At 69.5% G+C, this 113515-nt stretch carries 109 protein-coding genes and 1 pseudogene (2 of these 110 only partly in view); 52 read left to right on the top strand and 58 right to left on the bottom strand.

Annotation, left to right across the window (positions count from 1 at the left end):
- Positions 1-1171: the 5' portion of an arginine--tRNA ligase gene (gene argS / locus ABTX60_RS23790; RefSeq protein ID WP_352099013.1), read on the bottom strand. 587 nt of this gene lie to the left of the window's left edge; 1171 of the gene's 1758 nt are visible here — the first part of the coding sequence; its start codon is at positions 1169-1171; its stop codon lies off the left edge, out of view.
- 148 nt (positions 1172-1319) lie between these two features.
- Between argS and lysS the strand changes: the two genes are divergently transcribed.
- Positions 1320-3068 (top strand): lysine--tRNA ligase, encoded by a 1749-nt coding sequence (gene lysS, locus ABTX60_RS23785; protein WP_352099012.1) that lies wholly within the window; start codon positions 1320-1322, stop codon positions 3066-3068.
- A 69-nt stretch (positions 3069-3137) separates the two neighbouring features.
- Here the strand turns inward: lysS and ABTX60_RS23780 are convergent, their stop codons facing one another.
- The 3 genes from ABTX60_RS23780 to ABTX60_RS23770 form a co-directional block, all read right to left on the bottom strand.
- Positions 3138-4460, bottom strand: coding sequence for a DUF2637 domain-containing protein (locus ABTX60_RS23780; protein ID WP_352099011.1), 1323 nt, complete (start codon positions 4458-4460; stop codon positions 3138-3140).
- A gap of 88 nt (positions 4461-4548) precedes the next feature.
- Complete coding sequence (locus ABTX60_RS23775; RefSeq protein WP_352099010.1) at positions 4549-5457, bottom strand: DUF3558 family protein; 909 nt, start codon at positions 5455-5457, stop codon at positions 4549-4551.
- Between the two features lie 119 nt (positions 5458-5576).
- Positions 5577-6395: a DUF3558 domain-containing protein gene (locus tag ABTX60_RS23770; protein WP_352099009.1), complete on the bottom strand. Its 819-nt coding sequence runs from the start codon at positions 6393-6395 to the stop codon at positions 5577-5579.
- Between the two features lie 171 nt (positions 6396-6566).
- Between ABTX60_RS23770 and ABTX60_RS23765 the strand changes: the two genes are divergently transcribed.
- Positions 6567-7760 carry an RtcB family protein gene (locus tag ABTX60_RS23765; protein ID WP_352099008.1) on the top strand — a complete coding sequence of 398 codons (1194 nt, stop codon included), beginning with the start codon at positions 6567-6569 and terminating at the stop codon, positions 7758-7760.
- 10 nt (positions 7761-7770) lie between these two features.
- On the opposite strand, the gene ABTX60_RS23760 is transcribed toward ABTX60_RS23765, so the two are convergent.
- Positions 7771-8547 carry an SDR family NAD(P)-dependent oxidoreductase gene (locus ABTX60_RS23760; RefSeq protein ID WP_352099007.1) on the bottom strand — a complete coding sequence of 259 codons (777 nt, stop codon included), beginning with the start codon at positions 8545-8547 and terminating at the stop codon, positions 7771-7773.
- 121 nt (positions 8548-8668) lie between these two features.
- Here ABTX60_RS23760 and ABTX60_RS23755 point away from each other — a divergent pair, with 121 nt between their 5' ends.
- Positions 8669-9106 carry an ester cyclase gene (locus tag ABTX60_RS23755; protein WP_352099006.1) on the top strand — a complete coding sequence of 146 codons (438 nt, stop codon included), beginning with the start codon at positions 8669-8671 and terminating at the stop codon, positions 9104-9106.
- An 18-nt stretch (positions 9107-9124) separates the two neighbouring features.
- Here the strand turns inward: ABTX60_RS23755 and ABTX60_RS23750 are convergent, their stop codons facing one another.
- Positions 9125-9460: a YnfA family protein gene (locus ABTX60_RS23750; protein ID WP_352099005.1), complete on the bottom strand. Its 336-nt coding sequence runs from the start codon at positions 9458-9460 to the stop codon at positions 9125-9127.
- Between the two features lie 47 nt (positions 9461-9507).
- Positions 9508-9915, bottom strand: a complete 408-nt coding sequence (locus tag ABTX60_RS23745) for a winged helix-turn-helix transcriptional regulator (RefSeq protein WP_352099004.1) — start codon at positions 9913-9915, stop codon at positions 9508-9510.
- 121 nt (positions 9916-10036) lie between these two features.
- On the opposite strand from ABTX60_RS23745, the gene ABTX60_RS23740 reads away from it, so the two are divergent.
- From ABTX60_RS23740 to ABTX60_RS23725, 4 genes are all read left to right on the top strand, one after another.
- Positions 10037-10927 carry an NADP-dependent oxidoreductase gene (locus ABTX60_RS23740; protein ID WP_352099003.1) on the top strand — a complete coding sequence of 297 codons (891 nt, stop codon included), beginning with the start codon at positions 10037-10039 and terminating at the stop codon, positions 10925-10927.
- 597 nt (positions 10928-11524) lie between these two features.
- Complete coding sequence (locus ABTX60_RS23735; RefSeq protein WP_352099002.1) at positions 11525-12601, top strand: LLM class flavin-dependent oxidoreductase; 1077 nt, start codon at positions 11525-11527, stop codon at positions 12599-12601.
- 117 nt (positions 12602-12718) lie between these two features.
- Positions 12719-13438, top strand: a complete 720-nt coding sequence (locus tag ABTX60_RS23730; protein WP_352099001.1) for a response regulator transcription factor — start codon at positions 12719-12721, stop codon at positions 13436-13438.
- Positions 13439-14857 carry a sensor histidine kinase gene (locus tag ABTX60_RS23725; protein WP_352099000.1) on the top strand — a complete coding sequence of 473 codons (1419 nt, stop codon included), beginning with the start codon at positions 13439-13441 and terminating at the stop codon, positions 14855-14857.
- Positions 14858-15038: 181 nt separating this feature from the next.
- Here ABTX60_RS23725 and ABTX60_RS23720 read toward each other — a convergent pair whose 3' ends face one another.
- From ABTX60_RS23720 to ABTX60_RS23710, 3 genes are all read right to left on the bottom strand, one after another.
- Positions 15039-15839 carry a GNAT family N-acetyltransferase gene (locus ABTX60_RS23720; RefSeq protein ID WP_352098999.1) on the bottom strand — a complete coding sequence of 267 codons (801 nt, stop codon included), beginning with the start codon at positions 15837-15839 and terminating at the stop codon, positions 15039-15041.
- A gap of 468 nt (positions 15840-16307) precedes the next feature.
- On the bottom strand, positions 16308-17366 hold the full coding sequence (locus ABTX60_RS23715; RefSeq protein WP_352098998.1) for a PucR family transcriptional regulator: 1059 nt from the start codon (positions 17364-17366) through the stop codon (positions 16308-16310).
- 355 nt (positions 17367-17721) lie between these two features.
- On the bottom strand, positions 17722-18111 hold the full coding sequence (locus ABTX60_RS23710; protein WP_352098997.1) for a VOC family protein: 390 nt from the start codon (positions 18109-18111) through the stop codon (positions 17722-17724).
- Between the two features lie 127 nt (positions 18112-18238).
- On the opposite strand from ABTX60_RS23710, the gene ABTX60_RS23705 reads away from it, so the two are divergent.
- Entirely contained in the window at positions 18239-18916 is a 678-nt protein-coding gene (locus tag ABTX60_RS23705; protein WP_352098996.1) for a TetR/AcrR family transcriptional regulator, read from the top strand.
- Between the two features lie 91 nt (positions 18917-19007).
- On the opposite strand, the gene ABTX60_RS23700 is transcribed toward ABTX60_RS23705, so the two are convergent.
- On the bottom strand, positions 19008-19445 hold the full coding sequence (locus ABTX60_RS23700; protein WP_003974483.1) for a hypothetical protein: 438 nt from the start codon (positions 19443-19445) through the stop codon (positions 19008-19010).
- A complete protein-coding gene (locus ABTX60_RS23695; protein WP_352098995.1) occupies positions 19436-19750 on the bottom strand; it encodes a hypothetical protein in 315 nt (104 codons plus the stop codon). The genes ABTX60_RS23700 and ABTX60_RS23695 overlap by 10 nt, the downstream gene beginning before the upstream one ends.
- Positions 19751-19978: 228 nt before the next feature.
- Between ABTX60_RS23695 and hemL the strand changes: the two genes are divergently transcribed.
- Both hemL and ABTX60_RS23685 read left to right on the top strand, forming a co-directional pair.
- Positions 19979-21295, top strand: coding sequence for a glutamate-1-semialdehyde 2,1-aminomutase (hemL, locus tag ABTX60_RS23690; protein ID WP_352098994.1), 1317 nt, complete (start codon positions 19979-19981; stop codon positions 21293-21295).
- Entirely contained in the window at positions 21292-21990 is a 699-nt protein-coding gene (locus tag ABTX60_RS23685) for a histidine phosphatase family protein (protein ID WP_352098993.1), read from the top strand. Before hemL ends, ABTX60_RS23685 begins: the two co-directional genes overlap by 4 nt.
- 137 nt (positions 21991-22127) lie before the next feature.
- On the opposite strand, the gene ABTX60_RS23680 is transcribed toward ABTX60_RS23685, so the two are convergent.
- The 11 genes from ABTX60_RS23680 to ABTX60_RS23630 form a co-directional block, all read right to left on the bottom strand.
- On the bottom strand, positions 22128-22751 hold the full coding sequence (locus ABTX60_RS23680) for a LysE family translocator (RefSeq protein WP_352098992.1): 624 nt from the start codon (positions 22749-22751) through the stop codon (positions 22128-22130).
- A 243-nt stretch (positions 22752-22994) separates the two neighbouring features.
- Positions 22995-24200 (bottom strand): cytochrome P450, encoded by a 1206-nt coding sequence (locus tag ABTX60_RS23675; protein ID WP_352098991.1) that lies wholly within the window; start codon positions 24198-24200, stop codon positions 22995-22997.
- A gap of 34 nt (positions 24201-24234) precedes the next feature.
- A complete protein-coding gene (ectA, locus tag ABTX60_RS23670; RefSeq protein ID WP_352098990.1) occupies positions 24235-24774 on the bottom strand; it encodes a diaminobutyrate acetyltransferase in 540 nt (179 codons plus the stop codon).
- 85 nt (positions 24775-24859) lie between these two features.
- Positions 24860-26122: a diaminobutyrate--2-oxoglutarate transaminase gene (gene ectB, locus ABTX60_RS23665; protein WP_352098989.1), complete on the bottom strand. Its 1263-nt coding sequence runs from the start codon at positions 26120-26122 to the stop codon at positions 24860-24862.
- Positions 26119-26382 (bottom strand): acyl carrier protein, encoded by a 264-nt coding sequence (locus ABTX60_RS23660; RefSeq protein ID WP_352098988.1) that lies wholly within the window; start codon positions 26380-26382, stop codon positions 26119-26121. The genes ectB and ABTX60_RS23660 overlap by 4 nt, the downstream gene beginning before the upstream one ends.
- A gap of 52 nt (positions 26383-26434) precedes the next feature.
- Positions 26435-27979, bottom strand: coding sequence for a class I adenylate-forming enzyme family protein (locus tag ABTX60_RS23655; RefSeq protein ID WP_352098987.1), 1545 nt, complete (start codon positions 27977-27979; stop codon positions 26435-26437).
- Entirely contained in the window at positions 27979-28908 is a 930-nt protein-coding gene (locus ABTX60_RS23650) for a holo-ACP synthase (RefSeq protein ID WP_352098986.1), read from the bottom strand. Before ABTX60_RS23650 ends, ABTX60_RS23655 begins: the two co-directional genes overlap by 1 nt.
- Positions 28905-30191 (bottom strand): type III PLP-dependent enzyme domain-containing protein, encoded by a 1287-nt coding sequence (locus ABTX60_RS23645; RefSeq protein ID WP_352098985.1) that lies wholly within the window; start codon positions 30189-30191, stop codon positions 28905-28907. Before ABTX60_RS23645 ends, ABTX60_RS23650 begins: the two co-directional genes overlap by 4 nt.
- A gap of 522 nt (positions 30192-30713) precedes the next feature.
- On the bottom strand, positions 30714-31001 hold the full coding sequence (locus tag ABTX60_RS23640; protein WP_352098984.1) for a hypothetical protein: 288 nt from the start codon (positions 30999-31001) through the stop codon (positions 30714-30716).
- Positions 31002-31065: 64 nt separating this feature from the next.
- Positions 31066-32043 (bottom strand): LuxR C-terminal-related transcriptional regulator, encoded by a 978-nt coding sequence (locus tag ABTX60_RS23635; protein WP_352098983.1) that lies wholly within the window; start codon positions 32041-32043, stop codon positions 31066-31068.
- Positions 32044-32140: 97 nt separating this feature from the next.
- Positions 32141-32716, bottom strand: a complete 576-nt coding sequence (locus ABTX60_RS23630) for a CGNR zinc finger domain-containing protein (RefSeq protein ID WP_352098982.1) — start codon at positions 32714-32716, stop codon at positions 32141-32143.
- A gap of 311 nt (positions 32717-33027) precedes the next feature.
- Here ABTX60_RS23630 and ABTX60_RS23625 point away from each other — a divergent pair, with 311 nt between their 5' ends.
- The 7 genes from ABTX60_RS23625 to ccsB all read left to right on the top strand — a co-directional run bounded on the left by ABTX60_RS23625 (position 33028) and on the right by ccsB (position 40462).
- The gene (locus ABTX60_RS23625) at positions 33028-33216 is read left to right on the top strand and encodes a ferredoxin (protein ID WP_352098981.1); all 189 of its coding nucleotides are present in this window, start codon (positions 33028-33030) and stop codon (positions 33214-33216) included.
- Complete coding sequence (locus ABTX60_RS23620; protein WP_352098980.1) at positions 33183-34448, top strand: NAD(P)/FAD-dependent oxidoreductase; 1266 nt, start codon at positions 33183-33185, stop codon at positions 34446-34448. The genes ABTX60_RS23625 and ABTX60_RS23620 overlap by 34 nt, the downstream gene beginning before the upstream one ends.
- Positions 34449-34837: 389 nt before the next feature.
- Positions 34838-36133 carry a polysaccharide deacetylase family protein gene (locus ABTX60_RS23615; protein ID WP_352098979.1) on the top strand — a complete coding sequence of 432 codons (1296 nt, stop codon included), beginning with the start codon at positions 34838-34840 and terminating at the stop codon, positions 36131-36133.
- A 66-nt stretch (positions 36134-36199) separates the two neighbouring features.
- The gene (locus ABTX60_RS23610; protein WP_352098978.1) at positions 36200-36847 is read left to right on the top strand and encodes a TlpA family protein disulfide reductase; all 648 of its coding nucleotides are present in this window, start codon (positions 36200-36202) and stop codon (positions 36845-36847) included.
- A gap of 13 nt (positions 36848-36860) precedes the next feature.
- Entirely contained in the window at positions 36861-37634 is a 774-nt protein-coding gene (locus ABTX60_RS23605) for a cytochrome c biogenesis CcdA family protein (RefSeq protein ID WP_352098977.1), read from the top strand.
- A 3-nt stretch (positions 37635-37637) separates the two neighbouring features.
- Entirely contained in the window at positions 37638-39383 is a 1746-nt protein-coding gene (resB, locus tag ABTX60_RS23600; RefSeq protein ID WP_352098976.1) for a cytochrome c biogenesis protein ResB, read from the top strand.
- Positions 39380-40462: a c-type cytochrome biogenesis protein CcsB gene (gene ccsB / locus ABTX60_RS23595; RefSeq protein WP_352098975.1), complete on the top strand. Its 1083-nt coding sequence runs from the start codon at positions 39380-39382 to the stop codon at positions 40460-40462. Before resB ends, ccsB begins: the two co-directional genes overlap by 4 nt.
- A 16-nt stretch (positions 40463-40478) precedes the next feature.
- On the opposite strand, the gene ABTX60_RS23590 is transcribed toward ccsB, so the two are convergent.
- The 4 genes from ABTX60_RS23590 to ABTX60_RS23575 all read right to left on the bottom strand — a co-directional run bounded on the left by ABTX60_RS23590 (position 40479) and on the right by ABTX60_RS23575 (position 44597).
- Entirely contained in the window at positions 40479-41891 is a 1413-nt protein-coding gene (locus tag ABTX60_RS23590; protein ID WP_352098974.1) for a condensation domain-containing protein, read from the bottom strand.
- Positions 41892-42026: 135 nt separating this feature from the next.
- Positions 42027-42479, bottom strand: coding sequence for a nucleoside deaminase (locus ABTX60_RS23585; protein ID WP_352099040.1), 453 nt, complete (start codon positions 42477-42479; stop codon positions 42027-42029).
- A 16-nt stretch (positions 42480-42495) separates the two neighbouring features.
- A complete protein-coding gene (locus tag ABTX60_RS23580; protein ID WP_352098973.1) occupies positions 42496-43248 on the bottom strand; it encodes a MerR family transcriptional regulator in 753 nt (250 codons plus the stop codon).
- A gap of 743 nt (positions 43249-43991) precedes the next feature.
- Positions 43992-44597: a DUF7848 domain-containing protein gene (locus ABTX60_RS23575; protein WP_352098972.1), complete on the bottom strand. Its 606-nt coding sequence runs from the start codon at positions 44595-44597 to the stop codon at positions 43992-43994.
- Positions 44598-44701: 104 nt separating this feature from the next.
- On the opposite strand from ABTX60_RS23575, the gene ABTX60_RS23570 reads away from it, so the two are divergent.
- Together ABTX60_RS23570 and ABTX60_RS23565 are read left to right on the top strand one after the other, a co-directional pair.
- Entirely contained in the window at positions 44702-45649 is a 948-nt protein-coding gene (locus ABTX60_RS23570) for a helix-turn-helix domain-containing protein (protein ID WP_352098971.1), read from the top strand.
- Positions 45597-45710, top strand: coding sequence for a DUF397 domain-containing protein (locus ABTX60_RS23565; protein ID WP_352099039.1), 114 nt, complete (start codon positions 45597-45599; stop codon positions 45708-45710). The genes ABTX60_RS23570 and ABTX60_RS23565 overlap by 53 nt, the downstream gene beginning before the upstream one ends.
- Position 45711: 1 nt before the next feature.
- On the opposite strand, the gene ABTX60_RS23560 is transcribed toward ABTX60_RS23565, so the two are convergent.
- The 3 genes from ABTX60_RS23560 to ABTX60_RS23550 all read right to left on the bottom strand — a co-directional run bounded on the left by ABTX60_RS23560 (position 45712) and on the right by ABTX60_RS23550 (position 47020).
- Positions 45712-46056 (bottom strand): hypothetical protein, encoded by a 345-nt coding sequence (locus ABTX60_RS23560; RefSeq protein ID WP_351645659.1) that lies wholly within the window; start codon positions 46054-46056, stop codon positions 45712-45714.
- The gene (locus tag ABTX60_RS23555) at positions 46053-46658 is read right to left on the bottom strand and encodes a DUF6232 family protein (protein WP_352098970.1); all 606 of its coding nucleotides are present in this window, start codon (positions 46656-46658) and stop codon (positions 46053-46055) included. The genes ABTX60_RS23560 and ABTX60_RS23555 overlap by 4 nt, the downstream gene beginning before the upstream one ends.
- A gap of 68 nt (positions 46659-46726) precedes the next feature.
- Positions 46727-47020: a PLD nuclease N-terminal domain-containing protein gene (locus ABTX60_RS23550; protein WP_352098969.1), complete on the bottom strand. Its 294-nt coding sequence runs from the start codon at positions 47018-47020 to the stop codon at positions 46727-46729.
- 66 nt (positions 47021-47086) lie between these two features.
- Here ABTX60_RS23550 and ABTX60_RS23545 point away from each other — a divergent pair, with 66 nt between their 5' ends.
- Entirely contained in the window at positions 47087-48538 is a 1452-nt protein-coding gene (locus ABTX60_RS23545) for a menaquinone biosynthesis decarboxylase (protein ID WP_352098968.1), read from the top strand.
- Complete coding sequence (gene mqnP / locus ABTX60_RS23540; RefSeq protein ID WP_352098967.1) at positions 48535-49437, top strand: menaquinone biosynthesis prenyltransferase MqnP; 903 nt, start codon at positions 48535-48537, stop codon at positions 49435-49437. The genes ABTX60_RS23545 and mqnP overlap by 4 nt, the downstream gene beginning before the upstream one ends.
- Here mqnP and ABTX60_RS23535 read toward each other — a convergent pair.
- Positions 49427-50032, bottom strand: a complete 606-nt coding sequence (locus tag ABTX60_RS23535; RefSeq protein WP_352098966.1) for a rhomboid family intramembrane serine protease — start codon at positions 50030-50032, stop codon at positions 49427-49429. The two genes, mqnP and ABTX60_RS23535, sit on opposite strands and share 11 nt — an antisense overlap.
- A 115-nt stretch (positions 50033-50147) precedes the next feature.
- On the opposite strand from ABTX60_RS23535, the gene ABTX60_RS23530 reads away from it, so the two are divergent.
- From ABTX60_RS23530 to ABTX60_RS23490, 9 genes and pseudogenes are all read left to right on the top strand, one after another.
- Positions 50148-50810, top strand: coding sequence for a UbiX family flavin prenyltransferase (locus ABTX60_RS23530; RefSeq protein WP_352099038.1), 663 nt, complete (start codon positions 50148-50150; stop codon positions 50808-50810).
- 56 nt (positions 50811-50866) lie between these two features.
- Complete coding sequence (locus ABTX60_RS23525) at positions 50867-51322, top strand: Lrp/AsnC family transcriptional regulator (RefSeq protein ID WP_053669556.1); 456 nt, start codon at positions 50867-50869, stop codon at positions 51320-51322.
- Positions 51323-51367: 45 nt separating this feature from the next.
- On the top strand, positions 51368-52531 hold the full coding sequence (mqnE, locus tag ABTX60_RS23520) for an aminofutalosine synthase MqnE (protein WP_352098965.1): 1164 nt from the start codon (positions 51368-51370) through the stop codon (positions 52529-52531).
- Between the two features lie 69 nt (positions 52532-52600).
- The gene (locus ABTX60_RS23515; RefSeq protein WP_352098964.1) at positions 52601-53251 is read left to right on the top strand and encodes a UdgX family uracil-DNA binding protein; all 651 of its coding nucleotides are present in this window, start codon (positions 52601-52603) and stop codon (positions 53249-53251) included.
- Positions 53252-53267: 16 nt separating this feature from the next.
- On the top strand, positions 53268-53792 hold the full coding sequence (locus tag ABTX60_RS23510; RefSeq protein WP_352098963.1) for a GNAT family N-acetyltransferase: 525 nt from the start codon (positions 53268-53270) through the stop codon (positions 53790-53792).
- Between the two features lie 101 nt (positions 53793-53893).
- Entirely contained in the window at positions 53894-54193 is a 300-nt protein-coding gene (locus tag ABTX60_RS23505; protein ID WP_352098962.1) for a DUF4229 domain-containing protein, read from the top strand.
- Between the two features lie 182 nt (positions 54194-54375).
- Positions 54376-54435: pseudogene (locus tag ABTX60_RS43245) on the top strand (putative leader peptide); the annotation flags it as partial.
- Positions 54436-54504: 69 nt separating this feature from the next.
- Positions 54505-55815, top strand: coding sequence for a dicarboxylate/amino acid:cation symporter (locus ABTX60_RS23495; protein WP_352098961.1), 1311 nt, complete (start codon positions 54505-54507; stop codon positions 55813-55815).
- Positions 55816-55912: 97 nt separating this feature from the next.
- A complete protein-coding gene (locus tag ABTX60_RS23490; RefSeq protein ID WP_352098960.1) occupies positions 55913-56578 on the top strand; it encodes a TetR/AcrR family transcriptional regulator in 666 nt (221 codons plus the stop codon).
- Here ABTX60_RS23490 and ABTX60_RS23485 read toward each other — a convergent pair.
- Together ABTX60_RS23485 and ABTX60_RS23480 are read right to left on the bottom strand one after the other, a co-directional pair.
- The gene (locus ABTX60_RS23485) at positions 56566-57417 is read right to left on the bottom strand and encodes a MaoC/PaaZ C-terminal domain-containing protein (protein ID WP_352098959.1); all 852 of its coding nucleotides are present in this window, start codon (positions 57415-57417) and stop codon (positions 56566-56568) included. The genes ABTX60_RS23490 and ABTX60_RS23485 overlap by 13 nt on opposite strands.
- Positions 57417-58721 carry a 3-oxoacyl-ACP reductase gene (locus ABTX60_RS23480; RefSeq protein WP_352098958.1) on the bottom strand — a complete coding sequence of 435 codons (1305 nt, stop codon included), beginning with the start codon at positions 58719-58721 and terminating at the stop codon, positions 57417-57419. The genes ABTX60_RS23485 and ABTX60_RS23480 overlap by 1 nt, the downstream gene beginning before the upstream one ends.
- Positions 58722-58899: 178 nt before the next feature.
- Between ABTX60_RS23480 and ABTX60_RS23475 the strand changes: the two genes are divergently transcribed.
- From ABTX60_RS23475 to kstD, 4 genes are all read left to right on the top strand, one after another.
- Positions 58900-60189, top strand: a complete 1290-nt coding sequence (locus ABTX60_RS23475; RefSeq protein ID WP_352098957.1) for an acetyl-CoA C-acetyltransferase — start codon at positions 58900-58902, stop codon at positions 60187-60189.
- A 241-nt stretch (positions 60190-60430) separates the two neighbouring features.
- Positions 60431-62350 (top strand): AMP-dependent synthetase/ligase, encoded by a 1920-nt coding sequence (locus ABTX60_RS23470; protein ID WP_352098956.1) that lies wholly within the window; start codon positions 60431-60433, stop codon positions 62348-62350.
- A gap of 107 nt (positions 62351-62457) precedes the next feature.
- A complete protein-coding gene (locus ABTX60_RS23465; protein WP_352098955.1) occupies positions 62458-63579 on the top strand; it encodes a sugar ABC transporter substrate-binding protein in 1122 nt (373 codons plus the stop codon).
- A 130-nt stretch (positions 63580-63709) separates the two neighbouring features.
- Positions 63710-65482: a 3-oxosteroid 1-dehydrogenase gene (gene kstD / locus ABTX60_RS23460; protein WP_352098954.1), complete on the top strand. Its 1773-nt coding sequence runs from the start codon at positions 63710-63712 to the stop codon at positions 65480-65482.
- A 144-nt stretch (positions 65483-65626) separates the two neighbouring features.
- Here kstD and ABTX60_RS23455 read toward each other — a convergent pair whose 3' ends face one another.
- On the bottom strand, positions 65627-66271 hold the full coding sequence (locus ABTX60_RS23455; RefSeq protein ID WP_352098953.1) for a class I SAM-dependent methyltransferase: 645 nt from the start codon (positions 66269-66271) through the stop codon (positions 65627-65629).
- 137 nt (positions 66272-66408) lie between these two features.
- The gene (locus ABTX60_RS23450; RefSeq protein WP_003992177.1) at positions 66409-66612 is read right to left on the bottom strand and encodes a cold-shock protein; all 204 of its coding nucleotides are present in this window, start codon (positions 66610-66612) and stop codon (positions 66409-66411) included.
- Positions 66613-66933: 321 nt separating this feature from the next.
- On the opposite strand from ABTX60_RS23450, the gene ABTX60_RS23445 reads away from it, so the two are divergent.
- Complete coding sequence (locus ABTX60_RS23445) at positions 66934-67782, top strand: menaquinone biosynthetic enzyme MqnA/MqnD family protein (RefSeq protein ID WP_352098952.1); 849 nt, start codon at positions 66934-66936, stop codon at positions 67780-67782.
- A gap of 93 nt (positions 67783-67875) precedes the next feature.
- Complete coding sequence (locus tag ABTX60_RS23440; RefSeq protein ID WP_352098951.1) at positions 67876-69804, top strand: serine/threonine-protein kinase; 1929 nt, start codon at positions 67876-67878, stop codon at positions 69802-69804.
- 93 nt (positions 69805-69897) lie between these two features.
- Here ABTX60_RS23440 and ABTX60_RS23435 read toward each other — a convergent pair whose 3' ends face one another.
- Positions 69898-74541 carry an FtsK/SpoIIIE domain-containing protein gene (locus ABTX60_RS23435; RefSeq protein ID WP_352098950.1) on the bottom strand — a complete coding sequence of 1548 codons (4644 nt, stop codon included), beginning with the start codon at positions 74539-74541 and terminating at the stop codon, positions 69898-69900.
- Between the two features lie 369 nt (positions 74542-74910).
- Between ABTX60_RS23435 and ABTX60_RS23430 the strand changes: the two genes are divergently transcribed.
- Positions 74911-75213 carry a WXG100 family type VII secretion target gene (locus ABTX60_RS23430; RefSeq protein ID WP_104787347.1) on the top strand — a complete coding sequence of 101 codons (303 nt, stop codon included), beginning with the start codon at positions 74911-74913 and terminating at the stop codon, positions 75211-75213.
- Positions 75214-75706: 493 nt separating this feature from the next.
- Here ABTX60_RS23430 and ABTX60_RS23425 read toward each other — a convergent pair whose 3' ends face one another.
- The 6 genes from ABTX60_RS23425 to ABTX60_RS23400 are packed head-to-tail and all read right to left on the bottom strand — an operon-like array spanning position 75707 to position 80571.
- The gene (locus ABTX60_RS23425) at positions 75707-76381 is read right to left on the bottom strand and encodes a hypothetical protein (RefSeq protein ID WP_352098949.1); all 675 of its coding nucleotides are present in this window, start codon (positions 76379-76381) and stop codon (positions 75707-75709) included.
- Positions 76382-76383: 2 nt separating this feature from the next.
- Entirely contained in the window at positions 76384-77262 is an 879-nt protein-coding gene (locus ABTX60_RS23420) for a hypothetical protein (RefSeq protein ID WP_352098948.1), read from the bottom strand.
- Positions 77263-77278: 16 nt separating this feature from the next.
- Positions 77279-78541 (bottom strand): putative T7SS-secreted protein, encoded by a 1263-nt coding sequence (locus ABTX60_RS23415; protein WP_352098947.1) that lies wholly within the window; start codon positions 78539-78541, stop codon positions 77279-77281.
- Positions 78538-78843, bottom strand: coding sequence for a hypothetical protein (locus tag ABTX60_RS23410; protein ID WP_352098946.1), 306 nt, complete (start codon positions 78841-78843; stop codon positions 78538-78540). Before ABTX60_RS23410 ends, ABTX60_RS23415 begins: the two co-directional genes overlap by 4 nt.
- A gap of 46 nt (positions 78844-78889) precedes the next feature.
- Positions 78890-79924 (bottom strand): hypothetical protein, encoded by a 1035-nt coding sequence (locus ABTX60_RS23405; protein WP_352098945.1) that lies wholly within the window; start codon positions 79922-79924, stop codon positions 78890-78892.
- Positions 79921-80571: a hypothetical protein gene (locus ABTX60_RS23400; RefSeq protein ID WP_352098944.1), complete on the bottom strand. Its 651-nt coding sequence runs from the start codon at positions 80569-80571 to the stop codon at positions 79921-79923. The genes ABTX60_RS23405 and ABTX60_RS23400 overlap by 4 nt, the downstream gene beginning before the upstream one ends.
- 609 nt (positions 80572-81180) lie before the next feature.
- Between ABTX60_RS23400 and ABTX60_RS23395 the strand changes: the two genes are divergently transcribed.
- Positions 81181-81675: a hypothetical protein gene (locus tag ABTX60_RS23395; RefSeq protein ID WP_352098943.1), complete on the top strand. Its 495-nt coding sequence runs from the start codon at positions 81181-81183 to the stop codon at positions 81673-81675.
- A 56-nt stretch (positions 81676-81731) separates the two neighbouring features.
- Here the strand turns inward: ABTX60_RS23395 and ABTX60_RS23390 are convergent, their stop codons facing one another.
- Both ABTX60_RS23390 and ABTX60_RS23385 read right to left on the bottom strand, forming a co-directional pair.
- Positions 81732-82403 (bottom strand): hypothetical protein, encoded by a 672-nt coding sequence (locus ABTX60_RS23390; RefSeq protein ID WP_352098942.1) that lies wholly within the window; start codon positions 82401-82403, stop codon positions 81732-81734.
- A 215-nt stretch (positions 82404-82618) separates the two neighbouring features.
- On the bottom strand, positions 82619-83290 hold the full coding sequence (locus ABTX60_RS23385; RefSeq protein ID WP_352098941.1) for a hypothetical protein: 672 nt from the start codon (positions 83288-83290) through the stop codon (positions 82619-82621).
- A gap of 574 nt (positions 83291-83864) precedes the next feature.
- Between ABTX60_RS23385 and ABTX60_RS23380 the strand changes: the two genes are divergently transcribed.
- On the top strand, positions 83865-84569 hold the full coding sequence (locus tag ABTX60_RS23380; protein WP_352098940.1) for a polysaccharide deacetylase family protein: 705 nt from the start codon (positions 83865-83867) through the stop codon (positions 84567-84569).
- Here the strand turns inward: ABTX60_RS23380 and ABTX60_RS23375 are convergent.
- From ABTX60_RS23375 to ABTX60_RS23350, 6 genes are all read right to left on the bottom strand, one after another.
- On the bottom strand, positions 84476-85699 hold the full coding sequence (locus tag ABTX60_RS23375; protein WP_352098939.1) for a hypothetical protein: 1224 nt from the start codon (positions 85697-85699) through the stop codon (positions 84476-84478). The genes ABTX60_RS23380 and ABTX60_RS23375 overlap by 94 nt on opposite strands.
- A complete protein-coding gene (locus ABTX60_RS23370; protein WP_352098938.1) occupies positions 85689-87800 on the bottom strand; it encodes a hypothetical protein in 2112 nt (703 codons plus the stop codon). Before ABTX60_RS23370 ends, ABTX60_RS23375 begins: the two co-directional genes overlap by 11 nt.
- A gap of 63 nt (positions 87801-87863) precedes the next feature.
- Entirely contained in the window at positions 87864-88754 is an 891-nt protein-coding gene (locus ABTX60_RS23365) for a hypothetical protein (RefSeq protein ID WP_352098937.1), read from the bottom strand.
- Positions 88754-89392 (bottom strand): hypothetical protein, encoded by a 639-nt coding sequence (locus ABTX60_RS23360; RefSeq protein WP_352098936.1) that lies wholly within the window; start codon positions 89390-89392, stop codon positions 88754-88756. The genes ABTX60_RS23365 and ABTX60_RS23360 overlap by 1 nt, the downstream gene beginning before the upstream one ends.
- Entirely contained in the window at positions 89389-90576 is a 1188-nt protein-coding gene (locus ABTX60_RS23355) for an enoyl-CoA hydratase/isomerase family protein (RefSeq protein WP_352098935.1), read from the bottom strand. Before ABTX60_RS23355 ends, ABTX60_RS23360 begins: the two co-directional genes overlap by 4 nt.
- Positions 90577-90584: 8 nt before the next feature.
- Positions 90585-90893: a hypothetical protein gene (locus ABTX60_RS23350; RefSeq protein ID WP_352098934.1), complete on the bottom strand. Its 309-nt coding sequence runs from the start codon at positions 90891-90893 to the stop codon at positions 90585-90587.
- A gap of 700 nt (positions 90894-91593) precedes the next feature.
- Between ABTX60_RS23350 and ABTX60_RS23345 the strand changes: the two genes are divergently transcribed.
- The 10 genes from ABTX60_RS23345 (at position 91594) to ABTX60_RS23300 (ending at position 98746) form a co-directional block, all read left to right on the top strand.
- Complete coding sequence (locus tag ABTX60_RS23345) at positions 91594-92337, top strand: hypothetical protein (RefSeq protein WP_352098933.1); 744 nt, start codon at positions 91594-91596, stop codon at positions 92335-92337.
- A gap of 17 nt (positions 92338-92354) precedes the next feature.
- A complete protein-coding gene (locus tag ABTX60_RS23340) occupies positions 92355-93236 on the top strand; it encodes a hypothetical protein (RefSeq protein ID WP_352098932.1) in 882 nt (293 codons plus the stop codon).
- Entirely contained in the window at positions 93233-94540 is a 1308-nt protein-coding gene (locus ABTX60_RS23335) for a TadA family conjugal transfer-associated ATPase (RefSeq protein ID WP_352098931.1), read from the top strand. Before ABTX60_RS23340 ends, ABTX60_RS23335 begins: the two co-directional genes overlap by 4 nt.
- 46 nt (positions 94541-94586) lie before the next feature.
- On the top strand, positions 94587-95537 hold the full coding sequence (locus ABTX60_RS23330; RefSeq protein WP_351625683.1) for a type II secretion system F family protein: 951 nt from the start codon (positions 94587-94589) through the stop codon (positions 95535-95537).
- Positions 95537-96460 carry a type II secretion system F family protein gene (locus ABTX60_RS23325; RefSeq protein ID WP_352098930.1) on the top strand — a complete coding sequence of 308 codons (924 nt, stop codon included), beginning with the start codon at positions 95537-95539 and terminating at the stop codon, positions 96458-96460. Before ABTX60_RS23330 ends, ABTX60_RS23325 begins: the two co-directional genes overlap by 1 nt.
- A gap of 74 nt (positions 96461-96534) precedes the next feature.
- Positions 96535-96786: a hypothetical protein gene (locus ABTX60_RS23320; protein ID WP_352098929.1), complete on the top strand. Its 252-nt coding sequence runs from the start codon at positions 96535-96537 to the stop codon at positions 96784-96786.
- A 44-nt stretch (positions 96787-96830) separates the two neighbouring features.
- Positions 96831-97292 carry a TadE family protein gene (locus ABTX60_RS23315; protein ID WP_352098928.1) on the top strand — a complete coding sequence of 154 codons (462 nt, stop codon included), beginning with the start codon at positions 96831-96833 and terminating at the stop codon, positions 97290-97292.
- Complete coding sequence (locus ABTX60_RS23310) at positions 97293-97733, top strand: TadE/TadG family type IV pilus assembly protein (protein ID WP_352098927.1); 441 nt, start codon at positions 97293-97295, stop codon at positions 97731-97733. It abuts the gene before it with no gap.
- Entirely contained in the window at positions 97730-98200 is a 471-nt protein-coding gene (locus tag ABTX60_RS23305) for a Tad domain-containing protein (RefSeq protein WP_352098926.1), read from the top strand. The genes ABTX60_RS23310 and ABTX60_RS23305 overlap by 4 nt, the downstream gene beginning before the upstream one ends.
- 315 nt (positions 98201-98515) lie before the next feature.
- Positions 98516-98746 (top strand): hypothetical protein, encoded by a 231-nt coding sequence (locus tag ABTX60_RS23300; protein WP_352098925.1) that lies wholly within the window; start codon positions 98516-98518, stop codon positions 98744-98746.
- A gap of 64 nt (positions 98747-98810) precedes the next feature.
- Here the strand turns inward: ABTX60_RS23300 and ABTX60_RS23295 are convergent, their stop codons facing one another.
- Positions 98811-99164 carry a hypothetical protein gene (locus tag ABTX60_RS23295; RefSeq protein WP_030840002.1) on the bottom strand — a complete coding sequence of 118 codons (354 nt, stop codon included), beginning with the start codon at positions 99162-99164 and terminating at the stop codon, positions 98811-98813.
- 138 nt (positions 99165-99302) lie between these two features.
- Here ABTX60_RS23295 and ABTX60_RS23290 point away from each other — a divergent pair, with 138 nt between their 5' ends.
- On the top strand, positions 99303-103856 hold the full coding sequence (locus ABTX60_RS23290) for a DUF6531 domain-containing protein (RefSeq protein ID WP_502992374.1): 4554 nt from the start codon (positions 99303-99305) through the stop codon (positions 103854-103856).
- A gap of 54 nt (positions 103857-103910) precedes the next feature.
- Entirely contained in the window at positions 103911-104522 is a 612-nt protein-coding gene (locus tag ABTX60_RS23285) for a hypothetical protein (protein WP_352098923.1), read from the top strand.
- Positions 104523-105366: 844 nt separating this feature from the next.
- On the opposite strand, the gene ABTX60_RS23280 is transcribed toward ABTX60_RS23285, so the two are convergent.
- The 7 genes from ABTX60_RS23280 to ABTX60_RS23250 form a co-directional block, all read right to left on the bottom strand.
- Positions 105367-106077 carry a hypothetical protein gene (locus ABTX60_RS23280; protein ID WP_352098922.1) on the bottom strand — a complete coding sequence of 237 codons (711 nt, stop codon included), beginning with the start codon at positions 106075-106077 and terminating at the stop codon, positions 105367-105369.
- 47 nt (positions 106078-106124) lie between these two features.
- On the bottom strand, positions 106125-106775 hold the full coding sequence (locus ABTX60_RS23275; protein ID WP_352098921.1) for a hypothetical protein: 651 nt from the start codon (positions 106773-106775) through the stop codon (positions 106125-106127).
- A gap of 46 nt (positions 106776-106821) precedes the next feature.
- On the bottom strand, positions 106822-107265 hold the full coding sequence (locus ABTX60_RS23270; RefSeq protein ID WP_352098920.1) for a hypothetical protein: 444 nt from the start codon (positions 107263-107265) through the stop codon (positions 106822-106824).
- 90 nt (positions 107266-107355) lie between these two features.
- Positions 107356-108393, bottom strand: a complete 1038-nt coding sequence (locus tag ABTX60_RS23265; RefSeq protein ID WP_502992376.1) for a hypothetical protein — start codon at positions 108391-108393, stop codon at positions 107356-107358.
- A 38-nt stretch (positions 108394-108431) separates the two neighbouring features.
- Complete coding sequence (locus tag ABTX60_RS23260; protein ID WP_352098919.1) at positions 108432-109067, bottom strand: hypothetical protein; 636 nt, start codon at positions 109065-109067, stop codon at positions 108432-108434.
- Between the two features lie 212 nt (positions 109068-109279).
- Entirely contained in the window at positions 109280-110356 is a 1077-nt protein-coding gene (locus ABTX60_RS23255) for a hypothetical protein (protein WP_352098918.1), read from the bottom strand.
- Complete coding sequence (locus tag ABTX60_RS23250; protein ID WP_352098917.1) at positions 110356-111012, bottom strand: hypothetical protein; 657 nt, start codon at positions 111010-111012, stop codon at positions 110356-110358. The genes ABTX60_RS23255 and ABTX60_RS23250 overlap by 1 nt, the downstream gene beginning before the upstream one ends.
- Positions 111013-111427: 415 nt before the next feature.
- On the opposite strand from ABTX60_RS23250, the gene ABTX60_RS23245 reads away from it, so the two are divergent.
- Positions 111428-113515: the 5' portion of a BTAD domain-containing putative transcriptional regulator gene (locus ABTX60_RS23245; RefSeq protein ID WP_502992373.1), read on the top strand. It continues 801 nt past the right edge of the window; only the first 2088 of its 2889 coding nucleotides appear in the window; the start codon lies at positions 111428-111430; its stop codon lies beyond the right edge, outside the window.

The following is a 113515-nucleotide window of genomic DNA, read 5'->3' as shown; positions in this document are numbered from 1 at the left end:
TGAACGGCTTGCCGTCCGCGCCGAGCACCGTGCCGTAGCCCATGTTGTGCGCGGTGATGTGCTCGCCCAGCCAGCCGGCCCGGCGGGCCGTCTCGAAGACCATCTTGAAGTGGAGCGACTGGCGTACGTCCACGACGTACAGCAACGTCGTCGCCCGCAGGTCGAAGACGCGGTTGCGGATCGCCGTCAGGTCGGAGGCCGCGTAGCCGAAGCCGCCGTCCGCCTTCTGCACGATCAGCGGGACAGGCTGGTCGTCCTTGCCGCGGATCTCGTCGAAGAACACCACGAGCGCGCCCTCGGAGCGCACCGCGACACCCATCTCCTCCAGGAGGCGGGCGGTCTCGGGCATGCCCTCGTTGTAGGCGGACTCGCCGACGATCTCCTCGTCGCGGATCTGCATGTCGAGCTTCTCGAAGACGGAGTAGAAGTAGACCTTCGACTCGTCCACGAACTGCTGCCACAGCTCGAGCGTCTCCTTGTCACCGGACTGCAGGGCGACGACCCGCTTGCGGGCCCGCTCCTTGAACTCCTCGTCCGCGTCGAAGAGCGCACGCGACGCCTTGTACACCCGGTTCAGGTTGCTCATCGCCTGCTCGCCGTCGACGTCGGCCGCGGGGGCCAGCTCGCCGGGGTGCTCGAACAGGTACTGGATGAGCATGCCGAACTGGGTGCCCCAGTCGCCGATGTGGTGCCGGCCGATCGTCTTCTCGCCGGTGAAGTCGAGCATGCCGCGCAGGGCGTCGCCGATGACCGCCGACCGCAGGTGACCGACGTGCATCTCCTTCGCCACGTTCGGCTGGGCGTAGTCGACGACCGTGATGCCCGCGTTCTCCTTCAGCGGCACGCCGAGACGCTCGCCGTCCGCGTGCCGCGCGGCGAGGTTCTCCGTGATCGCGCGGTCGGTGATCGTGACGTTCAGGAAGCCGGGGCCGGAGACCTCGACGTCCTTGATCAGCTCGCCCGACTCGACCCGGGAGACGACCTGGGTGGCCAGCTCGCGCGGGTTGGCCTTCTCCTTCTTGGCGAGGGCCAGGATCCCGTTGGCCTGGAAGTCGGCCCGGTCGCTTCGTCGCAGCAGCGGGTCCGCGGAGCCGGCCTGCGGCAGAGCCGCCGACAGGGCCGCCGCGAGGCGCTGGTGGACGGAGTCGCTGAGGGACGTGACCGAGGCCATGGGCGAGGGTGCCGTTCTCCTAGGAAAATCGATGGACCCGGCCAGTATCCCATGGGGGTAAAGCCGTTTTTCCGGGCGCGAGGCGGTCTGGGACAATGATGCGGTCAGCCGTGCGACCGTACCGGCTGCCCGATGCAGAAAGAAGGACGTGCCGATCGTGGCTCAGAGCACCGAGACCACCGACTGGGTCTCCCGTTTCGCGGATGAGGTCATCGAGGAGTCGGAGCGCCGGGCCCCGGGCAAACCCGTCGTTGTCGCGTCCGGGCTCTCGCCGTCCGGCCCCATCCACCTCGGCAATCTGCGCGAGGTCATGACCCCGCACCTCGTCGCCGACGAGATCCGCCGCCGCGGCCACCAGGTGCGGCACCTGATCTCCTGGGACGACTACGACCGCTACCGCAAGGTGCCCGAGGGCATCGCCGGTGTCGACAAGAAGGCCTGGGAGGAGCACATCGGCAAGCCGCTGACGTCCGTCCCGGCGCCGAAGGGTTCCTCGCACCCGAACTGGGCCGAGCACTTCAAGGCCGCGATGATCGAGTCGCTGGCCGAGCTGGGCGTGGAGTTCGACGGCATCAGTCAGACCGAGCAGTACACCTCCGGCGTGTACCGCGAGCAGATCCTGCACGCCATCAGGCACCGCGGCGACATCGACGCGATCCTCGACCAGTACCGCACGAAGAAGGCCCCGGCGAAGAAGCAGCAGGGGCAGAAGCCGGTCGACGAGGCCGAGCTGGAGGCCGCCGAGGGCTCCGGCGCGGCCGGCGAGGACGACGGCAGCTCCACCGCCGCCGGGTACTTCCCGTACAAGCCGTACTGCGGCAACTGCGAGAAGGACCTCACCACCGTCACGTCCTACGACGACGACTCCACCGAGCTGACCTACGCCTGCACGGCGTGCGGCTTCTCCGAGACGGTCCGGCTGAACGAGTTCAACCGCGGCAAGCTGGTCTGGAAGGTCGACTGGCCGATGCGGTGGGCGTACGAGGGCGTGATCTTCGAGCCCTCCGGCGTCGACCACTCCTCCCCGGGGTCGTCGTTCCAGGTCGGCGGGCAGATCGTCGGCATCTTCGGCGGGAAGCAGCCGATCGGGCCGATGTACGCGTTCGTCGGCATCTCCGGCATGGCGAAGATGTCGTCCTCGAAGGGCGGTGTGCCCACCCCGGCCGACGCCCTGCAGATCATGGAACCGCAGCTGCTGCGCTGGCTGTACGCGCGCCGCAGGCCCAACCAGTCCTTCAAGGTCGCCTTCGACCAGGAGATCCAGCGGCTCTACGACGAGTGGGACCGGCTCGACGCCAAGGTCGCCGACGGCAGCGCCCTGCCGGCCGACGTCGCCGCGCACTCCCGTGCGGTGCGCACGGCCGCCGGTGAGCTGCCCCGGACGTCCCGGCCGCTGCCGTACCGGACGCTGGCGTCCGTCGCGGACATCACCGCCGGGCACGAGGACCAGGCGTTGCGCATCCTCAGCGAGCTCGACCCCGAGCAGCCGCTGACCTCGCTCGACGAGGCGCGCCCGCGCTACGACAAGGCCGAGGCCTGGATCAACACGCACGTCCCGGCCGACCAGCGGACGATCGTGCGCGACGAGCCGGACGCCGAGCTGCTGAAGTCGCTCGACGAGCAGGGCCGCGAGTCGCTGCGGCTGCTGCTCGACGGGCTGGCCGATCACTGGTCGCTCGACGGGTTGACGCACCTGGTGTACGGCGTGCCGAAGGTGCAGGCCGGGTTCTCCGCCGACGCCACGCCGAAGGAGCTGCCGCCGGAGATCAAGACCGCCCAGCGGTCCTTCTTCGCGCTGCTCTACCACCTGCTGGTGGGCCGTGACACCGGGCCGCGGCTGCCCACGCTGCTGCTGGCGGTCGGGCAGGACCGGGTGCGGGCGCTGCTCGCCGCGTAGGGAAGTCGTCGCCGTGACGACGAAAAGGGGCCCTCGGGTGAGGGCCCCTTTTCCGTGTGCGGGTGCGGGTCAGGCGATGTGCTCGTCCGTCAGTTCCGCGTTGAGGCGGTTGGAGAAACGGTTCACCATGCGCTTGGACTCGGCCTCTTCCAGGGTGACGCCGTACGTCGCCTCGACGTCGGCGATGAACCCGCGCGGGGTGGGCGCTCCGTTCCCGCTCTTTATCGACTCGCGGAAGATCTGGTAGTACGCCTCCTCGTCCGGCTGCGGGGTGGGAGGTGTGCCGCCGCCGTCGCCCAGCTCCCGCGTGCGGTTCGGGCCCACCGGGATGGGGAAGCTGCCGGTGTCCTCCGGGGAGAGGACCTCCTGCGACTGGTCGAAGTGCTGCGCGGCGGCCTGCGGGGGCTCGGCGATCCACTGGGCGTACTGGTCGGGGTCGAAGGCCGGGTCGTAGCCGCCCTGGTACTCGACATCGCGGGGGGTGTTGAACCAGGGGCTCTGGTCGGGTTCGGGTTCGGGATCGGGCTGCTGTGCGGGGGAGGTGCTGTCGAGCTCCGGACGCCGTCCGCCGCGGGGTGCCGCCGCGCCCGCCTCGGCCGCCCCGGCCGCACGACCGGCCGCGGCGAGGGCGGCGTCCGCCGCGAGCGTCTTCGGTTCCGCCGCGCCCAGAGCCTGCTGCGGGGCCGGCGGTATCAGCGCCGGCTCTATCCCCGCCGCCGCGAGGCCCGCCGGGGCCGTCTCCGCCAGCGGCACCCCGTACTTCGCCAGCCGCAGCGGCATCAGCGACTCCACCGGCGCCTTCCTGCGCCACGCCCGCCCGAACCGCGACCGCAGCCGCGCCTGGTAGACGAGCCGCTCCTGCTCCAGCTTGATGACCTGCTCGTAGGAGCGGAGCTCCCAGAGCTTCATGCGGCGCCACAGGAGGAACGTGGGGACCGGGGAGAGGAGCCAGCGGGTGAGGCGGACGCCCTCCATGTGCTTGTCGGCCGTGATGTCGGCGATCCGGCCGATCGCGTGCCGGGCCGCCTCGACCGAGACCACGAACAGGATCGGGATCACCGCGTGCATGCCCACACCGAGCGGATCCGGCCACGCGGCCGCGCCGTTGAAGGCGATCGTCGCCGCCGTCAGCAGCCACGCCGTCTGACGCAGCAGGGGGAACGGGATCCTGATCCAGGTGAGGAGCAGATCCAGGGCCAGCAGGACGCAGATGCCCGCGTCGATGCCGATCGGGAAGACGTAGGAGAAGTTCCCGAAGCCCTTCTTGAGGGCCAACTCGCGGACCGCCGCGTACGAACCGGCGAAGCCGATACCGGCGATGATCACGGCGCCGGCCACGACCACGCCGATGAGAACGCGGTGCATCCGAGTCAGCTGCAGTGGCGCGGCCACCCGTAATCCCCTCCCCTTGCGTGTTGTTGCGCGCAACAGGGTGGCACATGTGTACGGGGAACGGGTGGCCGGTTCCTGTCGGAACTGCTCAGCTCTTCGACGCGGGCTTCTTGGACGGCGAGGCCGAGGCGTCCTTCGAGGAGTCGTCCGAGGCCTCCTCGGACGCCGACTTCGAGGGCGACTTCGACGGCTTCGACGACTCGGACGCGGCTCCGGACGGGGCGCTGTCCGCCGTGCCGCCGCCCTTGCCGTTCGCGGTCGACACCGCCTCCACGGCCTCCTTGACGGCCTTCTTCGCGTCCTTCAGCAGATCGCCCTCGTCCGGCGTCTTGTCGCCGGCCAGACCGGCACCGTTGTAGTCGAGCGTGACCACGACGTTCTCCACGCGCGCCACGATCGTCTGCTGCTTGAAGGTGCCTTCCTTCTTCTTCAGGTCGTAGTGCACGGCCGTCGCCTGGTCGCCCGTACCGGCCACCGGCTCCGACTTGACGCCCTTCGCGCCCTCGGCGGCCTGGGCCTCCTGGACCTGCTTCTCGTAGTACTCCTGGGCCAGCTTGTCGGCCGGGCCGCGGGCGACGTCCGACTCGAAGCGCAGCATCGACACGTTCAGCCAGCGGAACTGCGAGCCCTTCACGCCGTTGTTGTCGAGGCTGTCCCAGGAGCAGCTGGCACGCGTCGAGATGTCGTCCGACTTGCCCTCCTTGCCGGACTTGCCCTTCGGTACGAGGTCCTTCAGCGTCTTCTTCGAGAGCGCCTTGCACGGCTCCGGAAGCTTGTCGTACGCCGCCGCCTGCACGGTCGGTGAGGGGCTCGAGGACGCCGACGCCGATGCCCCGGCCTTGGCGGCCTTGTCCGTGCTGTCGCCGGAGCCGGAGTCCGAGGAGCAGCCGGCGGCGACCAGCATCACGGGGACGGCGGCCGCGCAGACAAGGACGCGGTTGAGGCGCTTCGCTCGCTGGTCTCGCTCTACTCGTCGCTGCATGGTTCCTTCACTCATGACGCTCGTGATTCCCTGCGGTCGGAACGGGTCCGAGTGGTCACCGTACGCGGTGAGGCAGCGGTGTGTTCTTCCTTCGGGTGCTTCGCGGGTGAGCGTGAAGGGGCCGTGAAGGACCCTCAGTCACCCAGCGAATCCGCCAGCTGGGAAGCCAGTTTCTGCGCCCTGTCCTGCATTTCCTTGCTGTCCGGGACGACACCGACGGTCGCCGGCTGCTCCGCGTACTCGATGGTCACGATGACGTTGGACGTGCGGAACGCCACAGTCACGGTCCGCTGCTTGGCCGTCGAACCGGAACTGTTCAGCCCGTCGTCGAGGAAGGCCTCGTCGCCGAGGTCCTCCAGGACCCGGGGCTGCAGATCGGTCGGCGCCGCGGAGGGGGGCGCCGAGGGTGAGGACGAGCCGGAGGGGGCCGGGGAGCCGCTCGCTGACGCGGCCGCACCGCCCGCCGGGGTACTGCCGGAAGCGGCCGTCTCCGTGGCGGTCGGCTCGGGCAGGTGGGCCGAGGCCTCCCGCTCCGCGAAGAGCTGCTCCGCCTGGCTGTCGTCGCTGACGGCGTTGTCGTACGAGACGACCCGCTCGAAGTCGATCAGCAGATGGTCGGTGGCCGTCGAGGAGTCCACCTTCCAGCGGCAGCCGACCTTGCGGTCGGTGTCGAAGGTGGTCGTCGGCTCGCCCTCGTAGGCCTTGTCGCGCTGCTCCTCGTCGCTGATCTGCCGGATGCCCGGGAGGAGTTCGCCGAGCGTGCCCTCGCTGACCTCGGCGCAGGGGTCGGGCAGGGTGCGGTAGCGGCCGGGCTCGGCGGCGGGCGATGCCGTGCCGGTGTCGCCGGGGTTGGAGTCGTCCTTCGGGCCGCCGTCGGCCGAGCCGCCGGTGCAGCCGGCCAGTACCGCCGTGAGGAGCGCGGCGATCCCGGGTACCCACGCCTTCCGTCGCACGTGGTGGCTCCTCTCGACACGGATATTGGCTTGCCGCCGTACAGCGGGCGATGGACACAATGTGTATCGCACGCACTGCCGTGGACGCCGGTCCGATTTCCTTTTCGTCGACCTTGGCTCCGGTATTTGCTGTTGAAGACTTCTGTTCGTTTACGGGGGATTGAGGGCGTTATGTCGTACGTAGAGATACCGGGCGCGAAGGTGCCGATCCGGATGTGGGCCGACCCGGCCTCGGTCGAGGAGGGCGCGCTCCAGCAGCTCCGGAACGTCGCCACCCTGCCGTGGATCAAGGGCCTCGCGGTCATGCCCGACGTGCACTACGGCAAGGGCGCGACGGTCGGCTCGGTCATCGCGATGCGGGGTGCGGTGTGCCCGGCGGCGGTGGGTGTGGACATCGGCTGCGGAATGTCGGCGGTGAAGACGTCCCTGACGGCGAATGACCTGCCCGGCGATCTGTCCCGGCTGCGGTCGAAGATCGAGCAGTCGATTCCGGTGGGCCGGGGGATGCATGACGACCCGGTGGATCCGGGGCGCTTCCACGGGCTGGCCACCGCCGGGTGGGACGACTTCTGGTCGCGGTTCGGCGGGGTGGCGGAAGCGGTCAAGTTCCGTCAGGAACGTGCCACCAAGCAGATGGGAACGCTCGGCGGCGGCAATCATTTTGTCGAAGTGTGCACGGATACGACCGGATCTGTCTGGTTGATGCTGCATTCCGGTTCCCGGAACATCGGCAAGGAACTGGCCGAGCATCACATCGGCGTGGCCCAGAACCTCCCGCACAACCAGGGTCTGGTCGACCGGGACCTCGCCGTCTTCGTCGCGGACACCCCGCAGATGGCGGCGTACCGCAACGACCTGTTCTGGGCGCAGGAGTACGCGAAGCACAACCGCTCGATCATGATGGCGCTCCTGAAGGACGTGATCCGCAAGGAGTTCAAGAAGGCCAAGCCCACCTTCGAGCCGGAGATCAGCGCGCACCACAACTACGTGGCCGAGGAGCGCTACGACGGGATGGACCTGCTCGTGACCCGTAAGGGCGCGATCCGGGCCGGTTCCGGCGAGTACGGGATCATCCCGGGCTCCATGGGCACGGGTTCGTACATCGTGAAGGGTCTCGGCAACGCCAGGTCCTTCAACTCGGCCTCGCACGGCGCGGGCCGGCGCATGAGCCGCAACGCGGCCAAGCGCCGGTTCACCACGCAGGATCTGGAGCAGCAGACCCAGGGTGTGGAGTGCCGCAAGGACTCCGGTGTCGTCGACGAGATCCCCGGCGCCTACAAGCCGATCGAGCAGGTCATCGACCAGCAGCGGGACCTGGTGGAGGTCGTGGCGCGCATCAAGCAGGTCGTCTGCGTGAAGGGCTGACCGGCAGGCTCTACAGCTCCCGGTGCACCTTCGTGTTCGACGCCTGGGCGCGGGGGCGCAGGACCAGGAGGTCGACGTTGACGTGGGCGGGGCGGGTGACCGCCCACGTGATCGTGTCGGCCACGTCGTCGGCCGTGAGGGGTTCGGCGACGCCCTGGTAGACCTTGGCCGCCTTCTCCTCGTCGCCGCCGAAGCGGGTCAGGGCGAACTCGTCCGTCCTGACCATGCCGGGGGCGATCTCGATGACGCGGACCGGCTGACCGACGATCTCCAGGCGCAGGGTCTCGGCGAGGACGTGGGAGCCGTGCTTGGCGGCGACGTAGCCACCGCCGCCCTCGTAGGTGCCGTGGCCGGCGGTGGAGGAGACGACCACGACCGTGCCGTCGCCGCTCGCGATCAGCTTGGGCAGCAGGGCCTGGGTGAGGTTGAGGGTGCCGATGACGTTCGTCTCGTACATCTGCCGCCAATCGGCCGGGTCGCCGGTCGCGACCGGGTCGGCGCCGAGCGCGCCGCCCGCGTTGTTGACCAGCACGCCGATCGTCTTGAACGCCGTGGCGAACTCGTCGACCGCCGCGCGGTCCGTGACGTCGAGGGCGTAGGCCGTGGCCTGGTGGCCCGCCGTGTTGATCTCCTCGGCCAGGGCCTCGATGCGGTCCTTGCGGCGCGCGGTGAGGACGACGCGGTAGCCCGCCGCGGCGAGTTGCCGGGCCGTGGCGGCGCCGATTCCGCTGCTCGCACCCGTGACGACGGCGATGCGGGAGGCTGCGGACGGGGCGGCGGTGGCCATGGGAGCTCCTCGGGCGTGGGTGTGCGGCGCGGACGGTGCGCAGACGCTTCCGGCCAGGATAGGCAGGCCCCGCGGTGGGAGAATGAGGCCGGGTGGTCCCCTGTTCTCCCGGAGGTGGGTCATGGGTGAGGCACGCGAGATCATGGACCGGCTCACGGACGCGGTCACCGCGCACACCGATCTGAGGGTCGTGGGTGAGCTCTACGCCGAGGACGCGGTGGCCTTCACTCCCGACGAGGGCGAGCTGCGCGGACGCGACGCGATCGTCGCGTACTGGCGGACGATGACCGAGGCCGTCCCCGGGGCGACGTTCGAGGCGCTGCACTCCTACGAGGCCGGTGACACGGCGATCGACGAGGGCATCTACCGCGGGCGGAACACCGGGCCGCTGGAGCTGCCCAACGGGGAGACGCTGCCGCCGACGCAGAAGGAGATCCGGATCCGCGGGGTGGACATCGCCACCGTGAAGGACGGGCGGATCGTCGACTACCGGCTGTACTTCGACGAGATGGACTTCCTCGGGCAGTTGGGGCTGCTCCCGCCCGACGAGCCGTTCTGAGCCGCGCGAGGGGCCGGGTCAGTTTCCTCGTGGGGCGTACATGATGACGGCCATGCCCGCGAGGCAGACCAGCGCGCCCGTGACGTCCCAGCGGTCCGGGCGGTAGCCGTCCGCGACCACGCCCCACAGGATCGAACCGGCGACGAAGATCCCGCCGTACGCGGCGAGGACGCGGCCGAAGTGGGCGTCGGGCTGGAACGTCGCGACGAAGCCGTAGGCGCCGAGGGCGAGGACGCCGCCGGCCGCCCAGAGCCAGCCCTTGTGCTCGCGCACGCCCTGCCAGACCAGCCACGCGCCGCCGATCTCCAGCAGGGCGGCGAGGACGAAGAGGGCGGCGGAGCGGAGTACGGACATGGCGGTCAGCTTCGCACGTCCGCCGCGCCCTGGTCGTGCCGCCGGTGTCAGTCGCCCTGCGGCTCGGCGTCGTAGCGTTCGCGGGCGTCCCTGACCTCGTCGAAGTGGTTCTCCGCCCAGTCCTTCACGGCGGTCAGGAGCAGGGCCAGGTTGTGGCCCAGGGGCGTGAGTTCGTAGTCGACGCGGACCGGGACGGACGGGGTGACGGTGCGGGTGAGGAGCCCGTCGCGTTCGAGGGAGCGCAGGGTCTGGGTGAGCATCTTGGGGCTGACACCGGCGATCTTGCGGCCGAGATCGCTGTAGCGCAGGGGGCCAGGGGCGAGGGCGGACACGACGAGGCTGACCCACTTGTCGCTGATGCGGTCCAGGAGCTGGTTGGTGGGGCAGCTCTTGAGGAAGGCGTCGTACTCGATGCGGGCCTGCTCGCGCCGCTGGGCCGCCGTCATCGTGGCCATGGCTCACCTCCGGGGTACGTACGCACTCACAGGTAACTACTTACCTGTGGATAGTAGCTCTTCCTAGGGTTGTGCGGGCCGGGAGGACGTCCCGGATACCGACAATCCAAGGAGCGTCGCTGTGCGTGCTGTTGTGGTGAACTCGTTCGGTGGGCCGGAGACCGTGGAGGTCGTGGAGGCCGGGATGCCGGAGCCGGGTGCGCGTCAGATCCGGATCAAGGTCGCGGCGGCCTCGCTGAATCCCGTGGACGCGGGGGTGCGGGCCGGTGTCTTCGGGGGTGCGGGCAAGCGGATCGGGCTCGGCTGGGACGTCGCCGGGACGGTGGACGCGGTGGGCGTGGCCAGTGCGTGGAGCGTCGGGGACGCGGTGGTGGCGCTCGACTACGGCATGGTCAAGCCGCTGGGCACTCATGCCGAGTACGTCGTCGTGGACACGGACGCCGTGGCCCTGGCACCCGCCTCGGTGGACACGGTCCACGCGGCGACCCTGCCCCTGAACGCGCTAACCGCCCTGCAGGCCCTGGATCTGCTGGAGCTGACGCCGGACCGGTCGCTGCTGGTGACGGGTGCGGCGGGCGCGGTCGGCGGATACGCGGTCCAGCTGGCCGCGCACCGGGGGATACCGGTGGCCGGGCTGGCCCGGGAGGGGGACGAGGCGTTCGTGCGGTCCCTGGGGGCCGGGCGTTTCGTCGGCGGCGCGGTCCCGGACGGGGAGTTCGACGCGGTGCTGGACGCCGCCGTCCTCGGTGAGCCGGCCTTGGCCGCGGTGCGCGACGGGGGCCGGTACGCCGGCGTCATCCCGCAGGCGGAGCCGGCCTCCGTCCGGGGGGTGCGGACGAGCGCGGTCGAGGTGAGCGCGGACGGGGCGCGGCTCGCGGAGCTGGTGCGGCTGGTGGACGAGGGGGTGCTGACGACGCGGGTGGCCGAGACGTTCGCGCTCGAGGACGCCGCCAAGGCGCACGCCCGGCTCGACGGGGGCGGTGTGCGGGGGCGGCTGGTACTCGTGCCCTGACGCCCGGGCGGGTTCTCGGGGTCGGGCCTGGGCCCTCGACAGCGGTGCGGGGCTCTTGGGGCTGGTGTCGGGTCTTCGGCTTCCGTGCGGGGCTCTTGCGGCTGGTGGCGGGCTTTCGGACCCGCCCCGGGTCTTCGGCCTCCGTGCCGGGCTCTCGCCGCTGGCGCCGGGCCGTCGCCCCCCCCGTGCCGGGCTCTTACGGCTGGTGCCGGGTCTTCGGCTCCCGTGCGGGGCTCTTGCGGCTGGTGCCGGGTCTTCGGCTCCCGTGCCGGGCTCTTGGGGCTGGTGTCGGGTCTTCGGCGGCTCCCGTGCGGGGGCTCTTGCGGCTGGTGTCGGGCTTTCGGCCCCGTGCCGGGTCTTCGGCCTCCGTGCCGGGCTCTCGCCGCTGGCGCCGGGCCATCGCCCCCCCCCGTGCCGAGCTCTCCTCCCCAGTGCCGGCCCTCCCTCCAGTGCCGTTCCCTTTCCCCAGTGCCGTCTCCCTTCCCTCCGGTGGCGGGCCCTCCCACCCCGCGCCGGGCCCCCTCCTGGGAATAGCCCCACGTGGGCACCTGTTCCCCAGTGTGGTTGAACCGTAAACAACCTGGAGGGTGAGCGAGCATGCAGTTCGGGATCTTCAGCGTCGGCGACGTCACGCCCGACCCCACCACCGGCCGGACGCCCACGGAGCGCGAGCGGATCAAGGCCATGGTGGCCATCGCGCTGAAGGCCGAGGAAGTGGGCCTCGACGTCTTCGCCACCGGTGAGCACCACAACCCGCCCTTCGTGCCCTCGTCCCCCACGACGATGCTCGGCTACGTCGCGGCCCGCACCGAGCGGCTGATCCTCTCCACGGCCACGACCCTGATCACCACCAACGACCCGGTGAAGATCGCCGAGGACTTCGCGATGCTCCAGCACCTGGCCGACGGCCGGGTGGACCTGATGCTGGGGCGCGGGAACACCGGCCCGGTCTACCCCTGGTTCGGGCAGGACATCCGCCAGGGCATCAACCTCGCCGTCGAGAACTACGCCCTGCTCCACCGCCTGTGGCGCGAGGACGTCGTCGACTGGGAGGGGAAGTTCCGCACCCCCCTGCAGGGCTTCACCTCCACGCCCCGCCCGCTGGACGGCGTACCGCCGTTCGTCTGGCACGGGTCGATCCGCTCGCCGGAGATCGCAGAGCAGGCCGCGTACTACGGCGACGGCTTCTTCCACAACAACATCTTCTGGCCGGCCGACCACACCAAGCGCATGGTCGAGCTGTACCGCGAGCGCTACGCCCACTACGGGCACGGCACTCCCGAGCAGGCGATCGTCGGCCTCGGCGGGCACGTGTTCATGCGGAAGAACGCCCAGGACGCGGTGCGCGAGTTCCGTCCCTACTTCGACGTCGCCCCGGTTTACGGGCACGGCCCGTCGCTGGAGGACTTCACCGAGCAGACGCCGCTGACCGTCGGCTCCCCGCAGCAGGTCATCGAGAAGACGCTGGCCTTCCGCGAGTACGCAGGCGACTACCAGCGCCAGCTGTTCCTGATCGACCACGCCGGGCTGCCGCTGAAGACCGTGCTGGAGCAGATCGACCTGCTCGGCGAGGAGGTCGTGCCGGTGCTGCGCAAGGAGTTCGCGGTGGACCGCCCGGCGGACGTCCCGGACGCCCCGACGCACGCGGCCCGGCTCGCCCCAGGCCGAGGGTGAGGGCACGGTAGGGAGCGGCTCCGAGGCTGCCCGGCCGCTGGTGAGAGAGGAGTAAGAAGGACGCTCCGGCGCAGCGCATACGGTCCCGCGGGCCGGGCGGCTTGGCACACTGGACGCGTGCCCCACACCGTGCTGCTCGCCGAAGACGACCGCGCCATCCGCAACGCCCTGGAGCGTGCCCTGACCCTGGAGGGCTACCAGGTCATGGCGGTCGCCGACGGTGTCGAGGCGCTGGCACAGGCCCACCGCAACCGTCCGGACGTGCTCCTGCTGGACGTGATGATGCCCGGCATCGACGGGCTCCAGGTGTGCCGGGTGCTGCGCGCCGAGGGGGACCGGACGCCGGTGCTGATGCTCACGGCCCTCGTCGAGACCGCCGACCGGATCGCCGGCCTGGACGCGGGCGCCGACGACTACGTGGTCAAGCCCTTCGACGTCGAGGAGGTCTTCGCCCGGCTGCGCGCCCTGCTGCGCCGCACCAGCCCGGTGGGGGCCGGCAGCGCGCCTGTGGCCGACGCACCCAGGCCGCTGTCGGAGCGGTTCCTCGAGGCGGCCGGGATCCGCATGGACCCACAGGCCCGCCGGGCCTGGCGGGGCGCGCGCGAGCTGGAGCTGACCCGCACCGAGTTCGAGCTGCTGGAACTGCTGGTGCGCAACGCGGGCATCGTCCTCGACCACTCCACGATCTACGACCGCATCTGGGGCTACGACTTCGGGCCCGGCTCGAAGAACCTCGCCGTCTACGTCGGCTATCTGCGCCGCAAGCTCGACGAGCCGGACGCACCGCAGCTGATCCACACGGTGCGCGGCGTGGGTTACGTGCTGCGGGAGGACTGAGTGGGCAGCCTCTGTCGCCTGCTGGCCGGGCGGCGGCCGAAGCTGGTCTCGCTGCGCACCACGCTCGCCGTGTCGTTCGCGGCGGTGACGGCGGCCGTGACGGTCCTCGTCGGCATCCTGTCCTACAGCGCAGCCGCCCGGCTGGTGCGGGTGGACCAGCAGACCGTGTTCGACGAGGTCGTGCAGGATCTGCGCGACGAGGTGCGGCAGAACCACATGACGCCCGGCGACTTCTCGTCCGCCGCGCCGGGCCACGACCTGGTGCGGCCCGCCCGCACGGACGTGCAGGTGCTCGGCCCGGACGGGCACGTCGTCGACGCGGGCAGTCCGGGACTGCCGGTCACCGGCACCGACGCGCGGATCGCCGCCGAGAAGCTGTCCGGTCAGGTGGCCGAGCACAAGGACGTAGACGTGGGCAACGACGTCTACCGCGTCGCCACCGTCTCCCTCGGCGGCGGCCGGGGCGCGGTGCAGGTCGCGCAGGAGTTCAGCGACGTCGAGGATCTGCTGCGGGCGCTCCAGCAGCGGACGCTGCTGCTGATGGCCGCCGTGGTGATCGGCGCCGGGCTGTTCGGCTGGTGGCTGGCCCGGCGCATCACGCGCCGCCTGGTCGTGCTGACCGACGCCGCCGAGGACGTCGCCCGCACCCGCCGGCTGGGCATCCAGGTGCCCGTGGCCGGCCATGACGAGGTGGGCCGCCTCGGCCGGGCCTTCGACCGCATGCTGGGCCGGCTCGCACAGTCCGAGGAGGACCAGCGCCGCCTGGTCCAGGACGCGGGCCACGAGCTGCGCACGCCGCTGACCTCGCTGCGCACCAACATCTCCCTGCTGCGCCGGATCGACGAGCTCCCGCCGAAGGCCCGCGAGGAGCTGGTCGCCGACCTGGGCCAGGAGGCCCGGGAGCTCACCGACCTGGTCAACGAGCTGGTGGATCTCGCGGCCGGGCAGTCCGACACCGAGCCGCCACGGCGGGTGGACGTCGCCGACATCGCCGAGGAGGTCGCGGGAGTGGCCAGGCGCCGCAGCGGCCGGGAGATCGTGCTGCGCGCGAGCGGCGACACCACGACCGACGGGCGGCCCGGGATGCTGACCCGGGCGCTGTCCAACCTCGTCGAGAACGCGGTCAAGTTCGACCAGGGCGGCCGGGCCCCCATCGAGATCGTCGTCTCGGGGCCCGCCCGGCCCGGCCGGATCCGGGTCGAGGTCCTCGACCGCGGCCCCGGCATCGCCGCCCGCGACCTCACCCGGGTCTTCGACCGCTTCTACCGCGCCGCCGACGCCCGCTCCCTGCCGGGCTCGGGCCTCGGCCTGTCCATCGTCCGCGAGGTGGCCCTCGCCCACGGGGGAGCGCCGTTCGCGTTCCGACGGGAAGGGGGCGGGGCGGTGACCGGGTTCACGGTGGGCGGGGGGATCGACTGACGGCACGGGCCTGCGGTGAGGTACCGCCGACCCGCGACCCCGGCGTCACGCCACGTGCGCCCCGGCGTCACGCCACGTGCGCCCTGGCGGCTGAGCTCCGGCGCGTCCCCGGCGGCACATCCCCGCGGGGCGGTCCTGCGGCGCGGTCCTGCGGGCCCCCCGGGCAGGGCTGTGCCGGCGGTCAGTCCGCCGGCGCGTAGAAGCCGATCGGCGAGTTCGGCCGGAACCCGATCCGTGGGTACACGGGCGCGCCGGCGGCGGTCGCGTGCAGTGTCGCCCGGGTCAGGCCGGTGGCCCGGGCCCCCTCGTGCAGCGCCTTGCGTGTCACGGCCTCCCCGTAGCCTCGCCGCTCCCACGCCGGATCGGTGGCGACGAGCACGACGAAGAGCCGCCCGTCCGCCTCGACGGTGGCGGCGCAGCTCACGGGGACACCGTCCCGCAGCCCCAGGTACGCGAACACCCCGCTCTTCCACAGCGAGGACCCGGCCAGCCCGTCCCGCCCGTCCTCCAGCGGGAACCCGTAGGCACGCGAGTTGATGTCCGCGTACGCCCGCAGCAGTTCGTCGTCGTCCACGCGTACGAAGGTCAGCTCGGGGTGGACGGGGTCGGGAACCGGCAGCAGATCTCCCGCCATGCCGGTGCCGGGGAAGGCGTACCGCAGGCCCGCCTGACCGGCGGCCGACCCGAGCGCGGCCCGCGCCCGGTCGTCGAGCAGGGCCTCGAAGACCCACAGGAATCCGGGGCGGGATTTCGCGCGCATGATCTCGGCGGCCTCGTTCAGCCGCTGCTTCAGCAACCCGGCGTCCGCGCCGACGTCCGTCAGGGTCACGCAGTTCCAGAAGGCGAACCGGCAGTCGGCCCACCGCACGGCGATGCCCGGCAGGTCCCGCACGTCGGCGCGGGGATCCCGATCGAGCACCATGGTCCGCCAGACCGTTGCGAGCTGTTCCATCGATTCGATCGAGTCCGCGAGATCACGCACAGGTCCCCCTCAGGTCACCGACTGCCGCCGCACCGGTCCTGCCCGTCGGCGGCCCGGCTCATCCTCCCGCCCGGCCCCGAGAGCTGCTTGTGGCCGGTACGTGGCCGAAGTCCTGCCACGCATGCGGCGGGCCGACGGAGGGAATGCGCCGGAGCCCGGCATAAAAGGCCCGTAAAGATTGCCGGAACATGGCAATGAACCTGCTTCCCCTCGCGTGTGAAGATTCCGCCAAGCCGGAGTTCAGCGGCTCGGCTCCACGACGGGCGTCGACCTCGCCGAGTTGCTGAAGGGCGTCACGCGGCGCACCGCGGCGACGGAAGAGCAGTCGGCGTCGCTCAACGGGAAGGTGGAGATCACCGGCTGACGCGCCGGTGATCCGCAAGGGCCCGCTCGCCGTCAACCCGGCGGGCGGGCCCTGAACCGTCTCCGGCCCTGTACCGCCCCCCGATCTTCCCTGGTGTTGCCCGTTCAGATCTCCTGGGCGGGCCAGTCCAGCAACCGCGCCCCGATGACGGCGGTCTGCAGGGTGTAGCGGTGCAGGGGATCGGCCGGGTTGGCGCCGGTCAGCTGATGGATCCGTTCCAGACGGTACGTCAGGGCGCGCACGCTCAGTGTCAGGCGACGGGCCGCCTCGGCCGCGGTGCACCCGGACTCGAAGTACACCTGCAACGTCCTGAGGAGCGGCTCGGCACCGCCGCGGGCACGCGTCAGCGGCCCGAGCGCGCTGAGGACCAGGTCGGCCATGGCCTGCCGGTCGCGGGCCAGGACCGGGTAGACCAGCAGGTCGGCGGCGCGCACGACGGGATCGTCCAGGCCCAGCCGGCCGGCGAGTTCGAGGGTGCTGAGCGCTTCCTCGTAGGAGTGCACCACGCCGCCGGCACCGGGCCGGGGGCGGCCGATGGCCACGCGGCCGTCGTCCGTGGCGGCGTGCGCCTGCTTGGCGAAGTAGGCGAGCACGTCGTTCTGGTCGCCGGGGGCGATGCAGACCAGCTTCTCGTTCTTCGTGGCGAGCAGGATGCGCCGGTCGCCGAACCGCGCTATCAGCGCGGCCTCGATCCGGCGCGTGACCGGTGCGACGTCGTCGTACGCCTCGGGTCCCTCGGCGACCGCGACGGCATGGGCGCGGGAGAGTACGAGACCGAAGCGTTCGGCCCGTTCGGCGAGACGGCCCAGGTTGCTGCGGCCGTACAGCAGGTCGTCGATGAACTCCCGGCGCGCGGCCTCCTCTTCGCGTACGGCCTGGCGCTGCGCCCGCTCGTACCCCTGGGCGAAGGCGTCGATGGCCTGCTCCACCGCGGCCAGGACACGGTCGGCGGAGCCCCGGGTACCGGGCCAGCCGGCCCGGGTGGCCGCGAGGTGCTCCCTCACGAGGCCGCGCAGACTGTGTCCGCGCTCAGCGGCCTGCTCACCCAGGGCGCGGCGGGCGTCGAGCTCGTCCCGCGTCGGACGGCGGCCGGTCGCGGCGACCTCGGCCAGGATCTCCGCGTACCCGTCCAGATACCGCGTCGCCGTGTCCGACTCGCTCACCCTGCCCCCTGCCCCCGCACGCTCCGTGCGCCGCTGACGGCTTCCTGACGGCCACCGGCATGCAGACCCTAATGAACTCTGCCGGGAACCGGCAATGCCGATCCGGCTCCGGCCTTGCATCATGGGCCGTGGGGAGCACCACGGATGGTTCCGGTGCCGGAGCCCGGAAAGGGCGCCGGCACCGGAACCGCGGTTCGTCCGGCTTCAGTTCCCGGTGGCGCGCGCGTAGGTGAGGATCGCGGCCGAGCTGGTCGGTCTCGCTGTACAGGGCGCCGGCCGGTTCCGTGCCGCCCAGCAGCCAGATGTCCTTGCCGCCCTCCTGTTTCGACTGCCGAACCTTGTCGTGGGCGGGCGGTCAGGAGTGGTCCGGCGTGACCCATTCGACGAGCTGGACGACGACCCCGTTGGGGTCGGTGACCTGGAACAGGCGTTCTCCCCAGGGCTCTTCACGCAGGGGCATCGTGATGTCGACGCCTTCGGAACGCAGCCGTTGCTCCTCGGCCTCGAGACCGGTGACGGTGAAGGCGAGGATCAGTCCGCCGGCGTGCCGGTCGCGCTGGTCTGGCGGCAGGACGTCGGTGCCGCTCCGGAGCAGGACGATGTCGACGGCGGCATCGTCACGGGCGAGGGAGGCGAATCCTTCGGCTGCCGCCTGTTCCCGGTAGCCGAGGTGCTCGGTGAAGAAGCTGCGGGAGGCCGCGATGTCTTCGACGGTGAGGGAGACGGTGGAAGCGGTGATCCTCAAGTGGGGTTCCTTGTCAGGCGGCGGTCGGGGCGATGCCCCTCGGAGCTGATCTTACGTCGGTAGTAAGATTACTACCAGGCACTCCGTGTGGTAAACGTATTTTTGCTACGGAGGTAAGATTCTGCTCATGGAAACCAGGGCGAGCGCCACAGCGGGCGCATCCACATCCGGCGACATCGCCCCGCAGGGCCTGCGGGAAGCGAAGAAGCAGGAGACGCGACAGCTGATCTCCGACCATGCGACACGGCTCTTCATCGAGCAGGGCTTCGAGAACACCACCATCGCCGAGATCGCGGCGGCTTCCCGCGTCGCGAAGAAGACGGTGACCAACTACTTCGCGCGCAAAGAGGACTTGGCTCTCGACCACCAGGACGAGTTCGCGGCCACGCCGGCGCGGACCGTGACCTCACGCCGTCCCGGGGAGTCCGCCCTCACGGCGCTTCGCCGTGCCTTCGAGGCCGCCGTCGCGGCGCAGGACCCGGTCGCCGGATTCGCCGGCCCGGACTTCTCCCGCATGATCGCCGACAGCCCCACCCTGTCGGCGTGCCTGCGCAACCTGCACGACCGGCGTGAGCAGGCGCTGGCCGAGGCGCTCGCCGAAGCCGTCGGTGCGCGGCCGGACGACATCACCGTCCGTACGATCGCCGGGCTGCTCGGCGCCGTGCACCGCGTCCTGTTCCAGCGCATCCAGGACCTGACCCTGGCCGGGCACACCAACGACGAGATCGCCAGGACGATCGCGAAGGAAGCGGCACACGCCTTCGACCTCCTCGAACCGGCCATCGGCGACTATGCGGTCGCCTGAGGGTCCTCAGGGCTCCTCAGGGGCCCTCGGAGGGCCTTCCACCATGAGGGCGGAGCCCGAAAGCCCCGCCCGGAACCACTGAAACCCCAGCTCAGGGCCACACAAGGCAATAAGGCTGATGCCCCGCCTCATGCAGCCGATGCGAGAAGTCCTGCCACTCGTGCAGCAGTTGGTAGACGTTGAACGCGTCCCGGGGGCCTCCCCGGTCCGGGACCGTCGACCAGATGAAGGCCGCCGCGCCCACCGCCTCCTCGCCGATGCCGCGCAGGGGGTCGACGACCGTCATGGGCAGTTTGACCACGGCGTAGTCGGGGTGAAGGACGACGAGCTCCAGAGGCGGGACCTTGTGCAGGGGGACGCCCTCGATGCCCGTGAGGACCATCGCGGCCATGGTCTCCGGCTTGATCTTCGTGAACATGCCGTTCATGCCGAGCTCGTCGCCGCCGAGCTCCTCGGGGCGCATCGAGATCGGCACGCGGGCCGCGGTCGCGCCGTCGGGCGCGCCGAAGTACTTGTACGTCACCCCCACCCGACCACCATTCCCGCTGCTCCCGGCCCGAAGATCGTCCACCTGACGTTCAGGAAGATCGTCCACCTGACGTTCAGTACGTCCGGCGGCCCGCTCCGGTTCACTCGGTGAACCCTGTGTCCGACGCGGTTCCTGAGCGTCCTCCGCCTCGCGCCGGTGCCGTCCCCGCCGGGCACGTCGAGGACCCAGGTCATCGGTCCCCTCGCCCAGTCCGCCACCGCGATGCATATCTCCACCCGACTGCTTTTCCAGAACGCGTCGCCCCCGCCGCGCAACCCGATCATCGTGTCAGTGACCTCCCCCACGGCCGTCCGCCGAAACGTGCGCTGAAACAACTGTCCGCGGGATGTCCGCAGCCTCAGACCACGCCGGGCCGTGCGAGCTGTGTGTATCGGGGTCCAGTCTCGCAGACGACGGGGACCACGGGGCCGGTTGTCCCGCGCCCCGTCCGCCCGCGCCCCTGGCCTACCCTGAACAGGTCACTGGCACCCGGAGCCCGACAGCGTCGGAGAAGGTCGGAGAAGTCGCAGGTCATGAGTGAACTGGCATATCCGTATGAAGCACCGGCCTCGCAGGCTCTGTTCGACCGCGCGGCGGCCGTCACGCCCGGCGGCGTGAACTCACCGGTGCGGGCCTTCCGAGCCGTCGGCGGCACGCCGCGGTTCATGGTGTCCGGCACCGGTCCCTATCTGACCGACGCCGACGGCAGGGAGTACGTCGACCTGGTGTGCTCCTGGGGGCCCATGATCCTGGGCCACTCGCACCCCGAGGTGATCGCCGCCGTGCAGGACGCCGTATCCCGCGGTACGTCCTTCGGCACGCCCGGTGAGGGCGAGGTCGCGCTCGCCGAGGAGATGGTCGCCCGTGTCGCGCCGCTGGAGCAGGTGCGGCTCGTCTCCAGCGGGACCGAGGCCACCATGTCCGCCATCCGGCTCGCGAGGGGATTCACCCGGCGCACCAAGGTGATCAAGTTCGCCGGGTGCTACCACGGGCACGTCGACTCGCTGCTCGCCGCGGCCGGCAGCGGTGTCGCCACCTTCGCGCTGCCCGACACCCCGGGCGTCACCGGTGCCCAGGCCGGCGACACCATCGTCCTGCCGTACAACGACCTCGACGCCGTACGCGAGGCCTTCCTGGCCCACCCCGGCGAGGTCGCCTGCGTGATCACCGAGGCCTCCCCGGGCAACATGGGCGTCGTACCGCCGGCCGAGGGGTTCAACCAGGGCCTGAAGGACCTCTGCGCCGAGAACGGCGCGCTCTACGTCTCCGACGAGGTCATGACCGGCTTCCGCACCAGCCGGGCCGGGTGGTTCGGGGTCGACGGCGTCGTCCCGGACCTGATGACCTTCGGCAAGGTCATGGGCGGCGGCTTCCCCGCGGCGGCCTTCGGCGGCCGGGCCGACGTGATGGCCCACCTCGCCCCGGCCGGGCCCGTCTACCAGGCCGGCACCCTCTCCGGTAACCCCGTCGCCACCGCCGCCGGGCTCGCCCAGCTGCGGCTCCTCGACGACGCCGCCTACGCCAAGGTGGACGCCGTGTCGAAGGAGATCCAGGGGCTCGTCACCGGCGCCCTGTCCAAGGAGGGCGTGGCGCACACGCTCCAGAACGCCTCCAACATGTTCTCGGTGTTCTTCACGGACCGGCCCGTGCGCAACTACGAGGACGCAAAGACCCAGGAGTCCTTCCGCTTCACCGCGTTCTTCCACTCGCTGCTCGCCGACGGCGTCTACCTGCCGCCGTCCTCCTTCGAGTCCTGGTTCGTGTCCACCGCGCACGACGAGCGGGCTCTGCAGAGGATCGCCGACGCCCTCCCGGCGGCGGCCCGGGCGGCTGCGGAGGCCACGGCATGAGCGACCAGCGGAGCAACAGCGCCGAGGACATCACCGTCGTCCACGTCATGCGGCACGGCGAGGTCGCCAACCCGGACGGCATCCTCTACGGCCGCCTCCCCGGCTACCACCTCTCCGACCTGGGGCGCCGCATGGCCGACCGGGTCGCCGAGCACCTGTCCGGCCGCGATGTGACGCACGTCGTCGCCTCGCCGCTGGAGCGGGCCCAGGAGACGGCCGAGCCGATCGCCAAGGCGCACGGGCTGGACCTGGCGACCGACGAGCGGCTGATCGAGGCCGAGAACATCTTCCAGGGCAAGACCTTCGGGGTCGGGGACGGGGCGCTGCGCAAGCCCGGCAACTGGAAGCACCTGGCCAACCCGTTCCGGCCGTCGTGGGGCGAGCCGTACGTCGACCAGGTCGTCCGCATGATGAGCGCGCTGAGCACGGCGAAGGACAAGGCCCGCGGGCACGAGGCGGTCGTGGTCAGCCACCAGCTGCCCATCTGGATCGTCCGGTCCTACGTCGAGCGCCGCCGTCTCTGGCACGACCCGCGCAAGCGCCAGTGCACGCTCGCGTCGCTGACGACGTTCACGTACCAGGGCGACCGGATCGTCTCCGTCGGCTACAGCGAGCCGGCCCGCGATCTCGTCCCGGCCCATCTCCTCGCCGGCGCGAAGCCGGTGAAGGGCCAGAACAAGGCCTTCGGCGCGTAGCACGTGGCCCGCGGGTCGCGCTGCCGGAGCAGCCGACCCGCGGGCAGACCCCGGCCGACTGCCGGCTGCTCGGCTCCGCGGATACCGCGATGGCGTTTCCTGGCCTCAGGACACGATCCGCTGCTGTGCAGTGACGATCAAGCCAGCAGGATCTCGCCGAAGATCGTCCCGGCCAGCACGACATACACCGTGCATGCGATGTAGTTCAGCACGGTCGTTGCTTTGGTCGAGTCGACAAGACGTGCGTGGAAGAATCCCGCCAGAACTCCGACGCATCCGTACAGGATCACCTCCATCAGAACGTTGATCGCACCGAGCATCGTCAGCTGCAATGCCGGGTTGTCCGCGCTTCCGATGAATTGCGGGAGTACCGCAAGGAAAAAGAGAATGATCTTCGGATTCGTGATGCTGACGAGGACGCCTCGCAGATACCAGCGTCCGGCCGGAACATCACTGTGCCCGCTGATCGCACGACGTGCGTGACGCATCGTCACGTATGCCAGCCATAAGAGATACGCGGCACCCAAAATCCTGATGGTATCCAGTACTAATGGGTACGATCGGGCGACTTCTCCCAAACCGGCGACGACGGCGGCGGCGTAGACGCTCATGCCGGTTCCGATGCCGAGTATGGCTTTCACCGCAGACCGGCGACCGCCTTCGAGGCCCACGGCGAGCATGTAGGCCATATCGGGCCCGGGGGGGCCGAGGAAGAGCAGGATCACTGCCACGTAGCCGGGCAGCACCGTCAGATCCACCATGGTCAGCGACCTCCAGCCCTGGCATCGCGTACGCGCATTCCGTAGTGCCCGTAGCACTCACTCCACGCTGGGTTGCCGTCGGCGAGGTGCGAGTGTCCGATGCCGGCCTTGGAGAGTGTCATGAGATCTCCCAGTCGAGGTGGAACCATCTGAGGTGGTTCCAGCATACACGCGAAGCTCCTGATGGGAATGGGGCATCTTCCAGGTCGGCCCATCCATCAGGAGCTTCGGCGTTCACAGAATTCAAGAACGTGGAGTGAAGGTGATCGGCAGCTTCTTCGCGCCCGTATTTCCGGAGTCGGGCAGCCACTCGGCGCCTTCCCCTACGCGCAGCTCGGTCATCCGCGTCGCCATCACCGAGAGGGCCACATTCATGTCCGCCCGTGCGACGAAATGCCCCAGGCAATGATGCAGGCCGCCACCGAACGCGAAATGAGGCGAGCGGTCGGCGTCGAGGTCGATACGGTCCGGGTTGTCGAACTCGGCGGGATCGGTTCCCGATGAAAGGGTGAACAGGTGGACTGTCGTGCCCTTCTCGATCCTGCGATCCTTGTACTGGAACGTTTCTGCCGCTTCGCGCGTGGTCCACCGATTGATCGGATTGACGCGGAGCACTTCTTCGACCGCCTTGGTGGAGTAGCGGTCCGGGTCCGCAGCCAGCTTCTCCCACTGGTCCGGCTGCCTCGAGAAGGATTCGACAGCCAGTGCCAGCTGGTTCCGAGTCGTGTCGATCCCCGCGAATATGAGCAGGATGATGAGATTGATCAGTTCCTGATCCGAGAGCCTGCCGTCATCCTCGTCCCGCGTTTCCACCAGGGTGCTGAGGATGTCGTTCTGAGGTGACTCCCTCCTGCTCCTCACCAAGGACTCCGCATATCGAGTGAGTTCGACGACAGCCTCGTCGATCTGCCCGATGTTCTCCTGGATGGTGACGCCGATACCGAGCCCGATCGTGGACGCCAGCTGATTGATCTTCTTCCAGTCGCCCTCGTCGATGCCCAGCATCATGCACAGGATCCTGGTCGAATACGGCGCCGCGAAGCGACTGGCGAACTCTGTCCGCCCGTCTTCGATCCACTCGTCGATCAGGCTGTCCGCCAGGGATCGGAATCGGGGACGTAACGGCTCTATTCGGCGCGGAGAGAACGCTGGGTTCACCAGACGTCGGATCCTGTTGTGCTCGTCACCCTCCAACACCAGCAAGGTCTTCTTCCACCAGCTGTCGAAGTGCCCCTCGAACACTCCGTGATGAGCCGGCCACTTGGCCGATCCTTGCGTCAGACGGGGGTTCTTCAGCAGCACGCTGTTGTCCTCGTACGAGAGGACGGCAATGCCCCAGTCGGTTTCTGCGTACCAATGTGCAGCTCGCGCTTTCCGCACCTCTTCCGAGTCCATGCGAAAGTGCTTGTCATTGATGTCGAGGTGCAGAGGTGTGGGTTGCTGCGCCATGGGAAACGACTCCTGATCGTCGAATGCTGCGGAATCAACCAGCGGTCAACGGGCCGATGCGGTAGAGAACCTCGTCGTGGTGGCTGTCGGGGAAGAGGCTGCTGGGGAACAGCACCTGTGTCTCGATGTGAGCCGAGTGCTTCTTGGCGAACTGCTTCAGCACCATGAGGATCGCCTTGTTCTCGGCGGAGACCGTGGCCTCGACGTACCGGGCGCCCTGGGCCACCTGCTGGTCGGCCGCGGCCTGGAAGAGCTTCACCCCGAGGAAGGGGATGCCGTGGCGCGGGTTGACGGCGGTTTGCCAGACGAAGTAGGTCTCGGGCTCGTCGGGGCGGCGGTAGCCGGTGAGGAAGCCGACGACTTCCTCGTCCACGGTCGCGATCAGCGAACCGTCAGCGAAGTCCCTGAACCACAGCGTGTAGTAGTAGACGCTGTTGGAGTCCAGGCCGGAGGTGTTCTCGACCAGGTTCCACACGGCTGGGCCGTCCTCGGGCACCGGCGCCCGGAAGACCGCCTGCTTGTTCGCGGTAGTGCTCTGGTCTGCGCCGGCTGCGGAGGTGGCGTTGATCGTCATGGTCAGACCGCCTTGGTCTCTGTGGGCAGCGGGTGGGCCGTCATGGCGGGATGGGTCCTTTCTCCAGCGGGGGTACCGGGCGAGGTCATGCCGTTTCGTAGACGGCTCGCTGCACGATGCGCAGCCCTTGGTCGAGTTCGTCGCCGGTGATGGTCAGCGGAGGCAGCAGCTTGACGACCTGGCCATGTGCTCCGGAGGTCTCCATGAGCAGTCCGAGTTCGAAGGCTCGGCGTGTGGCACGGCCGGCGTGCCGGGGGTCGGAGAGCTCCAGGCCCCACACCATCCCGCGGCCGCGGTAGGCGGATCCGCTGTGGTACGCGGCGATGTCGCGCAGCGTGGCTTCGATGGTCCGGGCGTGTGCCAGGGTCTGCTGCTTCAGCTTGTCGTCGGCCCAGTAGGTGTTGAGGGCGGCGGCCGCGGTGACGAAGGCCGGGTTGTTGCCGCGGAACGTGCCGTTGTGTTCGCCCGGCTCCCAGACGTCCAGCTCCGGTCGGAACAGGCAGAGGGACATGGGCAGTCCGTACCCGCTGATGGACTTGGAGAGGGTGACGATGTCCGGGGTGATGCCGGCCTCTTCGAAGGAGAAGAACGCCCCGGTACGGCCGCAGCCCATCTGGATGTCGTCGACGATCAGCAGCATGTCGTGCTGCCGGCAGAGCTGGGCGAGGCCACGCAACCACTGCGTGCGGGCCACGTTGACGCCACCCTCACCCTGGATCGTCTCCACGATCACCGCGGCCGGCTTGTCCAGCCCCGACCCGTGGTCCCGGAGCAACTGCTCGAACCACAGGAAGTCCGGTGTCTTCCCGCCCATATAGTGGTCGAAGGGCATGGGAGCGGTGTGCACGAGCGGTACGCCGGCGCCGGCCCGTTTGAAGGCGTTGCCGGTCACTGCCAGGGAGCCCAGCGACATGCCGTGGAAGGCGTTGGTGAAGGAGACGACCGTCTCGCGCCCCTTGACCTTGCGCGCCAGCTTGAGGGCGGCTTCGACGGCGTTGGTGCCGGTCGGGCCCGGGAACATGACCTTGTAGGGCAGGTCCCCCGGGCGCAGGATCATGTTCTGGAAGTACTCGAGGAACGCGCGCTTGGCCGTGGTCGACATGTCCAGGCCGTTGGTGACGCCGTCGCGCTCCAGATAGTCGAGCAGGGCGCGTTTCAGCACCGGGTTGTTGTGGCCGTAGTTGAAGGATCCGGCGCCGGCGAAGAAGTCCAGGTACTCGTGCCCGTCCTCGTCGTACATCCGGCTGCCCTGCGCCCGGTCGAACACGGTGGGCCAGCTGCGGCAGTAGCTGCGTACCTCTGACTCCAGGGTCGTGAAGACGCTCAGGTCGGGCTGGATGAGCGTCATGCCGAGACCTGCTCGAGCCGCGTTCGGAGGACGAAGTCGGTGAAGGTGTCCACCGAGACGAAGTCGTCCGCGTCCAGGTCCTCCGGGTCGACGACCAGGCCGAGGGAGTCCTCCAGGGCCATCAGCATTTCGAGCATGGTGGTCGAGTCGAGGTGCAGGTCGTCGAAGAGCTTCACGTCGCCGGTGAGACCGGTGACGGGGCGCTCGAGGACGTCGGTGAGGGCGTTCTCGAGGGCGGTGACGACACTCTGGCGATCCATGGTCATGTCCTTCGGTGGTGTGAGGAGTTGCTGCGGTCGGGTGGGAGGAGGATCAGTGGGCGAGGCCGGCCTGCGAGGCCTCGACCGGGGTGGCCGAGCTCTGTTCGATCAGAGCGGCCAGCTTCTTGCGGTCGACCTTGCCGTTGCCGTTGGTGGGCAGGGCGTCGAGGCGGACGCAGCGCCGCGGGATCTTGAAGGGCTCGATGTGGTCGCGCATGCCCTCCCGCACCTCGTCCGCGGTGATGTCGGCGACCACCGCGAGGAGCGCTCCCCGCTTGCCCTCGGGCGGCAGCACGGCGGCAGAGGTCACCCCGTCGACGCGGGACGCTGCTGCTTCCACCTCGGTGGCGCTGAGACGGAATCCCCGCTCCTTGTACAGATCGTCCCGGCGGCCGGAGAAGTAGAGGTAGCCCTCCTTGTCCAGCCAGCCGTAGTCGCCGGTGCGCAGCTCGGGGAAGAGTCCCTCCGCACGGGGGAAGCGCTCGGCGGTCAGTTCGGGGCGTTTCCAGTAGCCCGCCATGACGTTCGGGCCGCGCACGACGAACTGGCCTGTCTGTCCGGGAGGCAGCCGGTTCCCGTCGTCGTCGATGACGAAGACCTCGGTGCCCGGCAGCGCCAGTCCGCAGGATCCCGGATGGTCGAGGTCTCCGTCCGGCGGCATGATCGCCGTGCGCTTGCACTCCGTGAGGCCGTACATGACCTGGATCCTCAGCTGGGGCAGTGCGGCACGCAGCGCGGACATGGTGGTGTCGGACAGGGCCGCTCCGGTGTTGGTCAGCAACCGCAGCCGGCTCAATCCACCGCTGCTGCGGCGTAGCAGCCAGGCGAGCCGATCGGCGACGGAGGGCACGGAGGGCAGCACGGTCGCCCCGGCCTCCTCCAGGCTGCGAAGCAGCGGGGGACCGACCTCGGCGACCGTGCCCAGGTGCAGTCGGGCACCGCTCAGTGCCGCGAGGTAGACCTGGTATAGGCCATAGTCGAAGGAAAGCGGCAGGGGGCAGTACACGACGTCGTCGCTGCGATACCGCAGGCACTCCTGGATCGCGGAGACGGCGAAGAGCACCTGCTGGTGGGTGCTGACCACGGCCTTGGGCAGCGACGTGGTACCCGAGGTGTAGATCAGGCTGACCGGGTCCACGGGCAAGGCGCTCTGGCCACTGGGGGTGAGCGACACGTCCGTGCCTGCGTCGAGCGCGGTCCGCACGAGTTCGTCGAGCTCGAGGAATCGCACATCGTGCTCGGCGGCCGTCCGCCCCGCATCGGGATCGTCGGAGACCAGCAGTTTGGGTTCGCAGTCCCGCAGCACATGTTCCAAAGGCCCGCCGCGCACCTGTTCGTGCAGCACGCTGAAGACGGCACCCAGGCGGGAGGCCGCGTAGAGCAGTACGGCGATGCCGATCCCGTCGGCCGCGGTGACGACGATCCGGTCGCCGCGCCGCAGTCCTTCGCGTTGCAGCAGTGCGGCCGTCCTGGTGCTGGCGGCGGCGAGTTCTCCGTAGGTCAGGCTGCGGCTCTGCGAACTCAATGCGGCAGATCCAGGGCTGCGCTCAGCGGCCGCCTCCAGCAGTTCGTGCAGCAACTGCGCTGTACGGGCCATCAGCTCTCCTCGGCAACGGGGTTGGGGTCGGTCGCCGTGTCCGTCCTGCGGTAGGGGACGACAGTGGTGGCGGTGGCGGAGCAGACGAGCTGGGGGGCGTCGAGTACAGCGGCGGCGCTCTCCGCTGCTCCTGGGCGGGCGCTGAGGACCTTGTGCGCCTCGAGTTCGACCACCCGGCGCAGCCTGGTCCGGCGTACCAGTCGTCCGCGTGCCTCGATGTAGTCACCCGGCTTCACGGGTGCGGCGAAGCGGACATCGCTGTACTGGGCCAGCAGCCCCTCGTCGCCGTCCGTGCGGATGGTGATCTCGGTGACCAGATCGCCGAACAGTCGCAGGATGCGGGCGCCGTCCACCAGGTCACCCCCGTAGTGGGCTTCCTCCTGGCCGACTCGTACGCGGAGGAAGGCCGTGGTCTGCGGGGTCTGTTCATCGCGGGCACTCTGCTGGGCGGGGGCTGTCGTGCTGGTGCTGGGCGGCGACACGGCGTCAGGCTCCTTCAGCTCTGTGGATGCTGTGCGTCCGTTTTCGGCTGCCGCACCGCCGGCGTCGGGGATGCCGATGGCGACCGCGGCCACTACGGACTGTTTGTGGGTGATGGACACGGAGACGGAGGGTGGGGCCAATCGGGCGGCTCTCCCGCGGAAGCGGACGACGGGGGCGCCGTGCGGTGTGTGCTCCACGCATATCTCCCGCGGCGCCACGCCCTGGAGGAAGCCCATGCCCAAGACCTTGAGGATGGCCTCCTTGGCGGCGAAACGGCCCGCGAGGAACTCCAGGCGCCGACGGTCACCGAGGGTCTCGGCATGGACCAGTTCCTCCGGGGCGAAACTGAAGCGCAGGAACCAGGGCCGCTGGACCAGGCGGCGGAGTTCCGAGCAGTCCAGGACGTCCAGCCCGACCCGGGCGGCCCGGCTTGCCGCGGCGGTCATGCGGACGCGGTGCGGAAGTCGACGAGGTGCTGCTTGGCCAGCAGATCCTCCGTGGTGTCGCGTTCCCGGATCAGATGGGCCCGCCCGCGGTGCACCATCACCTCGGCCGGGAAGCCGTGGCTGAGGAAGAGTCCGGGTGAGGCGGTGGGCCCGTAGGCCCCGGACCGCTCCACTGCCAGCAGATCCCCGGGCCGCACCTCCGGCAGCCGGACCTTCTTGGCGATGACGTCGTTGGGTGTGCACAGCGGCCCGGTCACGCTGTAGGGCCGCAGCGCCCCGGCAGCCCGGTTCCCCACGTGGCGGATCGGGAAGTTGCGCTTGACGAAGCTCCCGACACCGACGGCGGCCATGTGGTGGTTGGTGCCGCCATCGGCGACCACGAAGCTCTCCCCCATGGAGTTCTTCACATAGCGGGCCCGGATGAGGTAAGTGCCGGCCATGGCCGTCAGGAACCGGCCCAGCTCCATGATCATCCGGCAGTGCGGGTTGCGCGCGGAGAAGGAGGAGAGAACGTCCGCCAGTCCGGTTCCCAGCGCGGCGAGGTCCAAGTCCTCCTCGTTGTCGAAGTAGGCGACGCCGAGCCCGCCGCCGAAGTCCACGGTCTCCAGGGGGAAGCCGAGTCGTCCGGCCAGGTCCTCCGCGGTGGCGAGGATCTGCCGGGTGTTGTGGACGACGTCTTCGTGGTTCAGGAAACGTGTGCCCATGTAGGCGTGCACCCCCTTCACCCGGATGTGGCGCAGGGCTGCGAGCCGGTCCTTCGAGTCACGCAGTTCGGCCTCATCGATGCCGAACTGCCGGGGCTTGCCCCCCATGGCCAGTCCTGACCCCTTGCTGCCGAAGGCAGGGTTTACTCGCAAAAGCACCGGGAACTCGTCACGGTCAGCGGTCGCCAGCAGCGAGTCCAACAGGTCGAGTTCTTCCAGTGATTCGCAGACAATCGCGTGGATTCCGGCTTCGATGCACGCGGTGAGCTCTCGTTCGTCCTTGCCGGGACCGAGGAAGATGATGTCCTGGGGTGCGACCCCGGCTCGCAGAGTGGTGACCAGTTCCGCATAGGAGGAAACTTCGGCACCGGCACCGAACGAGTTCAGCAGTGCACAGACGCTGACGTTCGGGTTGGCTTTGAGCGAGTAGAACACATCGACACGGTCGGGAAGCACACCGCGCAGCTTGCGATAGGTGTCTTCCAGGATGTCCGCGTCGTAGACGAACAGCGGGGTGCCGAACTCGTCGGCCAGTGCCGCCATGTTCGTGCCCTGAATGTGGTCATTCGAGGTGGTCATGCAATCACTGCCATCCGCCGTCATCGAGCCGGCGGCTTAAGGCCCGCTCCTTCGCGAGTGGGCTGCCTGAGGTGGGTGTCCGCTCTTTCATCGCTCGCCTCTCTCACTGGTTCGTTCTCCAGCAATGACGATTCTGCGAGCTTTCGCGCGGCAAAGGAAGAAGTGACGGTTGGACTAAATCGGTCCTGACCTATTCAGGCCCCGGGCGAACGCGGTATCCGTCCAAATGGGTTGCCTGGCGCCGCGATATTCCCCGTGCACCATGAATCAAACTTACGGAAAGGGTCGGATTCCCGTGGTGGCCAACGGGCGCAGCGGCACCGGTCGAGCGTTCGTGACGGCATGCAGGAAAAGGCCATCAGGGACATTCACACAGAAGGCGCGGCCGCACGGGGCCTCGCGCCTCGGCCGCCCGCGCAGCACGCCTGGACGCGACGTCGAGGAGATCGTCAGCAGGGCGGCGGCATCATCCTGCTCGCCGGCGGGGACACCCTGATACGGATCGGATCAGGCTGGGAGATCTCAATCCGTCTCGTAGCGCATGAGCGGCGCTTCAGCGCGTCGCAGGCACCATTCGGCCAGCTGGGGGCACGCAGTGGCTGCGCGCACCCAGATCTGCTCCGCGGTCGACTCGGCCTCGTTCAAAGACGCGACGCGCAGGAAGAGACCGATGACAGGGTGAGGTCGTGACTGGAGATGCACGCTGACGTGTTCGAGGACGTCCGGTGCGGTGGCTTCCAGCATCTGCCTGATCTCAGCAGGCAGGGGGGCGTCGCCCGGAGGGGAGACAGCGAGATGGACAAGATACATGAGGCAATTGTCCTCTTCGGTTCGTCGACCCTTCCACAGGGTCGACCAACGACCTCACGGACCATCATGGCCGGATGAGTCCCCTCGCGACCGCGTGAACACCGGCCTGGAAGCGGCTGCGCGCGCCGAGGTGGTCCATGAGTTTCGTGGCGATGCGGCGTGCCGTGCGGGCCGACACACCCAACCGCGCCGCGACGGATTCGTCGGTGTGCCCTTGGGACAGCAGCCGCAGGACCTCCGTCTGCTGGGGACTCAGCCTCTGCGTATCCGCGGGTACGGCGGTCGCGGCCATCGGCCGGGCGGACTGCCAGACACAATCGAACAGAGCGCACAGCGAGGAGACCACTCCCGGCGTCTGCAGAACCACTGCCCCGGCGGCGGTGTCGTCACAGTCGGCGGCGACGACGGCGATCCTCCGGTCGCAGATGATCATGCGGTTGGGTAAGGAAGGGACGGTCCGTATCCGCCCGCCGAGCGCGGCCAGCCACTCCGCGTGTGCCACCGTGGCAGGGTCGTTGTGGGCGCTGTCCAGATAGACGGTGCGCATCCGCACACCGCGCTCGAGCAAGTTCTCGGCGAGGGGCCGCGAGCTGCGCACATTGGCCGCCGTCTGGGCTCCGCCCGGAGCGAAGGTCAACAGCTCGTCCTCGACCCTGTCGTACAGAGTCGCCAAGTAGTCGCGGACGCAGTCGACCCCGTTCAGGCGAAGTAACTCTTCCCTGTCCCGGGTGAACTCCGATTTGAGACGTACAGCGGCAGCCTGAGCCTCTTGTACACGTTTCTGTTGCGCGGCGAGCTCGGCTCGCTGCCTCGCCAGCAGAATATCTGCGGCCAGGTGCGGGTCAACCGCGTGGAAGTTCTGGGGGTCTTCGGAGGAACTCCGTATCAACGCCAGTTCGCTGAGGGTGTCGAGTGCTGTCAGTACCGCCTTCTCGGTCAGCTGGAGGCGGCGCATCAGGTCGGCCACGCCGTCCTGCGGATGCGCCAGCATCTCGCGGTAGACCACTTCGGCCGTGGCGTCCATTCCCAGAACATCGAACATGTGATTCCCCCTTTTGAGCAGCGTGCGGTGGCGAGACCACGGAGCACGGAAGTCTCGCCACCACGAAATCACGAAGACCAGCGATCGGACAGCACGGTCAGTCGGAAAGGCTTGACTGCTTGCGCTTGTTGGCGAGGAAGCGTGCCTTTTTCTCACGATTCCCACACGTGTTCATGTCGCACCATCTGCGGGTGTGGCCGCGGCTGGAGTCGAAGAAAGCGGCTCGGCATGACGGAGATGCGCACAACGAGATTTTTCCTTCTCGTTCTCCCGCCAGGAGGCTGATCGCATCGGCGGCGATCACGCTGAGGGCGTCTTCCGTGGAAGCGGAAGCCAGCCGCCATTCCCGCTTGCCTTCGGGCGTCAAGATTGCCGAGGCCAGACCGTGGATGCTGCAGTCATTGATGACTTGGACAGCGGAAGAGGGAAGCGGGTCCTGGTTCGCGACGGCGGTGGCAGCTGCGTGGATCGATTCCCGTAGCTCCCGGGCGTGATCGAGCTGGGAGTGGCTGCAGGAGCCGACGGCGAGTCCATGGATGGCCAGCCAGTCCGCCAGCCGGGATGGCACAGGAATGCGCTCCAGCGCCTCGCCGTGTCGCTCCGACAGGGTCCCCGTGAAACTGGTCGCGAGCACCTTGCCCAGACGGAACTCAGGGAAATACACCACCGCCATGGAACCACCTTAGCCGGTTGACTCCTACAGCGCAAGCATACGCGAACCACCACATATGGTTCTACGCGACTCGGGGATCCGCGCACCCTCCCCCAAGGTCAACTTCGGGTGCCCGGCAGCCTGTTGAAGAAACACGGCGCGGCGCGCCGGCTTCACCGCCCCGGCCCGTGGGCCGCTCGTCACCGGCCTGAACAGGCCAGGACCGCTTCAGGCCACCTGTCACTTCTTCCTTCGCCGCGCGGAGGCTCGTAGGGTCATGATCGCCGGAGCATGGGCCGGTGAAAGGGACGAGCGATGGAAGATCAGGGACAATGAAGATTTTCGTCGACAGGGTCAAGTGCCAGAATCATGGACAGTGCGCGATCTCGGCCCCGACCAACTTCGAGCTCGACGCCGATGGGGTGCTTCAATATCAGGAAGCGTTCGATGAGGAGAACATCAGCGATATCGAGGACGCTGCCGACTCTTGCCCTCTGCAAGCGATCTCCCTGAAATCGTGATGCCGCCGGCGGTTGATGGGCGGCCGCTTATCGGCATAGTCGGCTCCGGTATCGCCGGACTGCGAGCTGCCAAAGCGATACTCAAATGCGAGGCAGATGCCAGGATTGTCATCTTCGGGGACGAGGATCACCGTACCTACAATCGGCCGGGTCTGACGAAGAAGCGGTATCCCCTGTCGGATGCCCTCGACATGACGATCGCCGAGGATGTGAAGGTGCATGGAGCCGAGAATGACGCTCTCACCTGGCGCCTCGGCACCCGAGTCCAGGCTGCGGACCTGCGGGACAGGATTCTGCGTCTGAGCACAGGTGAGACGTTCGAGTACGACGGCCTGGTGATCGCTTCGGGTGTACGCCCGCGTACCTCGGTCTGGGGCGACGGGGAGTGCGAGCTTCATACGCATCGGACCCTGCGTGGTCTGGGCGATGCGCGCTACATCCACCATCGGCTCCAGGCGAGCGACAAGGTGACCTTGGTAGGCGCCGGATTCGTTGCTTGTGAGCTGGCTTCGCTGGCCAGAGAGTACGGTTGCGAAGTCATCATGCTGGAAGCGCTGCGACGCGGGCCGTTCGAGAGCGTCCTGGGTGAGCGTGTTTCGATGGCGCTTGGCCGCTGGCTCGTTCAGCACGGCATCACGTTTTTGACGGGTGATTCCGCAAAGGAACTGCTCTGTGACGTGAGAGCGTCGAATCCGGTGCCCTCTTCCGGCCCGCCCGGCCGATCTCTTTTCATCGAGGCGATCGGAAGTGTTCCCAATGTGGAATGGTTGCATGGGAATGGTCTGGATCTGTCCGACGGGGTGCGCGTCGATGAATACATGCGTGTGTCACCGTGGCCGAATGTCTTCGCAGCCGGTGACGTAGCTCGTTACCCTGACCCGTGGACGGCCGGGAACCTTACGCGCATGGAATTCTGGAAGAATGCGATCGACACCGGTGATCTTGCGGGCAGGTCTCTGGCGTCGGCCTTGGGGTACGGTTCGGTGACCTCCCGCATCGGATACTTCCCCAGCATGTCCACGGAAGTACTCGGCCTGCGTATTCAGATTGCCGGCAACCCGAAGATGTCGGATTCGATGGAGACCGTCTGCGGAGATCTGGATCAACCGGACCAGGGAGTGGTCGTCGCCTACCTCCGGGAAGGCGCCATGGTCGGGGCTGCTTACATGGACAAAGGCGCTCGGTTCAATAGTGCCTATATAAAACTCTTGAAGTCGTTGAGAGGGCGCTGAACGAGCACCGTCTCACCGCGGACACCGCACTGCCGGTGGCGGGCCTGCGCATGGCGAAGTCGTCGAGGGGCGCCGCACGCCCGCTGCCGGGAGTGGCGGCCGGTGAGTGCTCGGAGACGGGCCGGGTGCTCGGTCGCCGTCGTGGACGCATACCCGCGTCTGGGGAGGCAGGGGGTGGCGCGTAAGCTCGCGGGCTCGTCGCCGGAGTGGTGGGCGGGGGTGGCTGTGCCCCGCGCGAGGCGTTACGCAGGCGCGGAGGCGCCTACGGTTTGGCCCCTTCTGCTCACTTACGACTGTCTCGTTACGGAATCTGCGCATTTCAGCGGAACCTCTTTGTTCGTCACGTCCTCTCACTGGGTGACCAGCACGACGTACGAATCGGGGATGCCATGCGCGCTCTCTCCCGCAGGGGAATGCTCGGACTCGGCGCGGGAGCCGCCGCCGTCTCACTCGCCGGATGCGGCGGTCTCACGGGCTCGGACGACTCGGGCCAGGCGGACGGTTCCGGCGGCGACTCCGCACAGGGCGGATCCAAGCCGAAGCCGAAGCCCACCGCCCGCCCCATCGGCGACGGCTCCACCGCCCACACCGGCAAGCAGCCCCACCAGCCCGCCAAACCCGAGCCCCTGGAGCCGGGTCAGACCCCGCCGCAGTTCGTCGTGTTCTCCTGGGACGGCGCCGGCGAGGTCGGCAACGGCCTCTTCCCGCGCTTCCTGGATCTCGCCAAGGAGCACGGCGCGAGCATGACCTTCTTCCTGTCCGGGCTGTACCTGCTGCCCGAGTCGAAGAAGCGCCTCTACGACCCGCCGAACAACCCGCGTGGCGCCTCCGACATCGGCTACCTCACCGACGACCACGTCAAGGCGACCCTGGAGAACGTCCACCGGGCGTGGCTGGAGGGCCACGAGATCGGCACCCACTTCAACGGCCACTTCTGCGGCGAGTCCCACGGCTCGGTCAAGAACTGGACGCCGGCGCAGTGGCGCAGCGAGATCGACCAGGCGAAGTCCTTCGTGAAGGAGTGGCGCACCAACACCGGCTGGACCGACCTGCCGTCGCTGCCGTTCGACTACGACAAGGAGCTCGTCGGCGGCCGTACGCCCTGTCTGCTCGGCCAGGACAACCTGCTGCCCACCGCCCGCGAGCTCGGCTGGCGCTACGACGCCTCCTCGCCCGGCGGCCTCCAGGTCTGGCCCCGCAAGCGCCAGGGCATATGGGACCTGCCCCTGCAGCAGATACCTTTCCCCGGCCGCGGCTTCGAGGTCCTGTCGATGGACTACAACATGCTGGCCAACCAGTCCCTCGCCACGACGAAGGCTCCGGCCCACAACTACCCGGGCTGGCGCAAGCAGTCGGCGCAGGCGTACATCCAGGGATTTAAGCGGGCATACGAGGCAAACCGGGCACCGCTCTTCATCGGCAACCACTTCGAGCAGTGGAACGGCGGCATATACATGGACGCCGTCGAGGAGGCCTTCAAGCACATGGCGCGGGAGAAGGAGAAGGGCGCGGATGTGCGTCTCGTCTCCTTCCGGCAGTTCGCCGACTGGCTCGACGTGCAGAAGCCCGAGGCGCTCGACAAGCTCCGCACGCTCGGGGTCGGGCAGCAGCCGGCCGGTGGCTGGCGGGAGTTCACCGGCCGGGCCGCCACACCCAGCCGAGAGGCCTCAGGGAACGCCGCCTGAAATGCGGTTTTCCGCCCGCAAGGGGGGTGGGCGAGACCCCCAGAACGGGCATGCGAAACTTTTCACATGAGTGCCGACAGCGCCCCCCAGCGTTCGAACCGCACGACCCGTGCCACCGAGCGCACCCGCCGTGTCCGCCGTAGTGCCGCCCTGACCGCCTCTCTCGCCGCGACCGCGCTGCTCGTCACCGCGTGCGGCTCCGGCGGCACCTCCGGCGGGGGCGGCAACACCAACTTCGTCACCGGCACCGACGGCGTCGCCACGGCCGCCCAGGGCAAGCGCACCCCCGCCCCCGACCTGTCCGGCAAGACCATCGCCGGCAAGACCCTCGACGTCGCCGACTACAAGGGCAAGGTCGTCGTCCTCAACGTGTGGGGCTCCTGGTGCAACCCCTGCCGCGCCGAGGCCAAGTACTTCGCGAAGGTCTCCAAGGAGTACGCCGGCAAGGGCGTGCAGTTCGTCGGCATCAACACTCGCGACACCTCCACCGGCGCGGCCCTCGCCTTCGAGAAGGACTGGGGCATCACCTACCCCAGCCTCTACGACCCGACCGGCAAGCTGCTGCTGCGCTTCAAGAAGGGCACGCTCAACCCGCAGGCGATCCCCTCGACGCTCATCCTCGACCGGGACGGCAAGATCGCGGCCCGTTCCCTGTCCGCGCTCAGCGAGGAACGGCTGCTGAAGATGCTCAAGCCGGTCGTCGCCGAGAAGTGAGCGGAGTACTGGCGTGAGCGCAGTCACCACGCTCGCCGAGGTCGCGGACCCCAACGGCACGGTGCTCAACGGCGCCCTGCTGGTGGCCCTGCCGATCGCGCTGCTCGGCGGCCTCGTCTCCTTCTTCTCGCCGTGCGTCCTGCCGCTGGTGCCCGGTTACCTGTCCTATGTGACGGGGGTCGCCGGCACCGACCTCGCCGAGGCCCGGCGCGGCCGGATGGTCGCGGGCGCGTCCCTGTTCGTGCTCGGCTTCACCGCCGTGTTCGTCTCCACCGGGGCGCTGTTCGGCTACTTCGGACAGACGCTCCAGGAACAGCAGGGCGTCCTGTCCAAGGTGCTCGGCGTCCTCATGATCCTCATGGGCGTCTTCTTCATGGGCCTGATGCCCTGGCTCACCCAGCGGGAGTTCCGCTTCCACCGGCGGCCCGTGGCCGGGCTGGTGGGCGCGCCCCTGCTCGGCGCGCTGTTCGGCATCGGCTGGACGCCCTGTATCGGCCCCACCCTGGCCTCCGTGCTGGCCCTCTCCTCCGACCAGGGGAGCGCCGGACGCGGTGCCGTCCTCACCGTCGCGTACTGTCTGGGCCTGGGCGTGCCGTTCGTGCTCGCCGCGGTCGCCTTCCGCAAGGCCCTCGGAGCCTTCGGCTGGATCAAGCGCCACTACGTCTGGGTGATGCGGATCGGCGGCACCATGATGATCGTGACCGGTCTGCTGCTGCTGACCGGCGCGTGGGACCGCATCGTGCAGGAGATGCAGGTCTGGTCCGACGGCTTCACTGTGGGGATCTGATCCATGAGCAAGACCACCGCCTCCGACCCGGCCCCCTCCGCCGCCGAGGACCAGGAGCTGGGCGACGCCGGCTCCCAGCTGTCCACCGCCCCCAAGGATGACGCGCCCAGCCTGCCGTCCCTGGGCGTCGTCGGCTGGGTCCGCTGGTTCTGGCGGCAGCTCACCTCCATGCGGGTCGCCCTGCTGCTGCTCCTGCTGCTCTCCCTCGGCGCGATCCCCGGCTCGCTCATCCCGCAGTCCGGCCAGGACGAGACGAAGGTCGCCGACTTCCGCAAGGCCCACCCGGCCCTCGGGGACGTCTACGACAAGATCGGCATGTTCCACGTCTACAGCTCGGTGTGGTTCTCCGCGATCTACATTCTGCTGTTCGTCTCCCTCATCGGCTGCATCGTGCCCCGCACCTGGCAGTTCGCCGGCCAGCTGCGCGGCCTGCCGCCCGGCGCGCCCCGGCGGCTGAACCGGCTGCCCGCCCACACCACCTGGCGCACCACCGCCGAACCCGAGCAGGTCCACCAGGCCGCCCTGGCCCTGCTGAAGAAGCGCCGCTTCCGCACCCACCTCACCGGCGACGCCGTCGCCGCCGAGAAGGGCTACCTGCGCGAGGTGGGCAACCTCGTCTTCCACATCGCCCTCATCGTGATGCTGACCGCCTTCGCCTGGGGCCAGCTGTACAAGTCCGAGGGGAACAAGCTGGTCGTCGAGGGTGACGGCTTCTCCAACACGCTCACCCAGTACGACGACTTCAAGTCCGGCAACCTCTTCACCTCCGACGACCTGGTGCCGTTCAGCTTCAACCTGAAGAAGTTCACCGGCACCTACGAGCGCACCGGCCCCAACAAGGGCACCCCGCGCGTCTACCAGGCCGACATCACCTACAGCACGGGCGCCTACGGCAAGGACCAGAACGACACCGTCCAGGTGAACCACCCGCTGGAGATCGGCGACTCCAAGGTCTACCTCGTCAGCCACGGCTACGCCCCGGTCATCACGGTCCGCGACGCCAAGGGCAAGGTCGTCTTCGACGACGCCGTACCGCTGCTGCCGCTGGACTCCAACGTCACCTCCTCAGGTGTCGTCAAGGTCCTCGACGGCTACCGCAACGCCCAGGGCAAGAAGGAGCAGCTCGGCTTCAACGCGTTCTTCGTGCCGACCTTCGGCGGCTCCGCCAGCGGCACGATGCTGTCGCAGTTCCCCGCGCTGGACAATCCGCTGCTCGCGCTGTCCGCCTACCACGGCGACCTGGGGGCCGACTCGGGCATCCCGCAGAGCGTGTACCAGATGGACCGGACCAACATGAAGGAGTTCAAGGACTCCCAGGGCAAGCTGTTCAAGAAGCTGCTGAAGCCCGGCGAGACCATGAAGCTCCCGAACGGCGCCGGTACGGTCACCTTCGGCAAGGACATCAAGGAGTGGGCCGGCTTCCAGGTCGTCCAGCAGCCCGGCAGCGGCTGGGCCCTCGCCGGTGCCCTCGCCGCGATCGGCGGCCTCGCCGCCTCCCTGTTCATCCAGCGCCGCCGCGTCTGGGTGCGCGCGGTCAAGGACGCCGACGGCGTCACCGTCGTCGAGATGGCCGGCCTCGGCCGCAGCGAGTCCGCCAAGGTCCCCGAGGAACTGGGCCACCTCGCCGGCGACCTCTACGAGCAGGCACCGGGCACCCCCGGCCCCGACGACCCCGCAGATTCCCCCGACCCCGCTCAGGAGCCGGGCACCGAACCCCCCGTACCTGCCGAAGGGGCTGAGAAGCAGTGACTCTCGCCGCCGCCACGAACGAAAACCTCGCCCAGATCAGCAATGTGCTGATCTACTCCTCGATGGCCGTCTACACCCTGGCCTTCTTCGCATACATCGCCGAATGGCTCTTCGGCAGCCGCAGCAAGGTCGCCAGGACCGCCGCCGCGCTCACCGGCAAGGCGGACGCCAAGAAGGCGGCCCCGGCCGTCACCGTGAACCAGGCCGGCGGCACCGCCGTGCTGGAGCGGCCGAAGGTCACCGTGCGGGCCGCGTCCGGTCAGCGCGACGTGCCGGACGGCCCCGGGGCGCACGGCGGGGACGAGCAGGGCGACCTGTACGGCCGGATCGCCATCTCCCTCACGGTCCTCGCCTTCCTGGTCGAGTTCGCCGGTGTCCTCACCCGCGCCCTGTCGGTGGAGCGCGCCCCGTGGGGCAACATGTACGAGTTCAACATCACGTTCTCCACGGTCGCGGTCGGCGTGTACCTCGGACTGCTGGCCCTGAAGAAGAACGTGCGCTGGCTTGGCCTGTTCCTGATCACCTCGGTCCTGCTCGACCTGGGCCTGGCGGTCACGGTCCTCTACACCGCCAGCGACCAGCTGGTCCCGGCCCTGCACTCGTACTGGCTGTACATCCACGTCTCGACGGCGATCTTCTGCGGCGCGGTCTTCTACGTGGGCGCGGTCGGCACGATCCTGTACCTGTTCAAGGACTCCTACGAGAGCAAGCTCGCGAGCGGCGGCACGCCCGGCACCTTCGCGACCTCCGTCCTGGAGCGGCTGCCCTCCTCCGCCTCCCTCGACAAGTTCTCCTACCGCGTCAACGCGGCCGTCTTCCCGCTCTGGACGTTCACGATCATCGCGGGTGCCATCTGGGCCGGTGACGCCTGGGGCCGCTACTGGGGCTGGGACCCGAAGGAGACCTGGTCCTTCATCACCTGGGTCGCCTACGCCTGCTACCTGCACGCCCGCGCGACGGCCGGCTGGAAGGGCCGCAAGGCCGCCTACCTGGCCCTCATCGCCTTCGGCTGCTGGCTGTTCAACTACTACGGCGTGAACATCTTCGTCTCCGGCAAGCACTCCTACGCAGGCGTGTAGGTCCCGCCGGGGCACCTCACCGCCGGGCGACGGGGGCGTGGTCCGCCACCGACACGATGATGTCGCGCAGCCGGTCGGCATACAGCCGCAGGTTCTTGTGCGCGACATCGGTGTCCGGGTAGCGGGCCGCGAACCACAGGCCTTCGTGGAGCCGGGTCACCCAGGCGCAGACCTGGTCGCCGTACGACACCCGGATCAGGCCGTAGGCGTTGCGCTCGCTCCAGCTCGTGGACTCGGGGATGCCGCGGGCGTCGGCGAACGACACGATCGAGTACATGTCGGGGGACGTCGGCCGGAAGTCCGCGCCGAGCAGCCGCAGCACCCGGGCCAGCGGCATCCGGGCCAGCGGCCGGGTGGCGTGCAGCGCGGCGCGTACGGTCTTCAGCGCGGCGGGGAAGTCGGGCGCGTCGTCGACGGGCACCTCGATCGGCGCGCCGCCGACGTACCAGCCCACCGAGTCCGAGTACGCGGACTTCGCCCGGGTGTGGAAGGGCACCACCGTCCGGTACACGGGCTCACCGCCGATCTCGTGGACGATCAGCGCGGTCGCCGCCAGGATCCCGACCAGCGAACCGCCGTAGGGACGGCAGTACGCCTCGAAGGCGGCGGCGGCGTCCGCGTCGACGAGCATCTCGCGCATGAGCTTCTGCGTCGGCAGCCCGGCCGCGGGATCCAGCCCGAGGTCCACGGGGAAGCTCGGCAGCCGCCCGTCGCAGCGCCGGATGAACTCCCGCCAGCGGGCCACGATCTCGTGGTCCGCGTCGAGCCGGTCCGCGTCGGCCCGCTCGGCCTCGCAGAAGTCGACGTAACTGGAGACCGGCGACTGCTCCGGGGCCCGGCCGGTGAGATGTGCGGCGTACAGCTCCTGGATCTCCGCCGGGATGCGGTAGATGGAGAACGCGTCGACGTTGCTGTGGTCGAAAGCCATGTACACGCTGGTGCTGTCGTCCCTGACGACGCCCGTGTAGATGAGGTTCGGCCAGCGCAGAGCGTCGGCGGTGGTGTCGAAGCGGTCCTGGAGGTGCTGGGCCAGGGCCTCGGGATCGGTGAACTCGCCGGCGTCCTCGCGGTGCAGGGAGACGGAGGCCCGGTCGAGGGTGAAGCGGCGGATCGAGTCGCCCGGCCCGCCCGCCCAGCGGAAGCCGCTGCGCAGGGTCTCGTGCCGCAGCGTCCAGCCGCGCAGCGCCTCACCCAGCGCGTCCAGGTCGACCCGCCCCGGGATGTCGAACGCAGCGCCGAGCCAGGTGGGTACGAACAGACCGTCCTCGCGAACGGACCGCGCCGTCCGCAGATGCGACTCCTGGATGTAGGCGGGCGGCCGGGAGTCCTCCGGCAGGGCCTTCGCCGTCGCGACGGTCGCCGGGCTGAGCGTCCATTCGACGAGTCGCCCAGGTCGTACGTCGCAGCGCTGGATGTCAGTCATTCGCACAGGGCGTCTCCGTTCGCAGGTGGGATAGACCCGACCAAACGAATGGCGAACCCGCCACCGGCGACACCGGGTGTCGCCACATTTCAATGGATCGGATGGCATCCCGAACGGTGATGCGAACCCCGGCCGGTGCGCTCAGTTGACGCCGATGTCCTCGTTCCACAGATCCGGGCTGCTCGCGATGAAGTCCCGCATCAGGCCGATGCACTCGTCGTCGTCCAGCAGCACGATCTTCACACCGTGCTCGGCGAGCCAGTCGTGGCCGCCGTGGAAGGTCACGTCCTCCCCGATCAGGACGCGGGAGATGCCGAACTGCCGCACCAGGCCGGAGCAGTACCAGCACGGCGACAGGGTCGTCACCATCGTCGTGCCCCGGTAGGAGCGTTGCCGCCCGGCCGCGCGGAAGGCCGCCGTCTCCGCGTGCAGCGACGGATCGCCGTCCTGGACGCGGCGGTTGTGGCCGCGGCCCAGCAGGGTGCCGTCGGCGCCGTACAGCGCGGCACCGATCGGGATGCCGCCCTCGGCGAGCCCGGCGCGGGCCTCCTCGACGGCGGTCGTGAGCCATGTGCGTGCCTGTGCCCGGTCCATGACCTCGTCCATGACGTCATTCATGACCCGGCCCCGCCCCTCCGTAACCCGGCCCGGCCGCGCTGAGCCGGTCGAGGTGGGCGTGCAGGGCGCCCGCGCCCTCGATCATGACCCTCGTGCGCGCCGTCAGCGCCTCGCCGCGCGCCGCTACGGCCGCACGCAGCGCCGCGCTGCCGCCCTCCCGCCGCAGCCCCTCCAGTACCGGCCTGATCTGGTCGAACAGGTAGTGGCTGCGGCGCAGGATGTGCACGAGCCGGGCATCGCGCACATCGGACGGCTCGTACACCCGGTACCCCGTGGCGCGTTCGCGTCCCGGCGTGAGCAGCCCGGCTCCCTCCCACACCCGCAGCGCCGACGTCCGCACGCCCAGCAGCACCGCCACCTCCCCGATGCGCAGCCCGCCCGAGCGCGGCAACGGGGCGGGCGGCTCGGCCGCCAGCAGTTCCAGGGCCTCGCTCGCCGCCCGCAGCGACACCCGCTCCTCGTGCAGCGCCGCATGCGCGGCGTCGACCAGTGCGAGCGCGCCCGGCACGTCCCCCTCGTGCACGGTCCGCATGATGTGCGTCGCCGTCACCGGCCCGTACCCCCGCAGCAGCGTCCGGTACGCCAGCAGCGCGCCGCGGTGCACCTCACCGAAGACGCGGTAACCGGACGCGGTCCGCGCGGCCGGCGGGAGCACACCGGCGTCCTCGTAGTTGCGGATCTGCTGCGTCGACACACCGGCGAGCCGGGCCAGGTCGACGGGGCGCAGGCGGCGGTCGTTCGTCATCGATGGAGGTCCCGGAGGTGAGGGCGTTGGGGGGGGGTGGGTTGTCGGCCGGGTGAGTCGAGACGTGCTCTCGGGGCCGCCCGCTTCTTGCCAGTGTCGTGCTTCCACGGCCTGCATCAAGGGCGCTTCGCGTCGCCTTCGGCGATGACCCTTCGGGCCACCCTTGACCCAGCCCGTTCCAGCACGGGAGAGAAGCGAGCGAGCGGCCCGGAAAGGCGGTGGCCACAGCCCGCTGTCCCCGAGGGCCCACCGGATCGCCGCTCGGCGAAACGGGGCGCACCGGCGCCTCGCCTGCACGCCGGGCGGGTTCGGCGGCGACCGGTGGGTGCGGTGTTGCGGTGGCGCGTCCGCACCTCGCCTGCACGCCGGGCGGGACGAGCGGCGTTCGGTGGGGGAGTGGTGCGGCAGCGATCGGCGCGGTGCGCTGCCGTCGGGAGAGTGGAGCGATTCGGCCGCCGTGGGCTCTGCCTGCCTGGGGCTGAGACGAGCAGGGTCGCCCAATTGCTCCACTCACTGCTTCCTGCTTGCTGCACTGCTTCCGCCGATGGCCGGGATCGCCGGTGGCCGCCCAACCGGCCGAACACCGCCCACTCACCGATTGCCGCTGAGCCCGCCCGGCGTGCGGGCGAGGCGCGAGTGCGGCCGTTCGCCCGATGCCGACCGGCGATGCAACGGGCCGTTCATCGCAGGCAGGCTTGGCCACCCGCCTTTCCGGGCCGCCCCGACAGTTGCTCAGTGCTCCGTCAGCGCTGCCGCTCCAGTACCGCGTAGTCCGCGAAGCTGCGGCGGTAGCGCAAGTGCCTCGTCTCCTGGGTGTGCCTGCGCTGCCACTCCTCCACCTCGCCGGGCGCCTGGCACGGACCCGAACCCGCCCCGCAGTCCTCCTCCTCACCCGAGACGCACCGCGCCTCGTACTCCGGCTGCGCCGACGCGTCCTGCACGATCGTGTACGGCACGTACCGGAAGATCCTGCGGCCGGCCGACTCCCCACCGTGCTCGTCCCGTTGGTGCTGACGCAGCAGCACGTTCGCGTCCGTCACCGCACTGCCGTCGAACGCCGCCCGCGCCCTGTCCCGCCGCAGCGACAGCTCCTCACAGCTCGCGCACCCGGGTACCGGAGAGGGCGGTCGGGTCGGATCGGCCGACAGTCCTTCCCTGGAACGGTCGTTGAGCGCGCGTACGCCCGCACTGAGCCGCTCGTCCAGGGTGGCCTCCCGGATCCTCGCCGGGTCCGCCTGCCATTCCCGGCCGCCGCCGACCGGGCGCAGCATCACATACGGGCCGGTTCTGTCCTGGTACTCGCCGACCTTGCGCGTCTGGGGGTCGTAGACGAGCGTTCCCGGTTCCATTCCGTGCACCTCCGTCACTCTGGGTGTACCGAGCGTTGCGCAGGGGAACGGTCCGGATCAATGCTTTGTGTGTGACACCGGTGCACTGTCACGGAGGGGGAGCCGTGAGCCGACGGAACGGCGGGGCGAGTACGGCGGCGGTATTCGGGGAGGTCCTGCGGCACTTCCGCGAGGCCGCGCTGCTTACGCAGGAGGGCCTGGCCAGACAGATCCCATGCGACCGTTCGCATGTGGCGCGGGTCGAGGGCGGTACGAGGGTTCCGCAGGACACGTTCGCCAAGACCTGCGACGAACTGTTGGGTACCGGTGGGGTGTTGCTTCGGCTGTGGGGCCGGATCGACTGGTATCCGCAGGTGGAGCATCCCGACTGGTTCCGGCGGCGGGCCGAGATGGACGAGGTTGCCGTCACCCTCCGGGAGTACCAGGAGCGAGTGATCCCTGGGCTGTTGCAGACAGGTGACTACGTCCGTGCGCTGTTCACCCGTGTTGCAAGCGGGGACGAGGTGGAGGAGCGGGCCCGTGCTCGACTGAGTCGGCAGCGACGGTTCCTGGCAGAGGGCGGCCCGCTGTACATCGTCGTCCTGGACGAGAGCTGCCTGCGCAACATGGTCGGCAGCGCGGCGATCATGCGGGACCAGTGTGCCCACCTACTCAGCGTCGGGCAGCGCCCCAACATCCGTATCCAGGTGGCTCCGGCGAGCTTCTCGAACCTTCTGCGGCCCAACGTTTCCATGTCTCTGATCGAGCTGCCGGACGGGCACCGATGGGTGTACTCGGAGTCGCTGGATCGTGGCCATTTCACGGACGATCCGACCGTCTTTACAGGTCATAGCCACGCCTATGATGTGCTCAGGGCAGACGCTCTGTCAGTCCGCGAGTCCGTCGCCCTGATCAGCGACGCGATGGAAGGGTACGAGCAGCATGAAGAGGCACGAACTCTGCGCGGCGATCTGGATCAAGAGCAGCTACAGCGGCGAAAACGGCGGCAACTGCATCGAAATAGCCCCCGATTTCCCCGCCACCGTCCCCATCCGCGACAGCAAAACCCCTGACGGACCGGTCCTGGTCGTGGCCCGGTCCGCCTGGGCGGCGTTCGTCGGCTCCGTGCGCTGACCTACTGCCCGCTCACCATCTGCAGGATCCGGTTGGCCGCCTCGGCCACCGGCTGGCCCACGGCCCCGACGGCCGCGGCGATCGCGGCGACGGCCAGCAGCGCCCGGTGCCGTTCCTGCGCCGGCGCCGCGTCCGCGGCCAGCACCGGCAGGGACTCGTCGATGAGCTGCGCGCTCGGCTGTGGCAGCTGGTCGCGCAGCTCCCGAACCTCACGGATCAGTTCGGCGAGGGCCAGCCGCAGGGCGGGGTCCGTGTCGCCCGTGGCCCCGTTCTTCACGATGCCCGTGTTGCCGCTGCCGCCGTGCATGCTGACGTTGTCGCCGTAGTAGTAGTTGTTGCCGCTCATGCCGAGATCCCCGTGTTCCCGCTGCCGCCGTACATGTTCACGCTGTCGCCGAAGTGGTAGTTCGTGGGCGAGTTGATCGTCAGGCGCTCCACCGTCACCTGGAACTCGGTGTCGGGATTCTCCAGCGCGCCCGCGACGTAGCCCACCAGCTGGTCGAGGTGCTGCGGGTTGCTGCTGGTGACCATCGCGGTGGAGGGGCCGGCCGTCTCGACGGCGAGGACGTAGTGCGACGGGGCCGTGACGACGGAGAGCATGCCCATGAAGAAGTAGACCAGCGCCGCGCCCGCGACGAGCCACACGAAGGTGAGAACCACGCCGGCCGAGGACTCGTCGGCGAGGACGGCCAGGCCGACGACGATCGACAGGCCGATCGCCACGGCCAGGGTGATCAGGGCGCGGGTCAGGAAGCGGAAGACCGCCTCCTTGCGCTTGGGGTGCAGGGTGAAGGTGTACACCCGGGCGATGTTGCGCAGGGGGTAGGCGGCCGTGCCGACCCATAACAGGCGTTTGTGGACACGGAGTTCGACGTCCGTCATGGCGCGCGGCGGAGTGGACGGCGGGGGTGGTACGTCCCACTGCCCCGGTGGCTGCTGTGTCTCCATGGGCACCATTGGCGACCATGTGCTTACCGAGGGCAAGTGGTTTCACACGGGCGGGAGTGCCGGTGCCTTCAGGACTCGTCGCGTTTCGGGTCGTCGTCCCTGTTCTTGTCCTCGTCGAGGGACTTCAGGAAGTCGGGATTGTCGTCGGGCGCCACCCACTGCCGGGGACGCTCCGCCGCGGGCACCCGCTTCTTGCCGGCGATCAACCAGGAGATCGACCCGACGAGCGGAAACACCAGCACCAGCAGCGCCCACAGCGGCTTGGGCATGTGGCGGATCTCGTCGTCCTTCGTGCTGATGCAGTCGATGAACGCGTACACGCTGAGCGCCAGCGGCACGAGGAACATCAGTACCCGGAGCATGCGGCCTCTCAGCGAAAGCGGTGGGTGGTTCCAGGCCAGGGTAGCGGCTCGGGGATACTGGACCCCATGGCTTACGACGATCTTCGCTCCCTGCTCAGGGCGCTGGAGCGCGAGGGTGACCTCAAGCGCATCAAGGCCGAGGTCGACCCGTATCTGGAGGTCGGGGAGATCGTCGACCGGGTGCAGAAGTCCGGCGGCCCCGCCCTGCTCTTCGAGAACGTGCGCGGCTCGAGCATGCCCCTCGCGATGAACGTGTTCGGCACGGACCGGCGGCTGCTGAAGGCCCTGGGCCTGAAGTCGTACGCCGAGATCACCGAGCGGATCGGCGGGCTGCTGAAGCCCGAGCTGCCGCACGGTTTCGTCGGCGTCCGGGAGGCCTTCGGCAAGCTCGGCGCGATGACGCACGTACCGCCGAAGAAGGTGAAGGACGGGCCGGTGCAGGAGGTCGTCCTGACCGGGGACGATGTCGACCTCGACCAGCTTCCGGCGTTGTTCACCTGGCCGAAGGACGGCGGGTCGTTCTTCAACCTGGGGCTGACCCACACCAAGGACCCGGAGAGCGGCGTCCGCAATCTCGGGCTGTACCGGCTCCAGCGGCACGACAAGCGCACCATCGGCATGCACTGGCAGATCCACAAGGACAGCCGGAACCACTACCAGGTGGCCGCGCGCAGGGGCGAGCGGCTGCCCGTCGCGATCGCCTTCGGGTGTCCGCCCGCCGTGACGTACGCCTCCACCGCCCCACTGCCCGGGGACATCGACGAGTACCTGTTCGCCGGGTTCCTCGCGGGCAAGCGGATCGAGATGGTCGACTGCAAGACCGTGCCGCTCCAGGTGCCGGCGCAGGCCGAGGTCGTGATCGAGGGCTGGCTGGAGCCGGGCGAGATGCTGCCCGAGGGGCCCTTCGGCGACCACACCGGCTTCTACACGCCGCAGGAGCCCTTCCCGGCACTGAAGATCGACTGCGTGACGATGCGGAAGCGTCCGCTGCTCCAGTCGATCGTCGTGGGCCGCCCGCCGACGGAGGACGGGCCGCTGGGACGGGCGACGGAACGCTTCTTCCTGCCGCTGCTGAAGATCATCGTGCCGGACATCGTCGACTACCACCTGCCGGAGGCGGGCGGCTTCCACAACTGCGCGATCGTCTCCATCGACAAGAAGTACCCCAAGCACGCGCAGAAGGTGATGCACGCGATCTGGGGCGCGCACATGATGTCGCTGACCAAGCTGATCGTGGTCGTCGACTCCGACTGTGACGTGCACGATCTGCACGAGGTCGCCTGGCGGGCGCTGGGCAACACGGACTACGCCCGGGACCTGAGCATCGTCGAGGGCCCGGTCGACCATCTGGACCACGCCTCCTACCAGCAGTTCTGGGGCGGCAAGGCCGGTATCGACGCGACGAAGAAGTGGCCCGAGGAGGGCTACACCCGCGACGGCGGCTGGCCGGACATGGTCGAGTCGGACCCGGAGACGGCGGCGAAGGTGGACCGCCGCTGGAAGGAGTACGGACTGTGACCTCCGCTTCCGCCGCGATCCCGCAGCCGGGACGCACCAAGGCGTTCCTCCGGCTGGTGATGATCGAGCACTCGGTCTTCGCGCTGCCCTTCGCGTACATCGCCGCGCTCACGGCGATGTTCCAGTGGGACAAGAACATCCACTGGGGCAAACTGCTGCTGGTCACCGTCTGCATGGTGGGGCTGCGCACCTTCGCGATGGCGGTCAACCGGATCATCGACCGGGAGATCGACGCGCGGAACCCGCGCACGGCGCAGCGCGAGCTGGTGACCGGCGCGATGTCGGTGAAGCACGCCTGGACGGGCGCGCTGATCGCCCTGGCCGTGTTCCTGGGCGCCGCCGCCCTGCTGAACCCCCTGTGCCTGGCGCTGGCCCCCATCGCGGTGATCCCGATGGTGGTCTATCCCTACGGCAAGCGGTTCACGAACTTCCCGCAGGCCATCCTCGGCCTCGCCCAGGCGATGGGGCCGGTCGGCGGCTGGCTGGCGATCTCGGGGCAGTGGTCCTGGGACGCGGTGCTCCTCGGTCTCGCCGTCGGCATCTGGATCGGCGGCTTCGACCTGATCTACGCCTGCCAGGACGTGGAGACCGACCGCGAGATCGGCGTCATGTCCGTCCCGGCCCGCTTCGGCATCCCGGCGGCGATCTGGGGCGCCCGGGTCTGCCACACCCTCACGACGGCCCTCTTCGTCGGGTACGCCCTCGCCACCGGCGCCGGCGCCTTCTTCTGGCTGGGCCTGCTGATCGTCGCCGGAGCGTTCCTCTACGAACACTCCATCGTCCGCCCCCACGACCTCTCCCGAGTGAACCGCGCCTTCTTCAGCGTCAACGGCTTCATCGGCATCGCCCTGTTCGTGTGCGCGCTGCTGGATCTCCTGGTGCGTGGCCTCACCGTGTGAGCGCGGGCGGTGCTGCCCGGTCGCGGCGGAACACGAACGCCGCCGCCACCCCTGCCAGCAGGCCCAGCAGATGGCCCTGCCAGCTGACGCCCGTCTGGGTCGGGGCCAGGCCCGTCAGGATCGAGCCGCCCCAGATCGCGGCGACCAGGACGCCCGCCAGGACGCCCCAGGGGCGGCGCTCGACGAAACCGCTGACCAGGAGGAAGCCGAAGAGTCCGAAGATCACGCCGGAGGCGCCCGCGGTGTTGGTGCGCTCCGGGGCGATGAGCCAGACGCCCAGGCCGTCGACGACGATGATCAGCGCGCAGACGAGCAGGAACCGGCGCAGGCCGGCGAGCGCGGCGAGGAAGCCGAGGACCAGCAGCGGGACGGTGTTCGCGGCCAGATGGGCGAAACCGAAGTGGATGAAGGACGAGGGGACGACATCGACCAGCTCGGACGGGTCGCGCGGGGTGACGCCGAAACCGTCCAGCGCGTGGCCCGTGGCCACGTCCACCACTTCCAGCAGCCACAGCAGCGCCACCCAGGCCAGCATCAGCTTGCCCGCGGCCAGCGCACGGTCGCCCTGTGACCACCCGGCGCGCGGATTCGACATGTCGACCCCCAGTGCTCGCTCGTCCCCTCCGTGCAACGGCCCGCACCCCTCGGCCGGTTCCCACCCTGCGACGCCGGATAGGCTCGGTGTTGTGAACCCAGTCAAGCCAGGCGAGATGCCGCGCACGCCTTGGATCGTGGGGGTCTCAGGGGCCTCCGGCACGCCGTACGCGGCTGCCGTGCTGCGCGCGCTGCTGGACGCCGGCGAGAGCGTCGACCTCGTGGTGTCCCGGGCCTCCCGGCTCACCCTGCGGGACGAGACCGGGATCTCCTTCCGGGACGCCCACTGGCAGGCCGACCTGCGGGAATGGCTGTCCCGGGGCGCCGACGGCAAGCCGGGCACCTTCTCCGTCGACATCGACGCCGTACGGCACTGGAGCGCCGGCGACCTGGCCGCCGGACCCTCCTCGGGGTCGTACCCCACCAAGGGCATGCTCATCGTGCCCGCCTCGACGGCGAGTGTGGCCGGGGTCGCGCTCGGACTGTCGAAGGACCTGCTGCAACGGGCGGCGAGCGTGACCCTCAAGGAGGGCCGCACACTGATCGTGGCCGTGCGGGAGACCCCGCTGAACGGCCAGACCCTGCGCCATCTGGTCACCCTCGACGACGCGGGTGCGACGGTCGTGCCCGCCTCACCCGCCTTCTACGCGGGCGCGACGCACATCCAGGACCTGGTGGACTTCGTCGCCGGACGTGTACTCGACGCGGCGGGCGTGCCGCACCGGCTCTACCGCCGTTGGCAAGGTGAACTCGGCGGCGGTGCGCACCGCGACGGCTGAGCAGCACCCGAACACATCGGACTCAACGACAACTTCAGCGGAAGGCTTCGATCGCAATGGACGCGGTGGACAGGCAGCTCATCCAGGCCCTCAGGGAGAACGGCCGGGCCTCCTACGCGGAGCTGGGACGCCTCGTCGGACTGTCGGGACCCAGTGTCACCGACCGCATCAACCGGCTGGAGGCGGCCGGGGTCATCACCGGCTACCGGGCCACCGTCGACGCCGCCTCGCTCGGCCTCGGCGTCACCGCGCTGATCGGCGTCTCACTCTCCGACGCCACCGACCACGAGGACGTGGCGCAGCGGCTGAAGGACCTCTCGGAGATCGAGGACTGCTGGTTCATCGCGGGCGACGACTCGTACATGCTCAAGGTGCGGGCGGCGGACGTCGACGGTCTGGAGAAGATGATCCGGCGGCTCAGCGGCATCGAGGGCGTCTCCCGGACGCGTACGACGATCGTGCTCTCCACGAAGTGGGAGAACCGGGTCGGGGAGCTGCCCGAAGAGGAGTAGAGCGCAAGTCGTACGGTGGGGACGTCTTCGGAGAAAGGTGTGGGCATGGATCTCGGGCTCAAGCGCGAGCTGGAGGAGAAGGTCAGGACGGGCGTCCGTCTGACCCGTGAGGACGGCATCGCGCTGTACGAGTCGGACGACCTGGCCTGGCTGGGCGGTCTCGCGCACGAGGTGCGCACCCGCAAGAACGGCGACGTCGTGCACTTCAACGTCAACCGTCACCTCAACATGACGAACGTGTGCACGGCCTCCTGCGCGTACTGCTCCTTTCAGCGCAAGCCGGGGGAGAAGGACGCGTACACGATGCGCATCGAGGAGGCCGTCAAGCTCGCGAAGGCGATGGAGTCGGAGAACCTCACCGAGCTGCACATCGTCAACGGGCTGCACCCGAACCTGCCGTGGCGTTACTACCCGCGGTCGCTGCGGGAGCTGAAGGCCGCGCTGCCGGACGTCTCGCTGAAGGCGTTCACGGCCACGGAGATCCACCACTTCGAGACCATCTCGGGGATGAGCGCGTCGGAGATCCTCGACGAGCTCATCGACGCCGGTCTCGAGTCCCTCACCGGTGGTGGCGCCGAGATCTTCGACTGGGAGGTCCGGCAGCACATCGTGGACCACCGCACCCACTGGGAGGACTGGTCCCGGATCCACCGGCTCGCGCACGAGAAGGGTCTGAAGACCCCGTGCACGATGCTCTACGGGCACATCGAGGAGCCCCGGCACCGGGTGGACCACGTGCTGCGGCTGCGTGAGCTGCAGGACGAGACCGGTGGGTTCCAGGTCTTCATCCCGCTGCGGTACCAGCACGACTTCGTCGACATGCAGGACGGCAAGGTGCGCAATCGCCTCCAGGCGCGGACGCAGATGGCGACCGGTGCGGAGGCGTTGAAGACCTTCGCGGTGTCGCGGCTGCTGTTCGACAACGTGCCGCACGTGAAGGTGTTCTGGGTGATGCACGGGGTGCAGACCGCTCAGCTCGCGCTTCAGCACGGGGCGGATGACATGGATGGTTCCGTCGTCGAGTACAAGATCACTCATGACGCGGACAACTATGGGACGCCGAACAAGCTGACGCGTGAGGATCTGCTGGATCTCATTCGGGACGCCGGGTTCCGGCCGGTGGAGCGGAACACCCGGTACGAGATCATTCGGGAGTACGAGGGTCCTGACCCTGAGCGTCGCGAGTCGCCGCAGCCTATGCGGGTGTGATTGCGGCTTTCCGTGCGTGGGGGCTGGTCGCGCAGTTCCCCGCGCCCCTGGGGTGGGTACCCGGAGGGCATGGTCAGGACCTCGGCACCTGAGGATGCCTATACCGCCGAACCCTTCGTTCCCGCTCGCGGTGGGCTTTCCGCTCTGCGGGAGGCCGCCGCCGGCTGCCGGGGGTGTCCCCTGCACCGGCACGCCACCCAGGCCGTCTTCGGTGCGGGCGACGCAGATGCCCGGGTCATGCTCGTGGGGGAGCAGCCCGGAGATCAGGAGGACCGGCAGGGGAAGCCGTTCGTCGGGCCTGCCGGGAAGCTGCTGGACCGGGCCCTGGGAGACGCCGGCATCGACCCGGCGGACGCGTACGTCACCAATGCCGTCAAGCACTTCAAGTTCACGCAGGCCGAGCCCCGGAAGCGGCGGATCCACAAGGCGCCGAACCTGCGGGAGATGACCGCCTGCGGGCCCTGGCTGGCCGCGGAGCTCGCGGTCGTGGAGCCGGAGCTGATCGTCGTCCTCGGGGCCACCGCCGGGAAGGCGCTGCTCGGGTCCTCGTTCCGGGTCACGCAGGTGCGGGGGACGGTGCTGGAGGAGGAGATCCACGGGCGGCACGAGCGGCTGGTGCCGACCGTGCACCCGTCGTCGGTGCTGCGGTCCGACGACCGGGAGGCGGCGTACCGGGGGCTGGTGTCGGACCTGAAGGTGGCGGCCGACGCCCTGTCGTAATAGCTACAATCCTTCCATGCCCCTTACCTTCACGCTCGGTCCCGCTGTCACCCCCGAGTTGCGTGACGGCCTGCTCGATCTGTGGACCGACGTCTCCAACGCCGGCGGAGCCGTCGGGTACGTGCCGCCGGTGACGCGGGAGGAGATTCGCCCCGCACTGGTGAACCACTTCGCGTCGATGGCCGAGGGGCGGGTCAAGCTCCTCGTCGGGCACGACGAGGAGGGACGCGTCGCGGCGACCGCGTTCCTGACCTTCAACACGCACCACCTCATGACGCACTGGCTGTGGCTGTACACGGTGATGGTGCACCCGCGGCACCAGGGCAAGGGCTATGGCCGGGAGCTGCTGGGCGCCGCCGCGGACGCGGCCCGGGGGATGGACGGGATCGAGGCGATCCGGCTGACCTGCCGGGGCGGTCTCGGGCTTGAGCGGTTCTACGCGTCCTGCGACTACAAGGAGGTCGGGCGGATCCCCGGGGCGATCCGGGTGGGGCCGGGGCAGGACCGGGACGACGTGATCATGCTGCTGCCCCTGGTCTGACCGTCGAAGACCCCCGTGCAAGATCGGCCGCTCGGCGTGCTTCACTGGACGGTGCCCCTTTGGGTGCGTTCCGGCCGTTCGAAACGGAAGAGTGGATTGAGATGCTCCGCTACACACTGATGCGCCTCGGAGTCTTCGTGGGCTGCCTCGTGGTCGTCTGGGGCGCCGTCTACTCCGGCATCGCCCCGCGCGGGCTGGGCAACAGCAACGGGCTGTGGGTCGTACTCCTCGCCCTGCTGATCTCCGCGCCGATCAGCTTCGTCGTGCTGCGCAAGGAGCGGGACCGGGCGTCCGTGCAGGTCGCGCAGCGCGTGGACCGGATGAAGGCGAACCTGGACGCCAACCGCAGCCAGGAGGACGCCGCCGACGACACCGCCCGCACCCAGGGGCAGACCTCGTAGGGCCCCCTCGCACGCTCGCAGCGCCCCGTTTCCGTACATGCACGGAAACGGGGCGCATTGCGTTGTATGGGCGTGTGTGCGTCGTCACCTTCCAAAGGAAGGCTTTGGGGCCCCCAAAGTTCAGGTGTTAAGGTCATGGTATGAAGTCAGCAGTCGCGCCCCATTCGCCCCTGAGCGCTCCGCTCGTGGCGCGGCTGCACGTGGATCTCTGTCGGTGCGCGTCCGCTTTCTGTCGTTCCTGACGTAACGCAACCCCCCGCCGTCCCTCCCACGTCAGCTCCCCCTACGCGTCCCCCCAACGGAGTCGTTCCGTGTCCTCACGTCTGAAATTCTTCAAGGTGCCCTTCTGGGTCCAGATACTCTCCGGTCTCGTTCTGGGTGTGTTCCTCGGCTGGCTCGCCCGCGACCTGGACCTGCCCTGGCTGGTCACGACACTGGAAAAGGTCGGCGACACCTTCATCGGGCTGCTGAAGCTCGCGGTCGCCCCGCTCGTCTTCTTCGCGATCCTCGTCTCGATCACCAACCTGCGGAAGGTCAACAACGCGGCCCGCCTGGCCTCGCGCACCCTCCTCTGGTTCATGATCACCTCGCTGATCGCGGTCAGCATCGGCCTGGTCATCGGCCTGCTGACCAACCCCGGCGCCGGTACCGGCCTCACCCCCAAGGACGGTGGCAAGCCCGAGGACACCGGCTCCTGGATCGACTTCCTGACGGGCATCATCCCGACCGACGTCATCACGCCGTTCACCCAGCTGAACGTGCTGCAGATCGTCTTCATGGCCGCCGTCGCCGGCATCGCGGCCCTGCAACTCGGCGAGAAGGCCCAGCCGATCCTCACCCTGAGCGAGTCCGTCCTCAGCCTCCTGCAGAAGGCGCTGTGGTGGGTCATCCGGCTCGCCCCGCTCGGCACGATCGGCCTCATCGGCTACGCCATCGCCACCTACGGCTGGGACCTGATCGGAAAGTACGCGACGTTCACCGCCGACATCTACGTCGGCTGCCTCATCGTGCTGTTCGGCGTCTACCCGACGCTGCTCGCGACCGTCGCCAAGGTCAACCCGGTCCAGTTCTTCAAGGGCGCCTGGCCCGCGATCCAGCTGGCCTTCGTCTCCCGCTCCTCGGTCGGCACCATGCCGCTGACGCAGAAGGTCACCGAGCGGCTCGGCGTGCCGAAGGAGTACGCGTCCTTCGCGGTGCCGTTCGGCGCGACGACCAAGATGGACGGCTGCGCCGCGATCTACCCGGCCATCGCCGCGATCTTCGTCGCCCAGATCTTCGACATCCAGCTGGGCGTCGGCGACTACCTGCTGATCGCGTTCGTCTCGGTGGTCGGCTCGGCCGCCACCGCCGGTCTCACCGGTGCGACGGTCATGCTGACCCTCACCCTGTCCACGCTCGGACTGCCGATGGAGGGCGTCGGTCTGCTCCTCGCGATCGACCCGATCCTCGACATGATGCGCACCGCGACCAACGTCGCCGGGCAGGCGCTGATCCCGGTCCTGGTCTCGGCCCGCGAGAACCTGCTCGACCGCGACGCCTACGCCACGGCCGACGGCTCCTCCATGGACGAGCCGCTCGACGAGCCGCGCGACCGGACCGAGCCGGTCGGCGCGACCGCCTGACGGCCGGACCTTGCCGCACGCGTTACGGGCCCCCTGAGCGGACCTGCCCCGGTTTCCCGGGAGAGGGCCGCCCGGGGGGCCCGTACGCTTGAGCGCTATGGGTGCCGTGAAGACCAAGCGGATGCCGCGCGCGGTCCGTGAACAGCAGATGCTGGACGCCGCCGTGCGGATCTTCGGCCAACGGGGCTACATGGCCGCGTCGATGGACGAGATCGCCGAACTCGCGGGCGTGTCCAAGCCGTTGGTCTACCTGTACCTCAACTCGAAGGAAGACCTCTTCACCGCGTGCATCCGCAGGGAGGCGACGGCCCTCGTCGAGGCGGTACGGGCCGGGGTCCGCCGCGACCTGCCCGCCGACCGGCAGCTGTGGGAGGGGCTCGGCGCCTTCTTCGCGCACACCGGCGAGAACCCGGACGCGTGGTCCGTCCTGCACCTCCAGGCCCGCACGCACGGCGAACCGTTCGCCGCCGAGGTCACCGCGATGCGCGAGGAGATCGTCGCGTTCGTCACCCAGCTCATCCTCGCCGGCGCCCGCGAGGCCCACCGCAATCCCGACCTGCCGGAACGCGAGGTCGCCGGGCTGGCCGAAGCCCTGGTCGGCGCCGCCGAGTCGCTCGCCGCCTGGGCCAACGCCACCCCGGGTGTCACGGCCCGCCAGGCCGCGGCCACGCTGATGAACTTCGCCTGGGCGGGACTCGGCGACCTGATGGAGGGGCGGCCCTGGGCGCCTCCGGAGGAGACGCCGGACCCTCACGTCGGGTAGACGTCCCCCGTCACATGGACGCGGTCCTCACGGCCGCGCAGCTCGAACCGGCCGTCCCGCGCCGCGTACGTCACCGTCGCGGGCAGCAGGACCGGGGCCCGGAACTCCGCGCGCAGATGGCACCAGTGGGGGACGTCCTGTGCCGCGAGGCAGCGGGCCACCGTCCACATGCCGTGCGCGATGGCCCGGGGGAAGCCGAACAGGCGGGCCGTGAGCGGGTGCAGATGGATCGGGTTGCGGTCGCCGGAGGCGGCCCCGTAGCGGCGCCCCACATCCCCGGCCAGCCGCCACTCGTCGACCGGGGGCAGCGGCTTGCTCGGCTCCGGCTCCCGGGGGACCGCGGTCAGCCGGTGCGTGCGGTGCCGGGCCAGGTACGTGCTGCTCGACTCCCACACGAGGGCACCACCGCGGAGCACCTCGGTGACGACCGTGGCCTCCGTGCCGCGCCGGTGGGGGGCCAACCCCTCGACGTGGACGGAGAGTTCGTACTTGCCGCCGGGCGGCATCCGCTCGTGCCGGGTGACGGTGATCGAGGTGTGGACGAGGCCGAGCAGCGGCAACGGGAAGTCCCGCCCGCTCATCAGCCGCATGGCCAGGGGAAATCCCAGCACGTGCGGATACGTCACCGGCAGCGCGTCCTCCCCGACGGGGAACCCGCAGACCCGCTCGTACGCCGCGAGTCGCGCGAGGTCGACGCGCACGCCGGGCAGGACGAGCCGGGTGCGGGGGAACTCCGCGTCGGGACCGGGGCGTTTGAGGGGGGACAGCAGGGCGCCGCGGGCCAGGAGCGGGGCGAGGGAGGGGGGCCGGGTGAGGGTGAGAGCGGTGGAGTCGGCCATCACGCCCCCAGCAGGCTCTGGCCGCAGACGCGGACGACCTGGCCGTTGACCGCGCCGGAGGCCGGGTGGGCCAGCCAGGCGGTGGTCTCGGCGACGTCGGCCGGCAGACCGCCCTGGGCCAGGGAGTTCATGCGGCGGCCCGCCTCGCGGATGAACAGCGGGACGGCGGCGGTCATCTTGGTCTCGATGAAGCCGGGCGCGACCGCGTTGACCGTCACGCCGTGCTCGTCGAGGGCGCGCGGCGCGAGGGAGCGGACCAGGCCGACGATGCCCGCCTTGCTCGCGCCGTAGTTGGTCTGACCGGCGTTGCCGGCGATCCCCGCGATCGAGGCGGTGGCGACGATCCGGCCGCCGCGCTTCAGCGTGCCCTCCTTCAGCAGGGCGTCGGTGGTGCGCAGCACGCTCGCCAGGTTCACGTCGAGCACGGAGGCCCAGCGCTCGGCGGGCATGTTCACCAGGCGCCGGTCACGGGTGATGCCCGCGTTGTGGATCAGCACGTCCAGTCCGTCGGGCAGCGCCTCGGCGATCCGGGCGCCCGCGTCGGCGGCCGTCATGTCGAGCAGGAGCGCGGTGCCGCCGAGCCGGTCGGCGACCCGCCGGGCGTCCTGCCCGGCCTGCGGCACATCGAGCACCACGACCCGGGCACCGTCCCGCGCGAGGGTCTCGGCGACCGCTTCGCCGATGCCCCGGGCGGCGCCGGTGACCAGGGCGGTGCGGCCGGTCAGGGGGCGCTCCGGGGCGGCGTCGGCCGTCTCCCGGGCGGCTCCCACCTCGACGACCTGCCCGCTCACGTAGGCCGACTTGGGCGACAGCAGGAAGCGCAGGGTGGACTCCGCGGCGGCCGCGTCCGTGAGCCGGACCAGGTTCACCGTCCTGCCCCGGCCGATCTCCTTGCCGAGGGAGCGCGTGAAACCCTCCAGGGCCTGCTGGACCGCGGCCTGGTGGTGGTCGGCGGGGTCGAGCGGCGCGCCGAGCAGCACCACGCGCCCGCTCGGGGCGACCGACCGTATGACGGGATGCAGGGCGGCGTGCACCTCCGCCAGGCCCTCGACGTCCCGCACTCCCGTCGCGTCCAGGACGACGGCGGCCGTGCGGTCGGAGCCGGCCGGGCCGAGTTCCGTACGGGCCAGGACCGGTGGCAGGTCGAGGGCGGACCGGCCGGCGGTGAGGTGCAGCAGTCCGCCGTCCAGGACGGGCCGTTCGGCGGAGAAGCGAGTCAGCGCCGCGGGCTGCGGCAGTCCCAGCCGACGGGTGAGGAAGCGGCCGGGCGCGGTACCGGTGAAGCGCAGATAGCGGTCGGCCATGGACGACTCCCAGTTCCCGAGGACGGTTCGCTGAAGACGGTTTCGCTGAAGACGGTTCGCTGAAGCCCCACTCCTGCTTACTCTGGAGTAAGGTTACCGGAGGTAATGCTATGTCACGCAGGAGGACCGGGTCGAGATGAGCTGGTTGAAATGAGTTGGTCGAGATGAGCTGGTCGAGATGAGTGCCCGCCAGTTGTCGCCGTCGGTGCGGCGTGTGGCGGTCGTCGGCGGAGCGCGCATCCCCTTCGCCCGCTCCGACGGCCCCTACGCCACCGCCTCCAACCAGCAGATGCTCACCGCCGCCCTAGACGGCCTCGTCGAGCGGTACGGGCTCCGGGAGCCGGGCGCCGTCGGCGAGTTCGTCGCTGGGGCCGTGCTCAAGCACGCCCGCGACTTCAACCTCGCCCGCGAGACCGTCCTCGGCTCGCGACTCGATCCGCGCACCCCCGCCTACGACATCCAGCAAGCCTGCGGCACCGGACTCCAGGCCGTCATCGCCGCCGCCAACAAGATCGCCCTCGGCCAGACCGAGTCGGCCGTGGCGGGCGGCGCCGACACAGCCAGCGACGCACCCCTCGGCGTCAACGACTCCCTGCGGCGCATCCTGCTGGAGGTCCGCCGGGCCAAAACGCCGGGCGTCCGCCTGAAAGCCCTGGCGAAGGTGCGCCCGGGCCACCTCGTCCCCGACATCCCGCGCAACGCCGAGCCGCGCACCGGCCTGTCCATGGGCGAACACGCGGCCGTCACCGCCCGTGCCTGGGGCATCCCCCGCGAGGCCCAGGACGAGCTCGCCGCCACCAGTCACCGGCGGCTGGCGGCGGCGTACGAACGCGGCTTCTTCCAGGACCTGGTGATCCCCTTCCGTGGCCTGGCCCGAGACCAGAACCTGCGCCCCGGCTCGACGGTGGAAAAACTGGCTTCCCTGAAGCCGGTGTTCGGACTCGACCACCCCGGCCCGACCATGACCGCCGGGAACTCCACTCCGCTGACCGACGGCGCCGCCACCGTCCTGCTCGCGAGCGAGGACTGGGCCCGCGAGCGCGGGCTGGAGCCGCTGGCGTACCTCACCGCGTACGAGACGGCGGCCGTCGACTTCGTCGGCGGCGACGTGGCCGGCGGTGAGGACGGACTGCTCATGGCGCCCGCGTACGCGGTCCCGCGCATGCTGGAGCGGACCGGGCTCGGCCTGGACGACTTCGACCTCGTCGAGATCCACGAGGCGTTCGCCTCCCAGGTGCTGGCGACGCTCGCCGCCTGGGAGAAGCGGGGCCTCGGCACGGTCGACCGTGCCCGCCTGAACGTCGCCGGCTCCTCCCTCGCCACCGGCCACCCCTTCGCCGCCACCGGCGCCCGGATCGTCGCAACCCTGGCCAAGCTCCTCACCGAACAAGACGGCCCCGCCCGCGGGCTGATCTCCGTCTGCGCGGCGGGCGGGCAGGGGGTGACGGCCGTCCTGGAGCGCGCCTGAGGGAACCGCCACGCAGAACCTGAAAGCCCCTCACGTAATCCCCGAGATTGCACAGGCCTGGCCCCGGACCATCCCCGAACCCGCACAAAGCCGCCACGTGAGCGCCGTACGATCCCGTTCCTACCGTCAGTAACCCCTTAAGGACCTCTCAGGGGGGATTGAGCCGGTTGAGCGCCTCGGCGTGCGAGGCACGTACGTCATGCAGCAAGCAGTCCTTCGCTGCACGCCCCAGGAGCCGCCCGTGTCCACTGCGTATCCCTCCTCCGCCTATGGCGACGAGTACGGGGGGCCGAGGCTCGTCGAGCCCGAGGTGCGGCGGCTGGACGGGGCGGTACGGGAGGCCTCCGTCCCGCCGCTGGCCCCGCCCTGGGCCCACGGGTCGCTCGCCGACCTGCCGTTCGACAACGCGAGCGCGCACCCGGATGCCGTGGCACTCAGCCGCAAGGACGCCGACGGAACCTGGAGCGACGTCACGGCGGCGCAGTTCGCCCACCAGGTGCGGGCCGTGGCGAAGGGCCTGATCGCCGAGGGCCTGATGCCGGGCGACCGGATCGCCGTGATGGCCCGCACCATCTACGAGTGGACCGTCCTGGACTTCGCCGCCTGGGCGGCCGGACTGGTCACCGTCCCCGTCTATCCCACCTCCTCGGTCTTCCAGGCCCGCTGGATCCTCCAGGACTCCGGCGCGGTCGCCCTGGTCACCGAGACCGCCGCGCAGGCCGCCGCCCTCGGCCCCGAGCTGGAGCGGCTGCCCGACCTCCAGCACATGTGGGTCGTCGAGAAGGGCCACGTGGACCGGCTCGCGGAAGCCGGGGCGCACCTGCCCGACCAGGAGGCCGAGGTGCGTCGCGGCATGCTCGGCCCCGACACCCTCGCCACCCTCGTCTACACCTCGGGCACCACGGGCCGCCCCAAGGGCTGCGCGCTCACCCACGGCAACTTCTTCGCCGAGGTCGACAACGCCATCGAGCTGCTCTACCCCGTCTTCCGGGCCAAGACCAGCGAAGAGGCGTCGGTGCTGCTGTTCCTGCCGATGTCCCACGTCTTCGGCCGCATGGTGGCCATCGCCTGCATCCGCGCCCGCGTCCGGCTCGGCCACGCGCCGAGCATCAAGGCCGACCACCTCCTGCCGGACCTGGCCAGCTTCCGGCCGACCTGCCTGCTGGCCATCCCGTACATGCTGGAGAAGGTCTTCAACTCGGCCCGCGCCAAAGCCGAGGCGGGCGGCCGGGCCTCGTCGTTCGACCGCGCGGTGGCCGTGGCACAGCGCTACGGAGAGGCCCTGGAGGCCCAGCAGACCGGCACCGGACCCGGCCCCTCCCGCGCCCTCAAGACCGCCCGCGCCTTCTACGACCCCCTGGTCTACCGCCGCCTGCGCAACGCCATGGGCGGCAGAGTCCGCTACGCCATCTGCGGCGGCTCCCCCCTCGGCCGCCGGCTCGCCGCGTTCTACGCCGGTGCCGGCATCGAGATCTTCGAGGGCTACGGCCTGACGGAGACCACCGGCGCGAGCACCGTCACCCCGCCCCTGAAGCCCCGGCTCGGCACCGTCGGCTGGCCGCTGCCCGGCACCCGCGTCCGCATCGCCGCCGACGGGGAGATCCTCGTCGGCGGCGACCACGTGCTGCGCGGTTACTGGGACCCGCAGGCCGGCGGCGTCGTCCCCGCCGCCCCCGACGGCTGGCTCGCCACCGGCGACCTCGGCGAACTGGACGACGAGGGCTACCTGACGATCACCGGCCGCAAGAAGGAACTGCTGATCACCGCAGGCGGCAAGTCCGTCGCCCCGGCCCCGCTGGAGAACTGGCTGCGCTCGCACCCGCTGATCTCCCAGTGCCTGGTCCTGGGCGACGGCCGGCCCTTCGTCTCGGCCCTGATCACCCTCGACCCGGAGGGCATCACCCACTGGCGCCAGATGAACGGCAAACACCCCGTACCGGCCACCCTCCTCGTCGACGACGAGGAACTGCGCGCCGTACTGCAACGCGCCGTCGACGACGCCAACAAGATGGTCTCCCGCCCGGAGTCGATCCGCCGCTTCGTCATCCTCCCCGAGGACTTCACGGAGGAGGCGGGCCATCTCACCCCGTCGATGAAGCTCCGCAGGGAGGCCGTGCTGCGCGCGTTCGCCACCGAAGTAGAGGGTCTGTACGCCCGGTGATTCACCTTTGCGATGTCTTCACACGTGCTTCTTGACGACGCACGGCGTCTGCCCGTTGGCTTTCGACCACCTCGTCACGATGCTCCCCCCATCGGAAGGCACCACCAGTGATAGCGCGTAACACCCGTCAGGCCGCCGTGCGGCGCATCGCCATCGCCCTGACGGTCTCCGTGTCGGCCCTGTCCCTCGCCGCCTGCGGCGACGGCGGGAGTGACGACGCCGCCGGCAAGAAGGGCAACGACATCACGGTGGGCCTGCTGCTGCCCGACCGGGACACGGCACGCTTCGAGAAGTTCGACTACCCGCTGATCAAGGAGGAGGTCGCGTCCCTCACGGAGGACAAGGGCAAGGTCCGCTACGCCAACGCCGAGGCCAGCGTGAGCAGACAGAGCGAACAGTTCCAGAAGATGATCGCCGACAAGGTGGACGTCATCCTCGTCGACGCACTGAACTCCAAGAGCATCGCCGCCGACGTGCGGAAGGCCAAGGACGCCGGCATCCCGGTCATCGCCTACGACCGGCTCGCCGAGGGCCCCATCGACGCCTACGTCTCCCACGACAACGAACTCGTCGGCCAGGTGCAGGGCCGCGCCATCATGGGGGAACTCGGCGACAAGGCCCAGAAGAGCAAGGTCGTCATGATGAACGGCGACCCCGCGGACCCCAACACCGCACGCTTCAAGGACGGCGCCCTCAGCGAACTCCAGGGCCAGGTCGACATCGTCGCGCAGTACGACACCAAGGAGTGGAAGCCCGCGATCGCCGAGGCCAACATGAAGAAGGCGATCCAGAAGGTCGGGCTGAACAACATCGCCGCCGTCTACTCGGCCAACGACGGCATGGCGGGCGCGGTCATCAAGGCACTGAAGGAGGCCGGAGCCACCAAGATGCCGCCGGTCACCGGACAGGACGCCAACCTCGACGCGGTCCAGCGGATCGTCTCCGGCGAGCAGTACATGACCGTGTACAAGTCCTTCCTGCTGGAGGCGACCAACGCCGCGAAGATCGCCGTGGCCAAGGTCCAGGGCCGGGACATCGAGTTCGCCGCGCTGACCCGGGAGACGGTCGACAGCCCGACGCGGAAGAACATCCCGGCGATGCTGGTGCCGGTGGTCGCCCTCACCAAGGACAACATCAAGGACACGGTGATCACCGACGGCGTGTACACCGTCAAGGACATCTGCACCTCCGCGTACAAGGCGGACTGCGCGGCCATCGGCCTGGAGTAGCGGAAGGGCGTTGCCCCGCCGCAGGGTTCGGGTGGTGGACGCGCGGTGGGTGCCGCACGGGTCTTGACTTCGCGAGAGCCCCGCGCGACATTCCCCACCCCTTTCGCGTTCTCGTCGGGCTGGAGCGGCCATGACCAAACCCACGGACACCCCGGGCACCGCCGGCGCCCCGTCCCGAAGAAGACTGCTGGCCGGGGCCGCCGGCGCCGGGCTCGCGGTCGCCGCGGGAGTGCAACAAGGCGCCCGGGCGGCCGACTTACCCCCGCTCGGCACGTACGACGTCGTCGTCATCGGCTCCGGCGCCGCCGGCATGACCGCGGCGCTGACGGCCGCGCACCAGGGGCTGAGCTGCGTCGTCGTGGAGAAGGCCCCGACCTTCGGCGGCTCGGCCGCCCGCTCCGGTGCCGGGATCTGGATCCCCAACAACTCCGTGATCCTCGCGGCCGGGGTCCCGGACACCCCCGCGAAGGCGGCCGCCTACCTCGCCGCGGTCGTCGGCCCGGACGTCCCCGCGGACCGGCAGCGGGCCTTCCTGACCCACGGCCCGGCGACGATCTCCTTCGTCATGGCGCACAGCCCGCTGAGGTTCCGCTGGATGGAGGGCTACAGCGACTACTACCCCGAACTGCCCGGCGGCCTGCCGAACGGCCGCTCCATCGAGCCGGACCAGCTCGACGGCAACCTGCTGGGCGCCGAACTGGCGCACCTCAACCCGCCGTACATGGACGTCCCCGCCGGCATGGTCGTCTTCAGCGCCGACTACAAGTGGGTCGCCCTGGCCGCCGTGAACGCCCGGGGCGCGGCCGTCGCCGCCCAGTGCCTCGCCCGAGGCGCGAAGGCGGCGACGCTCGGCCAGAAGCCCCTGACGATGGGCCAGGCGCTGGCCGCCGGCCTGCGGGCGGGCCTGCGCTCGGCCGGGGTCCCGGTCTGGCTGGACACGCCGCTGACGGACCTGCACGTCGAGAACGGCAGGGTGACGGGCGCCGTCGTCACCCGCGACGGCGCCCCCGGGCTGCTCCGCGCCCGCCGGGGAGTGATCGTCGGCTCGGGCGGCTTCGAGCACAACGCACAGATGCGGCAGCGCTTCCAGCGGCAGCCCATCGGCACGGAGTGGACCGTCGGGGCGAAGGAGAACACCGGCGACGGCATCCGGGCGGGGGAGCGGCTGGGGGCGGCGCTCGACCTGATGGACGACGCTTGGTGGGGCCCGGCGATCCCGGTCCCCGGACAGCCCTACTTCTGCCTCGCCGAACGCACCCTGCCCGGCGGGCTGCTGGTGAACGGCGCGGGCCGGCGCTTCGTCAACGAGGCCGCGCCGTACAGCGACGTCGTGCACACCATGTACGAGGAGCGCGAGGCGATCCCGTCCTGGCTGATCACCGACCAGAACTACCGCAACCGCTACCTCTTCAAGGACGTCCTGCCGACCCTGCCCCTCCCCGACGCCTGGTACGCATCCGGGGCCGCGCACAAGGAGTGGACCCTGGACGCGCTGGCGGCCTCGATCGGCGTCCCGGCGGCGGCCCTGCGCACCAGCGTGAGCCGCTTCAACGCCCAGGCGCTCCAGGGCGAGGACCCCGACTTCCACCGGGGCGACAGCGCCTACGACCACTACTACACGGACCCGTCGGTCCTCCCCAACTCCTGCCTGGCGCCCCTCTGGCTCCCCCCGTACCACGCCTTCCGCATCGTCCCCGGCGACCTCGGCACCAAGGGCGGCCTCCGCACGGACGCCCGCGCCCGGGTGCTGCGCGAGGACGGCTCGGTGATCCCGGGCCTGTACGCGGCGGGCAACGCGAGCGCGGCCGTGATGGGCCACAGCTACGCGGGCGCGGGGTCGACGATCGGCCCGGCGATGACGTTCGGACACATCGCGGCGAAGGATGCCGCAGGGGTGCTCTAGCCCGCGTGCTCTTCGGCGGCAGGGCGTTCCGAGGGCTGAGCGTGAGCCGGCCGTGGTGCGCCTGGGGGCATCCGCGGCCGGTCACGGAGCCGCCCGGGCGTCGCGCGTGGGGCTGCGGCGATGCGCCGGGCGGCTTGGGGGCCCTTACGCCGTCGGCTTGCGGGCCACGAGACAGGCCTGGGCGACCGGCTCGCCCTCGTCCGGCTCCCTCACCGTCGTGGCACGGAGGGTGAAGCCGGCGGCGCCCAGCAGGGCGGCGACGTGCTCCGGCCGGCGCCTGCGGAAGGTCAGGGACACCGGGTGGCCGAAGGCCTCCTCGTAGCGGCGGGGCTCCTCACCGCACTGGAAGCCGAGGAGCAGATGGCCGCCGGGGCGCAGGACGCGGTGGAAACCGGCGAAGAGGGCGGGCAGGTGCTCCTCGGGCGTGTGGATGGTCGAGTACCAGGACACGACACCGTCGAGCGAGCCGTCCGGCAGGTCCAGCTCCAGCATCGAGCCCCGCACGAACCGCAGGCCCGGCTGCTCGCGGCGGGCGATCGTGAGCATCGACTCCGACAGGTCGAGCCCGAACACCGACAGCCCCAGGGACGCCAGGTACGCCGTCACCCGCCCGGGCCCGCACCCCAGGTCCGCGACCTCGCCGCCCTCACCGACGAGCTCCGCGAAGCCGTACAGCACGCCCCGGTCCAGGGGCGTCCCCGGGCCCAGGCCACCGAAGTGGACGGCGTACTCCTCGGCCACGGTGTCGTAGAAGGTGCGGGTCTCGGTCACGAAGTCGGCGTCGGTCATGGCCGCAGACCCTAGCGCGGCGGCGTCGCGGCGTCGGCCTTCGGCCGGAATTCACCGGGAATTCATCGGGCGGAAGGGCTTGGATAAGGGCAGGAGCCCCGTCGCCTTGCGGCGCGGGGCTCCTTGGGTACTGCAAATCAGACCGGCGTGACGTTCTCAGCCTGCGGGCCCTTCGGGCCCTGCGTGACGTCGAAAGACACCTGCTGGTTCTCCTCGAGCGAGCGGAAGCCGCTCGCGTTGATCGCGGAGTAGTGGACGAAGACGTCGGGGCCGCCGCCCTCCTGGGCGATGAAACCAAAGCCCTTTTCGGCGTTGAACCACTTCACGGTTCCGGTAGCCATAAGCCCTCCTTGGGCCCAAAAGGGTTGCCCTGCTCCAGAACCAGCAAGTGTGAAGATGAATTCCGCACAAGTGCATATGTCTGAGAATGACGAGAGCCCGCGGTCACATGCTCCGCAGGCTCTGTACTGCAAGGGAAACCAAACTGCAACTTGCGATGAGCCTAGCACGCAGGCTGCGGAATGCAATAGGGGTCAAGATCACGTCACCCGAATGTTTGAACATCCCTCCGCCGACCGGCGGAAGGCGCGCCCACAGCGGGCTCGCACCCCGACGCCGGGGTCGCGCGCCGGTCCGTACGCCATGAGGGCTAGCCTCACGATGTGGACAATCCTCGCACCCGGCCGCGCGTCGGCCACATCCAGTTCCTGAACTGCCTGCCCCTGTACTGGGGGCTCGCGAGAACGGGCACGCTCCTCGACTTCGAGCTCTCCAAGGACACCCCGGAGAAGCTCAGCGAGAAGCTGGTGCAGGGCGAACTCGACATCGGTCCGATCACCCTCGTCGAGTTCCTCCGGCACGCCGACGATCTGGTCGCCTTCCCCGACATCGCCGTCGGCTGCGACGGCCCGGTCATGTCCTGCGTGATCGTCTCGCAGGTCCCGCTGGACCGCCTGGACGGCGCCCGCGTCGCCCTCGGGTCGACCTCCCGCACCTCCGTCCGCCTCGCCCAGCTGCTCCTCGCCGAGCGCTACGGCGTCCAGCCGGACTACTACACCTGCCCGCCCGACCTCAGCCTGATGATGCAGGAGTCCGACGCCGCCGTCCTCATCGGCGACGCCGCGCTGCGCGCGAACATGCTCGACGGACCGCGCTTCGGCCTGGAGGTGCACGACCTCGGCGCGCTGTGGAAGGAGTGGACGGGCCTGCCGTTCGTCTTCGCGGTCTGGGCGGCCCGCCGCGACTACCTGGAGCGCGAGCCGGTCATCACCCGCCGGGTGCACGAGGCCTTCCTCGACTCCCGCAACCTCTCCCTGGAGGAGGTCGGCAAGGTCGCCGAGCAGGCCGCACGCTGGGAGGCCTTCGACGAGGAGACCCTGGCCCGCTACTTCACCACCCTCGACTTCCGTTTCGGCGACCCGCAGCTGGCCGCGGTCGCCGAGTTCGCACGCCGGGTCGGCCCGACGACCGGTTTCGCGGCGGACGTGAAGGTGGACCTGCTCCAGCCGTGAGCCGGGCGGTGCTCCCGCACTACTCTGCTGGAGAGCGCAGGCGCACCGGGACCGGGGACGTCCCCGCTTGCCTTCGGGGGAGGGGTGACGCCCATGCGGCCGCTCGACGTCGACGAACCCACCGTCGTGGGGCCCTACCGGCTGCTGGGCCGGCTGGGCTCCGGCGGCATGGGACGGGTCTACCTGGGCCGCAGCGCCGGCGGCCGTACGGTCGCCGTGAAGATCGTGCATCCGCACTTCGCGCTGGACGAGGAGTTCCGGGCCCGTTTCCGGCGCGAGGTGGAGGCCGCCCGCCGGGTGGGCGGAGCCTGGACGGCACCCGTCCTCGACGCCGACCCGGGGGCGCGGGTGCCGTGGGTGGCGACGGCGTACGCGGCCGGCCCGTCGCTGTCGGCCGCGATCGCCGACGCCGGGCCCCTGCCGGCCCACACCGTACGGGCCCTCGGGGCGGGACTCGCAGAGGCGCTGGCGGCGGTGCACGAGCTGGGGCTGGTGCACCGGGACGTGAAGCCGTCGAACGTCCTGCTGACCCTCGACGGCCCGTTGCTGATCGACTTCGGGATCGCCCGGGCCACGGACGGCACCGCGTCCCTCACCTCCACCGGCGTGTCCATCGGCTCGCCCGGCTACATGTCCCCCGAGCAGATCCTGGGCAAAGGCGTCACGGGCGCGGCCGACGTCTTCTCCCTGGGCGCGGTCCTCGCGTACGCGGCGACCGGCGAACCGCCCTTCCCCGGCGACTCCTCCGCCGCCCTGCTCTACAAGGTCGTCCACGAGGAGCCGGAGCTCGGTCTGCCGGACGGTGAGCTGCGGCGTCTGACGGCGGCCTGCCTCGCCAAGGACCCGGGCGCCCGCCCCGCCCCCGCGGAGCTGGCCCGCAGCCTGGCCCCCGAGGGCGCGGCCCGGCTGGTGACGGGCGGGTGGCTGCCCGGTGCGCTGGTGGAGCAGGTGAGCCGCAGCGCCGTGCGACTGCTGAATCTGGAGGTCACGGCGACGGGAGAGGGAGCGGAACGGGGAGCCGGGGGACCCTCGGGGCCGGTCGGCTTCAGCAGTCCTTCGGTGGGGGAGCGGGAAGGGGCCGGGGGAGAGGGGCTCGGGACGTTCGGACCGCCGCCGGTGATGCGGTCGCCCGCCCCGCCCGACCCCCCTGTTCCGCCAGTACCCTCCGCTTCGCCGGCCGCCTCTGTTCCGCCGGCCACCTCTGTGACGGCAGGGGCGCGGGGAGCGCTGCGGGCGGAGCCGGACGACCGCGACCCCGACGAGATCGAGGCCGCCGTCGCCCGGCACGCACCCGCACCCGCACCCGCACCCGACGGTGCCGTACCGGAGCCCAGGGACGGCGACCACCCGCGGGACGCGGGGCCGCGGGCCCACACGGGGAACGGCGAGACGTTCGCGGAAGACGCCGCCACCACCCCGGCCTCCGGGCGCCGCCCGGGCAAGGTCACCGTCTCCATCGCGGCGACCTCCACGCCGGAGGGCGGGGGGCGGGTGCGCAGGCTCAGCTGCTCCGTGGCCCTGGCGGTCGCGGGGGCGATGGCGGCCGTGACGATCGGGTCGGTGTTCGTGTTCGACCTGCTGCCCGACCGGGGTGGCGGCCACGACGACGCGGACTCCAGCAGCGGCTCCGCCTCGCCCCCGGCGGCGGACGCGAGCTCCGCCCCGTCCGGTGGGGTGCCGGCGGCGTACCTCGGCACCTGGGAGGGCCAGGGCGTCGCCCTCGACGGCAGACTCCCCCTCGGCACGTTCCGCATCACGGTCGAACAGGTCACCGTAGGTGAGGAGTTGGGCCTGCTCCGCCAGACCGACCCGATCGGCGGGGTCTGCGTCGACGTACTCACCCTGAAGCAGGTGACGAAGAAGGAACTCGTCGCGACGTCGGTCGGCGCGAGGACCAACCACGGCGGCTGCAACCCCGCGAAGACGACGGTGCACCTCAAGCCGGTGGGAGATGACCTCCAGTACCGGTCGGAGAGCGAGGAGTCGGGGCGGCCGCAGGCTCGGATGTCGAAGGTGGATTGAACGACCGGGGGCGGCCGCCTTCCTCGGACGGCTGTCGGAGGTGCGGTGACCGGGTAGCCGCCCCGCGTCGGACGGCTGCCCCGGGTCACCGGATCACCCCGGAATGACGACCGTGCGCAGCTCCCCGTCGCCGAGGTGCAGCATGCCCTTGCCGGGCGTGACCTGGCCGCCGACCATGCCGCGGTTGAGGCGGACGCCGACGAGGTCGCCGCTGGAGGACTCCTGGGGGGACAGGAGGATGCCGCGGCGGGCCTTCTTCGCGTCGACCTGCCAGCCCGAGAAGCCGCTGCACACGTCCTCCTCGTCACCGGCGATGACCAGCGCGAGCCCGCGTTCGGCGCCGCGCGAGACCAGCTTCTTCATCTGGCTCTCGGCGTCGCAGTCCTCCAGGATCTCGCCGTCGTCGACCAGGACCGCGATCGGCTCCTCCAGGGACGCCTCATCGATCAGCTCCTCGAACTCGTCCTCGTCGATGTCGTCACCGGTGAAGACCTTCAGCACGCCGTCCGTACCGTCGAGTTGGCGGAGAGGAGACTGGCGCGGGGCCGCGATGACCAGGCGGGTGCCCTGGGACAGGAACGAGTGGGCGAAGTTCAGCAGGACCGTCGAGCGGCCCGACTTCGCCGGACCCGCGATGACGAACGCCGGCACGCCCTCCGCAAGATCGGGGCCGAACCCGACGATCTCGTCGCCGCCGATGCCGACCAGACCGAACAGCCGCGAACGGGACGCCTCCGGGTCGCGCATCTCCCACGCCTCCGGGAAGGAGATGCGGCTGGGCAGGCTGTCCACCCGGAACGGACGGTGAGAGCGCGGGACGGAGGCGTCGCGGACCGCGGCCGCCTCACCGATCGCCGCCAGCGCCGAGGCCTGCCCCTGACCGGTCGTGTCCGCCGCGAGCAGCGCGAACTGCGTCTCCGTACCGAACTCGTTGCGGAACGCACGGCCCGGCGGAATCTCCTCCGGCACCTTGCGCGCCGGGATGCCGAGCGCGGAGAAGTCGCTGCGGTCGGCGAGCCGCAGCCCGTACTTGTCCTCGGTGAGCGTCGCGATACGGCCCACCAGGAGGGTGCGGTCACCCGTGAGGACCAGGTGGATGCCGACGCTCGCGCCCTCGCGCATCATCGTCTGCAACTCGTCGGTCAGCGACCCGTGGTCGACCTCGCCGAGCGTGGGCACCCAGCCCTCCCAGCGGTCCAGCAGCACCACGATGTGCGGCAGCCGCTCGTCCTCGGCGACCGACGCCCGCTGCTCACCGATGTCCGCGAAGCCCTTGTCCGCGAGCACGTCCTGGCGGCGGCTCATCTCGTTCTTGAGCCGGTTGACCAGCCGTACGACCCGCTCGGTCTGGTTACGGCTCACGACCGCACCGCAGTGCGGCAGCCGCGTCAGGGCGTTGAGCGCGCCGTTGCCGCAGTCGATGCCGTAGAGGTGCACGTCGGCGACCGAGTGCGTACGGGCGATGGAACCCGCCAGGGTGCGCAGCACCTGGGAACGGCCGCTGCGCGGGGCGCCGCCGATCATGAGGTGGCCGAAGGACGAGAAGTCCACGGCGACCGGGCGGCGCGACTGGCTCGCGGGCAGGTCCTCGATGCCGTACGGCGCAGGCGGTAGCTTGCCGGGGCCGCCGGCGAACGCGGGCAGCTCGATCTCGTCCAGCAGCAGCGTCTCGTCCAGGGCGGGCAGCCAGGGGCTGTGCTGCGGCGGGATGCCGAGCGAGCTGTTGGCGTCGCGGATGGTGTCGACGAGGACCTTCAGGTCGGTGATCTCCTCGTCCTCACGGGACTCGGCCTTCGGCTTGACCAGCGCCGCCCGGCCCAGATCCTCCCAGGTCAACGGGCCCACCCAGGGCATCAGCACGGCAGGGTCGGCGGCGCCGGGCCGGCGGCCACCGACACGGCCGGACTGGAACGGCACCAGTGAGGCGTGCCCGAGCCGGGCATAGGCGCGACCCGGGGTGTTCTTCGAGATGTGCCCCGCCTCGGGCGAGTCGATGACGTCCGACGACTCGCCGCCGTCCGTCACCCGCAGCGCGATACGGAGGTTGGTGTTGGCGCGGATCTCGGGGGACACGACACCACTCGGCCGCTGAGTGGCCAGCAGCAGATGGATACCGAGGGAACGGCCACGCTGGGCGATGTTCACCAGCCCCGTCACGAAGTCGGGCAGGTCACGCACCATCGAGGCGAACTCGTCGATGACGATGAGGAGCCGCGGCACCGGCCGGTGCGACGGATCCCGGCGCACCAGGTCCTGGTAGTCCTCGATGTCCTTGGCGTCGGCGGCGGCCAGGATGTGCTCGCGCCGGTGCAGCTCCGCACCCAGCGACTCCAGGGCCCGCTCCACCAGGTGCGCGTCGAGGTCGGTCACCATGCCGACGGTGTGCGGCAGATGCACACAGTCCTTGAACGCCGCGCCACCCTTGTAGTCGACCAGCACGAACGTCATGTTCTCGGGCGTGTTCGCCACGGCCAGGGCCGCCACGATGGTCTGCAGCAGCTCCGACTTACCCGAACCGGTCGTACCGGCGATCAGACCGTGCGGCCCGTCCTTGCGGATGTCGAGGCCGAACGGCCCGTCGTACGACTCACCGATGACGGCCAGCGTCGACTGCCCGCCCATCCGCCACCGGGCCACGATCGCGTCACTGGTCGGCGGCTCCAGCTGCAGCACGTCCAGCAGCCGGCTCGACCCGGGCAGCGCCGAGTCCTCGGTCTCGCCGCTGATGTCCCGCAGCGGCGACAGCGACCGTGCCAGGCGCAGACACCAGGCGGCGGAGACGAAGTCGGGCCGTACGTCCTTCAGGCGCTCCGACCCGGCCTCCTCGACACGCAACCGCAACTGCTCGGTTCGTTCGGCCTGTTCGGGCTGGGCGGTGGTGTGCCAGGCCTGGAAGGACGGGAAGGCGCCGGCGACCTGCTGGGACTGCTGCTGCACCTGCTGGGCGGCCGGCTGGTACTCCTCTGCCTTCGGCTCGGCCACGACGTACGCCTGGCACTCGCCGGGCAGGAACCTCTCCTCGGCGTCCAGGCAGATGGCGAACATCGACACGGACGGCCCTTCGCGCAGCAGCCGCACCACGCCGGGAAGGGACCGCAGCCGCCGCGACCCGTCCCACACGACGACGATGTCGGGGTCGCCGAAGCTCGAATTGCCCTGCGACTTGTTCTCCTCGGCGGCCTTCTTGCGCGCGTCGAGGATCTGCGTCAGCTCGCCGATCCGGGCGCCGACGGTCTCGGCGTCGGTCCCGATGAGCGCGTTGACGTCCTGCCCGCCGGACGGCCGGGCGTGCGGCAGCCAGCGCACCCAGTCCCAGGACTCCTGCGCGGCGTTGTCGCTCAGCACGTAGAACTGCACGTCCATCGGGCTGTGCAGCGCCGCCGTCTGCGCGACGGCCCAGCGCCCGAGGGCCCGGGCGGAGTCGCCGGGGCCGGCCATGCCGACGACACCGAGCGTGCGCAGGTGCAGCGCGACCGGGGCGTCCTCGATCTTCCAGGTCACCTGGCGGCGGTGGTCGTCCTGCTCGGGGTCGTCGAGCACCACCTCGGAGGGCAACCGCCCGGTGCCGAAACGGATCAGAAGGTGGTCGCGGTCGGTGCGCCGCCGCTCCCACAGACGGGTACGCGGCCCGGTCCCGAGGGCGAGCACCGTCGCCGGGTCGGGTATGGCATGCCGCCGGTCGTTCCGTTCGGCGACGAGCGCGTCCTGGGCGTCCTTCTCGATCCGCTCCTTCTGCTCCTGGTACTCCTCGACCTGCTTGGCGTGCGACTTACGCCCGTGCTTCTTGTCGTTGTAGTAGTTGGCGAAGAGCAGGATCGGGCTGAGGCCCGCCATGATCAGGTAGTACCAGCGCTGGAAGATCATCACCGATACGACGGCACCGACCAGCGGGGTCAGCGCCATCAGCCAGGGCAGCGGTCTGGCCTCGTATTCACGGGGCGGCGACGGCAGCCGGAAGCTGGTCTGCCGCTCGGGCGGACGCAGCCGCGGGGGCCGGTTGTAGTCGAGGCCGACGCCGTCCTCGGACCACTTGAGGGCGGCGTTCGGGGGTGTGTAGCGGGTGAGTTCGAGGAGGGTGTTCCCGAGGCCGATCTGAGCACCGAGGGGCCATTCGGTGGGACCGTCCTTCTTCTCTTCCTTCTTCTCCTGGTCCTTCTTCTTGCCGCGCTTCTTGCCGCTGGGCTCGTCCTTGTCCTTGTCCTCGTCCCCGGCCAGGGACTTGCCGTCGAGGGTGACGTGCTCCTTGTCCATGTGCACGGCGACCTGGCAGGTGCCGTCCGTGGCGACGGAGAGGGTGAGGGCCCGGGCGTCGACCTCGGGGTCGTCGATCCGGACGTACGACGCCGCCCCGCTGCCGATGTCGTACCGTCCCACGCCGAGCCGGTGCACGAACCCGGCCGCGGGCCCGCCGACGACGCGCAGTTCGACGAGACCGGTGGGTTCACCCGGCAGGCACCCGGACGGATCCTGAAGACTGACGACGGCACCTTCACGCAAGGGCGACCCCACGACAGTGGCACCGGGATCGACGGCATACCCGTCCACGTACACGAGGGGCGCGTTGTTGGCCGGCGCGTGCCGGTGCTGCCCGAGCGGGATGACCTGTGCCCCGCTGTGCCCCACCTGCTTGGCCAGCTCCTGCGCGATGTCCCCCACGGTGGACTCAGGATCGGCATCGAGCACGACGTCGGCGGTGCCACCGCCGTACGGGTCGACGACGGTCAGAGTCAGGCGCACGACTTGTCCTCCCCGTGCCACTGGGCCTATACGGCCGCTGTGGTGTCTGTCGCTGGTCCCGCTGTGCCGGCCGATCGCCTCGGTCACGCGGGTCCCAGTGGTACAGGGACGATATCCGTTCGGTGTGACGCCGGGGCAATGGGGAGGCCCCGTGACGTTCCCGATGGCAACGTCGTACACGCTTTCATGACGGCTCGTTCACAAGGTGGGTATGGGGCACCACAGGCCACACCCGTAAGCTGCTGACGCAAGAGCGGACGATCACACCGGTTGCCACGTGCGATCGGCAACTCGGCTTCAGGGCCGACGAGTCCGCAAACAGGGAGCCACGGGGGTTGGCCCTGCGGCGTTGCGAGAGGGAGCGGCTTCATGGCCAAGGACCTTGATGTCACATATCAGGACATGCGGGATGCGGCGAAGCATGTCGTGAAGGAGAAGGAAAAGGTTCAGGAGAAGCTCGAGGGCCTGAAGAAGTACATCAACAACCTCGTCCAGGGCGGCTACGTCACGAAGAGCTCGTCGAAGGCGTTCGACGAGAACTTCGACGAGTTCGTGCGCGGCATGAAGGACACGCTGGACGGTCTGGACGGCATGGGTGACTACCTGACCATGGCCGCGGACAAGTTCGAGCAGATCGACGAGGAGCTGGCGAAGCAGGCTCGGAGCAAGTGACGTTCTGCTGAGGTTTCAGGCGGTGCGGCGGGGTGGCGTGCGCGCTACATGGCTGCACCGCCCCGTCGGTTGACGAGGACGACACCGTTCGGTCTTGGTTTGTCTGCCCCCAACTCCGTCGGCCCTGCAATCAACTGGAGGCTGAGGGCCGCCCCGCCCGGAGGCACTGCTAGGTCTGTGGCAATGAGCTCCCGACGACAACGGTCAAGTTCTACGTGCCTGTCCCGGCGACTGACGAATGGCTGATCCTTTCGTTTTCCACGCCCTTGGATCCGCTGGCACGGCAGATGGTGGGGCTGTTCGACGCGGTGGCAGACACGTTGCACTGGAATTGGAAGTTGCGGAAGAAGGGACAAGGCAAGAGTCGGGCGGCCAAGTCACGTTAGGGCCGGTCGATCGTTGTAGCGGGGCCCCTTCGGGGCAACTGTGCCCGCTGTAGTCATCCGGCTTGGTCCGGCGCAAGAAGCGGTCGGCGATCCGCTGGTGATTGCCCTCAACCCACCGCTGCCCGTGGGGCGGGAGCGGGAGCGAAGGACACGGTTTCCAGGACCGCAGCCATCAAGTCGCAAATTTCTCCCCAGTACTCCATGGCGGCAGTGTCCAGAGTGAAGACCACGATGAAGGCGGCATCTGGGAAGGGGACGAATACCTGGATCTGGCCGGTGAGGAGTTTCGTCTCGTCACCTGTCGACGTGAGCTCCGCACCGATAGTGATCTCGCGGACGCTGATGTTCGATACGGCCGGTCCACAAGGCAGGGTGATGCGACGGCTGTCGTTCCCTTGGTCTCGGCCAAGGGACCGCCCGATCGCGTCAGCGGCCTCCTCGCTTGTCGCGTACGGCGATGCGATCGCGCCCACGGTGAAGGAGAAGTGCACGACGCCGCCATTGTCGTCGCCAAAAACGCCCATGGCCGAATAGGCCAACCCGGAATCTGCGAAGACTTCAGTGAGTCCGGCGTAAAAGGGCGCCGCCGACTCCCAGAGATGGGCATCGCCTTCGGGGAAGAGTTCACGAGTGAAATCGGTGGCGGCGGATATTCGGTTGTCCGGGTCGGCGTCGACGGGCAGGGCGTGAAAGCCCTCGGGAACCACGAACCACATGGGAGGGATGGCCGGGTCGTCGATGACGGTCGGTATCCCGGATGATGTCAGCTTGTCTGTGCTCACGTTCACGCCTTGCTGGGCTCGATGTCTCCGGGTGCGGGTGTTGCATCCTGGCCGGCTTCGTCCATCACGAAACCCCGTGATTCGGAGACGACCTTCCGTGCTCGGCCCGGACTTGTGGATTGCACGCGTACCAGTCCGCTCGGCAACCGCGTGATGACGGGGCGTGTGTCAGCGGCAGACAGAGAGGCCACGAAGCCGGAGAGTCGTTCGCGTTGCTCCGCCGAGAGGTCGGTCTCGGACAGTCGACGGTGGCTACCCGTCAGCAGTCCGACCAGCTCGGTGGTCTGATTCGAAACGTTCGTCGTCAGCCGTGTCCATGAACCATCCTGAAAGGTGATCCGAAAGTCCTTACGACGGATGCTGAACCGCTTGGATGCCGCTTCGGCGATGTCTTCCCGCGGTGCCTCCCACAACGCCGTCCCGTCCCCGACCACAAGCAGACGCCGAGTGGTCAGTACGATCTCCGTGACATAGCCGTGCGGGCGCCTGGAGGGATCGAGCTGCCACGGCAGTCCGCGGGCGGTATCACCGGCGTCGGCCCACATGACGGGGAAGTCATCTACCTCGTTTTCCCGCTCTCCCAATTTTCCGCGTCCTGGCTCGGGATTGGTCGTGCTTCCGCCCAGGAGGTCGGAGAGGATACCGCCTGCCACGGCGAGGACGCCTGATACGGCGGTTCGCACATACACGCCGATTCTGCCGGGCAGGCGGCGCACTGCGAAGGTGCTCCCCTCCGGCCAGCCGGGCAGCTCTGTCTCGATATCGTTTCGCCGGCGGTCACGGAAGGATCGTCGTCCTTCCACGGACGCGGCGGTTCCGGTCGCGAATGAGACCGGATAGCGTGCCAGTTCCTTCTCATCGGGTTCCGGGTGCCAGTTCACAGGGATTCCGTCCTGGTCAGGATGCGACCGATTCCTGGAAGCGGTCGCCAGGGTTGATGAGCTCGCCGACATGGGTAGGGATCGACACCAGCTTAGGAGCGATCTTGATGCCGGCGTCGATCCCACGGCCCAAGTTGCTCATCGGGTCGATGGCCCAGCGATTACCGCTGGCAAGCTTTAGTCCACGGGTGCCGAGCCACTGGCCGTTGTGAACGGTCTGCTCGGCGACGAGCGTCATCCGGCCCATGAGGCCCTCGGCCTTGATGAGACCTCCGTGCTTCAGCCCCCACAGACCGATCGTCTTACCCCAGATAGGGATGCTCTTCGCTCCCGCGACGTTGTCGCCGATACCGACGATGTTCCGTCCGATGGTTGTGACGCCACGGAAACCTCTTCCGAGCTGTGTCGCACGCGTAGCCGCGACGGCGCCATCAGCGACCTTGACGCCCTTTGCGAATGCGCCGATGCCCGGAATCGCCCCGAGCGCCTCGAGGCCCATACTGAACCAACTGACGTCGGCACCGCCGGCCTTGGCAGCGAGATGACTGAGGAGCGCGATACCGCTGGTCACGACCGCAGCCGTGGCGAAGATGGCTCCCAGGGGCGGGAAAGGCATCGTGATGATGGCCAGCATGCCCAGGATGCCGCTCAGGTCTCCGACCAGGTCGCCGATTGTCTTGAAGATATCGGCGTTGTCGTGGAGCCAGCCCTTCGCGTCATCCCAGAAGCTGTCCTCGATGACGTCGTCTAGTTCGTCGCGGATCTTGTTCGCGTAGTGTGAGGCGCGCTCGTCCCGCTCAGACGTGATGCGGTTGAGCTGTAGCCGATACTCGATGAGGGGGTCGTGTTCCGTGCCGCTCGGGGACGGGCTCGGCTCACCCGGACCCGGCTTGTTCGTAGTGGCCTTCTTCTTGTCGGCGTCCGCCTCTTCCTGGGCCTTCTTCGCGTTGGCGAGAACCTTGTCGGCCTGGGTCTGGAAGTCCTCCAGCTCACCGGCCCAGCTGGTCAGATGGCCGTGTACGTTCTCGTAGCGTCCCGCGACCTCGCGAAGCTTCTTCTCCAGCCCTTCTGACTCACTCCGGAGAGAGTTTGCGTACTTGCCCTTGAGCTCGTTGTCGTCGCCTATGCCGCGAAGCAGACGAGCCTGCTCACGCAGAGAGCTCGCAACGCCTTTCATACGCTTGACTTCGAAGCGGATCTCTTCCGAATCTCCTGGGACGGGGTCCGACTCCGCGAGGGGATGCCAGTCGCGGGGACGGGCCTTGGGGGCCGTCGTCACTTCTTCTTTTCCTTCCTGCGCAGCTCCTTGGCGAGCTCGGCGTCCAATCCCGTGAACCCGTCCACAGTTGCCTTGATCAGCTTTCCTACGGTGTCGATGTGCGTCAGCAGGCTTTCGCGGTAGTCGTCCCAGTTGTCTACGAATTCGTCCATGGCGTCCGTGACGTCACCGCTGCCCCAGTGCTCGCGCATGTCGTCCCGATGGTTGCCCAGGTTCTTGAACTCCTTCTTGATTTTTCGGAGCCGGGACTCCGACTCCACAAGAAGGTCGACGTTCACTTTGAGATCTGAGTCGTTCGCCATGAATATTTCTCCGGCCGGGCTGGTGGGGTTCTGCTGGAGCTGGTTCTCAGCGGTTGACGGCTTGGATCTCCTGGACGGTTACGTTCTGCTCAGTTCCGAAGGTGCCGTCGGGTAGGTCTCCGCCGGCGCCGCCCGTCCCGGTCCAGGACACCTCCCACGTGATGGTCGCTCGCAGATTGAACGACCCGTCACCCGAGGAGCGCAGGTATCTGATTCCGCAAGGCGGCGTCTGGTCGGCTTGTCCCTTTGCATATGGTTCACCGATTGAACCGTCGTCGTTGAAGGTGCACTCCCCCGAGGAGGGGTAGACCTCGGCATCCGACGTTCCCGGCTCCAGTTTGAGCGCGATGGGCTTGGCGGTGGTGGTGGCCTGGAGGTTCACACCGCCGACGTCGAGTGAGGCGGTGACTGAGACGTCCTGGAACTTGGCACGGTCGAGCCAGGCCCAAGTGGGAAGGTTGACCTTGGTGGTGTTCGCCGGGGCGAGTGTTACCTCGGTGTCGGGCACTTTGATCCGGCTGTAGGCAAGATCGGCGAGAATCTTTGGGGTCACGGCATTCTCCACCGTAGGTGTCTCCCCATTTTCCACCCAGAATGTTTTTGTGTCGCAGGCAAAGGCGGCCGGGTCTCCGGATTCCTCTCGGCTTTTGTCCCGAACAGCGTCCCACCACAGGCCCTTGCCCGTTTCGGACTTGTTGAAGTCCTTGTATGGTTCGCCGTTGATGTAGTAGTCCTTGGACAAAGCGTATGCTTCTCCCACGCCACTAGCGTGTGGAATGTTCCATTCTTTCTGAAATTCTTTGGAGAATTCTGCGGGAGTCCACTTCGGCTCGTACCAGCAAGCCGGTGGAGTCCAGTCGCCGACGGGCGTGAACTGCCCGGATTCCTTCGCTCCAGAGCCACCGGTAGATCCACGGAATACGATGCGCGACTCGAGAGTCTGACCACTGTCCGTCTCGTTACTCCCCGAGACGTCGAACTGAGATCCGCCGGGATCCTTGGCGAAGGCAGCGTTGGACATCAGAAGTGTGCAGGCGATCATGAGCGTACCTACTGCGGTCGCGGAACCGAGCTTGGTCACTTAACGCATCCCTTGCTCCCGCGCACGGACGTCCCGCTGGTCGTCTGCCACACTCCCTGAGTGGTCTTCTCCAAGCGGGTGTTGTACAGCACGTAGGAATCGTCCGAGGCCGGGGACCTGTCGACCTTTCCTGACTTTCGGTCCTTGTTGAATGCCTTGGTCTCATCGGCGCAGAAGGAGACTCCCGCCGACGTGTCGTCGAACAACTCGATCTTGGGGTTGTAGTACCGGGTGGTGCCTGTGTACGTCAGGCCGGCGTCCACCCATTTCTGGACCCACTTCACGGACGTCGTGAGGGCCTCGCCTTGGTAGTAGAAGGTGAGCCCGGGGGTGTCCGTCTTCCCCCTGAGGATGGCGTCGTTGATCGCGGTCTGTGCTCGCGCGGCGTCCGCCAGCACTGCGTCCTTCTTGGCGTCGCCCGTCTCCCAGCCCTCGAAGACGTCTTCCACGCCGCCGGTCAGCTTGATGTCTGGCCGCTCGGCGGAGTCCGACGCGCTTGGGCTCGAAGTCGCTTCCTGGGATGCGGTATCGGAGCCCGCGATCTTGTCGTTGTCCTTCGAGCCGGCATCACTGCTACCGCACGCGGTGAGCAGCAGGGCTGTGGACGCAGTGAGCGCAACAGCAACGGGCAAAGAGCGGCGCTTCACAGTGGACTCCCCGTGAGACATGAGATCAGTCGAGTGCACTGAAGCTATCGGGGAAGTTGCTGTTTTCGCCACAGCGAACTTGCCCAGGAACTGGGTAAATCGGGGTGTTTGAGACTTGGTGGTGTCAGGTTGTGTCGTGCTCGTGCTCGGTGGGCGGCATCAGCGGGGGCAGACTCCCTGCCTCTCGGCCGCAGCTACTCTGAGGTTTCATTTCCGCGTGCAGGACCAGGTTCTACCAGCCGTGCAGGTGGAGGTGACTTCTGCCAGGGCGAGCCAGTGCCGCCGCCCCCTTGCGGGACGCTGACCGGAGCCGTGGGAATACCTGGAAGGTGACGTGATTGGCTTGGCCGACCCGGACGGCTCGCCCAAACAGCCGGAGGAGCGAGCCTGTTGGAGCAGAAGTCACCGAGTTGGAGGCCAAGGCCGTGAGCCGCGTGTGTGGTGGAGTGCATGTGTGAGGGTTTCCTGCGGGCCAGACGAAGTGATCAAGGTGTCTGGTGGCGAACCGCCTTGGCCCGGTGGGCGGTGTTCAGCTCCCTGTGCGCCGGCGGTTCGCTGGGACTCGCCTGGCTCGGTCCTGTCGTGCCGTTGTGGAGCCCGGTTCGTGGGGTGGCTCTGATCCTCGCCTGGATCGTGCTGCCACTGGCATCGCTTCTCGTGCCGGTGCTGGTGTTGCGGAGAGTTCCGCGCAAGCAGCGGAAAGTCACCTGGCAGCTCGTTGTTCCCGTCGTCGCGGGGGTGGCGCTGGGCATATTCGGTAATGCGGACGGTGATCAGGTCGCCCTGACGCAGCGGGGCGAGTGGGCCGACGTCGTGGTCGTGCGGAAGGACAGCGCCAAGACCAACCACTGTGACCTGCGAACCGTCGGTGGTCGTGCGATCTCACCCTCGCTTGCGGAAGGCGAAGGGTGCAGAGATTGGGTGGAGGCGGGCGACAAGCTGCGTGTCCGGTACGACCCCGTAGGAGTTGCCCCTCCGACCAGCGATGTGGAGCAGAACTCGAATGCTGCCCTGCTCGTGGTTCTCTTCGTCCTCGCCGTCGCGATGGGTACCTGGGGAGGTGTGCGACAGAGTCGGTGGGACAGGGAGTACGTCCCGGGGTGAGTGGAGGACGTGCCAGGGCGGTCCCGCCGGTGCTGACGCTGTACGCAGTGACATGTTCACTGGCACTTCGCTGCCTTCGTCTCGACGAACACCTTGGATGCCTGCCACAGGTCTTCGCCCGTCGGGAACTCGACCATGACAATCTTGAAGTAGTCGAAGTCCTCAATGCTGGGCTTTGTCTTGAGGACCTTCTTGGTCTTGATTTCCCTGCCGAAGAACTGACCCGAGTCCGCGCAGAACCCCACCTCCACCGACTTGCCGTTCGGAGCGGAGCGCGTGGTGGCGTCGTAGTGGCGCAGCGTTCCGGTGGCGGTCCAGCCGCCCTTGATCCACTCGTTGATCTGCACTTGCGCGTAGTGAAGCCCCTCGCCGGTGGAGTAGGCGGTCACGGCCGCGTCCTTGGCGGTGCGCTTGTCGACACCGTGATAGATGGCGCGCAGGTAGTTCGCGGCATCATCCATCGCAGCCGCCTCGTTCCTGTCCTTCGGTTTGTCCCAGTCGAAGACCAGGTCCATGTCGCTGGGCAGGGACACGTCCACGCCGTCCGGCTTGTCCCCCTCCGGTGCTCCCGAGCCGGATGCCGACTCGTTCGGTGTCTCCGCCGCTTGACCGACGCCTGCGATCTTGTCGTTGTCGCCGGACGTGTCGTCCCCGCTGCCGCAGGCCGTCAACAGCAGTGCTGCCGTTGCCGCCAGCGCGGCAGCAATGGGCAGAGGGCGGCGTTTCACAGTGGCTCCCCGTGAGGCAAGAAAAGAGCACCGACGGTATCGGTGAGATTGCTGGTTTCGCCAGAGTGAACTTCCGGGAGCATACGGGCAATCCTGGGTGGACAGGTCTCTCGGAGGCTCGTTGTGTCTTGCTTGTGCCCACTCGGAAGATGGCCCGGGACGGCGCAGTGTGCGGCTCTCCGGGTGCGGGAGCCGAGGGTCCCACGGTCGCTGCCCTACCGGCACTTCTCCGCCTCTGCCTCGACGAACACCTTGGAGGCTTGCCATAGGCCCGCAGCCGTGGGCAACTTGACCATCACGATCCTGAAGTAGTCGAAGTCAGCGATGCGGGGCTTGCTCGTCAGGACCTTCTTGGTCTCGACCTCTTTGCTGTAGAACTTGCTTGAGTCGACGCAGAACGCGACTTCTACCGATTTGCCGTTCGGGGCGGATCGCGTGGTGGCCTGGTAGTGGCGCCGGGTGCCCGTGGCCGTCCAGCCGCCATCTACCCTGCTATCGATCTGAGTCTTTGCGTAGTGCAGCCCGTCGCCGGTGGAGTAGGCGGTCACGGCCGCGTCATTGGACGTGCGCTTGTAGACGCCGTGGTAGATGGCACGGATGTAATTGGCGGCATCATCCATCGCAGCCGCCTCGTTCTTGTCCTTCGGTTTGTCCCAGTCGAAGACCAGGTCCATGTCGCTGGGCAGGGAGACGTCCACGCCGTCCGGCTTGTCGCCCTCCGGTGCTCCCGAGCCGGATGCCGACTCGTTCGGTGTCTCCGCCGCTTGACCGACGCCTGCGATCTTGTCGTTGTCGCCGGACGTGTCGTCCCCGCTGCCGCAGGCCGTCAACAACAGTGCTGCCACCGCCGTCGTCACGACGGCAACGGGTAGTGGACGGCGCTTCAAGATAGCCCCCTGTGAACGTAGTTATGCAGCAAGGGCAGTGACGGTACCTGTGAAGCTCACCGTTCCACCCCTGCGGCCGACTCTCCGAAACTACACTCGCGCCCCATGCGTAACTCCCGCAGCAGCAACGCGAATGCGACGCCTGTCCTGGCGAGTTGGTGGGACCGAAGCGCGATGGGGAGACGCCCTGCGGAGGGAGTGGAGCCCGGAGGCGGTGACGCCCCCTGACCCCCGCCGCGTCCAAAGTCCGGGCCCGCCACAAGCAACCCCGAGACCCCCGAGCCCACTGGCTCCTCCTCGCCCTCAGCCTCTCCCTCCTCTTCGCCCTGCTGATCTTCCAGGGCTGGACCTAGCACGAGGTCGACGCCGCCAAGACGCGGTCGCCCTGTACGGCCCCCGTGCCCGACGCCGTCGCCCGGGGCGGGCCCGTGATCGGGATCAACCGGGGCGGGATACGGAGCGGGTCGATGCCCGCCCGGACCGTTGCGCTCACCTTCGACGGCGGGCCCGACCCCGTCTGGACACCCGGCTGCTCGACCTGCTGCGGCAGTACGACGCACGGGCGACCTTCTTCGTGCACGGCGCCCAGGCCGCCCGGCATACGGAGCTCGTGCGGCGGATCCGGGCCGAGGGGCATGAGATCGGGTCCAATACCTATACCGGGGCCGTCCTCAGGGAGTCCTCCGCGCCCCGTTTCCGGGCCGAGCTCGACATGACCCAGAGCGCCCTCGCCGGGGCCACCGGGCAGCGGACCAATCTGCTGCGGATGCCGCGGACGACGACTCCCGACACACTGTGCGGTCGTGAGTGGGACGCCGCGAGGAGGGCCGCCGGGTACGGGTACGTGCTCGTCGCCGCCGACAGGGGGTCGCGCAAGCCGGCGCAAGGGGTCGTCCGGCAGCTCAGCCAGACGGAGAGCGCCTATCAGGAGGCGCGCAGGCTGCTGAGAAACCGTGCCGTCGAACGGTTCACCACCGTGTCCGACGGGCTCGGGCTCGTTCCGTACGCCGCTCCGTCCCTCGTCGAGCGGTGGCTGGGGCGGGGGCTCATCGGCATCACCGGCCTCGGGCAAACCTTCGCCACCGCCATGATCTGGATCCTCGGCGTCGCAGGCGGCCTCGGTGTGCTGCGGCTGTTGCTGCTCGCCCTGTTCGCGAAGATCATGGCATGGCGCCCCGAAGGGCGTCAGCGGCCCCGGCTGAGACCGGCCGACGGTGTCGCCAGCGAGCCGTACCCCGTCGCCGACCACGCGCTCCGCCCGGCCGGGACCTCGAAGTAGGGCACCGTACGGCCGTCCCGGTCCGTGTCGGTGAGCACCTCCGGGGCGCGGTGGTCGCGCAGCGCGTCCGCGCAGGTGCGGCACACGGCCACGTCGAGTCGGTCGCGGCGGCCGAGCGGACGCCAGGCGGTGCGCCGGTCGGCCCGCCCGTGCAGGGGGTTGAAGAAGCAGAGGGGGAGGCCGGGGGAGCCGGTCAGGGCGTCGCGGCCCTCCTGCGCCAGGGCCAGGGCGCCCGCCAGGTCCGGCAGGCCCCGGGCCTCGTCGAGGACCCTGCCGGCCGCGGCGTACGCGTCGAGGGCCTGCTGGAGGCCGGGTGTCGTGGTCACGTCGGCGGCCCGGGCCGCCTCGCCCAGGGCCAGGACCTCCGCCTCCGCCCGGCGCCGCACCCGCGCCTCGTCGGCCGCGCGGGCCGTCGCGAACACCAGCTGCGGGACGGCCGGGGAGGGCCGCCGGGAACGGAGCAGGGCGACGCGGGTCGCGAGCGCGGTCAGGGCCAGGGCCGGTACGCCGATGAGCGGCCACAGCCACTCGCCCGTGCCGCCGGACGCCCGCTCTGCCCGCTCTGCCCGGTCGCGCGGGGACGCCAGGTCCTTCGTCGCCTCCTCCCAGCGCTGCTCGCCCTTGCCCTCCGCCACCAGGTCCACGGCCTTCGCGGTCAGGTCCGCCAGCCCCGCGTCCCGCGTCTCGTCCAGGAAGCCGGCGGCTGCCACGGCCTTGCGCGTCTGGTGGGTGTCGGCGGGCCACTCGTAGCCCCGAAGGGAGTCGGGGAAGTCGCCGTCCGACGTGATGAGGACGAGGTCGCGCCGTTGCGGGAGCCGGTCGTGGACCGTCCCCGCAAGTACGTCGGAGTCGCCGTCGAAGGCGTCGCCCCTGGTGAGGGGTGTGAGGACGACCTTGATGGGCAGGCCTGTGCGGCGGATCCGCTCCACCAGTTGCCGCTGCCGGGACGGCGGTACGGCGGTGGCGTACGCCTCGTCGACGTAGACGGGCGAGGTGCGCAGGGCGTTTGCGATGCGCTGCCCGGCGCTCGGGGCGTCGCCGTCCGCGGCGGTGGCGGTGCCGGTGGTGGTCAGCGCCGTCAGCAGCAGTGCCGCGAGGGCGGTGAACACGCGCTTCGTCTCAGTGGACACCTGCGGTCTCCCTCACCTTGTCGACGAGCCGGGCGATTCCGTGGGGTACGGCGGTCAGGGGGCCGTCGGTCGCGTCGTAGTAGGGGAGGCGCGTGTTGCCGGGGGAGGGGGCGGGCAGCTTCAGCAACCGGGCCGGGATGCCGCCCGGTTCGGCGACTGCCGTGTCGCGGCAGGGCTCGCAGACGGGGAGCAGCCGGCGGGCGTTGCCCTCGGTCGACACACGGACGTGGTGGCGGTGGGCCGCGGGGCCGTGCAGTGGGTTGACCCCGCAGCACATCTCCGGGGCCTCGCCGGCGAGGGCGGCCCGGCCCGCCCGGGCGAGCACGATGACGGCGACCAGGGTCGCGGGGTCCGTCCCCGCCTGCCGGGCGCGGCCGGGATCGCCGTCGACCAGGAGCATCGCGGCGTCGAGGTGGTCCCAGGCGGTGCCGCGTTCCTGGGGGTCTGTGAACTCGCCGGTGAGCGCGCTGAGTTCGGCGTACGCGGTGTGTCGGAGGTAGGACGCCGACGGTTCAACCGGGGAGGTGAACGGCAGGCGGTCGGAGGGCACGGGCGCGGGGGAGGACCGCCGCAGCAGACGCCGGACGATCCACGTCACCCCGGCCACGGCGCCGGACAGCAGCAGGGCCACGACGGCGCCCACGAACAGACCGGGCCAGAAGTCGGTGGAGAACAGAGGGGGGAGGGCGTGCTCCTCCTCGGCGTTCGGGGCGGAGGCCGGGGCGGGCTCGGACTGGGGCCGGTCGGTGCGCGGGGCCTTGTCGAGGAAGGTCATCAGCGTGTCGAGGCGCTCGCCGAGGCGGTGGTCGTCGGCCTCGTCCGTGCTGCTGTCGCCCAGCGTGACGTATTCCGGCAGACCGGAGGACAGACGGCTGGAGTCCAGGCGCAGCCCGTGGTTGTAGACGTCGATCGTGCCGTCGTCCGGGTCGGCGATGACGTACACCCCGTCCACGTCCACCTTGGCGTGCACCGCCGCGGTGAACAGCCATGTGTCACCCGCGGACTCGCTCTCCGGCGTCTGGGGCACGACGGAGACGTACACCGGGCCGCCGCCCTCGGAGCGCCGGAAGGCCTGGATCCGCTCGTGCAGCCGGTCCAGTTGCCGGGCGCCGAGGACGCGCGGGCTCTCCGGGTCGGCGTAGACGGGGTCCTGCTTCAGCCCGGCCGCGACCCGTTCCACACGGGCGGACAGTTCGGCGGGGCTGGGGGGTTCCGCCGCACTCGACCTGGTCTGGTCGAAGACGACCGGGGCGGTGAGGGCGATCGCGGCGGCGGAGAGGACGGCTGCGCCGGGGGCGATCCAGCGCAGGACGGGCTTCTTGGGGCGCCGGCGCCTCGCGAAGCGAGACAGCAGCAGGATCGACAACGGGACGCCGGTGAGCAGGATGCCGGTGAGGAACGACTGGTTGCGCCGGTCGGACGGGCCGATGTACATCTCGGCGGGCTCGTCACCGTCCCGGAACCTCTCGCGCGCCGCCTCCGCCCTCGCCGTGGCCTTCGCGTCCCCCTGGGCGATGACCTCGACGAAACGCTCGAGGCCGCGCACCGGCCCCGCGTCGTAGGGGAGTTCGTAGAGGGCGACGGTCGCGGCCGCCTCGGCGGGGACGCGCACGCCCCAGGCCGTGGCCTGTGCGACATCCGTCCCCTCGATCAACACGTACAGCCCGTCGCGCCCGAGCCGGTCGTGCACCGCGCCGAGCAGCTGCTTGCCGTCCGTGCCGCTCCACGTGGGCAGGACCAGGACGTACGTCGGGACGCCGGTCTTCTTCGCCAGCCTGGCGAAGTCGGGGGCGGTGGACCGCGGTACCTCGCGGGGGAGTTGGTCGGTGACGTAGACCGGGTTCTCGCGGAGGCGGTCGGCGAGGTAGGCGGCCTGGGTGGGGGCACCCGCGGCGGCCTCGGTGGCCACGGCGGCCTCGGTGTCCACCGTGCCCGCGGTGCCAGCCGGTGTGGCGGCGTCGGCCGGGGTGGCGGGAGTGGCGGTTGCGAAGAGAGCCGTCAGCGAACAGAGAGCGAGGAGCAGCCGGAGCACCCGGGCGCGGCCTGTGCGCCGCGCCCATGTCCGTGCTGCGCAGGCGTTGTTCGTCCTGACTGCTCTCACCGGTGAGCCCCCCGCGCGTCCGATCGCTGTCCGCGCCGCACTCTACTCGGGGCTTCGCGAGTGCTACAGATCGCCCGGTCGCGGCTTGGCCGGTTCGCCGGAGGGGCCCATCAGGATGCCGTGGGTCTCGTGGAGGTCCTCGCCCGTCTTCGACGGGACACGGGCCTCGGCCAGGACGATGCCGCTCGGGAGGCGCCGGAAGGTGGGGGGCCGGGCGTCGGCCGGGAGGTCGGCGAGGAAGCGGGTGACGCGCTCGCGCTGGCCGGGGGTGAGGTCGCTCTCCCCGAGGGTGTCGGCGGCCCCCGCCAGGAGCTCCGACAGGCGCTCGGCACTGTCGGGGTTGCCGGTGAACAGGCGGATCCAGGAGTCGTCGGCGAAGGTCAGCCGCACATCCGCCTCGACCTCACTGAAGCGCATCCGCCGGGCGGCGGCGATGGCGTCCCGCGGATACTCCGCGAGGACGTCGGCCTTGGCGATCGTGCCCGTGCGCGTGCCCAGGAAGAGCAGGCGGCGGCTGGTCAGCACCAGGTCGGTGGTGTAGCCCTCGGGGCGGCGGTCCGGGTCGAGTTGCCAGGGCACGCCGCGGGCGAGAGTGCCGGGGGCGGCCCACATGACGGGAAAGTCGTCGACCTCGTTCTCGCGCTCCTCGGGCTTGCCGGTCGCGGGCACACTGCCGAAGGGGCTGCCCGCGGCGCCTCCGATGTTGGCGATGAGGTTGGCGATGAGCGGGATGCCGAAGGCCAGGGCCCGGCCGGTGCGGCGCGCGGCCCGGTCGCCCGTGCCGCGCGGGGTGTGGAGCGGGCCGGGGGGCCAGTGCGGGAGTTCGCCCTGGATGTCGGCGCGCTGCGGGTCGCGGAACCAGCGGCATCCGGCGACCGGGGCCGCAAGACCCGCGGCGAACCGGGCCGACGTCCGGAGCAGCAGGTCCTCGTCCGCGCTGGGGTACCAGTCCATCAGTGCGTCACTTCTCTCTGCGGGAATTCCACCGACCCGATGATGTCCGCGAGGGCGTGCGAGAGCTCCTCCCACTGCTCCACCGACGCCGTGTCGAGGGTGATCACAGCGGTGTAGGGGTCCGCCGGAAACGGAATGTGCACCTGGATCTGCCCCATGACCAGGTCCTCGTCCGCGCCGGAGGTCGTGTACGCGCCGTCCACGACGAGCCTTCGGAAGGTGATGCCGCAGACGGCGGGGCCGCACGGCAGGTCGAGCCAGGACACCTCGCGCAACGGATCGCCCAGCAGGGCGGCCCGGGTGCCCTCGGCGACGACGTCGGGGTCCGCCGCTGCGCGTTCGTGGACGGCGAGGGTGAGCGCGCAGTGCGCCACTCCGCGGCCGTCCTCGATCTCGTAGAGGCCGATTCCGAAGAAGGCGACGCCGTCGGCCAGGAGTTCGTCGGCCATGGCGCTGTAGAGGGAGCCCATGGTGTTCCACAGCGGCTCCTCGCCCTGTGGATAGAGGTCCCGGACCAGGCGCCGTGCCGCGTCGGCGCGTTCCTCCGGCGCGAGGGAGACCTCGATGGCGTGGATGCCGACGGGGAGGCGGAACGCCAAGGGCGGCAGGGTGGCGCCGGCCACGGTCAGGGCGGTCATGCGCCGGCCCCGAAGTCGTTCTTGGCGATGGTGTGCAGCTTCAGGGCGTTGAGCCCGCCCTTGATCGAGGCGTCGAGGGCGCGTCCCGCACGGCTCATCGGGGCGATGGCCTCCTCGCCCTTGATGAACGGCAGCTTCGAGGCGATGGTGTTGATGCCCTGGGTGCCGAGGATCTGGCCCTTGCGGACGTTCTGCAGCCCGCTCTCGACGGCCAGCGTCAGACGGCTGCCGCCCTCGCCGAGCTTCACCACGGGCGCGGCCTTCAACGGCCCGAAGAGCACGAACGACTTGCCGACGCTGGTGACGCCGCGGTACCCCTCGCCCAGCTCCGCGGCCCGTGCGGTCGCACTGACCCCCTTGGCCAGCTCGGCACTGCCCGTCAGCCCCTTCACCCCCGGCAGGACGCCCAGGGCGTCGAAGCCGATCTCGGTCCAGGAGACGTCCGCGCCGGCCGCCTTGGCGACGGCGTGGCTCAGCAGGGCCGCGCCGCTGGTGATCATCGCGCCGGCGGCGAAGATCGCGCCGAGGGGCTCGAAGGGGGCGGTGATGATGGCGAGCATGCCGAGGACGCCGCTGGCCAGGCTCAGGACGTCGCCGATGGTCTTGATGAGGTCGGCGTGGTCCTTGAACCACTGGCCGGTGGCGTCCCACGCGTCGGTGATGCCGTGCCCGAGCTTGTCCCAGAAGCCGGGCTCGTCGGGTGCGATGCCGGCGGCCTTGTCGAGGTCCCGGCCGACGAGACCGGCGGCGTGCCGGTACCGCTCCTCCAGACCGTGCACCTTCTGGATGACGCCGTTCACATCACCGGAGGCCTTGCCGTACGCCTCCGTGCCCTCCTCGGCGTCCGCCCGCGCGTCGAGTTTCTCCCCGGTCTCCTTCTCCAGCCGGTCCGCCTCGTCCTGGAAACCGTCGAGCTCGCCGGCCCAGCGGTGCAGGGCGCGGGAGGCCTTGTCGAAGGACTCGTAGCTCTTCCTGATCAGGGGCGTGACGTCGGTGGAGATGTGCTCGCTGAACGCGACGGCGGTCTTGCCCTTCCAGGCGCCGCACTCGATGCGCTCCAGTTCCCGCACGGCGGTGCCGAGTTCACGCGCCAGGCCGCCGATCCGCTTGGCCAGCTCACAGGTCTGCTCGACGTCACCGGGGGTGGGGTCCCAGCCAATGTGGGGGAAGGAGGGGCGTCCCATACGGCTGCTCAGCGCCCCTTCTTGGCGGCCTTGGGCGCCTTCATCGACTCGGCGAGCTCCAGGTCCAGCTTGTCGAAGGTCTCGCCGATCTTGTTGATCATCTTGACGGCGTTCTGGGCGTGCTTGCCGAGTTGCTTGATGCCGTAGGCCCAGTCGTCGGCGAAGTCGTGCACGTCATCGACGAGCCGGGGCGCTCCGACGACCGACCCGTCGGTGCCGCGCAACGTCCGCCGGGCACCGTCCATACGGTCGGAGATCGTCGAGAAGGTTCGCTTCAGGTCCTCGAAGACGGTGTCCTCGAGCCGCAGATCACTCACGTCGCGTTCCCGGCGGTCCGGTGGTGGGGCGTTCGCGATCTTAGGCAGCGGTTCACGGTGGGTGACCCGGTGCTGGTGGAAGGATGGGCGTTGCTTGAGGGGGAGATGGGCGCGGGTTTGCCGGGGCTTGGGGTTGCGGGTGGCGGTGAAGGAGTTCTGAACCACCTCGTGTGCGCCTGCCGACCCGGGAAGCCGGGGCGAATCTCCCCCGGATCCGCATTTGGGTCGCCGGGACCCCGATGCCCCCGAGGCCGGCGAAGACGCTCCAGGCCGTCACCCGCACGAGGGCATGACCGTGCGGCACCTCACCCCGGCCTCGTGAGTGAATCGTGCAGGCATGATGGCCGGTAGGTGACGACCCCGGCGGCCGACCGGACCTGTTGGGGATGGTGGCGATTAGCTGGCGCACAGGTCGGGGTGCCATGTGCGGTCGGTTCCGGCCGGGTTGGGCGGGGCCGACGTTGCAGATGGATAACAGGACGGAACCTGCGGCCCATGGGGCCGGACGCGCCTTGAGGGGCTTATGTGCGGCTGATACGGTGCGATGGCTTGACACTCACCCCCAGTGCTGGCTATTCGCCCAGGTCGGGCGAGTACCTCCGGCCCGTCCCGTACCTTTCCGTGCGGGTCGACGCGGGTGAAGTGTCCGAATTTGAAGGCACATGACAGACATCTTCTTGGGTGTACGGGGAGCGGTTGCGTGAAGATCCAAGAGCGTACGGGGGCGGGCGCAGGTCGTTCTGCCGCTCCGGCTCAGCCGTCGGTCGGCGACCGGCTTCCCACTCCGCCTCGCGAGCGCAAACCGGCACTCGCCGCTCTCGCCGTGCTGCTGATCCTGGTGGGCGCGCTGGGCGCGACCATGCTCGTGCTCCAGGCCGGTGACCGCATCGAGGTCGTCAAGGTCACGCAGGCCATCCCCGCAGGGGGTTCGGTCAGCACGTCGAACACGACCTCCGTCATGGTCGCCAAGGACGACAGCATCCACTACGTCGAGTGGAGCCAGCTGAAGCAGCTGGAGAAGCTGAAGGCGGTCAACGCCATCCCCGCCGGAGTCGTCGCGGTCGGCGAGATGTTCGGCGACGAGGCGGGTGTCGCCGCCGGCAAGGCCACGGTGGGTCTGTCCCTCAAGGCGGGCCAGTACCCGACCGGCATCAAGGAGGGCGACACCGTCGCGGCCTACCGCGTCAGTTCCGCCTCCGGCTCGTCCAGCGGCAACAGCAACAGCAACTCCTCGTCGTCGTCGGCATCCAGCAACTCCGTCATCGTCGACAACGCCCGGGTCACCTACGTCCCGGGCGCCAAGGACAGCGGCGACGAACTCGTCAGCAGCACCAACCTCGCGGTCACCCTGACCGTCGACAGCGACAAGGCCGCCGACCTGGCCCAGGCCGCCTCCAACGGCGAGGTCGCTCTCGTCCAGGTCCCCGGTAACTCCGGCAACTAGAAGGCGGCACCCAACCCATGGCGCTCATCGCTCTCGCCGCCGACAAGGGTTCCCCCGGCGTCACCACCGCGGCCGTCGCCCTCGCGGCGGTCTGGCCGCGGCGTGTCCTGCTCGCCGAGGCGGACCCGGCGGGCGGTGACCTCGTCTACCGCAGTGCCGCCGCGCACGGCGGCCCGCTCAACCCGAACACCGGCATGCTGTCCATCGCCGCCACCGCGCGCCGCGGCCTCGTACCCGACCAGCTCTGGGACCACGTACAGCCGCTGAGCGGCGGGCTCGAAGTCCTCGTCGGGCTCGGGATCGCCGAACAGGCCGCCGGACTCGCGGGGTTGTGGCCGACCCTCGGGCACGCCTTCAACTCCCTCGCCGACTCCCCGCACGCCGCCGCCGACGTCATAGCCGACTGCGGACGCGTCAGCGGCGACACCCCGGCCGTCGAACTCTTCCCGCACGCCGCGCTCGTGCTGCTCGTCTCGCGCACCGAGCCCGAGGCCATCGCCCGCGTCCGGGACCGCGCCGCCGCCCTCGCGGGCAAGCTGCACGGCGGATCGCGCGGCGTGGCGAGCCTCGGCACCCCGATGATCGGCGTCGTCCTGATCGCCGACACCGGCACGGCCGGCAAGCTCGCCTCGCAGGTCAACGACATGCTGGTGCACGCCCAGACCGGTGCCCGCGTGGTCGGCACCATCGCCGACGACCCGGCCGGCGCCGACCAGCTGGCCGGCCGCAAGCGCGGCCGCCTCGACAAGTCGCTGCTGATCCGCTCGGCCCGCAAGGTCGCCGCCGACCTCTACCAGCAGTACGGCGCCGCCTGGGCCGCCTCCGCCCAGGCCGACCAGGCCCACCACGCCCCGCACGCCCCGGGCCGGATGCAGGGCCACGCGGGAGCCGGCGCATGACCGCTGTCGACCACCAGTTGGTCAAGCGGTTCCGCCAGGACGCCGGCGACCGCATCGCCGAACAGCGCCGACAGGACCAGGTCGCGGGCGTCACCCCGATGTCCCCGGAGGACGAACGGCAGTACGCCCGCGCCGTCATAGCCCAGATCCTGGAGGAGTACGCCCGCGCCGAGATCAACGCGGGCCGTACGCCGCTGGACGCCGAGACCGAGGAGCAGTACGCGGCCGCCGTGCACGCCGCGCTGTTCGGCGTCGGCCGGCTCCAGCCGCTGCTGGACAACCCCGAGGTCGAGAACATCGACATCAACGGCTGCGACCAGGTGTTCATCGGCTACGCCGACGGCCGCGAGGAGCAGGGCGACCCCGTCGCCGAGACCGACGAGGAGCTCATCGAGCTCATCCAGGTGCTGGGCGCCTACTCGGGTCTGTCCTCGCGCCCCTTCGACTCCGCCAACCCGCAGCTCGACCTGCGCCTGCCCGACGGTTCGCGTCTGTCGGCCGTCATGGACGTCACCCGGCGCCCAGCGCTGTCCATCCGCCGCGCGCGCATGGGCAAGGTGTTCATCTCCGACCTCGTCGGCAACGGCACCCTGTCGCCCGAGGTCGCCCACTTCATGGCCTGCGCGGTCCGCGCCCGCAAGAACATCATGATCGCCGGCGCCACCAACGCCGGCAAGACCACGCTCCTGCGCGCCCTCGCCAACGAGATCCCTCCCAACGAGCGCCTCATCACCGTCGAACGAGCCCTGGAGCTCGGCCTCGACACCTTCCCCGACCTGCACCCCAACGTCGTCGCCTTCGAGGAGCGCCTGCCCAACTCCGAGGGCCAGGGCACCATTTCGATGGCCGAGCTGGTGCGACGCTCGCTGCGTATGAACCCCTCCCGCGTCATCGTGGGCGAGGTCCTCGGCGACGAGATCGTCACCATGCTCAACGCGATGTCGCAGGGCAACGACGGTTCCCTGTCCACGATCCACGCCAACAGCTCGCACGAGGTCTTCAACCGGATTTCCACCTACGCGCTGCAGGCCACGGAACGGCTGCCCATCGAGGCCAGTCAGATGCTGATCGCGGGCGCGGTCAACTTCGTCGTCTTCATCCAGCGACGCAACAACTACGGCAGCGGCGGCCGCCTCCAGCGCATGGTCACCTCGGTCCGCGAGGTCAACGGCGTCGACGGACGCGTGCTGTCCAGCGAGGTGTTCGCGGAGGCCCCCGACGGCCGGATCGTGCCGCACGCCCCCATAGCCTGCCTGGAGGAACTGATGGCACACGGCTACCGGCCGACCGGGACCTGGGGGTGAGCCGGGAATGACCACGAATCTCGCGGCACTCGGCTCGCTCGGCTCCATGGGCGGCCTGTTCTCCACCACCGTCCTGTACTCGATAGGCAGTGGCGTCGCCGTCGGCGGCGGACTCGCCCTGCTCCTCATCGCCATCCGCGGGCTGCCCGCCAAGCCCGACCACGAGAAGCAGAAGGCCGCCGAGCGGGCGAGCGAACTGATCCGCTTCGCCGGCCAGCGCGGCTCGCTCGCCGCCATCGTCGGCCTGGTCGTCCTCGTCCTCACCCGCTGGGCCGTCGCGGGCATCGCGGCCGGTGTCCTCGTCTTCTTCTGGGACCGCCTCTTCGGCGGAGCCGGTGAGGAACGGGCCGCCATGCGCCGCGTGGAGGCCCTGGCCTCCTGGACGGAGTCCCTGCGCGACACCATCGCCGGCGCCGTGGGCCTGGAACAGGCCATCCCGGCCTCCGCCCGCGCCGCGGCACCCGTCCTGCGGCCCCACCTCGACGCCCTCGTCGACCGGCTGCGCGCCCGCACCCCGCTGCCCGAGGCGCTCCAGCAGCTCGCCGACGAGATCGACGACGCCTCCGCCGACATCATCGTCGCGGCCCTCATCCTCAACGCGCGCCTGCGCGGCCCGGGTCTGCGCCAAGTCCTCGGCGCCCTGGCCAAGTCGGCCCGCGAGGAGGTCGACATGCGCCAGCGGGTCATGGCCCAGCGCGCGTCGACCCGCAGGTCGGTGCAGATCGTCGTCGCCGTCTCCATCGCCTTCGTCCTCGGCCTGTCGATCTTCAACCGCGACTTCGTCGCGCCGTACGGAACGGCCGTCGGCCAGCTCGTCCTGGCCTGTGTCTGCGGCCTGTTCGCGCTCGGCTTCTGGTGGCTGCGCAAGCTGTCCACCATCGAGACGCCCGAGCGCTTCCTCGTCCGCGACGAGGCATCCGTCCAGTTCGTCCGCCCCAGGACGCCGTCGGGGGCGCAGTCGCAGCAGCGACTGCCGCAGGAAGAGGGGGCGCGCTGATGGACCTCACGATGCCGCTCGTCGTCGGCGCCGTCATCGGCCTGGGCATCTACGCCCTCGTCCGCGCCCTCATGCCCAGCAAGCGCAGCGCGATCTCGCAGGTCGCGCGGATCGACGCGATGCGGGCCCGCGGCTCGGCCTACGAGTCGGCCCGCGTCGAGCGGGAGAAGGGCCGCCTGGGCGCACTGCGCGCCGAAGTCGGCCTGCGGGTCTCGGAGTTCTACCTCCAGCAGGGCTGGGAGCAGCGCTCGCTGCGCGCCGACCTCGCCGTGCTGGACCGCAGCTGGGAGAAGTTCCTGGCGACGAAGGTGCTGCTGGGCGTGGCCGGCCTGTTCTTCGGCCCGTTCCTGTTCGCCATCGTCTACACCCTGGGCTTCGGCAGGAGCCCGATCATCCCGGTCTGGATGGCGCTGCTGTTCGCGGCGATCTTCTTCTTCCTGCCCGACCTCGAGGTACGCCGGGACGCCGCCGACAAGCGGCGCGACCTGCGGCGGGTGATCGGCGCCTACCTCGACCTGGTGTCGATGAGCCTCGCCGGCGGACGCGGTCTGCCCGAGGCCCTGATGGCCGCGGCCGAGGTCTCCGACGGCTGGGCCAACCAGCGCATCCGCAACGCCCTGTCCGACGCCCGTATCACCGGCGTCAGCCAGTGGCAGGCGCTCGGCGCGCTCGGTGAGGAGATCGGCGTGGAGGAGCTGAAGGACCTCTCCGCCTCCCTGGCCCTGGTCGCGGACGACGGCGCCAAGGTCCGCGAGTCCCTCGCCTCCCGCGCCGAGACGATGCGCCACCGCGAACTCGCCGAGATCGAGGGCAGCGCGGGCGAGAAGTCCCAGTCGATGCTCGTGGCGCAGCTGCTGCTGTGCGCCGGGTTCCTGGTGTTCCTGATCTTTCCGGCGGCGATGCGGGTGTTCCAGGTGCAGTGAGCCGTGTATGAGCCGTGCAGCGACCTTCGCAACTCCAGAACCTCCGTGACCTGATTTCGAAAGGACAAGACGTCATGAACGGACGTAACTTCCACACCGGCATCCCCGCCGTGGACTTCCTCGTCGCCTTCCTCCAGGCCCGCACCGAGCGGGCCCGCTCCGGCGAGCTGGACCGCGGTGCCTCAGCGGTCGAGTGGGTCATCATCTCCGCGGTCGTCGTGGCGATCGTGGGTGTCGTGGCCGCCATCATCAACGCCGCGCTGAGCGAGGGCGCCAACAAGGTCGGCGACTGCATCAAGGGTGCGGACGCGGGCAAGACCTGCTGATCGCCTCGAGAGCATCGGGAGCAGGAGCAACGGGGTTCACGGGGATGCCGGCAGACGTCAGCAGACGGGTACGCCGCTGGGCGCGGGCCGCACGGAAACGGGCGGCCGCCCGCGGCGATTCAGGCATGACCGCGATCGAGTTCGTGCTGCTCACCCCGGTCCTGTTCTTCATGATCTTCGCGACCGTGCAGTTCGCCCTGTACTTCTTCGCGGACCACGTCGCCCAGGCGGCGGCCCAGGCCGGAGCCCGCAAGGCCCGCGCCACGGCCGACGAACAGCCGGGCGCCTGGCGGGGCGAGGCACGGGACGTGGTGGACAGCTACATCCAGCAGCTGGGACCGCAGTTGGTGCTGTCCCCGGACGTGACGATGCTGCAGCCCGAGCAGAACACCGTGGGCGTGGAGATCGCGGCCCGGGTCCCGACGGTGTTCCCCGGCCTGGACCTGACGGTGCACGCCCGGTCGGCGGGACCGGTGGAGCGCTTCGTACAGGAAGAGGGGAACTGAATGTCCGTCCCTTCTCTCCTGAAGTCTCTCCTGAAGCGCCGTCGGCCTGCGCACGACAGCGGCCTGTCCACCGTCGAGGTCGTGATCCTCGCCCCGGTGATGATCCTGTTCATCCTGGTCCTGGTGGCCTTCGGCCAGCTCGTGGACGGCCGTGGCGCGCTCGACGGCGCGGCCAGGGACGCGGCCCGCGCGGGTTCGATCCAGAAGGACCACGCGACGGCCATGGCCGAGGCGAAGAAGGCCGCCGAGGCCAACCTGGCGGACGTCTGCTCGGGTCCGGTGAACGTCACGCAGACCAGCCAGGGCTTCGAACCGGACACCATCTTCACGGTCGAGGTGAGCTGCCAGGTGCGGGGTCTGGCCATGCTCGGCCTCGACGTCCCGACGACGCTGTCGGCGAGCTTCAGCTCCCCGCTCGACCCGTTCCGGAGGTCGGTGTGAGGCGTCTCCGGTCCTCCTGGCCGTCGTGGTGGACGGCCCGTGGCGCGCGTCTGGACGACCGCGGCTCCGGTGCCGGCGCGGTCATCATCTTCACGCTCGTCTTCCTCTCCCTCTCCGCGTTCGTCATCGACGGCGGCCTGTCCATCTCCAAGCGCGAACGCGCCGCCGACATCGCCGAACAGGCCGCCCGCTACGCGGCCCAGGACATCGACCGCGACGCCCTCTACGAGAACGAGGGCGGCCCCGCCCCCATCAACTTCGAGAACTGCAACGCCCGAGTGAAGGCGTTCGCCCGCGAGATGGACATGACGGGCGCGGACATCGGCGCGACCCACTGCGTGGTGGCGAACGCTGAGCAGGTGGAGGTCGAGGTGCAGCTCACGTACTCCCCGGTCTTCACGGGGATGTTCTACGGTGGTGACGTGGTGGTGCACGGGCAGGCGGTGGCGGAGAACGAGGTCGGCTGAGCCGGTCCGGAACATCCCGCGAATCTGCACAGCGTTCACCGTGAGGTCGGCAGCGGGCGGGGAAACAACCGACCCCGGTGCGGTTTCCGTGCTGTGGGCCGCATTCCTGTAGGGGCTTTCCCGCGCGCAACGGCAGAAGGTGTGAAGGTCGCGAGGGGCTCGGTGACCGAATGGCCACACCCGTGAATTCGCCTCCTGCGTTCGGTCGGCTTTTCCATCCACGGACTGGGCAGTGGCTGGCCGCCCTACTCCGGCGTGCTTGGATCATTCACGCTCGAGCAAGTGAAATGAATGAAACGAAGGGAACCGCCCCCCATGGCCTTCACCCCGCAGATCGCGACCGCCCAGATGTCCGACGCCGAGCTGGACACGATCGCCGGCGGCCAGGCGGGCGGTGCCACCGCGGGTGCCGGCGCCGCTGCCGGTCTCTACGTCGAGACCACGGCCGCGGGCCTCACCACTGGCGTCGGCGGCGGCGTGGGCCTCGCCGTCTCGCCGCAGGGCATCGAGGCGGACCTGCACCTCAACGCGGCCGTCTCGCACTGACGCACGCAGGAAAAGGCCCCGGCTCTTCGGAGCCGGGGCCTTTCGCATGTCTCGCACCGGGGGCTCACTTCCCCCCACCGTCTCCCTTACCGCCCTTACCGCCCCGCTTGTCCTCGGTCTTCACGGCGTCGTTCACCTTCTTGGCGAGTTCGTCGTCCAGCTTCTTGAACTCGCGCACCACGGCATCGGACATACTCGCCAGCGCGTCCAGCTGTTGCGTGATGTCCTCGCGCCCGTCTTCCCAGTTGGACTCGAAATCGTCGAGCGCGTCATTGACGCTGCCGTCGCCGATGTCGTCCTTGTACGACTCGAAGAGCTTCTTGGTGTGGTTCAGCCGGGTCTTGATGGACCGCAGCCGACGCCCATAGCTCTCCAGCTCGGTCAGCGGAAGCGCGAGGTCGCTCTTTCCCTTGCCCATCCGGCAGCCCCCAACGTCCGACACCCTGATCTCGGAGGAACCGTACCCCGGTCCGATCTTTCCGTCGAACGGCTGTGCCTTGTAAGTTCACTTGTGCATACGGTTGTTGACGTTGGTGTACGCGACGGGGGTTGCGGTATGGCGGGGCACAGGCCTTCGGACTGGCATGTCCTGGACTTGGACAAGGATCCGACGCCTGGTGATCCGCAGCGGGTGCGCACGCTCGCGAAGACGCTGCACGACTTCGCCGATGACGTGTCCGACGCGCTGCGTCTGGTCAAGGGCATGGCAGGGGAGGGCACGCTCCTGGAGTGGGCGGGCAAGTCCGCGGACGTCTTCAAAGAGGACTTCGCTGACGTCCCGAAGAACCTCAGGAAGCTGAAGAAGTCCTACGAGATGTGCGGGGACGCGCTGGCGGACTTCTGGCCGACGCTGGAGCGGGCGCAGTCGTTGGCGGACAAGGCCCTGCGCAAGGGCCGTGAGGCGCGCGACAGCCGCTCCTCCGCCCAGTCCCGCCTCACCTCGGCGGACTCGTGGGTGACGCGGGCGGGCAAGGAGGCGGACAAGTACAAGGACGACCCGACCGGCAGCAAGTCGGACGCGGACAAGCCGGACGAGGCCAAGGTCCGTGCTGCGACCCGGGATGTGCAGCACGCCAAGTCGGCCCAGTCCAAGGCGCAGTCGGACGTCTCCGAGGCCCAGGACGCCCTTGCCGCCGCCAAGAAGATGGCCGAGGACGCGCGCAAGATGCGTGACGAGGCGGCGCGTGAGGCGAAGTCGAAGATCGACGAGGCGTCGGACGCGGGTATTCAGAACCGGTCGTGGTGGGAGGACGTCGGCGATTGGTTCGTCGACAACTGGGACACCATCGTGGCGGTCTGCAAGGTCGTCGTGACGGTGGTCGGTATCGTCGCGATGATCATCGGTGGACCGATCCTGGGCGCGATCGTGCTGATCGCGGCGGCGGTGGTGCTCGCCGACACGCTCTACAAGTATTCCAAGGGGCAAGCCTCCTTGTGGGATGTCGGGTTCGCGGCGCTGGACTGCATACCGGGCATGAAGGGCCTGACCACCCTCGGCGGCCTCGCAAAGGGGCTCAAGGGCGGTGTGGCCGCGATGAAGGGTCTCAGGGGCGGCCTGAAGGTCATGGGGACCGCTGTCCGAGGTCTGGGCAAGAGCGCCAGGACGGCCGTGGCGGACGGTGCAAAGGGCGCCTACAGTCGGCTCCGCAGCAAGATCCGGGGCTGCGGTGACCCTGTCGACGTGGCCACGGGCGAGATGTTCCTCGCGGAGACCGACGTCTCGCTTCCCGGCACTCTGCCCCTGGTGTTCACCCGACGGGTCGCTTCGGACTACCGCTGCGGCTGGTGGTTCGGTCCCACGTGGGCGTCGACTCTCGACCAGCGTCTCGAGGTCGGCGAGAACGAGATCATCTTCGCCACGGAAGACGGGATGCTGCTCGTCTACCCGCGCCGGCACCCGGCCGAGGGACCGTGGCTGCCCGAAACCGGCCCCCGCCTGCCACTGATCGCGCTGGACGACGGCACCTACCGTGTCGACGATCCACTGACCGGGCTCGCCCGTCACTTCGGTCCGTGCGCGGACGGGACAGCTCACATCACGGCTGTCGCCGACCGCAACGCCAACACCATCACCTTCGACTACGACGAGGCCGGCGCCCCCGAGGCCGTGCGCCACTCCGGCGGCTACCACGTCTCCGTCGCCACCCAGGACGGCCGCGTCACCGCGCTGAGCCTGCACGGCACGGCGGATGAAGGGGATGTCACCCTACGGCGCTTCGGCTACACCGGGGGCAACCTGACGGAGGTCGTCAACTCGTCCGGCCAGGCTCTGAAGTTCACGTACGACGAGCGCCTGCGCGTCACCTCGTGGACCGACCGGAACCAGCGGCGATACACGTACGCCTACGACGCCCAGGACCGATGCGTCTCACAGGGGGGCGAAGACGGGCACCTCACCGGAACGTTCAGCTACGACGGTACCGACCCCGCCTGGCCCGGCTGCCACGTCACCACCCACACCGCCGCGGACGGAGCCGTCACCCGTTTCGTCGTCACCGACCACAGCCAGGTCGTGGCGGAGATCGACCCGCTCGGCGCTGTCACCCGCACCGAGTACGACAGGCACCATCACCTGCTGTCACGCACGGACGCCCTGGGCAACACGACCCGGTACGAGAACAACGCGTTCGGAAAGCCCACGCGAGTCACGTTGCCGGACGACGGCGTCGTCACGGTGGAGTACGACTCGCTGCAGTTGCCGACTCGCATCGTGCAGCCCGACGGAAGTGTCCGGGAGCACGCGTACGACGAGCGGGGCAACCGGGTCCGCTCCACCGCCCCGGACGGGGCCGTCACCCGGTTCGCGTACGACCCGTACGGACGCCTCCTGTCGGTCACCGATCCCCTCGATGCCACGACGCGCGTGCTGTGCAATCCCGTCGGCCTCCGGGCGGAGACGGTCAGCGCTCTGGGCGAGCGCTCGGTCCGCGGGTACGACTCGTTCGGGCGGCTGAGCAGCGTCACCGATCCCCTGGGGCATACGACGATGCTCTCGTGGACGGTCGAGGGCCGCATCTCCCGCGTACAGGGTCCCGACGGTGCGGAGGAGACCTGGACCTACGACGGAGAGGGAAACTGCACCGCCCACACGGCACCGGGCGGTGCGCGCACGACGTTCGAGTACGGTCCCTTCGATCTGCTCACGGCCCGGACGGGTCCGGACGGGAGCCGTTACGAGTTCGAGTACGACGCCTCCCTGCGCCTGAAGCAGGTAAGCAACCCACTGGGCTCCCACTGGCGTTACACCTACGACCTCGCCGGCCGCCTCGTCGCCGAGACGGACTTCGACGATCAGCGCACCGAGTACGCACTCGACGCGGTAGGCCGGCTGGAGAAGCGGCTGAACCCGGCCGGGCAGCGCATCGACTACAGCTACGACGCAGCGGGGCGGCTCCGCGGCAAGACGGTCGACGGCGTCGCCACAGCCTACGGGTATGACGGGGCGGGCCGTCTCGTTCACGCCTCGGGGCCGGGTGGCGATCTCCGCATGGAGCGTGACCGTGTCGGAAGGATCACAGCCGAGCGGATCAACGGCCGCACACTGCTCTCGTCCTACGACGCCGCGGGGCGACGGGTGGAGCGGGTCACGCCGTCGGGAGCGCGGACCCGGTACGACTACGACGCCGTCGGACGGGCGATCCGGTTCAGCGGCTCGGGCCACACGGTGGACTTCGTACGCGATCGAGCGGGGCAAGAAAACGAGCGCTCCTTCGACGACGGGCTGTGCTTCACACAGGAACGGGACACCCTCGGCCGTCCCGTCGAGCAGCGGTGGACCGCCGCGGGCAGGCAGGTTCAGCACCGAACGTACGGTTACGGCGCGGACCGTCATCTCAAGCGGTTCACGGACGCCCTGGACGGCCCGGCGACCGTCGACGTCGACACGGACGCCATGGGGCGAGTACGAGCCCTCCAGAGCGATGACAGGACGGAGAGCTACGGCTACGACGCGGCCGGACACATCACCTCCGCGTCCTGGTCCGGATACCCGGGCATCGACGACGCCGCGGGAGAGCGCTCGTACACCGGCACCCGGCTGCACCGTGCGGGGGCCGTGCGCTACACCTACGACGCCGCCGGCCGGGTCGTCGAGCGCCGCAAGACCCGGCTGTCCCGCAAGCCCGACGTATGGCGGTACGACTGGGACGCCGAGGACCGGCTGACCTCCGTGGTGACACCGGACGGTACGCGGTGGCGGTACGTGTACGACCCCCTCGGCCGCCGCCTCGCCAAGGAACGCCTTGGCGGTGACGGCCGAACGGTCGTGGAGCGTACGGACTTCACCTGGGACGGCACGTCCCTGGCCGAGCAGACCGCCGTCGACCCGGCGCTGCCGCACCCCGTCACACTCACCTGGGACTACGACGGTCTGAGGCCGGTCACCCAGACCGAGCGGCTGACGAACTCCACGACGCAGGAGGAGGTCGACTCCCGGTTCTTCGCGGTCGTCACCGACTTGATCGGGTCACCCACCGAACTCGTGGACCCTCAGGGCGAGGTGGCCTGGCGGGCGCGGCGGACCGTGTGGGGAGCGACCTCCTGGCCCAGGCGAAGCAACGGGTACACGCCCCTGCGGTTTCCCGGTCAGTACCACGACCTTGAATCCGGACTGCACTACAACTACCACCGCCACTACGATCCCGAGACCGCGCGCTACACGTCTCTCGACCCGCTTGGTCTGGCACCCGCTCCCGACCCCTACGGGTATGTCACCAATCCGCTGCGCCAGGTGGATCCCTTCGGCCTCATGGCATGCGATGAGGACACGGTGGTCCTCTACCATGGTTCGCGCAATTGGACGGGAAACGACTTCTCGCTGGGACGGTCCAACGATCTGCAGCGTGAATACACTCCGGACGCTGGGGTGTATCTGACGGACGATTTCAACAGGGCGGCCACGCAGTACGCCGGCCCGGACGGTGTGGTGGTGCGGACCGAAGTGCCGCGGTCCTTCGCGGACTCCGTGCTGCGGGAGCACAGCGGCCCGGCAGGACGGCAGCCCGAGTACTTCGTCGACACGCCTGAGGGGGTGGACATCCTCAACGCGGGGTCTCCCCGCGCGTTGCCCCAGCGTGAGGCGGTCATCCAGCACATGATGGGACAGTTCTGAGTGGATGCGAGGCATGACGTAGTGGCAGGTCGGATTACTCCGGTACCGGAAAGCGTGCTGGCCCGCGAGGTCTTCGGGCCACTCGGAGGCATCGTGGAGATCGGGGCGGTGTCGGCGACCGGGACGTGGAGCGTCGGCGCCGCCTCCGTCGGCGATCTGGTGAGCCGCCGCCGCGATGAGGTCGGCCGGCTGCTCGACCTCGTTCGCGACATCGGCGGCTTCTCCTCGGCCACCATGGCCATTGCGGACGAACTGGGCTACCTGCGTGAGCACGAGGTGACGGCCCCGGCTCTGCTGCTGTGGTCGGGGGCGGTCGAGGGGATTCCGTCCCGGCTCGAGGACCTCGAACAGCGGGACGTCGTACGCCGCATGTGTCACATGGCGGCCGACTTGCAGATGACGTACTTGCTGCAGGCCCTCGTCACCGCCGCGATCGTCTCCGGCGGGGACGTCCGGCAGGGCGCGGCCCGGATCGTCGATGCCCTCGCACTCGCGTCGGGCCTCGCGGACTCGACGGGGCGCACCGCCCCCGCCCTGGTCTTCAGGATGTGGCGGGTCGCCCACCTCCCGGCCATCCTTCGCCCCGACGCGGGCACCCCCGAGCAGGGCAAAGCGGCGTTTCGTTCCTACGACCAGGCACTCGAAGCCCTGACGACGAGCGCCTGACAAACTCGGGCACGAGAGCGTTCAGGGGTGAAGACCGGCTCATACCAGCACGGCGGGGGCTTCCGGTTCAGGTCCGTCGGCGCGACGGTGCCCTGCTTGCCGCCCGTGGGGCCGCTGGTCTGTGTGACCTTGATGCGGGAGTGCGAGGCGGAGGCAGATATCTCGTTGTTCTTGACCCCACCGCCGTAACTGCCTTCGCCGCCGACGGCGACGGCGGGCACGGGTGCCAGGAGGGTGGCGGTGAGAGAGAGGAGCGTGAGTGGCCGGGAGGCGCGCGAAGGCCTCACTGTGCGCAGCCGCCCCTCTCCGAACGGGCGGACACGGCCTGCCACACTCCCTGGGCGTTATTGCCCATGGAGATCATGTAGAAGACCTCGGGGTCGGTGCCCGCCGGGTTGCCTTTGACCTCACCGGTCTTGCGGTTCCTCGTCGAAGCCTTGCTCTCATCGGTGCAGTAGGAGAGGGACGCCGCCGCCTTGTCCTTGGACAGGGGTGACCCTGGGGTCGAAGACCGGCAGCTTGCCGATGACGGTGAGGTTCTTGTCCGTTGCCGTCGTTGAGCACCGCCTGCTCCACCGGGTCACTGCTCGTCCAGTTCTCGAGGGTCAGCTGGAAGCTGCTCGGGAGCTTGATGACCGGACGCTTGACGCCGGGAGCCGCGGACGACTTCGAGGCAGTCGGGCTGGGCGAGCTGTTGCCCGCGCCCTTGATGTCGTCCGATGCCGAGTCGTCACCCCCGCCGCAGGCGGTCAGAAGCAGCGCCGCCGCGTGGCGAAGGCTACGGCAGTGGTGGTCGGTGCGCGGAAGGTGAGGAGTGTGGCGTGGCAGTTGCGAACAGTGCCTTTCATGCCTGGGGAACCGTGAGGTCGCTGCCTGCGTCGAGGGCGCTTCGGCTGAGCAGGGCGACGATCCTCCGGGCGCCATGCGGTGAACTCGTCAGCCGGGCCCACGAACCGTCCCGGAAGAAGACCGTGAAGTCGGACGCGTCCATGCTGAACCGCCTGATCTCCGCACCGGTGATCTCCTCGCGAGGTACCGACCAGAGGACGGACTCGGTTCCCGGTGCCTTCTGGCCACCGCCCCATGAAAGGAACCGGCTGCCCCGCGCGGTGTCCTCGTACGACACGATCCGTACCGGCCCGTCAGGCTCGGCCAGTTCGATCTCGGTCACGGTGCGCCAGGAGCGCCGAGAGGGGTCGAGCTGCCAGGGCAGCGTACGGGCCGTCCCGCCCACGCCCGCCCACATGACGGGGAAGTCGTCGACCTCGTTCTCGCGGTCCTCCAGTTCTCCTCGCATCGCCGGCGACGCGGGACTGCCGAGGGCGTCGGCAAGGATGTGGAGCGGCAGCATCAAGAGCCCGGTGGTGGCGGTCAGCACGTGCACGCCGAGCTTGCCGAAGAACCCTCGGACCCCGAAGGCCGGTCGGGTCGGCCATCCCGGCAAGTCCCCTTCGATGTCATTGCGATCGAGGTCACGATAGGAGCGACGCTTCGCCACGGAGGCGGCGGTACCACTCGCGAACTCGACCCGGTAGCGGTCGGGTTTCTCGTCCATGCCTTCCTTGAACGGCGGTTTCCCGTTCACGCTCGATTCGCCGCCCCTCACCTGGAGCACTTCCCTCGTTCGCCACGCACCGACGAGTTCTGCCACACGCCCTGCTCGTTCTTCGTCAGGGAGAGCGAGTAGCGGACGTAGGGGCTGGTGCCTGCCGGATTCCCCTCGACCTTGCCGGTCTTGCGGTTCCGGGTTTTCGCGTCGGTCTCGTCCGTGCAGTAGGTGAGCGCCGCTCCCTTGCCGTTGCCGGCCATGACGACCTTTGGGTCGAAGGCGGGCAGCTTGCCGATGACGGTGAGGTCCTTGTCCGTGTAGGACTTGATCCACTGCTTGGTCAGCCCGCGGATCCCTTCGGTGTCGTAGAAGGTGACGGCTTCGCTGTCCGGGTCGTTGGCGATGATCGCCGCGTATCCGGCCCGGACCTCTTCCCTGGCGTCGTCGAGCATGGCCTGCTCCACCGGGTCGCTGCTCGTCCAGTTCTCGAAGGTCAGCCGGAAACTGCTGGGGAGCTTGATGACGGGGCGCTTGACGCCGGGTGCCGCAGACAGCTTCGAGGCTGCCGGGCTGGGCGAGTTGTTGCCCGCGGCATCCTCGTTGTCGTCCGACGCCGAGTCGTCGCCTCCTCCGCAGGCGGTCAGAAGCAGCGCCGTCGCCGTGGCGAAAACTACGGCAGTGGTGGTCGGTGCGCGGCGGGCCACAGTTGGTCTCTCCTCGGCTTCGGTGCGGGTGGTTGCGGAGGCGGCGTCACATCGCCGCGGACCGGCTGCATGCCGCTGAAGTCCCCTCGACGCTGACTTGCTGGGCACGCCACACCGGGTTGTCCTTCACGGACGTCATCAGAAGGGTGAACTCCTGATAGCCGGCCGGGCTTTCCTTCGTCCGGTGGACCTTCTTGCTCGCGACCTCCCTGCCGAAGACCTTGGACTGGTCCTCACAGAAGGTGACGCTGACCGTCTCGATCTTCTCGGTCTCGTCGCGAGGGCTGACGTGAGCGTCGTAGTACCGGTCCGTACCCGTCAGCGTCCAGCCGCCGTCCACGTACTCCTCTATCTGCGAGTGCGCGTACCGGGCGGCCTGGCCCGACGAGTAGAACTGGAAGGCGGGATCGGCCGGGTCCTGTTTCGTGATGCCGTGGTTCAGTGCGCGGATGTAGTTGGCGGCGTCCTCCAGGGCTGCCGCTCGAGTCACAGGCCCGTCTCTCCGTTGTTCGAGCGTCGTCAGGTGTGGCATGGCGGTTGCGAACGCGGTCGTCGGTCCGTGGACCGGCGGGTGCCGGGTTCAGCGGTTGATCGACTGGATCTCCTGGACGTTCATGTCCTGGGTGGTTTCGAAGGTGCCGTCGGGGAGTTTGCCGTCGGTGCCGTCGGTGCCTTGCCAGGTGATCTTCCAGGTGATGCTGGCGGAGAGCTGGTACGGGGTGCCGCCGGTCGCGTGGAGGTAGCGGATGCCGCAGGGTGGGGTCTTGTCGGCGTTGCCCTTGGTGTAGGGCGTGCCGATGGAGCCGTCATCGTTGATCTCGCAGTCGCCGGAGGCCGGGAAGACCTCGGCGTCCTCCGTGCCCGCGTCCAGGTGGAGGGCGACCGGCTTGGCGGTCGTCTCGGCCCAGAGGTTGGTGCGGGGGAGGTCGGCGCGAACCTTGACCTCCTTGAATGTGCCCTTGTCCAGCCAGACCCAAGTGGGCAGGTTCACCGTGGACTTGGCGGTGGGTTTGACCTCGATCTCGGTGCCGGGGACTTCCACCTTGTTGTAGGCGTACTCGGCGAGCGTCTTCGGTGTGGGGGCGTGGGCGACCTTCGGCACCACGTTGGCGTCCTGCCAGAACATGATCTTGCCGCAGTCCCAGGACTCGGGATCACTGTCGTCCGGTGCGACGCTGCGCCAGAAGTAGCCGTCCTTGTCGATGTTGTAGTTCTTGTAGCCCTCGGCGGTGCTGGACGTGTCGTCGAAGTTGGTGTCCGGTTTGCCGTCCCGGTAGTGGTCCGTCCACAGGCCCTTGCCGAACCAGGACTCGTGGATGCCGACATCGCCGTTGCCGTCGGTGCTGTCCACGAAGTCCTTCAACTCCTGCCCGGTGAAGACCGGCTCGTACCAGCAGGCCGGGGGCTTCCAGTTGACGTCCACGGAGGAGAGGCTGCCGCGCTTGCCTCCGGTGGGGCCGCTGACCTGGCTAACCTTGATCGTGGAGTAGGTGGCGGAGGCGTAGATGTTCCTGCCGTCCTTGCCCCCGGACGGGGACTTCGACTGCCCTTCGTGACCAGGCTTACCGAGTGCCGAGGCGGACGACGGGAGCAGGGCGGCTCCCAGCGCCAGTGACATGAGCAGTCCGACCTTGGTCCCGCGCGTGATGTGCACGGTCAGCAATCCCCCGGCCGGGTCTCCACCGTCATCGTCCTCCAGACACCGTCGGCCTGTTTGCCGAGGCTCGTCCGGTATTGGACCAGCGGGGATTCGCCCTTGGGGGTGCCTGATTTCTTGCCGCTCTTGAGATCCTTGCTGTAGCCCTTGCCCTCGTCCACGCAATAGACCAACAGGGCGCGCTTCTTGGTGTCTCCGATGTAAGAGATTTCGGGGTTGTAGGCCTTGACCTCACCGACGATCGTCAGGCCCTTGTACCCCTTGACCCACTCGGAGCCCGTGCTCATCGCGGAGGTTCCGCTGTAGAAGGACAGCGCGCTGAACTCGGGGTCGCCGGCGATGATTGCCGCGTACGACGCCCTGAGTCGTTCCTTGCCGTCGTTCAGCGCCGTCTGCAGATCGGGGTCGCTGTTCGTCCAGCCGGCAAAGTCCGCCTTGAAGCTGTCCGGCAGGTTGATGACGGGACGCTTGGTGCCGGACGCCGCCGATGCTGAGGCGGACGGGTTCCCCGACCCCGAATCCGCCCCCTTGATGTCGTCCGAAGACGACTTGTCACCCCCACCGCACCCGGTGAGAAGCAGAGCCGCCGTGGCGGTGAGCGCGGTGGCAACGGAAGGCAGTGCGCGGCGGGCCACGGTTGTTCTCCCCCGGGGTCGGCTGTGTGCAACAGGGAACGAAGCTATCAGGGGCGGGTAAGAGGGGCTGGGGTGCTGGTGGGAGATTGCGTGGGGGATGTGAGGAGTGTGGCGTGACGGCTGCAAACGGTGCAGCTCAAGAGGGAGCGGTTGAGGGCGCGCTGCCAGGCGCAGCGTGCCCTCCCTTCACCGTCACGCGCCACTGAAGTCGCTCAGCGGTTGATCGACTGGATCTCCTGGACGTTCATGTCCTGGGTGGTCTCGAAGGTGCCGTCGGGGAGGTCGCCGCCGGTGCCGCCCGAGCCCTGCCAGGTGATCTGCCAGGTGACGCTGGCGGACAGGTGGTAGGGAGTGCCGTTCGTCGCGCGCAGGTAGCGGACGCCGCACGGCGGGGTCCTGTCTCCGCTGCCCTTGGTGTACGGCGTGCCGATGCTGCCGTCGTCGTTGATCTCGCAGTCACCGGAGGCCGGGAAGACCTCGGCGTCCTCGGTGCCGGGCTCCAGGTGGAGGGCGACCGGCTTGGCGGTGGTCTCCGCCCACAGGCCCGTGTTGGGGAGTTCCGCCCGGACCTTGACGTCCTGGAAGGTGCCCTTGTCCAGCCACACCCAGGTCGGCAGGTTCACCGTCGACTTGGCCGCCGGCTTCAGCTCGATCTCCGTGTCCGGGACCTTGACCTTGTCGTACGCGTAAGCGGCGAGCGTTTCGGCGGTGGGCGCGTTCGGCACGTCGGGGACCTCTCCGGCGTCCTGCCAGAACATGACCCGCTCGCAGCCGTAGGAGTCCGGGGCGTCGGGGTCGCGGGCCACCCCGCGCCAGAAGTAGCCGTCCTTGCCCAGGTTGTAGTCGTCGTAGCCCTTGCGGGTGATGAGGGAGCCGTCCTCGTAGTTGTAGGCGTCCTTGCCGTCACGGTAGTGATCCGTCCACAGCTTCTGGCCGCCCCATGAGGTGTGCGGGCTGACCTGGCCCAGGGCCAGGCCCGTCTCCGAGAACTTCTTCAGCTGCTCCGGCGTCATGGCGGGTTCGTACCAGCAGGGCGGGGGCTCCCAGTTGACGTCCGTCGACGACAGGGTTCCCCGCTTGCCACCGGTGGGGCCACTCGTCTGCGTGACCTTGATGCGGGATACGGCGGCGGAGAGTTCCTGATCGTTCGCGTTGCCCGTCGCAGGAGGCGGTGCGGGTGCGGTCGTGTTCCCGGGGAGGTCGTTCGCCTGAGCGACCCCGGTGGTCGCCAGCGCCGTCGCCGCGCCGACAGCCGCACCCCAGCACATCGCTCGGCGCAGCGACGCCATCACCGGCACTCCTTCGCCTTCCCCAGAACCTCGATGGTCACGGTCCTCCAGACCGCGGAGTCGGCGGACGGGGGCACCATCAGCAGCCTGTACTTCTGGTAGCTGTCGGCGCTTTCCTCCGTGTAGTGGACCTTCCCGGTCTTGATGTCCTTGCTGTAGGACTCGGCCTGGTTCCTGCAGAACGAGACGACGACGCCCTTGCCGTCGCTCACGGCGGCGACATCCTCGTCGTAGTACTCGTCCGTCCCGTAGACGGTCCACCCGCCCTTCACCCACGCCTCGATCTGCGCCTTGGCGTACTGCGTGGCCTGCGCGCCCGAGTAGAACCGGTACGCCGGGTCGTCAGGATTCTGCGCCGCGATGCCGTGCTTCAGTGCCCGGATGTAGTTCTCGGCGTCGGACAGAGCCGCCGCCTGCTTCGCGTCGGACGGCTTGTCGAAGTCGAAGACCAGCTTCAGGTCCTTCGGCACGCTGACGTCGGGGCGGTCGTCCCCGGCGGGGCCGGACGCGGACGCCGACGGGCTGCTCGACCCGTCACCCGCCCCCTTGATGTCGTCCGACGACTTGTCCTCACCACTCCCGCCGCAAGCGGTCAGCAGCAGTGCAGCCGTCGCGGCGAACGCGGCGGCTGTGGTGGTCAGAGCGCGGCGGGCCACGGCTTCTCCCCCGAAGTTCGACGTGTGCAACTGAGAACGAAGCTATCAGGGCGGTGTGTTGGACCCTCGGCTCACCTTGGAAAGTTGTGTGGAGGGTGTGAGGGGTGCGCGTAGCGCTCGCGAAGATGAGTGGTCGTCGAGTTCGGTCACGGGGGCGACACCTGTGGCTACAGGGGCAAATCGGACTGCGGTGAGGTTCCTTACCTCCGCCCTTCGACGACCCCGAAAAGAGTCCATAAGATCTCTGTAGGCTCAGCACACCCCCACCCCACAGCTCAGCCCACCCCACTCCACACACGACCCCAGGACACCCGCCATGCCGCGACGCCGCACCTCAAGCTCGTCAAGCTCGACGGGAAGTTCGACGGGGGCGACGGGAGCCCCGGCCGCCCCCAGGAACAGGACGCCGCAGCCGGTGCGGATCCGGCGGCGGTCGTTCGGGGACTTCGTCAAGGCGTTCTTCGCCTTCGTCGCCCTGGCCGTGCTGCTCGTCGGCGTGCCGGGCGCGCTGGCCACGCAGATCGGGTGGCCGCTGCCGGACGGAGTGCCCAGTTTCGACTGGCTGCAGCAAGAGATCACCGTTCACACGTTCCTGAACATCCTCACCGTCATCGTGTGGCTGGCGTGGGCGCAGTTCACGGCGTGCGTGCTCGTGGAGATGAAGGCCGCGCTGTCGGGTGTCGGCGTGCCGGGCCGGGTGCCGGGCGCCGGGCCGAGTCAGTTGCTCGCGCGTCAGCTCGTCGCCGCGCTCCTGCTCGTCGGCGCCACCGCCGCCAGCTTCACGCCGGGGCTGTCGCAGCTCGGCAACAGCTACGACGCCAACCAGAAGCCGACCGTCGCCGCCGCTCAGGCCACCCCGGGCCTCTTCGCCCAGCAGCAGGAGCAGGCTTCCGGCGCCGCGGCCGCCCTCGCCGAGCAGGCCTCGCACGCCGCCGCCCACGCCGACGCGGGTGGCGGCACCGCCAAGCAGGGCGACACGAAGTTCTACCGGATCCAGCCGCCCGAGGGCCGTCACCACGACTCCCTCTGGGAGATAGCCCAGCGCCACCTCGGCGACGGGCGCCGCTACAAGGAGATCTTCGAGCTCAACAAGGACCGCGTGCAGCCGGACGGGTCCAAGCTCTCCGAGGCCAGCCTCATCCGGCCCGGCTGGATCATGGAGATGCCGGGCGACGCCCGCGGCGGCGAGCTCGTCGAGATGCCCGACGAGGCGCCCAACGTGTCGCCCGACGTGCAGCAGCAGATCAGCGACTACGCCCGGACCGGCGACCACGCCCAGGGCGCAGGCGGAGCCCAGGGCGGAAGCGACCAGGCACCCGGCGGCGCCACCCAGGTGTCCGTCCCCGACCAGCAGCGGCCCGCCCACGACGGCACCGGACACCAGCAGGCCACCGCCGTCGGAGCCGAGTCCGACAGCTCCTTCGGTCTGCCCGAAGCCCTCCTCGCCGCGCCCCTCCTCGCCGCCGGTCTCCTCGGCGCCCTGGGCCGGCGCCGCCGGCAGGCCCTGTGGCAGTCGGCGTTCGGCTCCGTCGGCGGACGGCGCGGCATGGAGCCGCCCACGCCGAGCGGTGACGCGCAGGACGTCCAGGACGCGCTGCTCGTCGGCGCCGACCCCGAGGGCGTACGGCTGCTCGACCGGAGCCTGCGCGGTCTCGCCGCCTCCCTCGCCGAGGAGTCGCGCGCGCTGCCGGTCGTCTACGCGGCCTGGCTCAGCAACGGCGACCTGCACCTCCAGCTCGCCCAGCCCGCCGGGAAGCCCCCGGCCCCCTGGCAGCAGGGGCAGGACCAGACCTTCTGGATGCTCTCCCGCACCGACGCCGAGCGCTACGAGGACGTCGACACCGCCGCGCCCTACCCCGGCCTCGTCAGCCTCGGCACCATGGACGACTCACGGCTGCTGCTCAACCTGGAGGCCGTGCCCGGCATCGTCTCGCTGAGCGGCAGGGAGGCCGACCGGGCCGCCGTCTTCGCGTCGGTGGCCGCCGAGCTGGCGACCAACGGGTGGTCGGACCGCATGACCATCACGCTCGTCGGCTTCGGGGAGGACCTCACGCCCCTCGCCCCCAACCGGATCCGGCACCTGGAGGACATCGAGGCCCTCGTCGAGACCATGGAGGCCGAGACGCGGCAGCGGCGCGGTGCGCTCGGCGCCGCCGGGCACGACTCCGTCCTCACCGGTCGCACCGGGCCCGCCCAGCACACCCGTTGGGCCCCGCACCTCGTCCTGCTCGCCGCCCAGCCGTCCGCCGAGGACGCCGTCAAGCTCGCCGAACTCGCCGCCGACGCCAGTCGTCTCGGCATCGGCTACCTCGTCGGCACCGAGACCGGCGATCTGCCGGGCGCCGCCTGGGAGATGGAGATCACCGGCCAGGGCAAGCTGCTCGCGCCCCTCCTCGGACTGGAACTCGACGCCCAGTTGCTGCCCGTCGCACAGCAGCGGGCCGTGGTGGAGCTGTTCGTCGAGGCCGACCCGGAGCGCGAGAGCGACGGGCCCGCCAACACC

Origin of the sequence: Streptomyces sp. NPDC126510, assembly GCF_040302345.1 — a bacterium.
GTDB lineage: Bacteria > Actinomycetota > Actinomycetes > Streptomycetales > Streptomycetaceae > Streptomyces.
This window is presented reverse-complemented; position numbering and strand designations above follow the sequence as displayed.

Bases quoted from the DNA above. Each gene is read 5' to 3' on its own strand.
- ABTX60_RS23775 (WP_352099010.1), bottom strand. From the start codon at position 5,457: ATGAGTGAAGGAACCATGCAGCGACGAGTAGAGCGAGACCAGCGAGCG.
- ABTX60_RS23765 (WP_352099008.1), top strand. From the start codon at position 6,567: ATGTCGTACGTAGAGATACCGGGCGCGAAGGTGCCGATCCGGATGTGG.
- ABTX60_RS23760 (WP_352099007.1), bottom strand. From the start codon at position 8,547: ATGGCCACCGCCGCCCCGTCCGCAGCCTCCCGCATCGCCGTCGTCACG.
- ABTX60_RS23755 (WP_352099006.1), top strand. From the start codon at position 8,669: ATGGGTGAGGCACGCGAGATCATGGACCGGCTCACGGACGCGGTCACC.
- ABTX60_RS23750 (WP_352099005.1), bottom strand. From the start codon at position 9,460: ATGTCCGTACTCCGCTCCGCCGCCCTCTTCGTCCTCGCCGCCCTGCTG.
- ABTX60_RS23745 (WP_352099004.1), bottom strand. From the start codon at position 9,915: ATGGCCACGATGACGGCGGCCCAGCGGCGCGAGCAGGCCCGCATCGAG.
- ABTX60_RS23735 (WP_352099002.1), top strand. From the start codon at position 11,525: ATGCAGTTCGGGATCTTCAGCGTCGGCGACGTCACGCCCGACCCCACC.
- ABTX60_RS23705 (WP_352098996.1), top strand. From the start codon at position 18,239: ATGGAAACCAGGGCGAGCGCCACAGCGGGCGCATCCACATCCGGCGAC.
- hemL (WP_352098994.1), top strand. From the start codon at position 19,979: ATGAGTGAACTGGCATATCCGTATGAAGCACCGGCCTCGCAGGCTCTG.
- ABTX60_RS23685 (WP_352098993.1), top strand. From the start codon at position 21,292: ATGAGCGACCAGCGGAGCAACAGCGCCGAGGACATCACCGTCGTCCAC.
- ABTX60_RS23680 (WP_352098992.1), bottom strand. From the start codon at position 22,751: ATGGTGGATCTGACGGTGCTGCCCGGCTACGTGGCAGTGATCCTGCTC.
- ABTX60_RS23675 (WP_352098991.1), bottom strand. From the start codon at position 24,200: ATGGCGCAGCAACCCACACCTCTGCACCTCGACATCAATGACAAGCAC.
- ectA (WP_352098990.1), bottom strand. From the start codon at position 24,774: ATGACGATCAACGCCACCTCCGCAGCCGGCGCAGACCAGAGCACTACC.
- ectB (WP_352098989.1), bottom strand. From the start codon at position 26,122: ATGACGCTCATCCAGCCCGACCTGAGCGTCTTCACGACCCTGGAGTCA.
- ABTX60_RS23660 (WP_352098988.1), bottom strand. From the start codon at position 26,382: ATGGATCGCCAGAGTGTCGTCACCGCCCTCGAGAACGCCCTCACCGAC.
- ABTX60_RS23655 (WP_352098987.1), bottom strand. From the start codon at position 27,979: ATGGCCCGTACAGCGCAGTTGCTGCACGAACTGCTGGAGGCGGCCGCT.
- ABTX60_RS23650 (WP_352098986.1), bottom strand. From the start codon at position 28,908: ATGACCGCCGCGGCAAGCCGGGCCGCCCGGGTCGGGCTGGACGTCCTG.
- ABTX60_RS23645 (WP_352098985.1), bottom strand. From the start codon at position 30,191: ATGACCACCTCGAATGACCACATTCAGGGCACGAACATGGCGGCACTG.
- ABTX60_RS23640 (WP_352098984.1), bottom strand. From the start codon at position 31,001: ATGTATCTTGTCCATCTCGCTGTCTCCCCTCCGGGCGACGCCCCCCTG.
- ABTX60_RS23635 (WP_352098983.1), bottom strand. From the start codon at position 32,043: ATGTTCGATGTTCTGGGAATGGACGCCACGGCCGAAGTGGTCTACCGC.
- ABTX60_RS23630 (WP_352098982.1), bottom strand. From the start codon at position 32,716: ATGGCGGTGGTGTATTTCCCTGAGTTCCGTCTGGGCAAGGTGCTCGCG.
- ABTX60_RS23625 (WP_352098981.1), top strand. From the start codon at position 33,028: ATGAAGATTTTCGTCGACAGGGTCAAGTGCCAGAATCATGGACAGTGC.
- ABTX60_RS23615 (WP_352098979.1), top strand. From the start codon at position 34,838: ATGCGCGCTCTCTCCCGCAGGGGAATGCTCGGACTCGGCGCGGGAGCC.
- ABTX60_RS23610 (WP_352098978.1), top strand. From the start codon at position 36,200: ATGAGTGCCGACAGCGCCCCCCAGCGTTCGAACCGCACGACCCGTGCC.
- resB (WP_352098976.1), top strand. From the start codon at position 37,638: ATGAGCAAGACCACCGCCTCCGACCCGGCCCCCTCCGCCGCCGAGGAC.
- ABTX60_RS23585 (WP_352099040.1), bottom strand. From the start codon at position 42,479: ATGGACCGGGCACAGGCACGCACATGGCTCACGACCGCCGTCGAGGAG.
- ABTX60_RS23580 (WP_352098973.1), bottom strand. From the start codon at position 43,248: ATGACGAACGACCGCCGCCTGCGCCCCGTCGACCTGGCCCGGCTCGCC.
- ABTX60_RS23575 (WP_352098972.1), bottom strand. From the start codon at position 44,597: ATGGAACCGGGAACGCTCGTCTACGACCCCCAGACGCGCAAGGTCGGC.
- ABTX60_RS23560 (WP_351645659.1), bottom strand. From the start codon at position 46,056: ATGAGCGGCAACAACTACTACTACGGCGACAACGTCAGCATGCACGGC.
- ABTX60_RS23555 (WP_352098970.1), bottom strand. From the start codon at position 46,658: ATGGAGACACAGCAGCCACCGGGGCAGTGGGACGTACCACCCCCGCCG.
- ABTX60_RS23550 (WP_352098969.1), bottom strand. From the start codon at position 47,020: ATGCTCCGGGTACTGATGTTCCTCGTGCCGCTGGCGCTCAGCGTGTAC.
- ABTX60_RS23545 (WP_352098968.1), top strand. From the start codon at position 47,087: ATGGCTTACGACGATCTTCGCTCCCTGCTCAGGGCGCTGGAGCGCGAG.
- ABTX60_RS23535 (WP_352098966.1), bottom strand. From the start codon at position 50,032: ATGTCGAATCCGCGCGCCGGGTGGTCACAGGGCGACCGTGCGCTGGCC.
- ABTX60_RS23530 (WP_352099038.1), top strand. From the start codon at position 50,148: ATGCCGCGCACGCCTTGGATCGTGGGGGTCTCAGGGGCCTCCGGCACG.
- ABTX60_RS23525 (WP_053669556.1), top strand. From the start codon at position 50,867: ATGGACGCGGTGGACAGGCAGCTCATCCAGGCCCTCAGGGAGAACGGC.
- mqnE (WP_352098965.1), top strand. From the start codon at position 51,368: ATGGATCTCGGGCTCAAGCGCGAGCTGGAGGAGAAGGTCAGGACGGGC.
- ABTX60_RS23515 (WP_352098964.1), top strand. From the start codon at position 52,601: ATGGTCAGGACCTCGGCACCTGAGGATGCCTATACCGCCGAACCCTTC.
- ABTX60_RS23510 (WP_352098963.1), top strand. From the start codon at position 53,268: ATGCCCCTTACCTTCACGCTCGGTCCCGCTGTCACCCCCGAGTTGCGT.
- ABTX60_RS23505 (WP_352098962.1), top strand. From the start codon at position 53,894: ATGCTCCGCTACACACTGATGCGCCTCGGAGTCTTCGTGGGCTGCCTC.
- ABTX60_RS23490 (WP_352098960.1), top strand. From the start codon at position 55,913: ATGGGTGCCGTGAAGACCAAGCGGATGCCGCGCGCGGTCCGTGAACAG.
- ABTX60_RS23485 (WP_352098959.1), bottom strand. From the start codon at position 57,417: ATGGCCGACTCCACCGCTCTCACCCTCACCCGGCCCCCCTCCCTCGCC.
- ABTX60_RS23480 (WP_352098958.1), bottom strand. From the start codon at position 58,721: ATGGCCGACCGCTATCTGCGCTTCACCGGTACCGCGCCCGGCCGCTTC.
- ABTX60_RS23475 (WP_352098957.1), top strand. From the start codon at position 58,900: ATGAGTGCCCGCCAGTTGTCGCCGTCGGTGCGGCGTGTGGCGGTCGTC.
- kstD (WP_352098954.1), top strand. From the start codon at position 63,710: ATGACCAAACCCACGGACACCCCGGGCACCGCCGGCGCCCCGTCCCGA.
- ABTX60_RS23455 (WP_352098953.1), bottom strand. From the start codon at position 66,271: ATGACCGACGCCGACTTCGTGACCGAGACCCGCACCTTCTACGACACC.
- ABTX60_RS23450 (WP_003992177.1), bottom strand. From the start codon at position 66,612: ATGGCTACCGGAACCGTGAAGTGGTTCAACGCCGAAAAGGGCTTTGGT.
- ABTX60_RS23440 (WP_352098951.1), top strand. From the start codon at position 67,876: ATGCGGCCGCTCGACGTCGACGAACCCACCGTCGTGGGGCCCTACCGG.
- ABTX60_RS23430 (WP_104787347.1), top strand. From the start codon at position 74,911: ATGGCCAAGGACCTTGATGTCACATATCAGGACATGCGGGATGCGGCG.
- ABTX60_RS23410 (WP_352098946.1), bottom strand. From the start codon at position 78,843: ATGGCGAACGACTCAGATCTCAAAGTGAACGTCGACCTTCTTGTGGAG.
- ABTX60_RS23365 (WP_352098937.1), bottom strand. From the start codon at position 88,754: ATGGACTGGTACCCCAGCGCGGACGAGGACCTGCTGCTCCGGACGTCG.
- ABTX60_RS23360 (WP_352098936.1), bottom strand. From the start codon at position 89,392: ATGACCGCCCTGACCGTGGCCGGCGCCACCCTGCCGCCCTTGGCGTTC.
- ABTX60_RS23355 (WP_352098935.1), bottom strand. From the start codon at position 90,576: ATGGGACGCCCCTCCTTCCCCCACATTGGCTGGGACCCCACCCCCGGT.
- ABTX60_RS23340 (WP_352098932.1), top strand. From the start codon at position 92,355: ATGGCGCTCATCGCTCTCGCCGCCGACAAGGGTTCCCCCGGCGTCACC.
- ABTX60_RS23335 (WP_352098931.1), top strand. From the start codon at position 93,233: ATGACCGCTGTCGACCACCAGTTGGTCAAGCGGTTCCGCCAGGACGCC.
- ABTX60_RS23330 (WP_351625683.1), top strand. From the start codon at position 94,587: ATGGGCGGCCTGTTCTCCACCACCGTCCTGTACTCGATAGGCAGTGGC.
- ABTX60_RS23325 (WP_352098930.1), top strand. From the start codon at position 95,537: ATGGACCTCACGATGCCGCTCGTCGTCGGCGCCGTCATCGGCCTGGGC.
- ABTX60_RS23320 (WP_352098929.1), top strand. From the start codon at position 96,535: ATGAACGGACGTAACTTCCACACCGGCATCCCCGCCGTGGACTTCCTC.
- ABTX60_RS23315 (WP_352098928.1), top strand. From the start codon at position 96,831: ATGCCGGCAGACGTCAGCAGACGGGTACGCCGCTGGGCGCGGGCCGCA.
- ABTX60_RS23310 (WP_352098927.1), top strand. From the start codon at position 97,293: ATGTCCGTCCCTTCTCTCCTGAAGTCTCTCCTGAAGCGCCGTCGGCCT.
- ABTX60_RS23300 (WP_352098925.1), top strand. From the start codon at position 98,516: ATGGCCTTCACCCCGCAGATCGCGACCGCCCAGATGTCCGACGCCGAG.
- ABTX60_RS23295 (WP_030840002.1), bottom strand. From the start codon at position 99,164: ATGGGCAAGGGAAAGAGCGACCTCGCGCTTCCGCTGACCGAGCTGGAG.
- ABTX60_RS23290 (WP_502992374.1), top strand. From the start codon at position 99,303: ATGGCGGGGCACAGGCCTTCGGACTGGCATGTCCTGGACTTGGACAAG.
- ABTX60_RS23280 (WP_352098922.1), bottom strand. From the start codon at position 106,077: ATGGACGAGAAACCCGACCGCTACCGGGTCGAGTTCGCGAGTGGTACC.
- ABTX60_RS23265 (WP_502992376.1), bottom strand. From the start codon at position 108,393: ATGTCACTGGCGCTGGGAGCCGCCCTGCTCCCGTCGTCCGCCTCGGCA.
- ABTX60_RS23255 (WP_352098918.1), bottom strand. From the start codon at position 110,356: ATGGCGTCGCTGCGCCGAGCGATGTGCTGGGGTGCGGCTGTCGGCGCG.